Source organism: Moraxella sp. FZLJ2109, assembly GCF_024296965.1.
Classification (GTDB): Bacteria; Pseudomonadota; Gammaproteobacteria; order Pseudomonadales; family Moraxellaceae; genus Moraxella.
Genome location: NZ_CP101112.1, coordinates 1,556,532 through 1,671,874, shown reverse-complemented (window position 1 = coordinate 1,671,874; position 115,343 = coordinate 1,556,532). Strand labels below are relative to the sequence as shown.

General features: G+C 47.0%; 107 protein-coding genes, 1 tRNA gene and 2 pseudogenes (2 of these 110 cut by a window edge). 38 read left to right on the top strand and 72 right to left on the bottom strand.

Annotation, left to right across the window (positions count from 1 at the left end):
• Nucleotides 1–34: the 5' portion of a pyrimidine dimer DNA glycosylase/endonuclease V gene (locus NKU06_RS08100; protein WP_254729903.1), read on the bottom strand. It extends 428 nt beyond the left edge of the window; 34 of the gene's 462 nt are visible here — the first part of the coding sequence; its start codon is at nt 32–34; the stop codon falls past the left edge of the window.
• Nucleotides 35–181: 147 nt separating this feature from the next.
• Here NKU06_RS08100 and NKU06_RS08095 point away from each other — a divergent pair, with 147 nt between their 5' ends.
• Nucleotides 182–2,680, top strand: a complete 2,499-nt coding sequence (locus tag NKU06_RS08095; protein ID WP_254729901.1) for a penicillin-binding protein 1A — start codon at nt 182–184, stop codon at nt 2,678–2,680.
• 105 nt (nt 2,681–2,785) lie between these two features.
• On the opposite strand, the gene NKU06_RS08090 is transcribed toward NKU06_RS08095, so the two are convergent.
• The 9 genes from NKU06_RS08090 to NKU06_RS08050 form a co-directional block, all read right to left on the bottom strand.
• The gene (locus tag NKU06_RS08090; protein ID WP_254729899.1) at nt 2,786–3,250 is read right to left on the bottom strand and encodes a hypothetical protein; all 465 of its coding nucleotides are present in this window, start codon (nt 3,248–3,250) and stop codon (nt 2,786–2,788) included.
• A gap of 1 nt (nt 3,251) precedes the next feature.
• On the bottom strand, nt 3,252–3,968 hold the full coding sequence (gene rph / locus NKU06_RS08085) for a ribonuclease PH (protein ID WP_254729897.1): 717 nt from the start codon (nt 3,966–3,968) through the stop codon (nt 3,252–3,254).
• A gap of 136 nt (nt 3,969–4,104) precedes the next feature.
• Nucleotides 4,105–5,805, bottom strand: coding sequence for an AMP-binding protein (locus NKU06_RS08080; RefSeq protein ID WP_254729895.1), 1,701 nt, complete (start codon nt 5,803–5,805; stop codon nt 4,105–4,107).
• 275 nt (nt 5,806–6,080) lie between these two features.
• The gene (locus NKU06_RS08075) at nt 6,081–7,766 is read right to left on the bottom strand and encodes an AMP-binding protein (RefSeq protein WP_254729893.1); all 1,686 of its coding nucleotides are present in this window, start codon (nt 7,764–7,766) and stop codon (nt 6,081–6,083) included.
• A 158-nt stretch (nt 7,767–7,924) separates the two neighbouring features.
• Nucleotides 7,925–9,151, bottom strand: a complete 1,227-nt coding sequence (gene coaBC / locus NKU06_RS08070) for a bifunctional phosphopantothenoylcysteine decarboxylase/phosphopantothenate--cysteine ligase CoaBC (protein ID WP_371928004.1) — start codon at nt 9,149–9,151, stop codon at nt 7,925–7,927.
• Between the two features lie 206 nt (nt 9,152–9,357).
• Nucleotides 9,358–10,686 (bottom strand): MFS transporter, encoded by a 1,329-nt coding sequence (locus NKU06_RS08065; protein WP_253223213.1) that lies wholly within the window; start codon nt 10,684–10,686, stop codon nt 9,358–9,360.
• Nucleotides 10,687–10,942: 256 nt separating this feature from the next.
• The gene (locus NKU06_RS08060; protein ID WP_254729891.1) at nt 10,943–11,647 is read right to left on the bottom strand and encodes a fumarylacetoacetate hydrolase family protein; all 705 of its coding nucleotides are present in this window, start codon (nt 11,645–11,647) and stop codon (nt 10,943–10,945) included.
• 147 nt (nt 11,648–11,794) lie between these two features.
• Nucleotides 11,795–12,448, bottom strand: a complete 654-nt coding sequence (gene maiA, locus NKU06_RS08055; RefSeq protein WP_254729889.1) for a maleylacetoacetate isomerase — start codon at nt 12,446–12,448, stop codon at nt 11,795–11,797.
• A 51-nt stretch (nt 12,449–12,499) separates the two neighbouring features.
• Entirely contained in the window at nt 12,500–13,549 is a 1,050-nt protein-coding gene (locus tag NKU06_RS08050) for a cupin domain-containing protein (RefSeq protein WP_253223210.1), read from the bottom strand.
• A gap of 148 nt (nt 13,550–13,697) precedes the next feature.
• Here NKU06_RS08050 and NKU06_RS08045 point away from each other — a divergent pair, with 148 nt between their 5' ends.
• A complete protein-coding gene (locus NKU06_RS08045) occupies nt 13,698–14,591 on the top strand; it encodes a LysR family transcriptional regulator (RefSeq protein WP_254729887.1) in 894 nt (297 codons plus the stop codon).
• A 230-nt stretch (nt 14,592–14,821) separates the two neighbouring features.
• On the opposite strand, the gene NKU06_RS08040 is transcribed toward NKU06_RS08045, so the two are convergent.
• Nucleotides 14,822–15,577 (bottom strand): TSUP family transporter, encoded by a 756-nt coding sequence (locus tag NKU06_RS08040; RefSeq protein ID WP_254732187.1) that lies wholly within the window; start codon nt 15,575–15,577, stop codon nt 14,822–14,824.
• A 218-nt stretch (nt 15,578–15,795) separates the two neighbouring features.
• On the opposite strand from NKU06_RS08040, the gene nhaA reads away from it, so the two are divergent.
• A complete protein-coding gene (nhaA, locus tag NKU06_RS08035) occupies nt 15,796–17,007 on the top strand; it encodes a Na+/H+ antiporter NhaA (RefSeq protein WP_253223208.1) in 1,212 nt (403 codons plus the stop codon).
• A 247-nt stretch (nt 17,008–17,254) separates the two neighbouring features.
• On the opposite strand, the gene NKU06_RS08030 is transcribed toward nhaA, so the two are convergent.
• From NKU06_RS08030 to NKU06_RS08020, 3 genes are all read right to left on the bottom strand, one after another.
• Nucleotides 17,255–18,301, bottom strand: coding sequence for a nitronate monooxygenase family protein (locus tag NKU06_RS08030; RefSeq protein WP_254729885.1), 1,047 nt, complete (start codon nt 18,299–18,301; stop codon nt 17,255–17,257).
• A 361-nt stretch (nt 18,302–18,662) separates the two neighbouring features.
• Nucleotides 18,663–19,817, bottom strand: a complete 1,155-nt coding sequence (locus tag NKU06_RS08025) for a dihydroorotase (RefSeq protein WP_254729883.1) — start codon at nt 19,815–19,817, stop codon at nt 18,663–18,665.
• 62 nt (nt 19,818–19,879) lie between these two features.
• Complete coding sequence (locus NKU06_RS08020) at nt 19,880–20,896, bottom strand: aspartate carbamoyltransferase catalytic subunit (protein WP_254729881.1); 1,017 nt, start codon at nt 20,894–20,896, stop codon at nt 19,880–19,882.
• A 303-nt stretch (nt 20,897–21,199) separates the two neighbouring features.
• Here NKU06_RS08020 and NKU06_RS08015 point away from each other — a divergent pair, with 303 nt between their 5' ends.
• From NKU06_RS08015 to NKU06_RS08005, 3 genes are all read left to right on the top strand, one after another.
• Nucleotides 21,200–22,198 (top strand): class 1 fructose-bisphosphatase, encoded by a 999-nt coding sequence (locus tag NKU06_RS08015; protein ID WP_254729879.1) that lies wholly within the window; start codon nt 21,200–21,202, stop codon nt 22,196–22,198.
• A 73-nt stretch (nt 22,199–22,271) separates the two neighbouring features.
• Nucleotides 22,272–23,051, top strand: a complete 780-nt coding sequence (locus NKU06_RS08010) for an RNA methyltransferase (protein WP_254729877.1) — start codon at nt 22,272–22,274, stop codon at nt 23,049–23,051.
• Nucleotides 23,052–23,056: 5 nt separating this feature from the next.
• Nucleotides 23,057–23,926, top strand: coding sequence for a metallophosphoesterase (locus NKU06_RS08005; RefSeq protein ID WP_254729875.1), 870 nt, complete (start codon nt 23,057–23,059; stop codon nt 23,924–23,926).
• Between the two features lie 282 nt (nt 23,927–24,208).
• On the opposite strand, the gene NKU06_RS11640 is transcribed toward NKU06_RS08005, so the two are convergent.
• The 3 genes from NKU06_RS11640 to NKU06_RS07995 form a co-directional block, all read right to left on the bottom strand.
• Entirely contained in the window at nt 24,209–24,334 is a 126-nt protein-coding gene (locus NKU06_RS11640) for a hypothetical protein (protein WP_256521235.1), read from the bottom strand.
• Nucleotides 24,335–24,696: 362 nt separating this feature from the next.
• Nucleotides 24,697–25,626, bottom strand: coding sequence for an electron transfer flavoprotein subunit alpha/FixB family protein (locus NKU06_RS08000; RefSeq protein ID WP_254729873.1), 930 nt, complete (start codon nt 25,624–25,626; stop codon nt 24,697–24,699).
• A 30-nt stretch (nt 25,627–25,656) separates the two neighbouring features.
• A complete protein-coding gene (locus tag NKU06_RS07995; RefSeq protein WP_254729871.1) occupies nt 25,657–26,406 on the bottom strand; it encodes an electron transfer flavoprotein subunit beta/FixA family protein in 750 nt (249 codons plus the stop codon).
• A 344-nt stretch (nt 26,407–26,750) separates the two neighbouring features.
• Between NKU06_RS07995 and NKU06_RS07990 the strand changes: the two genes are divergently transcribed.
• On the top strand, nt 26,751–27,626 hold the full coding sequence (locus NKU06_RS07990) for a DMT family transporter (RefSeq protein WP_254732185.1): 876 nt from the start codon (nt 26,751–26,753) through the stop codon (nt 27,624–27,626).
• Nucleotides 27,627–27,777: 151 nt separating this feature from the next.
• Here NKU06_RS07990 and NKU06_RS07985 read toward each other — a convergent pair.
• A pseudogene (locus NKU06_RS07985) lies at nt 27,778–28,616 on the bottom strand (AadA family aminoglycoside 3''-O-nucleotidyltransferase).
• Between the two features lie 52 nt (nt 28,617–28,668).
• Here NKU06_RS07985 and NKU06_RS07980 point away from each other — a divergent pair.
• The 5 genes from NKU06_RS07980 to catA (NKU06_RS07960) all read left to right on the top strand — a co-directional run bounded on the left by NKU06_RS07980 (nt 28,669) and on the right by catA (NKU06_RS07960) (nt 32,771).
• The gene (locus NKU06_RS07980) at nt 28,669–29,322 is read left to right on the top strand and encodes an IS1595 family transposase (RefSeq protein ID WP_254729149.1); all 654 of its coding nucleotides are present in this window, start codon (nt 28,669–28,671) and stop codon (nt 29,320–29,322) included.
• Between the two features lie 295 nt (nt 29,323–29,617).
• Complete coding sequence (gene sul2, locus NKU06_RS07975) at nt 29,618–30,469, top strand: sulfonamide-resistant dihydropteroate synthase Sul2 (RefSeq protein ID WP_011270145.1); 852 nt, start codon at nt 29,618–29,620, stop codon at nt 30,467–30,469.
• On the top strand, nt 30,456–31,259 hold the full coding sequence (gene aph(3'')-Ib / locus NKU06_RS07970; RefSeq protein WP_052935330.1) for an aminoglycoside O-phosphotransferase APH(3'')-Ib: 804 nt from the start codon (nt 30,456–30,458) through the stop codon (nt 31,257–31,259). The genes sul2 and aph(3'')-Ib overlap by 14 nt, the downstream gene beginning before the upstream one ends.
• Nucleotides 31,259–32,095 carry an aminoglycoside O-phosphotransferase APH(6)-Id gene (locus NKU06_RS07965; protein ID WP_000480968.1) on the top strand — a complete coding sequence of 279 codons (837 nt, stop codon included), beginning with the start codon at nt 31,259–31,261 and terminating at the stop codon, nt 32,093–32,095. Before aph(3'')-Ib ends, NKU06_RS07965 begins: the two co-directional genes overlap by 1 nt.
• 16 nt (nt 32,096–32,111) lie before the next feature.
• Nucleotides 32,112–32,771 carry a type A chloramphenicol O-acetyltransferase gene (catA, locus tag NKU06_RS07960; RefSeq protein ID WP_202935873.1) on the top strand — a complete coding sequence of 220 codons (660 nt, stop codon included), beginning with the start codon at nt 32,112–32,114 and terminating at the stop codon, nt 32,769–32,771.
• Between the two features lie 165 nt (nt 32,772–32,936).
• Here the strand turns inward: catA (NKU06_RS07960) and NKU06_RS07955 are convergent, their stop codons facing one another.
• Nucleotides 32,937–33,779 carry an integrase core domain-containing protein gene (locus NKU06_RS07955; protein WP_254729032.1) on the bottom strand — a complete coding sequence of 281 codons (843 nt, stop codon included), beginning with the start codon at nt 33,777–33,779 and terminating at the stop codon, nt 32,937–32,939.
• Between the two features lie 367 nt (nt 33,780–34,146).
• Between NKU06_RS07955 and NKU06_RS07950 the strand changes: the two genes are divergently transcribed.
• Both NKU06_RS07950 and catA (NKU06_RS07945) read left to right on the top strand, forming a co-directional pair.
• Entirely contained in the window at nt 34,147–34,983 is an 837-nt protein-coding gene (locus NKU06_RS07950) for an aminoglycoside O-phosphotransferase APH(6)-Id (protein ID WP_000480968.1), read from the top strand.
• A gap of 16 nt (nt 34,984–34,999) precedes the next feature.
• Nucleotides 35,000–35,659 (top strand): type A chloramphenicol O-acetyltransferase, encoded by a 660-nt coding sequence (gene catA, locus NKU06_RS07945; RefSeq protein ID WP_202935873.1) that lies wholly within the window; start codon nt 35,000–35,002, stop codon nt 35,657–35,659.
• A 165-nt stretch (nt 35,660–35,824) separates the two neighbouring features.
• Here the strand turns inward: catA (NKU06_RS07945) and NKU06_RS07940 are convergent, their stop codons facing one another.
• Complete coding sequence (locus tag NKU06_RS07940) at nt 35,825–36,667, bottom strand: integrase core domain-containing protein (RefSeq protein WP_254729032.1); 843 nt, start codon at nt 36,665–36,667, stop codon at nt 35,825–35,827.
• A gap of 367 nt (nt 36,668–37,034) precedes the next feature.
• Here NKU06_RS07940 and NKU06_RS07935 point away from each other — a divergent pair, with 367 nt between their 5' ends.
• The gene (locus tag NKU06_RS07935) at nt 37,035–37,871 is read left to right on the top strand and encodes an aminoglycoside O-phosphotransferase APH(6)-Id (RefSeq protein WP_000480968.1); all 837 of its coding nucleotides are present in this window, start codon (nt 37,035–37,037) and stop codon (nt 37,869–37,871) included.
• Between the two features lie 41 nt (nt 37,872–37,912).
• Here NKU06_RS07935 and NKU06_RS11720 read toward each other — a convergent pair whose 3' ends face one another.
• The gene (locus NKU06_RS11720; RefSeq protein ID WP_371928042.1) at nt 37,913–38,047 is read right to left on the bottom strand and encodes a hypothetical protein; all 135 of its coding nucleotides are present in this window, start codon (nt 38,045–38,047) and stop codon (nt 37,913–37,915) included.
• A 216-nt stretch (nt 38,048–38,263) separates the two neighbouring features.
• On the opposite strand from NKU06_RS11720, the gene NKU06_RS07930 reads away from it, so the two are divergent.
• The 4 genes from NKU06_RS07930 (at nt 38,264) to NKU06_RS07915 (ending at nt 40,754) form a co-directional block, all read left to right on the top strand.
• Nucleotides 38,264–38,656: a pyridoxamine 5'-phosphate oxidase family protein gene (locus tag NKU06_RS07930; protein WP_254729869.1), complete on the top strand. Its 393-nt coding sequence runs from the start codon at nt 38,264–38,266 to the stop codon at nt 38,654–38,656.
• A gap of 81 nt (nt 38,657–38,737) precedes the next feature.
• Nucleotides 38,738–39,109 carry a transposase gene (locus NKU06_RS07925; protein WP_254729867.1) on the top strand — a complete coding sequence of 124 codons (372 nt, stop codon included), beginning with the start codon at nt 38,738–38,740 and terminating at the stop codon, nt 39,107–39,109.
• 61 nt (nt 39,110–39,170) lie between these two features.
• On the top strand, nt 39,171–39,959 hold the full coding sequence (locus NKU06_RS07920) for an APH(3')-I family aminoglycoside O-phosphotransferase (protein WP_253223181.1): 789 nt from the start codon (nt 39,171–39,173) through the stop codon (nt 39,957–39,959).
• 171 nt (nt 39,960–40,130) lie between these two features.
• Nucleotides 40,131–40,754, top strand: a complete 624-nt coding sequence (locus tag NKU06_RS07915; RefSeq protein WP_254729865.1) for a MobA/MobL family protein — start codon at nt 40,131–40,133, stop codon at nt 40,752–40,754.
• A gap of 53 nt (nt 40,755–40,807) precedes the next feature.
• On the opposite strand, the gene NKU06_RS07910 is transcribed toward NKU06_RS07915, so the two are convergent.
• From NKU06_RS07910 to NKU06_RS07900, 3 genes and pseudogenes are all read right to left on the bottom strand, one after another.
• Nucleotides 40,808–41,158: a hypothetical protein gene (locus NKU06_RS07910; protein WP_254729862.1), complete on the bottom strand. Its 351-nt coding sequence runs from the start codon at nt 41,156–41,158 to the stop codon at nt 40,808–40,810.
• Between the two features lie 143 nt (nt 41,159–41,301).
• Nucleotides 41,302–42,288, bottom strand: a pseudogene (pta, locus tag NKU06_RS07905) (phosphate acetyltransferase); the annotation flags it as partial.
• Between the two features lie 483 nt (nt 42,289–42,771).
• Entirely contained in the window at nt 42,772–43,956 is a 1,185-nt protein-coding gene (locus NKU06_RS07900) for an acetate/propionate family kinase (protein WP_254729860.1), read from the bottom strand.
• Nucleotides 43,957–44,331: 375 nt separating this feature from the next.
• Here NKU06_RS07900 and NKU06_RS07895 point away from each other — a divergent pair, with 375 nt between their 5' ends.
• Together NKU06_RS07895 and lysA are read left to right on the top strand one after the other, a co-directional pair.
• On the top strand, nt 44,332–44,478 hold the full coding sequence (locus NKU06_RS07895; protein WP_103034380.1) for a lipoprotein: 147 nt from the start codon (nt 44,332–44,334) through the stop codon (nt 44,476–44,478).
• Nucleotides 44,479–44,513: 35 nt separating this feature from the next.
• Nucleotides 44,514–45,824 carry a diaminopimelate decarboxylase gene (gene lysA, locus NKU06_RS07890; protein ID WP_253224661.1) on the top strand — a complete coding sequence of 437 codons (1,311 nt, stop codon included), beginning with the start codon at nt 44,514–44,516 and terminating at the stop codon, nt 45,822–45,824.
• A 97-nt stretch (nt 45,825–45,921) separates the two neighbouring features.
• Here lysA and uvrC read toward each other — a convergent pair whose 3' ends face one another.
• Nucleotides 45,922–47,766, bottom strand: a complete 1,845-nt coding sequence (gene uvrC / locus NKU06_RS07885) for an excinuclease ABC subunit UvrC (RefSeq protein ID WP_254732183.1) — start codon at nt 47,764–47,766, stop codon at nt 45,922–45,924.
• Between the two features lie 253 nt (nt 47,767–48,019).
• Here uvrC and NKU06_RS07880 point away from each other — a divergent pair, with 253 nt between their 5' ends.
• On the top strand, nt 48,020–48,541 hold the full coding sequence (locus NKU06_RS07880; protein WP_254729857.1) for a DUF4442 domain-containing protein: 522 nt from the start codon (nt 48,020–48,022) through the stop codon (nt 48,539–48,541).
• Between the two features lie 127 nt (nt 48,542–48,668).
• On the opposite strand, the gene NKU06_RS07875 is transcribed toward NKU06_RS07880, so the two are convergent.
• Nucleotides 48,669–49,295 (bottom strand): hypothetical protein, encoded by a 627-nt coding sequence (locus NKU06_RS07875; protein WP_254729854.1) that lies wholly within the window; start codon nt 49,293–49,295, stop codon nt 48,669–48,671.
• Nucleotides 49,296–49,306: 11 nt separating this feature from the next.
• Nucleotides 49,307–49,624, bottom strand: coding sequence for a YhbY family RNA-binding protein (locus NKU06_RS07870; RefSeq protein WP_253223193.1), 318 nt, complete (start codon nt 49,622–49,624; stop codon nt 49,307–49,309).
• 142 nt (nt 49,625–49,766) lie between these two features.
• Between NKU06_RS07870 and NKU06_RS07865 the strand changes: the two genes are divergently transcribed.
• Nucleotides 49,767–50,399, top strand: a complete 633-nt coding sequence (locus NKU06_RS07865; RefSeq protein ID WP_254729852.1) for an RlmE family RNA methyltransferase — start codon at nt 49,767–49,769, stop codon at nt 50,397–50,399.
• A gap of 165 nt (nt 50,400–50,564) precedes the next feature.
• Nucleotides 50,565–52,460, top strand: coding sequence for an ATP-dependent zinc metalloprotease FtsH (gene ftsH, locus NKU06_RS07860; RefSeq protein ID WP_254729849.1), 1,896 nt, complete (start codon nt 50,565–50,567; stop codon nt 52,458–52,460).
• A gap of 72 nt (nt 52,461–52,532) precedes the next feature.
• Here the strand turns inward: ftsH and NKU06_RS07855 are convergent, their stop codons facing one another.
• The 10 genes from NKU06_RS07855 to NKU06_RS07810 all read right to left on the bottom strand — a co-directional run bounded on the left by NKU06_RS07855 (nt 52,533) and on the right by NKU06_RS07810 (nt 62,240).
• Entirely contained in the window at nt 52,533–53,327 is a 795-nt protein-coding gene (locus NKU06_RS07855) for a crotonase/enoyl-CoA hydratase family protein (RefSeq protein ID WP_253223191.1), read from the bottom strand.
• A gap of 133 nt (nt 53,328–53,460) precedes the next feature.
• Nucleotides 53,461–53,964: a DUF2726 domain-containing protein gene (locus NKU06_RS07850; RefSeq protein WP_254729846.1), complete on the bottom strand. Its 504-nt coding sequence runs from the start codon at nt 53,962–53,964 to the stop codon at nt 53,461–53,463.
• Between the two features lie 65 nt (nt 53,965–54,029).
• Nucleotides 54,030–55,214, bottom strand: coding sequence for a LysM peptidoglycan-binding domain-containing protein (locus NKU06_RS07845; RefSeq protein WP_254729843.1), 1,185 nt, complete (start codon nt 55,212–55,214; stop codon nt 54,030–54,032).
• 177 nt (nt 55,215–55,391) lie between these two features.
• Nucleotides 55,392–56,708, bottom strand: coding sequence for a bifunctional tetrahydrofolate synthase/dihydrofolate synthase (gene folC / locus NKU06_RS07840; protein WP_254729840.1), 1,317 nt, complete (start codon nt 56,706–56,708; stop codon nt 55,392–55,394).
• Nucleotides 56,709–56,807: 99 nt separating this feature from the next.
• Nucleotides 56,808–57,692 carry an acetyl-CoA carboxylase, carboxyltransferase subunit beta gene (accD, locus tag NKU06_RS07835; RefSeq protein ID WP_078318106.1) on the bottom strand — a complete coding sequence of 295 codons (885 nt, stop codon included), beginning with the start codon at nt 57,690–57,692 and terminating at the stop codon, nt 56,808–56,810.
• 179 nt (nt 57,693–57,871) lie between these two features.
• On the bottom strand, nt 57,872–58,702 hold the full coding sequence (trpA, locus tag NKU06_RS07830; protein WP_253223187.1) for a tryptophan synthase subunit alpha: 831 nt from the start codon (nt 58,700–58,702) through the stop codon (nt 57,872–57,874).
• Between the two features lie 52 nt (nt 58,703–58,754).
• On the bottom strand, nt 58,755–59,969 hold the full coding sequence (gene trpB / locus NKU06_RS07825; RefSeq protein ID WP_254729837.1) for a tryptophan synthase subunit beta: 1,215 nt from the start codon (nt 59,967–59,969) through the stop codon (nt 58,755–58,757).
• A 27-nt stretch (nt 59,970–59,996) separates the two neighbouring features.
• On the bottom strand, nt 59,997–60,740 hold the full coding sequence (locus NKU06_RS07820) for an SDR family NAD(P)-dependent oxidoreductase (RefSeq protein ID WP_254729834.1): 744 nt from the start codon (nt 60,738–60,740) through the stop codon (nt 59,997–59,999).
• A 71-nt stretch (nt 60,741–60,811) separates the two neighbouring features.
• Nucleotides 60,812–61,483: a phosphoribosylanthranilate isomerase gene (locus NKU06_RS07815; protein WP_254729831.1), complete on the bottom strand. Its 672-nt coding sequence runs from the start codon at nt 61,481–61,483 to the stop codon at nt 60,812–60,814.
• Nucleotides 61,484–61,568: 85 nt separating this feature from the next.
• A complete protein-coding gene (locus tag NKU06_RS07810) occupies nt 61,569–62,240 on the bottom strand; it encodes a DUF4230 domain-containing protein (RefSeq protein WP_254729828.1) in 672 nt (223 codons plus the stop codon).
• Nucleotides 62,241–62,422: 182 nt separating this feature from the next.
• Here NKU06_RS07810 and NKU06_RS07805 point away from each other — a divergent pair, with 182 nt between their 5' ends.
• Nucleotides 62,423–64,141, top strand: a complete 1,719-nt coding sequence (locus NKU06_RS07805) for a proline--tRNA ligase (protein WP_253223182.1) — start codon at nt 62,423–62,425, stop codon at nt 64,139–64,141.
• A 149-nt stretch (nt 64,142–64,290) separates the two neighbouring features.
• Here NKU06_RS07805 and queF read toward each other — a convergent pair whose 3' ends face one another.
• The 4 genes from queF to NKU06_RS07785 all read right to left on the bottom strand — a co-directional run bounded on the left by queF (nt 64,291) and on the right by NKU06_RS07785 (nt 67,726).
• Nucleotides 64,291–65,133, bottom strand: coding sequence for an NADPH-dependent 7-cyano-7-deazaguanine reductase QueF (gene queF / locus NKU06_RS07800; protein ID WP_254729825.1), 843 nt, complete (start codon nt 65,131–65,133; stop codon nt 64,291–64,293).
• Nucleotides 65,134–65,195: 62 nt separating this feature from the next.
• On the bottom strand, nt 65,196–65,969 hold the full coding sequence (locus NKU06_RS07795; RefSeq protein ID WP_254729822.1) for an ABC transporter permease: 774 nt from the start codon (nt 65,967–65,969) through the stop codon (nt 65,196–65,198).
• Between the two features lie 22 nt (nt 65,970–65,991).
• On the bottom strand, nt 65,992–66,945 hold the full coding sequence (locus tag NKU06_RS07790) for an ABC transporter ATP-binding protein (protein WP_254729819.1): 954 nt from the start codon (nt 66,943–66,945) through the stop codon (nt 65,992–65,994).
• Between the two features lie 157 nt (nt 66,946–67,102).
• Nucleotides 67,103–67,726 carry a cytochrome c5 family protein gene (locus tag NKU06_RS07785; RefSeq protein WP_254729817.1) on the bottom strand — a complete coding sequence of 208 codons (624 nt, stop codon included), beginning with the start codon at nt 67,724–67,726 and terminating at the stop codon, nt 67,103–67,105.
• A gap of 247 nt (nt 67,727–67,973) precedes the next feature.
• On the opposite strand from NKU06_RS07785, the gene NKU06_RS07780 reads away from it, so the two are divergent.
• Nucleotides 67,974–68,050 (top strand) — tRNA-Arg (locus NKU06_RS07780).
• A 41-nt stretch (nt 68,051–68,091) separates the two neighbouring features.
• Here NKU06_RS07780 and gloA read toward each other — a convergent pair.
• The 16 genes from gloA to NKU06_RS07700 all read right to left on the bottom strand — a co-directional run bounded on the left by gloA (nt 68,092) and on the right by NKU06_RS07700 (nt 86,403).
• Nucleotides 68,092–68,628 carry a lactoylglutathione lyase gene (gene gloA / locus NKU06_RS07775; RefSeq protein ID WP_253223170.1) on the bottom strand — a complete coding sequence of 179 codons (537 nt, stop codon included), beginning with the start codon at nt 68,626–68,628 and terminating at the stop codon, nt 68,092–68,094.
• 39 nt (nt 68,629–68,667) lie between these two features.
• Nucleotides 68,668–69,297 carry a carbonic anhydrase gene (locus tag NKU06_RS07770; RefSeq protein ID WP_253223169.1) on the bottom strand — a complete coding sequence of 210 codons (630 nt, stop codon included), beginning with the start codon at nt 69,295–69,297 and terminating at the stop codon, nt 68,668–68,670.
• A 27-nt stretch (nt 69,298–69,324) separates the two neighbouring features.
• Nucleotides 69,325–70,320 carry a hypothetical protein gene (locus tag NKU06_RS07765; protein ID WP_254729815.1) on the bottom strand — a complete coding sequence of 332 codons (996 nt, stop codon included), beginning with the start codon at nt 70,318–70,320 and terminating at the stop codon, nt 69,325–69,327.
• A gap of 36 nt (nt 70,321–70,356) precedes the next feature.
• Nucleotides 70,357–71,445, bottom strand: coding sequence for a 3-dehydroquinate synthase (aroB, locus tag NKU06_RS07760; RefSeq protein ID WP_253223167.1), 1,089 nt, complete (start codon nt 71,443–71,445; stop codon nt 70,357–70,359).
• Between the two features lie 71 nt (nt 71,446–71,516).
• On the bottom strand, nt 71,517–72,122 hold the full coding sequence (locus NKU06_RS07755) for a shikimate kinase (protein ID WP_253223166.1): 606 nt from the start codon (nt 72,120–72,122) through the stop codon (nt 71,517–71,519).
• 104 nt (nt 72,123–72,226) lie between these two features.
• Complete coding sequence (locus NKU06_RS07750) at nt 72,227–73,654, bottom strand: type IV pilus secretin PilQ (protein WP_254729812.1); 1,428 nt, start codon at nt 73,652–73,654, stop codon at nt 72,227–72,229.
• 64 nt (nt 73,655–73,718) lie between these two features.
• A complete protein-coding gene (locus NKU06_RS07745) occupies nt 73,719–74,372 on the bottom strand; it encodes a pilus assembly protein PilP (RefSeq protein WP_254729809.1) in 654 nt (217 codons plus the stop codon).
• The gene (locus tag NKU06_RS07740; protein ID WP_254729806.1) at nt 74,372–75,004 is read right to left on the bottom strand and encodes a type 4a pilus biogenesis protein PilO; all 633 of its coding nucleotides are present in this window, start codon (nt 75,002–75,004) and stop codon (nt 74,372–74,374) included. Before NKU06_RS07740 ends, NKU06_RS07745 begins: the two co-directional genes overlap by 1 nt.
• 3 nt (nt 75,005–75,007) lie before the next feature.
• Nucleotides 75,008–76,894, bottom strand: a complete 1,887-nt coding sequence (gene pilM, locus NKU06_RS07735) for a pilus assembly protein PilM (protein ID WP_254729803.1) — start codon at nt 76,892–76,894, stop codon at nt 75,008–75,010.
• Between the two features lie 3 nt (nt 76,895–76,897).
• The gene (locus NKU06_RS07730) at nt 76,898–77,404 is read right to left on the bottom strand and encodes a GNAT family N-acetyltransferase (protein WP_254729801.1); all 507 of its coding nucleotides are present in this window, start codon (nt 77,402–77,404) and stop codon (nt 76,898–76,900) included.
• A gap of 40 nt (nt 77,405–77,444) precedes the next feature.
• Nucleotides 77,445–78,914 carry a tRNA (N6-isopentenyl adenosine(37)-C2)-methylthiotransferase MiaB gene (gene miaB / locus NKU06_RS07725; RefSeq protein ID WP_254729800.1) on the bottom strand — a complete coding sequence of 490 codons (1,470 nt, stop codon included), beginning with the start codon at nt 78,912–78,914 and terminating at the stop codon, nt 77,445–77,447.
• Between the two features lie 125 nt (nt 78,915–79,039).
• Nucleotides 79,040–79,417 carry a hypothetical protein gene (locus NKU06_RS07720; protein WP_254729798.1) on the bottom strand — a complete coding sequence of 126 codons (378 nt, stop codon included), beginning with the start codon at nt 79,415–79,417 and terminating at the stop codon, nt 79,040–79,042.
• Nucleotides 79,418–79,481: 64 nt separating this feature from the next.
• Nucleotides 79,482–81,212: a dynamin family protein gene (locus tag NKU06_RS07715; RefSeq protein WP_254729796.1), complete on the bottom strand. Its 1,731-nt coding sequence runs from the start codon at nt 81,210–81,212 to the stop codon at nt 79,482–79,484.
• A gap of 48 nt (nt 81,213–81,260) precedes the next feature.
• The gene (locus tag NKU06_RS07710; protein ID WP_254729794.1) at nt 81,261–83,525 is read right to left on the bottom strand and encodes a dynamin family protein; all 2,265 of its coding nucleotides are present in this window, start codon (nt 83,523–83,525) and stop codon (nt 81,261–81,263) included.
• A gap of 57 nt (nt 83,526–83,582) precedes the next feature.
• Nucleotides 83,583–85,307: a dynamin family protein gene (locus NKU06_RS07705; protein ID WP_254729792.1), complete on the bottom strand. Its 1,725-nt coding sequence runs from the start codon at nt 85,305–85,307 to the stop codon at nt 83,583–83,585.
• A 208-nt stretch (nt 85,308–85,515) separates the two neighbouring features.
• Nucleotides 85,516–86,403: a YafY family protein gene (locus NKU06_RS07700; protein ID WP_254729790.1), complete on the bottom strand. Its 888-nt coding sequence runs from the start codon at nt 86,401–86,403 to the stop codon at nt 85,516–85,518.
• A gap of 173 nt (nt 86,404–86,576) precedes the next feature.
• Between NKU06_RS07700 and NKU06_RS07695 the strand changes: the two genes are divergently transcribed.
• Nucleotides 86,577–86,828: a RodZ family helix-turn-helix domain-containing protein gene (locus tag NKU06_RS07695; protein WP_253223154.1), complete on the top strand. Its 252-nt coding sequence runs from the start codon at nt 86,577–86,579 to the stop codon at nt 86,826–86,828.
• 238 nt (nt 86,829–87,066) lie between these two features.
• The gene (locus NKU06_RS07690; protein WP_253223153.1) at nt 87,067–89,088 is read left to right on the top strand and encodes a lytic transglycosylase domain-containing protein; all 2,022 of its coding nucleotides are present in this window, start codon (nt 87,067–87,069) and stop codon (nt 89,086–89,088) included.
• Nucleotides 89,089–89,243: 155 nt separating this feature from the next.
• Here the strand turns inward: NKU06_RS07690 and NKU06_RS07685 are convergent, their stop codons facing one another.
• The 13 genes from NKU06_RS07685 to smc form a co-directional block, all read right to left on the bottom strand.
• Complete coding sequence (locus NKU06_RS07685) at nt 89,244–90,140, bottom strand: PHP domain-containing protein (protein ID WP_254729788.1); 897 nt, start codon at nt 90,138–90,140, stop codon at nt 89,244–89,246.
• 68 nt (nt 90,141–90,208) lie between these two features.
• Nucleotides 90,209–91,342 (bottom strand): cell division protein FtsZ, encoded by a 1,134-nt coding sequence (ftsZ, locus tag NKU06_RS07680; RefSeq protein ID WP_253224658.1) that lies wholly within the window; start codon nt 91,340–91,342, stop codon nt 90,209–90,211.
• A gap of 191 nt (nt 91,343–91,533) precedes the next feature.
• Nucleotides 91,534–92,829 (bottom strand): cell division protein FtsA, encoded by a 1,296-nt coding sequence (gene ftsA / locus NKU06_RS07675; RefSeq protein WP_253223151.1) that lies wholly within the window; start codon nt 92,827–92,829, stop codon nt 91,534–91,536.
• Between the two features lie 85 nt (nt 92,830–92,914).
• Nucleotides 92,915–93,637, bottom strand: coding sequence for a cell division protein FtsQ/DivIB (locus tag NKU06_RS07670; protein WP_254729786.1), 723 nt, complete (start codon nt 93,635–93,637; stop codon nt 92,915–92,917).
• A 256-nt stretch (nt 93,638–93,893) separates the two neighbouring features.
• The gene (locus NKU06_RS07665) at nt 93,894–94,805 is read right to left on the bottom strand and encodes a D-alanine--D-alanine ligase (RefSeq protein ID WP_253223149.1); all 912 of its coding nucleotides are present in this window, start codon (nt 94,803–94,805) and stop codon (nt 93,894–93,896) included.
• A gap of 39 nt (nt 94,806–94,844) precedes the next feature.
• Complete coding sequence (murC, locus tag NKU06_RS07660; protein ID WP_371928003.1) at nt 94,845–96,278, bottom strand: UDP-N-acetylmuramate--L-alanine ligase; 1,434 nt, start codon at nt 96,276–96,278, stop codon at nt 94,845–94,847.
• Between the two features lie 74 nt (nt 96,279–96,352).
• A complete protein-coding gene (gene murG / locus NKU06_RS07655; protein ID WP_254729784.1) occupies nt 96,353–97,447 on the bottom strand; it encodes an undecaprenyldiphospho-muramoylpentapeptide beta-N-acetylglucosaminyltransferase in 1,095 nt (364 codons plus the stop codon).
• 125 nt (nt 97,448–97,572) lie between these two features.
• The gene (gene gshB, locus NKU06_RS07650; protein WP_254729783.1) at nt 97,573–98,535 is read right to left on the bottom strand and encodes a glutathione synthase; all 963 of its coding nucleotides are present in this window, start codon (nt 98,533–98,535) and stop codon (nt 97,573–97,575) included.
• A 52-nt stretch (nt 98,536–98,587) separates the two neighbouring features.
• On the bottom strand, nt 98,588–99,241 hold the full coding sequence (gene pyrE / locus NKU06_RS07645) for an orotate phosphoribosyltransferase (protein ID WP_253223146.1): 654 nt from the start codon (nt 99,239–99,241) through the stop codon (nt 98,588–98,590).
• A 240-nt stretch (nt 99,242–99,481) separates the two neighbouring features.
• Entirely contained in the window at nt 99,482–100,360 is an 879-nt protein-coding gene (gene tsf / locus NKU06_RS07640) for a translation elongation factor Ts (protein ID WP_253223145.1), read from the bottom strand.
• Nucleotides 100,361–100,483: 123 nt separating this feature from the next.
• On the bottom strand, nt 100,484–101,233 hold the full coding sequence (rpsB, locus tag NKU06_RS07635) for a 30S ribosomal protein S2 (protein WP_253223144.1): 750 nt from the start codon (nt 101,231–101,233) through the stop codon (nt 100,484–100,486).
• 336 nt (nt 101,234–101,569) lie between these two features.
• A complete protein-coding gene (locus NKU06_RS07630; RefSeq protein ID WP_254729781.1) occupies nt 101,570–101,812 on the bottom strand; it encodes a hypothetical protein in 243 nt (80 codons plus the stop codon).
• A gap of 73 nt (nt 101,813–101,885) precedes the next feature.
• Nucleotides 101,886–105,506 (bottom strand): chromosome segregation protein SMC, encoded by a 3,621-nt coding sequence (gene smc / locus NKU06_RS07625; RefSeq protein ID WP_254729779.1) that lies wholly within the window; start codon nt 105,504–105,506, stop codon nt 101,886–101,888.
• A 219-nt stretch (nt 105,507–105,725) separates the two neighbouring features.
• Between smc and lgt the strand changes: the two genes are divergently transcribed.
• The 8 genes from lgt to NKU06_RS07585 all read left to right on the top strand — a co-directional run bounded on the left by lgt (nt 105,726) and on the right by NKU06_RS07585 (nt 112,689).
• Nucleotides 105,726–106,601, top strand: coding sequence for a prolipoprotein diacylglyceryl transferase (lgt, locus tag NKU06_RS07620; RefSeq protein ID WP_253223142.1), 876 nt, complete (start codon nt 105,726–105,728; stop codon nt 106,599–106,601).
• Complete coding sequence (locus NKU06_RS07615) at nt 106,601–107,443, top strand: thymidylate synthase (protein WP_254729777.1); 843 nt, start codon at nt 106,601–106,603, stop codon at nt 107,441–107,443. The genes lgt and NKU06_RS07615 overlap by 1 nt, the downstream gene beginning before the upstream one ends.
• On the top strand, nt 107,444–107,980 hold the full coding sequence (locus NKU06_RS07610; RefSeq protein WP_254729774.1) for a dihydrofolate reductase: 537 nt from the start codon (nt 107,444–107,446) through the stop codon (nt 107,978–107,980).
• A gap of 35 nt (nt 107,981–108,015) precedes the next feature.
• Nucleotides 108,016–109,062, top strand: coding sequence for an FAD:protein FMN transferase (locus NKU06_RS07605; RefSeq protein ID WP_254729772.1), 1,047 nt, complete (start codon nt 108,016–108,018; stop codon nt 109,060–109,062).
• Between the two features lie 96 nt (nt 109,063–109,158).
• Nucleotides 109,159–109,584, top strand: a complete 426-nt coding sequence (locus NKU06_RS07600) for a hypothetical protein (RefSeq protein WP_253223138.1) — start codon at nt 109,159–109,161, stop codon at nt 109,582–109,584.
• Between the two features lie 65 nt (nt 109,585–109,649).
• Nucleotides 109,650–110,855, top strand: a complete 1,206-nt coding sequence (ubiM, locus tag NKU06_RS07595; RefSeq protein ID WP_254729770.1) for a 5-demethoxyubiquinol-8 5-hydroxylase UbiM — start codon at nt 109,650–109,652, stop codon at nt 110,853–110,855.
• 176 nt (nt 110,856–111,031) lie between these two features.
• Complete coding sequence (locus tag NKU06_RS07590) at nt 111,032–112,018, top strand: malate dehydrogenase (RefSeq protein WP_254729765.1); 987 nt, start codon at nt 111,032–111,034, stop codon at nt 112,016–112,018.
• A gap of 434 nt (nt 112,019–112,452) precedes the next feature.
• Entirely contained in the window at nt 112,453–112,689 is a 237-nt protein-coding gene (locus NKU06_RS07585; protein WP_254729763.1) for a DUF2789 domain-containing protein, read from the top strand.
• Nucleotides 112,690–112,816: 127 nt separating this feature from the next.
• On the opposite strand, the gene ribF is transcribed toward NKU06_RS07585, so the two are convergent.
• Together ribF and NKU06_RS07575 are read right to left on the bottom strand one after the other, a co-directional pair.
• Nucleotides 112,817–113,797, bottom strand: a complete 981-nt coding sequence (gene ribF / locus NKU06_RS07580; RefSeq protein WP_254729761.1) for a bifunctional riboflavin kinase/FAD synthetase — start codon at nt 113,795–113,797, stop codon at nt 112,817–112,819.
• A 6-nt stretch (nt 113,798–113,803) separates the two neighbouring features.
• Nucleotides 113,804–114,442: a UPF0149 family protein gene (locus tag NKU06_RS07575; RefSeq protein WP_254729759.1), complete on the bottom strand. Its 639-nt coding sequence runs from the start codon at nt 114,440–114,442 to the stop codon at nt 113,804–113,806.
• A gap of 223 nt (nt 114,443–114,665) precedes the next feature.
• On the opposite strand from NKU06_RS07575, the gene NKU06_RS07570 reads away from it, so the two are divergent.
• Both NKU06_RS07570 and NKU06_RS07565 read left to right on the top strand, forming a co-directional pair.
• Complete coding sequence (locus NKU06_RS07570) at nt 114,666–115,025, top strand: hypothetical protein (RefSeq protein WP_253223132.1); 360 nt, start codon at nt 114,666–114,668, stop codon at nt 115,023–115,025.
• Between the two features lie 30 nt (nt 115,026–115,055).
• Nucleotides 115,056–115,343, top strand: the 5' portion of a protein-coding gene (locus NKU06_RS07565) for a cell division protein ZapA (RefSeq protein WP_254729757.1). 60 nt of this gene lie beyond the right edge of the window; the window shows 288 of its 348 coding nt (coding positions 1–288); its start codon is at nt 115,056–115,058; its stop codon lies beyond the right edge, outside the window.

Below are 115,343 nucleotides of genomic sequence, written 5' to 3'. Positions count from 1 at the left end.
GCTGTTGTGGTGCGACGAGATTAACGCGTGTCATGAGTATTTTTCCCAATAAAATCAGCACATATCATAGCATAAATGCATAAAATTGGGCTTAGCTACACTTATTTACCAACTATCACTAGCAATTTTACAGCAAACTGGTAAAATGATAGGTTAGTTAAAAACACATGAAGCATGATTTATGGCTGAAAAAACTTTTACTGCGACACTTTGGTCGGTGCTGCTGAAGATTTTGGTAGCAATTATTGCCCTACTGCTGATTTTGGTATTGGCGTTTCCGATTGGCTTTTATGGCATGGCGATGTATCTTGAGCCGACACTGCCTGATGTCAAGCACATCAACCAAGCCGAGCTACAAATGCCGCTGCAGATTTATACATCGGATAATAAGCTCATCGGTCAATACGGCAATAAAATGGCACTACCTGTGACTTTCGATGAGATTCCTAAGCACATGATTCATGCGTTTTTGGCAGCAGAAGATGACACATTCTTTGAACACAGCGGTATCAGTGTCAAGGGCATGGGTCGTGCGCTGACTGAAGTGGTGTCAGATTCAGGCTCACAAACTGGCGGCTCGACCATCACCATGCAGGTGGCGAAGAACTATTTTTTGAGCCCTGAGCGTACCATCGATCGTAAGCTGACTGAGCTGTTCATTGCGCGTAAGATCGAAAATGAGCTGACCAAAAACGAAATTTTGACCTTATATGTCAATAAAATTTATTTGGGCGAGGGTACTTACGGTATCCAAGCCGCCGCACGCCGCTATTTTAGTAAATCACTGGACAAACTGACCATCGCTGAGATGGCGATGATTGCAGGCTTGCCAAAAGCGCCATCGGCGTATAACCCTGTCGCCAACCCTGAACGCGCGATGGAGCGCCGCAACTGGATCATCGGTCGTATGCACGAAGAAGGCTTCATCACTGCTGCTGAGCGTGATGCGGCGATCGCTGAACCGATAGGTCTAAACCTATATAAAGAACAGCTGGATCTGAATATGCCATATGTCGCCGAGATGGCGCGTAGCTCATTGGTGGAGCAATATGGCGAGCAAGTGATGGATTCGGGTTGGCGTATTCAGCTGACCATCGACAGTAAAGACCAGCTCGCTGCTGATTCTGCACTCGTTGGCGGTCTGCGTAGCTATGACCGTCGTCATGGCTGGCGTGGTGTCGAAGCCGAAGAAGGCGAACTGGAAGGTCGTCGCAACTTTGACAACATCTATCCTGCCAAAGTCACTAAGGTGAATAACAACAGCTTTGAAGCTGAGCTACAATCTGGCGACAAAGTCACCATTCACTGGTCAGGCATGAACTGGGCAAGACGCTATTATAGCGCCAACCGTGTCGGCGGTGGCTACAGCAATGCCCACCAAATGGTCAAAGTCGGCAACATCGTGCGTATCTCGCCACTGAACGAAGCCAAAACCGCTTGGAAAATGGAATCCATTCCAAAAGTACAAGGCGCATTGGTATCGCTTGACCCTGAAAATGGCGCATTGCGTGCGGTTGTCGGTGGCTTTCACTACAATCACAGCAAATTCAACCGTGCCATCCAAGGCTATCGTCAACCTGGCTCGACCATTAAGCCATTTGTATTTGCCGCTGCACTTGAAACTGGCAAATATACACCAGACAGTCTAATCTCTGATGCGGCAATCCGTATCGGTAGCTGGCGACCGAAGAATGCCGACGGTCGTTTTACTGGCATGATGACCTTGCGCCGTGCCTTGGCACTGTCTCGTAACACCCCTGTCATTCGCTTGATGCGCTCAGCAGGTATTGATGAGTCGCGCCAGCTCATGAATCAAATGGGTGGTCTTGAGATGGATCGTATGCCATCAACGCTGGCTCTAGCACTGGGTGCTGCTGACATCACACCGCTACAGATGGCGACAGGCTATGCGACCATCGCCAATGGTGGTCATCGCATTCAGCCTTATTTCATCGAGCGTATTTATAACTTTGATAATGATTTGGTTTATCAAGCCAATCCTGCGCAAGCGTGTGCCGTCTGCTTTAATAATGAGCTGACCAAGACCAATGCCAAGCTGCTTGAAGAATTTGAATCAGCACAAGGTGAAAACACCCAAGCCAAAGATACGGACAAAGCCGCAAAAGACGGTGAGCAAGACGCGCCACAGAGCTTGACGCACAACGGTACACCACAAGGCGACCGCCTACACCCAAAAACTGCACCACAGCTCATGATGGCGCAACAAGCCCCGCGCGTACTATCACACGAGACCGCGTATAATGTTGCCAACATGATGCGTGAAGTCATCAGCTATGGTACAGGTAAAAAAGCCCGTGCCGTAGGTCGCGGTGATGTTGGTGGCAAAACTGGTACAACCAACCTTGCCAAAGATGCGTGGTTTGCAGGCTTTCAGCCAACCAATGTTGCGGTGGTTTGGGTCGGCTTTGACCAACCATCTACCTTGGGCGCGAAAGAATACGGTGGCGTGGCTGCCTTGCCGATCTGGGTGAACTATATGCGTAAAGCATTGAGTGGCACGCCATCACAATGGGTTAGCAAAGAAGACCGCTCAAAGGCCAGCATCGAGGCTCAGCACATCGTCGAGATCACCGATGAAGGTCAAAAGTCAGTCACCAAAAATGACAATGCTGATAAAGCCGAAAAAGGCAGTAAGTCTGAGAAAAGCAAAACCCAATAAGCAATCACTGCTAATTAGCATTGCTTAATACAAAAATCCCGAAAATCTGATAAATTTTCGGGATTTTGTTTTTTAAAGCTTTTAAATTAATCGTCTTAAATCAGATTAATTCTCAGAACCCACCATCCGAACCGCGACATGATTCTTCGCCACGCTTTGTCCTGATAGCACCGCTTTGGCGATGCTCATTTCTTGCTCAGTCTCAAATCCGGTAAAATGATAGTCAATCCCACGATCTGTTACCATCAGCACGCCCGCTTGCTCAGTGATGATGGCGGTATCTGACAGCGTCAAGGCTTTTTGGTCAATCTCAAATCGCTTTGGGCTAAGCTTTAGGATGCCTTGGGCAAACAGATGGTGTTTTTTGGCTTGATGGCGTTTGATATTAAAACCAAACATCGCCACCGCGAACACGAACAGCGAACCGATGGCGTATTCCACAGGCATGGTCACACACACTGCCGCCACGATAATGCCAAGCACCAACAGACCTGCCGACCACCAAAACAGCGGATCGGCAGCGCTGCCATTGAGCCTGATACTCACACCATCATCATTGACCGTCAGCATATCACCAGCCCAATGCTTGCTTTTGTGCTTCGATGATTTGGCGGATACCGCTGTCAGCTAGGCTCAGCATTTGATCAGCTTCTTCGCGGGTAAATGGCTTGTCTTCTGCCGTGCCTTGGATCTCGATAAAACCGCCCGCCTGCGTCATCACCACATTCAGATCGGTATCACAAGTAGAATCTTCGGCATAGTTCAAATCCAGATACGCCTTACCATCTTTGATGCCAACCGACACCGCACCGACCAGACCCAATAGCGGATCTTGGCTGATTTTCTTCTCACGCTGCAGATGCTCTAGCGCATCGATCAGCGCCACTGCCGCCCCTGAGATGCTTGCTGTACGCGTACCGCCATCAGCTTGGATGACATCACAGTCAATATAGATGGTATTCTCGCCAAGCTTTGATAAATCAAGCATCGCGCGCAGACTGCGACCGATCAGACGCTGAATCTCTTGGGTGCGTCCTGACTGCTTACCGCGCGCCGCTTCACGCTGAGTACGAGTACCTGTGGCGCGTGGCAACATACCATATTCTGCTGTCAGCCAGCCCTGCCCTTGACCTTTTAACCATCTTGGTACGCCTGCTTCGACACTGGCGGTGCACAGTACTTTGGTATCGCCAAAACACACCAGTACTGAGCCTTCGGCGTGCTTGGTGTAGTTGCGAGTAAAGCTGATTGGGCGAAGTTCGTTCAATTGGCGATTATCAATGCGCATAAGTTTTCTCTTTTATAGCCGTGATTTTAGAATTGAAAATACTGGTGTTTATTGTAACAAGTTTGACCCAATAACACAAAACAAACCTGCAAGCACGCTTACAGGTTTGTGATGATGATACAGATTAATCAGCTGATTATTTGCTTTCTTCAAGCTTACGCAGATCTTTGCGCAAAATCTTGCCAACATTCGATTTCGGCAATTCGCTGATGAACTCGATGTATTTTGGACGCTTATAGCCAGTTAGATTTTCTTTCGCCCATTCGCGGACTTCTTCGACTGTCAGGCTTGGATCACTTTTGACGATGAAAATCTTCGGCACTTCACCGCTGTGCTCATCACTGATGCCGATGACACCACACTCTAGGATTTTTGGATGTGCAGTCATCACTTCTTCGACTTCATTTGGATAGACATTAAAGCCTGAGACCAAGATCATGTCTTTTTTGCGATCGACGATTTTGATAAAGCCTTTTTCATCCATCACACCGATGTCGCCTGTGCGGAAATAGCCATTTGCAGTCATCACCTTGGCAGTCTCATCAGGACGCTTCCAGTAACCCGGCATCACCTGTGGACCTTTGGCGCAGATCTCGCCTGCTTCACCCAGTGCCACTTCATTATCATCTTCATCCAGTAGCACGATGTCTGTCGCTGGGAATGGGATACCGATTTTGCCTGTGTAGCCACCCGGTGGGTTTAAGGTCAAAACCGGTGAAGTCTCAGACAAGCCATAGCCTTCAATGATGTAATTACCTGTCAGGCGCTCCCATGCTTTGGCAGTGTCAGACAGCACCGACATACCACCGCCCAATGACAGTTTTAGATTGCTGTGATCAAGCGCGCGGAAGCCTTCATTGTGCGCCAACGCATTGAACAGCGTATTGACCGCAGGGAAAAATACTGGCTTATATTTGGCATAGTCTTTGCACACCGCTGGCAGGTCGCGCGGATTGGTGATGAGCAGCATACTAAAGCCCATTTTCATGCCAAGCAGCGCACAGGCGGTGAATGAGAAAATATGATACAAAGGCAGCGCAACGGCGATGTACTGACCGCCCATGTCATTGCCTGGAAAGACTTTTGAGACGAATGGCACACACTGCTCGACATTCGATGCAAGGTTACCATGAGTCAGCATCGCGCCTTTTGCCACGCCTGTGGTGCCACCCGTGTATTGTAGCGCGGCGATTTCATCCAGTGACACTTCAGGGCGATTATAAGCTGCTACTGATACTTTATTTAAAGCTTCTTTAAAGCTGACATGACCTGGGATATTCCACGATGGTACCATTTTTTTGACATGGCGCACCACAGCATTGACCAAAAAGCCTTTTAGACCCAGCATATCACCCAGTGATGTAACGATCACATGCTTGACTTGACCTTTATTTTCCACACGCTCAAAGGTATGCGCAAAGTTCTCAACGATAAACAGCGCCTTGGCTTCAGAGTCATTCAGCTGATGCTCAAGCTCATGCGATGTATATAACGGATTGACATTCACCAGTGTCAAACCTGCGCGCACAATGGCGATCATCGCAATCGGATATTGCAAGATGTTTGGCATCATCACCGCCACTTTATCGCCCTTGATAAGTCCTAGCGACTGCAAATACGCAGCCATCTGACGGCTGTAATTATCCAATTCGCGATAAGTGATTGACACACTCATACAAGTAAAAGCGATCTTATTGCCATGACGAGCAAACGCCTGTTCAAAAATATCAATCAGCGAATTGACATGACTTGGCAATGCAAAATCAAAATCCAAGCCGTGCTCTTGATAAGTCTTGAACCATGGGCGGTCGGTCGAAACGGTGAAATTGGTGGTCATGAGATGATTTCCTTATATCTGTTATGCAAAAATCCATGTAAAATAAAAGTGATGTGTGCTATGACACACTGCTAAATCTAACATATCTTTTCATCTAAAACAAGGATTGCACCCAAAAATTTGAGCGTACAAGTGTTTATCATTATGCCATTTTTTATAATAAAATCAATGAGAATTTGCATACTGTGGTAAATTTTTGCAAAATTTTACAAAATAAAAACCGCAGACATAATCTACGGTTTTATAACATTGGTTAAATCGCTATTTTAATCAGCTTACAACTTACGCAGCTCTTTGCGTAGGATTTTGCCGACATTGGATTTTGGCAATTCATTGACAAAGGCGATTTGTTTTGGGCGTTTGTAGCCAGTAAGATTTTTCTTCGCCCATGCTTTGATGTCAGCTTCGGTCAAATTTTCATCTTTTTTGACGATAAACACTTTCACCACTTCGCCACTGTGTTCATCAGGCACGCCGATTGCGCCGCATTCTAGCACACCTTCGTGACTTGCGATGACTTCTTCGACTTCGTTTGGATAGACATTAAAGCCTGAAACTAGGATCATGTCTTTTTTGCGATCGACGATCTTGAAATAACCTTCTTCATCCATCACGCCGATATCACCTGTGCGAAAATAGCCGTTTGTCGTCATCGCTTTGGCGGTCTCATCATCGCGCTTCCAGTAGCCTTTCATCACCTGCGGGCCTTTGGCGCAGATCTCGCCTGCTTCACCCATCGGCACTTCATTGCCATCATCATCAACTAGGATAATGTCTGTCGATGGGAACGGCACGCCAATTTTACCTGTGTAGCTGCCCAGTGGATTAAAGGTCAAAACTGGCGAAGTCTCAGACAAGCCATAGCCTTCAATGATATAGTTGCCTGTCAATTTCTCCCATGCGCTTGCGGTACTTGGTAGGACTGCCATGCCGCCACCGAGCGAGATTTTTAGGTTGCTGTGATCCAGTGATGAAAAGCCCTTGTGGTGCAATAGTGCATTGAACAGCGTATTCACTGCAGGGAAAAACTGCGGACGATATTTGGCAAATTGCTTGGTCAAATCATGAAAATCACGGGCATTAGGGATAAGCAGTAGTGCAAAGCCCATCTTCATGCCAAGCATGGTCACCATAAATGAGAAAATATGGTAAAGCGGCAGCGCCACCGCCATGTATTCACCATGCTGATAAGGCTTGGTAAAGCCTGTTTTGACATAAGTCATGCACTGCTCGACATTGGCGATCAAATTGCCATGGGTAAGCATCGCGCCTTTTGCCACGCCTGTTGTACCGCCTGTGTATTGCAAAATCACCACATCATCAAGGTTTAGATTTGGGCGTGTGTATTTGGCGTTGGTTTTTAGAATATCTTTAAAGTTGATTTTACTTGGGATATTGTAGTTTGGCACCATTTTTTTGACATAGCGCACCACAGCATTGATGATAACACCCTTAAAGCCCATCATATCACCCACGCCTGTGATGATGATATGACGCACCTGACCTTTGTTTTTTACCTTTTCAAAAGTATGTGCAAAGTTCTCAACGATAAACAGCACCTTGGCATCGCTATCATTGAGCTGATGTTCAAGCTCATGCGCGGTGTATAGCGGATTGACATTGACCAATACCAAACCTGCACGCACAATGCCCATCATCACCGCCAAATATTGCGGACTGTTTGGCATCATCACCGCCACTTTATCGCCTTGCGCTAAGCCTAGTGACTGTAAATAAGCGGCAATTTTTAAGCTTAGCTTATCAAGTTCATCGTAGCTGATGTCATAGCCCATAAAAGTGATGGCATTTTGTCCTTGATTAGCTTTGAAATTGACATCAAAAAAATCCAGCAGATTATTCACGCCGCTTGGCATGGTCAGCTGAATTTCAAGGTTGTTTTTACGATAAGTCGCCTGCCATGCACGATCAGCAGGGGTAATAAATGCAGAATAATCAGTCATGAATCCGTCCTTTAGTTTTGTATTCGGACAACATATAAAATTTATCAATGTTTCGCAATCAAAAACCATGAACCGCTGCCCACGATTTTTGATTGACAAATGGCTATAAATTTGGCTTGTGAAGTTTTATTAATAATAAATAATAGGTTTTTGTGAAATCAGCGCACAATCTTAGCAATACAACCCACCAATTGCTCAGCGATCGCCGCCTTGCTTGCCTTGGGCAATACCTGCTTATCAAGCCCGTATTGCTGCGCAAAAAACACCGTCATCGCATTATCATCAGAGCCAAAGCCAATGCTATTATCCGAGACATCATTGACCGCGATCATGTCAAGCTTTTTGCGATTTAGCTTATCTTGGGCATAGTTTTCGGTGTCTTGGGTCTCGGCAGCAAAGCCCACCGCCAACACATCAGGGAAAGTCTTGGCAATAGTGGCAAGCACATCAGGATTTTTGATGAGCTCAAGTGTCATGCCATCAGCTTGACTGGTTTTTTTGATTTTATGCTCGGCGATGCTTGCCATCTTAAAATCCGCCACGGCAGCGGTAGCGATAAACACATCAGCACGCTTGCACGCATCCAGACACACCGCCAACATCTCATCGGCTGTACCGACCGTCAGACGCTGCACGCCGTACGGCGCAGGCAGGCTTACGCGCTTACCGCTGACCAAGACAACATCGGCGCCAACATCGCGGCAGGCTTTGGCGAGTGCATAGCCCATTTTGCCTGTCGAATGATTGGACAAAAATCGCACAGGATCGATCGGCTCAAGCGTCGCCCCTGCGGTGATGACGACGCGCTTACCCGCAAGACTCTGCGGCAGGCTTTGGCGCGCAACAAAAGACAAAATCATCTCGCACAGATCTTCAGGCTCAGGCAGTCGCCCTACCCCCACATCACCGCACGCCTGCTCGCCACTGTCAGGATGGATGAGCGTGTAGCCGAAATTTTGTAGCTTAGCAAGATTATCTTGCACCACAGGATTTGCCCACATCGCTTGGTTCATCGCAGGCGCAAGCAAAATCGGCGCGGTGGTCGCCACGCACACGGTAGTGAGCAGATTATCCGCCAAGCCATTGGCAAGCTTCCCAATGGTATTGGCAGAACACGGTGCAATCACCACGACATCCGCCCACTTGGCAAGCTCAATATGCCCCATGCCGCGCTCAGCTTGCTCGTCCAATAGCGTGGTATGCACTTCATGCCCTGTCAGCGCTTGAAAAGTCATCGGCGCAATAAACTCGCACGCCGCCGCCGTCATCATCACACGCACCGAGCAGCCTGCCTTGATGAACAAGCGTGCAAGCACCGCCGACTTATACGCCGCGATACCGCCTGTGATGCCAAGTAGGATTTTTGGGGGTTGGTTATGCGTCATGGCAAGCTGCCTATTTATTTGGGAAAATCGCGGTATTATAGCTTATTTTGCCCATGGGGTACAGTGAACACTTGCAAAACTGTAACAAACAAAATCCCCACATCGTCGATGTAGGGATTTGTCATTGGGGATTTTGAGTTAGGTTTGTTAATTTATCATCAATGAAACTTGCAAATTTCTTTTTAAAATCATCAAGCTATCAACCATCAACGCGCCTTAATCATCCGACCGATTAAGAAAAACATCAGCGCAGCCAGTAGCGCAGGCACAGCCAGCAAGCCAATGATGGTATCGGCGGATAGATTCATCGCCATCAACCAGCCGCCCACCATCGAGCCGACCACCGAACCACTACGACCTACCGCATTCGCCCAACTGACTCCTGTCGCGCGGCAATGCGTCGGATAAAATGCTGAGCTAAACGCATTGGCTCCGACCTGTGAGCCTGACACGCCCACACCCACACCCAGCATACCGATGAGCAGCAACATCATATTTAGGCTGACGATGCCTTGACCGACGATAATCAGGAAAATCGCGCCTGCAATGTAGGACAAATACAGCACTTTGGACGCGCCTTTTTTATCCATCAGATAGCCTAGGAAAATCGCGCCAATTGTACCGCCAATTTGGAACACTGATGTGATCCATGCAGCGATTTTCAGGTCGAAACCCACGCTTTTTAGCAAAGTCGGCATCCAGCTTGAGATCAGATAAATGATCAGCATACTCATAAAAAACGACACCCACATCAAGATCGTGCCAAGCGCGTATTCTTTGCTAAACAGCTCTTTGACGCTCACTTGTGCTTTGTCCGTCGGTGCTGCGATAAGCTCAGGCACAGGCGTGGATGCATCGGCACTGATACGGCGCGCGACTTTATCGACTTTATCTTTTGGGAAATTTTTAGTCACCATAAAGCGCAGTGACATCGGAAACCACCAAATCAAAATCGGCAAAATTGCCAAAGGCAGCACGCCGCCAATGATCAAGATCCCCTGCCAACCAATCACAGGAATCAGCTGACCTGAGACGATACCGCCCAATGCCGAACCGATGGTAAAGCCGCAGAACATCAAGGTAATCAAGGTCGAGCGGCGCGCGGTGGGACAAAATTCTGAAGTCATGGTGATGGCGTTCGGCATCGCACCGCCCAAGCCAATACCTGTGATAAAACGCAAAATCACCAGCGTCTGTAAATCAGGAGAAAATGCCGACAGCAAGCTTGCCGCTCCAAAAACAAACACCGAGCCTACCATGATGGGCTTGCGTCCGATTCTGTCCGCCAAAGGCCCAAAAATCAGCGCGCCAATCATCAAACCAAACAGCCCTGCACCAAATAACGGCGCAAGCTGTGGCTGCGTCAGTTGCCACTGTTCGATCAAAGCAGGCGCGATAAAACCCACCGCCGCCGTATCAAATCCATCAATCGCCACCACCAAAAAGCACAAAGCAATGATAAGCTTTTGGGTCGTGGATAAAGGCTGCGCGTCAATGTACGCTTGCACTTCCATTTTGTTTGCTGTCGTATCCATGAGATTTTCCTTTTGACGACATGAATTATTTTAATAAAACTTGCCAATCAACCAAATTTTGGCAACAAAAAAGCAATCAACAATCCCAAAACCACAAGGGCTGCTGATTGCTCTTTATTAAATAAACTTCCTGCAAAACACCGAATTAGAAAAAAACCGTTTGTGGCGAGCTTGTCGAACCATAACGGTTTTCCTACCCTTCGACAAGCTCAGGGCGAACGGAAAACCTAGTTTTGCAGGAAATCTAATGATAAAATTACTTCACATTAACCGTGATGCCCGTCAATCCTGCGATGTCTGCTTGCATCACATCGCCTTTGACCACAGCACCAACCCCTTCAGGCGTACCTGTGAAGATCAAATCACCTGCTTGTAGTTCAAACAGTTCTGATAATTTGCTGATGGTCTCAGCGACATTCCAAATCAGAAAATCGATGCCGCTTTTTTGCTTGGTTTCGCCATTGACGGTTAGGTGAATCTCACCTTTATTGATTTCGCCAGTTTCACTGATTGGGTGAATCATGCCGATTGGCGATGAATAATCAAATGCTTTACCAATTTCCCAAGGGCGACCCATTTCGCGCATTTTCATCTGCAGGTCGCGGCGTGTCATGTCAAGACCGACTGCATAGCCAAAGATGTGTTTGGCAGCATCTTCGACAGAAATATTTTTACCACCTTTACCAATCGCGACAACCAATTCAATCTCATAGTGATAATTATTGGTCTGATCAGGATAAGGCAAATCAATCGCCACACCTGCTGGCACAGGCACGATAGATTCAGGATCGTTTGGCTTGCAGAAGAAAAATGGTGGTTCGCGATCAGGATCAAAGCCCATCTCGCGAGCGTGCGCGGCATAGTTACGACCGACGCAGTACACGCGGCGCACTGGGAATTGGTCATCCGTGCCATTGATGGCTAGACCGACAGTTTTGACAGGTTCAAATACATATGACATTGGTTTTCTCCTTGATTGTAGATTTTTAAGCATTAAAGTTATATGGTCGTTAAAATCAAAATAAGACTAGCCGGCGAGTCGCAGATAGTACAAGTAGTACAGCAAGACGAGCTAACGCAGTTTTATTTTGAATTTTTAGACTATGGTTTAAATTTTTGGCGTATCGATTTGGTTATCAGGATGCGCTTTTTTAAAGGCATCTAAACTATTGCAATGCGCATCGATGGCGACAATATTCGGATAAGCGGATAAATCCACCCCGAAACGGCGCGCTGAATACACCTGCGGAATCAGATAGGCATCGGCAAGTGTCGGCGTATCACCAAAGCAAAATCCCTTGTGGCGCGCGGTATCTTTGGCAAGTAAAGTCTCAAGCGCACTAAAGCCTGCATGAATCCACTCAGCTGTCCATGCCGCCGTGACATCATCATCTTGACCAAGCTCTAATTTTAGATATTCTAAAATTCTCTTATTATTGATCGGATGAATATCACAGCCGATGATCGCCGCCAATGCACGCACACGAGCGCGCGCGATTGGATCTTTTGGCAGTAGTGACGACTGCGGATAGACTTCTTCGAGCCACTCGATGATGGCGACGCTTTGGGTCAGTACTTCGCCACTTTCTAGCACCAATGCAGGGACTAAACCTTGCGGATTAATCGCTTTATAGGCATCGCTTTTGTTTTCATATTTACCAAGGCTGATCGGCAGATATTCATACTCAAGCCCCTTAAGATTGAGCGCGATGCGCGTGCGGTGCGATGTGCCGCTGCGAAAAAAGTTATACAGTTTTAACATATTATTATGCCTTATTATTGTCGGTTAAAACAGTGGTGAATGGATGAATTTTTATTTGCCATCCGCACGATCGCGCTCGCTGTACAGCCCCAGTTTCTTTTGAAATGGCGCTTCATCAGCGACGAACACAAAGCTTGGCTGATCGCTTAGGTTGGTCAGGCTCGTATGTGCAAAGGCAGGCGACACTGCGGTATCTGAGCGCGTCAGTGACATTGCCTTATCATCTACCATCAGCGATACTTGACCGTCGATCATGTGAAAGACTTGTGCAGCTGAGCGAAGTTTGAGATGTACGGTTTCATGTGGGCGCAGCATGATGGCGCTGTAGCCGATGATTTTTTGGCAATCTTCGCCTGTTTCTGGATTGACATACGCCACCTGCACGATGTCGGTATCAGGCTCGGTTGCGGCGATATTTTCTAGCGCGCGCTTGGCATCTTCCCAGCGGTAGCGTAGGATTGGGTAGGCAGCTTGACTGCGCTCAAAGTGCTTGACAGGGACAATACCGCCTTGATACACAGGCTCATTAGCGACTTTGCGCGTGACTTGGTCATCGCCTTCTTCGACATAAGTTGCTTCAGCATAGTACACCAACGGCAAATCTAGGATATCTAGCCACACCACAGGCTCATCGCCTTCGTGTCCGTGCTCATGCCACATGCCCGATGGTGTCAAGATCAGATCGCCATGCTCCATTGGGCATTTTTCACCTGCGACCGTCGTGTAGCCGCCCTGACCTTCGACGATCAGGCGCACAGCATTTGGCGTGTGGCGATGGTTTGGTGCGATCTCACCTGGTAGGATCAGCTGCATACCCAGATAAATCACAGGGCTTGCGCGCATGGTGGTGATGTCAAGACCTGGATTAGATAGCACAAGTACGCGGCGTTCGGCTTTTTCAATCGGTGTCAGCTCACCTGCTTGCATGAGTAGTGGGCGGATGTCCTGATACGGCCAGACGGTGGCGACGGATTTTGGGCGTGGGGTGATAGGCGGCATGACATCGCGTAGGCTTGGCCACAGCGGTACTAAATTATTTTGTTCCAATTCATCACGATATGCTTGTGGTAAATCTTCCAGACGACCTAATTGTAAATCCATGTTTTACTCCTTGGTTTGGCACTTTTTTGTGGTCTGGCAAATTATACCAAACTCGCCGAATGCCATCCATGCGCCATGCACAATAAATATTATTAATAACTTTAATACTCATGCTACAATACGCACACACCCACCCTTTGAGAGTGCCATGGCTCACACCTTAGATATCCGCCTGCTACAGCTGTTTCATGCCATTTATACCCATGAGAATATCTCCCACGCCGCAGCCAGTCTTGACATCGGACAGCCTGCTGCGAGTATCGGACTGAGCAAGCTGCGTAAGCATTTTGACAATCAGCTGTTCGTGCGCGTCGGTCATCAGATGCTGCCAACTGAGTTCGCCAAAGAGCTTGCACCCCTGATCACACAGACGCTCGAGCAAGTCAGACTCATCAATGACTACCGCCGCGCCTTTGACCCTGCCATCTCGACGCGCACTTTCACGCTTGGGCTGACTGATATTAGCCATCTGCAGCTTGTGCCGAAGCTTGCCGCCTATCTGCACACGCACGCGCCGCACATCTGCCTAAATGTCGTACCGATCGATGCGGCGACACCGACACTGATGAGTAGCGGTCAGATTGATTTGGCGATTGGTTTTATTCCGCAGTTAGAAGCAGGATTTTATCAGCAGACGCTGTTTCATCAGCACTATGTGGCATTGGTACGGCATGATCATCCGCGTATCGCTGAGAGCTTGTCTTTACAAGATTATGAACGCGAAAATCACCTAGAGATCGTCCCGAGCGGTACGGGGCATTATATGGCAGAAAATGAAATTCAACGGCTTGGCGTCACGCGCAACATTCGGATGCGTATGCCAGGCTATCTGGGCGTGGATGCAGTGGTGAAAAATACCGATCTGATCGCAACCGTCCCTGAAAAACTTGGGTTCTTACTTGATGATGCAGGCTGTCGGATTTATCCGCTACCGTTTAAGTTATCAGGCTTTGATGTCAAGCAGCACTGGCACGCGCGTATGCACAAAAATTCGGACAATCGATGGCTGCGGCAAGTGTGTTTTGAGCTGTTTCATCAGTGATGGATGAATTGAAAAATTAGGTGGGATAATTAGATTTTTTAATAAAAATTATTATGCAAATCAAGAATTATAGGGCGCAGAACAGCAAGGTGTGTTATACGCGCCGTTAAGACAGTCGATATATCAATTTTTCCAAGATTTTATTAAATTTTATTTTAAAAATCAAATGCTTATAGCGCATTGGTGCGTGGGCGCACCCAATAATTACCCCAAATAATCTTAACAATCACTCACCAAAACACATAGCGCACCACCATCGCAAAGCACATCAGCACAATCACAGGGCGGATAAATTTCGCACCGCCTTTGACCACCATCTGCGAACCACAAAACGCCCCAATGATTTGCCCTGCCATCATCACAAAGCCCACTTTCCACAGCACCTGACCGCCTAAGATAAAGAAAATCAAGCTTGCAATGTTGGTTGAGAAATTCAAAAGCTTTGCCACACCTGTTGCGCGGATCAAATCCATGCCACGCAGCGCAACATTAGACAGCGCAAAAAATGTCCCTGTCCCTGGTCCAAGATAACCATCATAAAAGCCAATCACCGGCACAATGGTCTTTTGCCAAGTGGATTGGCTCAGTTTGGGCGCACTTTCGATCTCGCCAAGACTTGGGGCAAACAGCGTATAAAGCCCCACGCCTGCAACCAAAAACGGAATGATGACCTTAAGCATCTCAGGTGGCGACAGCTGCACCAAGACGGTGGCGATCGCTGAACCAATAAACGCCGCCAAAATCGCCCATTTGATCTTATAAGGGCGCACCACACCTTTTTTGATCATGGTGAGACTTGCCGAGAACGAACCTGCTGAAGCTTGCAGCTTATTGGTAGCAAGGGTGGCAATGGGTGGCACACCCGACAGCAAAAGAGCAGGAATGGTCAAAAGCCCGCCGCCACCTGCCATCGCATCGACAAAGCCTGCCAACATCGCCACGCCAAACAGCATCACCAAAATCTCAAATCCCAATTGAATATCCATCACAGATTTACTTCCCAAATGCTGTAAAATGTAAAAAATACTTTATTATACGCTGATTTTTTGATACATTGGCGTTAATTAATAACTTTTTATGCAAATTTGACAAGATTCGCTGAACGAATTGTAATTCTAAAACAATCAACGCTTTGGTATCTTATCATAAATCCATCACGCCAAAGCCAAACCAACCTTGACGAGACACGAAGTAGGAAGTAGCAATGTTCGCCCAAATTAAAAAATTCTTACAATTAGAAGCGGCTGGCGGTATCGTGCTTGCCTTGGCTGCCATCCTTGCGATGATCGTCGCCAACTCGCCTTTGCACGATTTATATCATGCTTTTATCCATGCGCCTGTGGTGGTGCAGATCGGCGCGTTTGAGATCGCCAAAGATGCGCACCACTGGATCAATGATGGCTTGATGGCGATTTTCTTTTTCTTGGTTGGGCTTGAGCTTAAGCGCGAAGCACTGATCGGTGAGCTTGCTGATGTCAAGCAAATTTTGATGCCTGCCTTGGCGGCTGTCGGTGGTATGATCGCCCCTGCGCTGATTTATGCCGCATTCAACTACCAAAATCCTGAGCAGTTGGCAGGCTGGGCGATCCCTGCGGCGACTGATATTGCTTTTGCCTTGGGTGTGATTAGCCTTTTGGGCAATCGCGTGCCAAATGCCTTGAAGGTATTTTTAGTGTCGATTGCAATTTTTGATGACTTGGGTGCGATCATCATCATTGCGCTATTTTATACGGCTGATTTATCCCTATTTTCATTGGGTGTGGCGGCGGTCTGCTTGCCAATTTTGTATCTGTTGAACAAAATGGGTGTGGTGCGTCTGACACCTTATCTGCTCATCGGTCTTATCATGTGGGCAGCGATGCTCAAATCAGGGGTACACGCAACTTTGGCAGGCGTGCTATTGGCATTTTTTATTCCACTGCGCAACAAACACGACCCTGAACATTCACCGCTTGAAGAGCTGGAACATGATTTGCACGGGACAGTGGCGTTTGGTATTTTGCCATTATTCGCCTTTGCCAATGCCGGTATCAGTCTGGCAGGCACAAGCATCGATACGCTGCTACATCCTGTGCCACTGGGCATCGCGGCAGGTCTGTTCATCGGTAAGCAAGTCGGCGTGATGGCGGCGGTGCTACTTTGCCTAAAGCTTGGCTTGGCAAGCCTACCAACAGGCACAAATATGAAGCAAATCTACGGCGTGTCCTTGCTGTGCGGTATCGGCTTTACGATGAGCTTGTTCATCTCAGGGCTTGCCTTTGGCGGTATTCCTGAAGGCTTCGATCCGCGACTTGGCATTATTCTAGGCTCGATCATCTCAGGTATCGCAGGTTATCTGCTGCTACGCAAAGCCATCCCCAATGCCGATCATCCTGTGTTTGCCACCGATGAAGGCAAGGGCTATATTCATGATTGAATAGAATGAGCAATATAAAATCCACTGTGTGAACGGTGGATTTTTTGTGGTTGAAAATTATAAAATATCTACCAATAAACCCCAGCCCAGCCCTCCTCTTAATTAAGGGGAGGGAGCGTCCTTTTGCAAACATCAGCCTGCAAGATACCACTCCTCCCCTTTTTAAAAAAAAAGGGGGGGGAGGCTGGGAGGGGGTTTATGAAAAATGGAATGAATACGATAAAACACCCTCCAATACCCAACCACCCTACATAACCAACCGCCCCACTAATGCCGCCATCGTCTCATCACGGCACGCGCCGACATTCGCCCCTGCCCATAGGCTCATCAGCTCACTATTGGCAGTCTTAGTGCCGTGCACGCGCAAGGATTTGGTCATGGCGTTCAGCGTCGGATACACTGGCAGCTGGTCATGTCGCTCAAGTCCATCTAGATGCGCGAACTGCTGCATATATTCTGTCACCAAGCCACGCGCCAATTTGCCCGAATACAGCCGCGTCAGCTGAGTCTCACCGCCTGCCAGCAGTCGCTGTTTCCAAATTGGCGAAATACAAGACTCAACCGTGCTCAAAAACGCCGTGCCGACCACCACCGCTGCTGCGCCTGCCGATAAATATCGCACCACCTGCGCGCGATCAGCGATACCACCTGCGACGATGATTGGTGTTTCAATATTTTCTTGTGTTAAGCACTGCTTAGTCTGACTAAATAACTCTGCCAATACCAATGGCATATCGCTCTCACACAGCCAGCCGCCGCGATGACCGCCTGCTTCTGCACCCTGTATGATCACTGCGTCCGCGCCCAGTGCTGACCACGCCAGCACTTCATCAGGGTGATTCGCCGTACCGATAACAAGCGTGCCGACCGCCTTAAGCGCCGCCATCTGCCCTGTGCTGATAATCCCAAAAGTAAAGCTCGCTATCGACACAGGATTATCAAGCAAGACTTGAAACTGCTCACCAAAGCTGTGCGCAGGCTTATCATCAAGGCTAGGCACGACATCTAGTGATTGATACAGCTCGCTTAACCATGTTGGCATCGCTTGGCTATACTGACTGGTCGCATCGTCGGATAGCACCATCAAATTGACACAAAATGGCGCATCTGTCCGCGCCTTGATATCACTGATGGCTTGATGGATTTGGGCAGGCGACATCATGCCTGCACCAAGCGCGCCCAATGCCCCTGCTTGCTGTGCCGCTATCACAGTATCGACATTCGTCGCCCCTGCCATCGGTGCTTGTAGAATCGGTGTGGTAGCCAAGATGTGTGCCAATGATGGTGTGGTCATCGGAATTTCCTTATCTGTTGATTAAAGCCAAATATACCAAAAGTGCTTGGAGTAATGCAATGTTTTTATGAGCACTTTATCGGTACTTAAAAGCGATGCATGATTTGGTATTAATGATAAATTTATAGCAAATTATTTTAATTTATAGTTAATCAAATTAAAAATACATCATATCGGTTTCGTTCATGGTGAGCAAAGTCAAACCATAACGGAAAACCGCCTACCCTTCGACAAGCTCAGGGCGAACGGTTTTGGTGGTTTTTGAAGTGAAATTACTATAAATTAAAAAAACCGCCACCTTTATCATCAAGGCAAGCGGTTTTTGGCATTGAACTTTTCAATCAATAATTGAAAAGTTTGGTTATTCAAAAGTTGTCGCCACCACGCGCCCTGTCAGCGTCTGACCGCTAAACGGTGTGTTTTTGCCTTTTGAATACATGGTGTCGCCACCCACTTGCCAAGATAATTTCGGATCAATCACGATCGCACCGCCGATGGCTTGATAATCAGTGATGCCTGCGATTTTGGCAGGGTTGGTGCAGATTTTTTCAACCAGTTGCTCAGCTGTCAGCACGCCATCATTGACAAGCTTCACGCCCAATGCCACAAAGGTGTCAAAGTTACTGATACCAGGTGTCGCTTCGCCAAACGGTGCTTGCTTAGCCGATGATGACAATGGCTCATGATGGCTACAGATCGCATCGATTGTGCCGTCTTTTAGCCCATCGATCAGCGCTTTTTGGTCGGTATTACTGCGAAGTGGTGGCAGTACATATGCCGATGCGTCATAGCCTTCGATATCGTCATCGGTCAGGTGCAGCTGATGCATGGCAACATCACAAGTGATCGGCAGACCGCGCGATTTCGCCCAGCGGATCAACTCCACCGAAGTGCGGCAGGTGATTTGGCTAAAATGCGCGCTGATGCCTGTCTCTTCGACCATCAGCAGTTGCTTGGATAATGCCACCGTCTCAGCCAGCCAAGGAATGCCCTGCAAGCCGTGAAACGATGCGATATAGCCTTCGTGTGCCACACCGCCTTTGGACAGGCTTGGCTCATCAGGATAAAAGAACACTTTGAGCCCAAAAGTCGCTGCATATTCTAGCGTGCGCAGCATCACCATATCATTGGCAAAGCCGCAATTGGCATTGGTCACAGCGATCGCACCGCCTTGCTTAAGACCTGCTAGATTCGCAGGCTGCTCACCATTGAGCCCATCGGTCAGCGCGCCTAAGATATGCAGATACACACCGCCATCTTGCATGGCTTTTTCGCGAAGCCCTTTTAGCAGCGAGCCATTTTGTAAAATTGGGTCAGTATCAGGCGGCAATACGATGTGTAAAATGCCGTTTTTGCGCGCAGCCGTGCCTTCAGATTTTAAAGTGCCATGCGCTTGATGCCCTGGTTCACGCAGACGCGCGCACAGATCGACGATCGGTGGAAACACCCAATGATCATCATCGAATTTATTTGCAAAAGTGACGGTTTGCCAGTCGCTTGGTAGATAATTTTTCATGATTTGCCTTATTAAAAATCTGTACAATCCGTTAAAATATTCTAATTACTTACAAACTTTATTTATAAGTCCTTATAAGCATCTTGACCTGCGACCGACAGCGCCATCACCGCCATGCGCACCGCAATGCCGTTATTGACCTGCTTTAGAATCACTGACTGTGGGCCATCCGCCACGGTCGATGCGATCTCGACACCGCGGTTCATCGGACCTGGGTGCATGACCAGTGCATTTGGGCGCGCCTTTGCCACGCGCTCATCGGTGATGCCATATGCCTTAAAATACTCGCTCGATGATGCCAACAACGGCGAGCCAATGCGTTCATTTTGGATGCGCAGACCGATCAGCACATCACAATCCACCACGCCTTCATCAATATTTTCAAAGACGCTCACACCATAGCGCTCGATCCCTTTTGGCAGTAGCGTGCGCGGTGCGATCACGCGAATGTCTTTGACACCCAAGGTCTTTAGTGCTGCAATGTCTGAGCGAGCCACGCGGCTGTGCTTGATGTCACCGATAATGGCGACGGATAATTCATCAAAAGGCTTGGTCGCTTCGCGATGAATGGTCAGCATATCGAGCATCGCTTGGGTCGGGTGCGCGTGCCAGCCGTCGCCTGCATTGATGATGGCGATGTTTGGCGTGACTTGTGTCGCCATAAAGTGCGCCGCACCTGATGCATTATGGCGCACGACGAACATATCCGCGCTCATCGCTTCTAGATTCCACAGCGTATCGCGCAGACTTTCACCCTTGGTGGTGCTTGAGCGCGCGATGTCGATGTTCAGCACATTTGCCCCAAGGCGTTTTTGCGCTGCTTCAAAAGTCATGCGCGTGCGCGTACTTGGCTCAAAAAACAAATTCATCACCGTGCGACCCGACAGCTCATCGGTATTGGTCAGCCGACCGTCCTTATCAAAATAACCCATCGCCTTATCAATGATATTCTCAAGCTGAGCACGATTGAGCCCTTCCACACCCAAAAAGTGTCGAATCGCCCCGTCTTCATTGAGTTGGGGACGCACCAAAGACGCATTCAGCCGTGCGTCAATATCAGATAACATCGCTTGCGACATACGAAAATCCTTCTGTGATGTGGGAAAAATCTTATCAAGCTTTTAGCCAAAAAACCTATGATTTATCGCGTAAATTTGCTACACTATCAGCATCTGATCGCGGCAGTGGTTTCTGCCCATCATCCGCTTTATATGATAAAAAATCGATATAGAAAAACTTAGAAAATTTGGCACTGTATTCGCTTGTATCAATCACGGTATAGTTTAGCCGATTTATCAGTAACTAAAAAGCAAAAATTGCATTTTTTATCAATTTAGCCAAGTTTTTCTCCCAAATCGCCCAACTGCACCAAAGGACGCATGATGATGACACTCAATGACTACCTACAAGCCCATACCACCGCTGAGATTGCCAGCACTTTGACCACGCTTGCCACCGCCAGTATCTCAATCAGCCATCTACTAGACAAAGGTGCATTGGCTGGCATTCATGGCGAAGCGGGTAACGAAAATGTCCAAGGCGAAGCCCAAAAGAAACTCGATGTCATCTCAAATGACCTGCTGCTAGGTGCTTTGACTCGTAATCCACACTGTGCAGGCGTGGCATCCGAAGAGCTTGACGACATCAGCCCTGCCAACGAAGACGGCTCATTGCTCGTGCTGTTTGATCCACTCGATGGCTCAAGCAATATCGACATCAACATGACCGTTGGGACGATTTTCTCGATTTTGCCATATCATAATGTCGGTAAAACAGCCACTGCCGAAGATTTTTTGCAAAAAGGTGAAAACCAAGTTGCCGCTGGTTACTTTATCTATGGCACATCGACCATGTTGGCACTGACTTTGGGTGATGGTGTGGCGATGTTTAGTTTTGACCCAAATACCCAAGCCTACATCCTAATCAATGAACGCGTACAAATCGCCAAATCCACCGCCGAATACGCCATCAACGCATCAAATCATCACTACTGGCTACCGCCAATCCAAGAATACATCGATGGTCTGGTCGCTGGCGATACAGGCGTACGAAACAAAGACTACAATATGCGCTGGGTAGCAGCGATGATTGCTGATGTCCACCGCATCTTGATCCGTGGCGGTGTGTTTATGTATCCATTTGATACCAAGATTGCTGGTAAAGCAGGCAAACTACGCCTAATGTACGAAGCCAATCCGATGAGCTTTGTGATTGAACAAGCAGGCGGTGCATCAACCGATGCCGTGGCTCGCATCATGGAGATTGAGCCGACACACATCCATCAGCGTATCCCTGTGGTACTGGGTGCCATCGAAGAAGTGGCATTTGTCAAAGAATTGCACGCCAAAGCGGGTATCTTGGCAAATGGTGAGCCAGCCTAACACCGACCATCAGCATTAAGGGCGAGATTTTCGCCCTTTTTGTGGCATTTTTATCATCAAAAAAAACGATATCATGACCATCATCTCATCCGCCCAAAACCCCACCATCAAACACGCTCATGCACTACTGACCAATCACCGTACTCGCAAAAAAAGTATGCAGACCGTGCTTGAAGGCGTGCATTTATTGACCGCTTATTTGGATAAAGGCTTGGCAGTGGACAAGCTGATCGTCAGCGAAACTGCCATCCATCATCCAGAGATTGCACCCATCATCGCACAGATGGATGAGCGAGCTATCCTCACCATCACCGATAAGCTCTACAAAGACATCCGCACATTAGGCGATGGCGTCGATGTGATGGCAATCATCGATGTGCCAACACAGGCACTCAGTACCATCACGGATGACTGCCTAATCCTAAATGGCGTACAGGACGCAGGCAATGCTGGCACACTACTTCGCAGTGCATCATCGGTCGGTATCAGCACCATCATCAGCACGGCAGGGTCGGCAAGCCTTTGGTCGCCCAAGTGTCTACGCGCTGGCATGGGGGCGCAGTTTTCGCTGACCATCATCGAGCAGGTGAGCACTGATGCACTACTATCATCTGTCAAAACGCCGCTGTATGCCACCAGTAGTCATGTGGATAAGGTGATTTATGATCATGATTTGACTGGCAAGGTCGCTTGGGTACTCGGACACGAAGGTCAAGGCGTCGAAGCCGCCATCCTAAACCAAGCCACCGCCATCGCTCTGCCGCAGCCTGGTGGTCAAGAGAGTCTCAATGTCGGCGTGGCAGGCAGTATCTGCTTTTATGAGATGCTCCGCCAAAGACAGTATCAAAGCTAGATACTATGCGTCATTGGTTTGGCTCGATTCGGTTTTGGATAGCGGTTGCGATTTTATTGGTCATCAGCATCATCGCGACCGATGACCGCATCATCGTACGGCACTACACTTGGCAAGCACCGCATGGCTCACCTGCGACAGAGACGCTGAGCATTGCCATCATCACCGATTTGCACAGCTGTTTTTATGGCAACAACCAAAGCCAAATCATCGATATCCTGACATCTCGACACATCGACGCCATCGTACTTGGCGGTGATATCTATGATGATGTATTGCCACAGACGCACGCAGATGTACTATTATCCCAGCTGTCTGCCATCACGCCCAATGTCTATTATGTCAATGGCAATCACGAACTGTACCTGCCCCATGACACCTATCAGCAGATAGAACAAAAAATCCGCCAATACGGTATCCATATCCTACATGGTCAAGGTCAAGCCATCAGTGCTGACAGCCCTGTGATGATTTGGGGTGTGTCAGATCCTGTCAGCGGTCGATTCGCACAGGATCTCAGGACGGTTGGACAGCTTGCCAAGGCTCAAAAGCCCAATATCTTAATCAGCCATCGCCCTGAACACATCACCGATTATACGCGCTATCCTTTTGACATCGTCATCAGTGGACACGCACATGGTGGGCAGTGGCGTCTGCCGTATCTGATCAATGGGCTATTTGCACCCAATCAAGGCATCCTGCCAAAATACGCTGGTGGCAGCTATCAACTGCCCAACCCATCAAGCCATAGTCAGCAGACACAGCTCATCGTCAGTCGTGGACTGGCTCGTGAATCGACACGCTATATCCCTAGGATTTTTAATCGCCCTGAAGTGGTGTTTTTGACCATCAATCCACAGTCGGGGCAGTTGTAAAGTGGTTGTGGTGTGTGTTCTGCTGTACTTTTGCTCTCAACCGTGCGATCCATAAATCACTAAAGTAGCAATTGCATAAAATAAAGCTTTTGAAAATTCATATTCATTGCATTCGTATACAAACTCATCTCTTGAAAAAATTGATTCTCTTTATATTTTTCTGATACCATAAACCACTCCAGGGCTATCCTCAACCCATCTGTAATGCTTGCTATTACTAAATATAAACTCAGTTTCAGTGGTGCGTTGTACGCACCCTGCCATACTGTCGTATTTATTTAATTATGATAATAAGATGGTGAACATCGTCCAACACAACCACAGCCCTACAATAAAGACAGGCAGTAGCATAATGGCGATGGCAAGCCAAGTAATAGCTTTTAATAAATCGAGAAACAAATCAAGCATCACAGACCTCGTGATGATCAATAGATGTTAAAACTTAATTATGAGTGTTTTATTTCTGAATGTCAATTTCAAAGTCAACAATCAGTTGAGCAGCTCGTTAAGTACGGCAGTATGCTACAACACACCACTGAAACAGTTTAGATTAATGGCGTGCCGTGTGAATCCTACTTTGCTTCACCATTTCAATCTCGACAATTGATAAGCCAGTGTTAATTTTGTGGATTGATTAAGCCAGCGTATCATTTTTCGTGGTGCTTTTGGTGGTCATCAGCATACAAGGCAAACCAACCTTATACTAAGCCAATCACCAAATAAAAACCTTGAAACCAGCACAGTTTCAAGGTTTTTTGATGTTTATCAAATCACAGCTTAGCAGTCAGCTCTGGCACGACAGTGAACAAATCCCCTTCTAGGAAATAGTCCGCCACGCCTGCGATTGGTGCTTCTGGGTCGTTGTTGATAGCGACGATGGTCTTAGAGTCTTTCATACCCGCCAAATGCTGAATCGCACCTGAGATACCCACAGCGATGTATAGATTTGGGGCGACGATTTTACCAGTTTGACCGACTTGATAGTCATTCGGTACAAAGCCTGCATCCACCGCTGCACGGCTTGCACCCACCGCTGCGCCTAACTTGTCTGCTAGTGGCTCGATGTATTTGGTGAAGTTCTCACCGCTTGCCAGTGCACGACCACCTGAGACGACGATGCTCGCTGAAGTCAGCTCTGGGCGATCAGATACTGCAAGCTCTTCTTTGACAAAGCTTGATTTGCCCGCATCGGTCGCTGTCGCTACTGCTTCGATGGCAGCTGAGCCAGTCAGCTCTGCTGGCTCAAATGCTGTGCCGCGGACTGTGACGATGACGATTGATTCAGAAGTTTTGACCGTGGCGGTGGCGTTACCAGCATAGATCGGACGCTCAAAGGTGTTGGCATCAACCACAGCAGTGATGTCTGAGACCATGCTGACATCCAGCAGTGCTGCGACGCGTGGCAGGAAGTTCTTGCCTGTGGTGGTCGCTGGTGCGACGATATGGCTATAGCCTGCCGCTAGGTCTTTGACCAATAGCGAGACATTCTCAGCCAGCTGATTGGCATAGGCAGCGTTATCTGCTACCAAAACCTTGCTCACGCCTGCAACTTTGGCAGCTTGTTCAGCGACTGCTTGACAGTCTGCACCTGCAACCAATAGATGCACATCACCGCCCATCTGAGTCGCAGCGGTCACGGTCGCCAGTGTTGCTGATTTTAATTCTTTATTGTCATGTTCTGCATAGACTAAAATTGCCATAATTCTTATCCTTAATCTGTAATAACCGTATTAGATGACGCGTGCTTCATTTTTTAGTTTGTCAATCAGCTCATCAACTGAAGCCACTTTGACACCTGCTGAACGCTCTTTTGGTGCAACCACTTTGACCGTCTCAAGCTTAGAAGTCATATCCACACCGAAGTCCGCTGGCGTTTTGGTTTCTAGTGGTTTTTTCTTGGCCGCCATGATGTTTGGCAGTTTTGGGAAGCGTGGTTCATTCAGACGCAAGTCGGTCGTAATCACCGCAGGTAGTGGCAAGGCGACGGTTTGCAGACCGCCATCAATCTCACGAGTGACATTCACTTTATCACCCTCAACTACCACTTCTGATGCAAAAGTACCCTGACCCACACCCATCAGTGCTGCCAGCATCTGACCAGTTTGGTTATTGTCATCATCGATGGCTTGTTTGCCCAGTAGGACGATTTGAGCGCCTTCTTGTTCGGCGATACCTTTTAGGATTTTTGCCACTTGTAGCGGATAGGCTTTGGCATCAGTCTCAACCAAAATGCCACGGTCAGCACCCAATGCCAATGCTGAGCGGATTTGCTCTTGGGCTTGGGTTGTGCCAACACTCACTGCGATGATCTCAGATGCCACGCCTTTTTCTTTTAGGCGTACTGCTTCTTCGATGGCGATTTCACAAAATGGGTTGACAGACATCTTGGCATTGGCAAGCTCGACACCAGTTTCGTCAGCCTTGACACGCACTTTGACATTGTGATCGACGACGCGTTTTACCGCAACTAATATTTTCATAAAATCCTCTTTATCATTTGATGTAAGAAAAACCTAGTGAATAGGGTACACATTTAGTATGAATTTGTAAACCTTTTGGGGCAATTTTTTGGGGCAAAAATGGCGATTTTGACCACTCAGTCACATTGCTTGAAATCGCAAATTTTATCATAAACAACTCTCGCCAAAAACTCAAACCACATTCATTCATAAGCCTAGAACGATTTGGCATAGCCGATCACATTTGAAGCACATCAGATAGATCGCCCTATGATACGCCCTGCCTTGATATACAGCCTAATGATAATCTGTTACAATGGCAAGTCCTGATTTTATAAGATATTCGCATGAAAACACTTGCCACGATGACCGATGAACAACAAGGCTACTTTTTTACCCTCATCACCATGCTGATTTGGGGGAGTTTTAGCCTGATTGCACGGCTGAACGCCTATTGGCAAATCCAAGTGTGGGATGTGCTTGCCATGCGATTTGGTATCGCTGCGTTGATTTTGATGCCGATTTTATGGCTCAAAAAAGACTATCGATTTTTGTTCGATTATCGCATGGTGCTATTGGCACTGTCGGGCAGTATTGGCTATTGTGTGTTTGTGTATAGTGGATTTTTTTATGCGCCTGTTGTGCATGGCGTGGTGTTTTTGAACGGAACTTTTCCATTATTCGCCGCTTTGATCGCTTATCTGATGCTCGGGCAAAAAGTCGATCGCCAAACTGGTATCGGGCTATCGATCATCGTCATCACGCTGGCTTTGATGACAGTGATGATGTCAATAAAAGATGGCGGCTTTGGCGTGGGGGATGCGATGTTCATTGGCAGTGCGGTGTGCTGGGGGCTGTTTTCGGTACTGCTTCGCAAATGGTCATTTACGCCATGGCAAGTGATGAGCGGTGTCGGCATCTGGTCGGCGGTGCTGTATCTGCCTGTGTATGCGGTATTTGTGACGCCACAGTTTGGTGATGTCAAGCCGCTGCATTTGGCGGTACAGGGGCTATTTCACGGTGTCGCTGTGGTGATTGTGGCGACGCTGACTTATGCTAAGGCGGTGGAGAAAATCGGACTGTTCAAGGCAGGTAGTATCGCCAATCTTGCCCCATTTATCGCAAGTATCCTAGCCGTACCACTGCTTGGCGAAACACTCAATCCCATCATGGTCTGCGGTCTGATTGGTATGGCACTTGGCGCATTGCAGCCATGGCGGCGGCCATTTCAGCGGCTGTGATGCTGATAGTGGCCGTGGTGTCCCTTACGATATGGGAGTAATCAGGCTTGCCGAAAAGGGCTTTGAGTGGATCTGTCATGGCTGATCTCCAAACATATCAAGCGTGTCTGTATCCCACTCTATTGTAAACAAGACATTTTTATCGCTTGAGTTAAGCCGCGCCGCGAAGCGGCGTCAGCTTGAACGAATTGTTAGACATTATTTGCCGACTACCTTGGTGATCTCGCCTTTCACGTAGTGAACAAATTCTTCCAACTGATCTGCGCGTGAGGCCAAGTGATCTTCTTCTTGTCCAAGATAAGCTTGCTTAGCTTCAAGTAAGACGGGCTGATACTGGGCCGGCAGGCGCTCCATTGCCCAGTCGGCAGCGACATCCTTCGGCGCGATTTTGCCGGTTATTGCGCTGTACCAAATGCGGGACAACGTAAGCACTACATTTCGCTCATCGCCGGCCCAGTCGGGCTGCGAGTTCCATAGCTTCAAGGTTTCCCTCAGCGCCTCGAATAGATCCTGTTCAGGAACCGGGTCAAAGAATTCCTCCGCCGCTGGACCTACCAAGGCAACGCTATGTTCTCTTGCTTTTGTAAGCAGGATAGCTAGATCAATGTCGATCATGGCTGGCTCGAAGATACCCGCAAGAATGTCATTGCGCTGCCATTCTCCAAATTGCAGCTCGCGCTTAGCCGGATAACGCCACGGGATGATGTCGTCATGCACGACAAGGGTGACTTCTATAGCGCGGAGCGTCTCGCTCTCGCCAGGGAAAGCCGAAGCCTCCATAAGATCATTGAGCAATGCTCGCCGCGTCGTTTCATCAAGCTTTACGGCCACAGTAACCAACAAATCAATATCGCTGTATGGCTTCAGGCCGCCATCCACTGCGGAGCCGTACAAATGCACGGCCAGCAACGTTGATTCCAGATGGCGCTCAATGACGCTTAGCACCTCTGATAGTTGGTTCGAAATTTCGATGGTCACCGCTTCCCTCATGATGTTTAACTTTGGGGCTGTACTAGAATAACTCTCATGTTATACTAGTTTTATGAAGATAACCCATTGTAAACTAAGTAAAAAAGTACAAAAAAGACTGCTTGAATTTTTTGTACTTGAAGTTACTGCTCGTTCGGCAGCTGATTTACTACAAATACACCCAAATTCAGCAGCTTTATTCTATCATAAAATCAGACTTGTGATAGAATACCATCTTAATCTTGAGGCTAAAGAATTGTTTGATGGCGAAATAGAGCTTGATGAAAGCTATTTTGGCGGCATTCACAAAGGCAAGCGTGGTCGTGGCGCTGGTAGTAAAACAGCTGTTTTCGGTCTTTTAAAACGCAACGGTAAAGTCTTTGTGGTTGTGGTTAAAGACACCAAGACTAACACGCTAATGCCTATCATCACAAGCAAAATCAAGCCTGATAGTATTGTTTATACAGACTGCTACAAAAGCTATAATGCTCTTGATGTAAGTGATTTTAAGCATTTTAGAATTAACCATTCCAAAGAATTTGCAAAAGACCATAATCACATCAACGGCATTGAGAATTTCTGGTCGCAAGCCAAGCGTGTTTTAAGAAAGTACAATGGCATTGACAAGAAACACTTTCATCTTTTTATCAAAGAATGTGAGTTTCGTTTTAACTATGGTACACCATCTAATCAGCTTAAAGTATTGAGAAGATGGTGTGGGATTTAGGCTAATCTAGTACAGCCCCTTAACTTTTATATTCAATGGCTTATTTTCCTGCTAATTGGTAATATCATGAAAAATACCATGCTCAGAAAAGGCTTAACAATATTTTGAAAAATTGCCTACTGAGCGCTGCCGCACAGCTCCATAGGCCGCTTTCCTTGCTTTGCTTCCAGATGTATGCTATTCTGCTCCTGCAGCTAATGGATCACCGCAAACAGGTTACTCGCCTGGGGATTCCCTTTCGACCCGAGCATCCGTATGAGACTCATGCTCGATTATTATTATTATAGAAGCCCCCATGAATAAATCGCTCATCATTTTCGGCATCGTCAACATAACCTCGGACAGTTTCTCCGATGGAGGCCGGTATCTGGCGCCAGACGCAGCCATTGCGCAGGCGCGTAAGCTGATGGCCGAGGGGGCAGATGTGATCGACCTCGGTCCGGCATCCAGCAATCCCGACGCCGCGCCTGTTTCGTCCGACACAGAAATCGCGCGTATCGCGCCGGTGCTGGACGCGCTCAAGGCAGATGGCATTCCCGTCTCGCTCGACAGTTATCAACCCGCGACGCAAGCCTATGCCTTGTCGCGTGGTGTGGCCTATCTCAATGATATTCGCGGTTTTCCAGACGCTGCGTTCTATCCGCAATTGGCGAAATCATCTGCCAAACTCGTCGTTATGCATTCGGTGCAAGACGGGCAGGCAGATCGGCGCGAGGCACCCGCTGGCGACATCATGGATCACATTGCGGCGTTCTTTGACGCGCGCATCGCGGCGCTGACGGGTGCCGGTATCAAACGCAACCGCCTTGTCCTTGATCCCGGCATGGGGTTTTTTCTGGGGGCTGCTCCCGAAACCTCGCTCTCGGTGCTGGCGCGGTTCGATGAATTGCGGCTGCGCTTCGATTTGCCGGTGCTTCTGTCTGTTTCGCGCAAATCCTTTCTGCGCGCGCTCACAGGCCGTGGTCCGGGGGATGTCGGGGCCGCGACACTCGCTGCAGAGCTTGCCGCCGCCGCAGGTGGAGCTGACTTCATCCGCACACACGAGCCGCGCCCCTTGCGCGACGGGCTGGCGGTATTGGCGGCGCTGAAAGAAACCGCAAGAATTCGTTATCAGAAAACTGAAGGAACCTCCATTGAATCGAACTAATATTTTTTTTGGTGAATCGCATTCTGACTGGTTGCCTGTCAGAGGCGGAGAATCCGGTGATTTTGTTTTTCGACGTGGTGACGGGCATGCCTTCGCGAAAATCGCACCTGCTTCCCGCCGCGGTGAGCTCGCTGGAGAGCGTGACCGCCTCATTTGGCTCAAAGGTCGAGGTGTGGATTGCCCCGAGGTGATCAACTGGCAGGAGGAACAGGAGGGTGCATGCTTGGTGATAACGGCAATTCCGGGAGTACCGGCGGCTGATCTGTCTGGAGCGGATTTGCTCAAAGCGTGGCCGTCAATGGGGCAGCAACTTGGCGCTGTTCACAGCCTATCGGTTGATCAATGTCCGTTTGAGCGCAGGCTGTCGCGAATGTTCGGACGCGCCGTTGATGTGGTGTCCCGCAATGCCGTCAATCCCGACTTCTTACCGGACGAGGACAAGAGTACGCCGCAGCTCGATCTTTTGGCTCGTGTCGAACGAGAGCTACCGGTGCGGCTCGACCAAGAGCGCACCGATATGGTTGTTTGCCATGGCGATCCCTGCATGCCGAACTTCATGGTGGACCCTAAAACTCTTCAATGCACGGGTCTGATCGACCTTGGGCGGCTCGGAACAGCAGATCGCTATGCCGATTTGGCACTCATGATTGCTAACGCCGAAGAGAACTGGGCAGCGCCAGATGAAGCAGAGCGCGCCTTCGCTGTCCTATTCAATGTATTGGGGATCGAAGCCCCCGACCGCGAACGCCTTGCCTTCTATCTGCGATTGGACCCTCTGACTTGGGGTTGATGTTCATGCCGCCTGTTTTTCCTGCTCATTGGCACGTTTCGCAACCTGTTCTCATTGCGGACACCTTTTCCAGCCTCGTTTGGAAAGTTTCATTGCCAGACGGGACTCCTGCAATCGTCAAGGGATTGAAACCTATAGAAGACATTGCTGATGAACTGCGCGGGGCCGACTATCTGGTATGGCGCAATGGGAGGGGAGCAGTCCGGTTGCTCGGTCGTGAGAACAATCTGATGTTGCTCGAATATGCCGGGGAGCGAATGCTCTCTCACATCGTTGCCGAGCACGGCGACTACCAGGCGACCGAAATTGCAGCGGAACTGATGGCGAAGCTGTATGCCGCATCTGAGGAACCCCTGCCTTCTGCCCTTCTCCCGATCCGGGATCGCTTTGCAGCTTTGTTTCAGCGGGCGCGCGATGATCAAAACGCAGGTTGTCAAACTGACTACGTCCACGCGGCGATTATAGCCGATCAAATGATGAGCAATGCCTCGGAACTGCGTGGGCTACATGGCGATCTGCATCATGAAAACATCATGTTCTCCAGTCGCGGCTGGCTGGTGATAGATCCCGTCGGTCTGGTCGGTGAAGTGGGCTTTGGCGCCGCCAATATGTTCTACGATCCGGCTGACAGAGACGACCTTTGTCTCGATCCTAGACGCATTGCACAGATGGCGGACGCATTCTCTCGTGCGCTGGACGTCGATCCGCGTCGCCTGCTCGACCAGGCGTACGCTTATGGGTGCCTTTCCGCAGCTTGGAACGCGGATGGAGAAGAGGAGCAACGCGATCTAGCTATCGCGGCCGCGATCAAGCAGGTGCGACAGACGTCATACTAGTAAAAAGGGTTAAAAAATGAACCATCAAAAGCAGTACAAAATTATCAATATTGATCAGTGGAATCGACGGGAACACTTTGAGAGTTTTAGCAGCATTCAATGTGGTTTTACGGTTACCGTGGAGATTGATATTACTCGTGCGTTAAACGTGATTAAAAAGCAGCAATATAAGTTTTATCCCACCATGATTTATCTCATTACACGAGCTGTGAATCAGTTGCCGGCATTTAAAATGGGGATGAAAGATGGTGAGTTGATCGAATGGGATCTGCTGCATCCAGCATATACGATATTTCATCCTGAAAGTGAGACTTTCTCCGGACTTTGGACAACATATCATTCCGATATTACCAAGTTTATGGCAAATTATTTGGAGGATGCCACGATCTATCAAGATGATCTGCAATTTTTGCCAAAGCCCAATATGCCGGAAAATACCTTTGATATCTCTTGTCTACCTTGGCTGAGTTTTACGGGATTTACTTTAAGTTTGCCTAAAGTTGACAATCACTTTAAACCGATTATGACGATGGGGAAATATCGTGAAAAAGCAGGAATTGTTTCTCTGCCAATGGCGATACAGGTGCATCACGCCGTTTGTGATGGATTTCATGTGGCAAAATTTGTCGAAACATTACAAAAACTATGTGATGATCCATTGGTAATGGATAGATAATAAGGTCATTCATTAAGCGCAATGCTTAAAATAGGAATGAGTAATAAATCCTTCTAGGATCAATCTTTGATGGGAAGTAAACGCCAACATTACGGTATCTTTAGAAGGATTTATTTGAAGAGTAAGATGATCCATGGAATGTAAGAGATTTAACGTGTAAGAAACTCAAGCGTTATTTACACTTTGCTTAAAATAAAACTCTAACCACTCATAAGGAGTAAAAGTTAAAGTCTTGCCAGTAGTCTCATCTTTCTTACTTAAAGATGAGTGCGGTCTAACAGTGTTGTAGAAATTAAGAAATCTGGTTAATTCTTGCTTTCTATGCTCACTGCTGACAAATTCATGTTTATCATGCCAAAGCTCCATTAATGTTCGTATGACCCTTTCAGCTTTGCCGTTGGTTTGTGGCCTACCTACTTTGGTAAATTTTTGATTGATGTTGTTTTGATAGCAGGCTTGAGAAAATTCATGGTCTTTTGTGCCTTTATATTCTGTGCCATTGTCAGAATAAATCACATCAATTTTGTAGGGGCATGGCTCTATCACTTGTTCTACAAGAAACTGTGTTGCACTAAAGGCTGTTTTATCCGGCATGATGTCAGCATACAATTCGCGAGAATAGTCATCTATGGCAACAAATAGATATTCTCTAGGACTGTTGGCATTTTGTCCTTTGAGCAAGGGCAGGCGTTTGGTGTCCACATGCACCATCTCACCAGGATAGGACTTATTGTATCGCTTGGCTTGCTTTTTGAGCTTATCCTGTATGGATTGTTCAACTTTAGCAAGGCGTTTAATACCATATTTGGCTTGTTTAAAGCGATTGTTGGTACTGGCTTGGGGCTTGAGTAGCTTAACACGAGCAAGTTTTAAGACTTTGTAAATGGTAGGTCTTGATACTTTGTACTCCAATGCTAGTGAAGTAACTGACTGCCTGTTCTTGTGATAAGCAGTCCAAATGGCTTCCCGTTGGTAGGGAAGCAATCGTGTGTTTTTATGAATGTTCATTTGCAGTATTTTACCTTAATACTGTAAACAACGGTAGTTTATCTTACATTTAACGGATTTTAATGAATTTAAACGATGTAAAACCCATGATAAACCAACGATAAAATCGGCTATAAGTTTGTTGTAAATCCAGATATTAAGCCTTATCGAGATTATTTCGATAGCCTTTAATGATCGTTGAAAATGAGATGAGCAGATTGCTTTAGTGGCTTTAATTTATCGAAAGAGAATGTTATATTTTTGAGATCATTTCAAGATTTCTAACAGAGTATAGGAAGAATAAACGCCGTTTTTCTCCAAGTCCAGCCACTGTAGACCGCGAACGCCTTGCCTTCTATCTGCGATTGGACCCTCTGACTTGGGGTTGATGTTCATGCCGCCTGTTTTTCCTGCTCATTGGCACGTTTCGCAACCTGTTCTCATTGCGGACACCTTTTCCAGCCTCGTTTGGAAAGTTTCATTGCCAGACGGGACTCCTGCAATCGTCAAGGGATTGAAACCTATAGAAGACATTGCTGATGAACTGCGCGGGGCCGACTATCTGGTATGGCGCAATGGGAGGGGAGCAGTCCGGTTGCTCGGTCGTGAGAACAATCTGATGTTGCTCGAATATGCCGGGGAGCGAATGCTCTCTCACATCGTTGCCGAGCACGGCGACTACCAGGCGACCGAAATTGCAGCGGAACTGATGGCGAAGCTGTATGCCGCATCTGAGGAACCCCTGCCTTCTGCCCTTCTCCCGATCCGGGATCGCTTTGCAGCTTTGTTTCAGCGGGCGCGCGATGATCAAAACGCAGGTTGTCAAACTGACTACGTCCACGCGGCGATTATAGCCGATCAAATGATGAGCAATGCCTCGGAACTGCGTGGGCTACATGGCGATCTGCATCATGAAAACATCATGTTCTCCAGTCGCGGCTGGCTGGTGATAGATCCCGTCGGTCTGGTCGGTGAAGTGGGCTTTGGCGCCGCCAATATGTTCTACGATCCGGCTGACAGAGACGACCTTTGTCTCGATCCTAGACGCATTGCACAGATGGCGGACGCATTCTCTCGTGCGCTGGACGTCGATCCGCGTCGCCTGCTCGACCAGGCGTACGCTTATGGGTGCCTTTCCGCAGCTTGGAACGCGGATGGAGAAGAGGAGCAACGCGATCTAGCTATCGCGGCCGCGATCAAGCAGGTGCGACAGACGTCATACTAGTAAAAAGGGTTAAAAAATGAACCATCAAAAGCAGTACAAAATTATCAATATTGATCAGTGGAATCGACGGGAACACTTTGAGAGTTTTAGCAGCATTCAATGTGGTTTTACGGTTACCGTGGAGATTGATATTACTCGTGCGTTAAACGTGATTAAAAAGCAGCAATATAAGTTTTATCCCACCATGATTTATCTCATTACACGAGCTGTGAATCAGTTGCCGGCATTTAAAATGGGGATGAAAGATGGTGAGTTGATCGAATGGGATCTGCTGCATCCAGCATATACGATATTTCATCCTGAAAGTGAGACTTTCTCCGGACTTTGGACAACATATCATTCCGATATTACCAAGTTTATGGCAAATTATTTGGAGGATGCCACGATCTATCAAGATGATCTGCAATTTTTGCCAAAGCCCAATATGCCGGAAAATACCTTTGATATCTCTTGTCTACCTTGGCTGAGTTTTACGGGATTTACTTTAAGTTTGCCTAAAGTTGACAATCACTTTAAACCGATTATGACGATGGGGAAATATCGTGAAAAAGCAGGAATTGTTTCTCTGCCAATGGCGATACAGGTGCATCACGCCGTTTGTGATGGATTTCATGTGGCAAAATTTGTCGAAACATTACAAAAACTATGTGATGATCCATTGGTAATGGATAGATAATAAGGTCATTCATTAAGCGCAATGCTTAAAATAGGAATGAGTAATAAATCCTTCTAGGATCAATCTTTGATGGGAAGTAAACGCCAACATTACGGTATCTTTAGAAGGATTTATTTGAAGAGTAAGATGATCCATGGAATGTAAGAGATTTAACGTGTAAGAAACTCAAGCGTTATTTACACTTTGCTTAAAATAAAACTCTAACCACTCATAAGGAGTAAAAGTTAAAGTCTTGCCAGTAGTCTCATCTTTCTTACTTAAAGATGAGTGCGGTCTAACAGTGTTGTAGAAATTAAGAAATCTGGTTAATTCTTGCTTTCTATGCTCACTGCTGACAAATTCATGTTTATCATGCCAAAGCTCCATTAATGTTCGTATGACCCTTTCAGCTTTGCCGTTGGTTTGTGGCCTACCTACTTTGGTAAATTTTTGATTGATGTTGTTTTGATAGCAGGCTTGAGAAAATTCATGGTCTTTTGTGCCTTTATATTCTGTGCCATTGTCAGAATAAATCACATCAATTTTGTAGGGGCATGGCTCTATCACTTGTTCTACAAGAAACTGTGTTGCACTAAAGGCTGTTTTATCCGGCATGATGTCAGCATACAATTCGCGAGAATAGTCATCTATGGCAACAAATAGATATTCTCTAGGACTGTTGGCATTTTGTCCTTTGAGCAAGGGCAGGCGTTTGGTGTCCACATGCACCATCTCACCAGGATAGGACTTATTGTATCGCTTGGCTTGCTTTTTGAGCTTATCCTGTATGGATTGTTCAACTTTAGCAAGGCGTTTAATACCATATTTGGCTTGTTTAAAGCGATTGTTGGTACTGGCTTGGGGCTTGAGTAGCTTAACACGAGCAAGTTTTAAGACTTTGTAAATGGTAGGTCTTGATACTTTGTACTCCAATGCTAGTGAAGTAACTGACTGCCTGTTCTTGTGATAAGCAGTCCAAATGGCTTCCCGTTGGTAGGGAAGCAATCGTGTGTTTTTATGAATGTTCATTTGCAGTATTTTACCTTAATACTGTAAACAACGGTAGTTTATCTTACATTTAACGGATTTTAATGAATTTAAACGATGTAAAACCCATGATAAACCAACGATAAAATCGGCTATAAGTTTGTTGTAAATCCAGATATTAAGCCTTATCGAGATTATTTCGATAGCCTTTAATGATCGTTGAAAATGAGATGAGCAGATTGCTTTAGTGGCTTTAATTTATCGAAAGAGAATGTTATATTTTTGAGATCATTTCAAGATTTCTAACAGAGTATAGGAAGAATAAACGCCGTTTTTCTCCAAGTCCAGCCACTGTAGACCGCGAACGCCTTGCCTTCTATCTGCGATTGGACCCTCTGACTTGGGGTTGATGTTCATGCCGCCTGTTTTTCCTGCTCATTGGCACGTTTCGCAACCTGTTCTCATTGCGGACACCTTTTCCAGCCTCGTTTGGAAAGTTTCATTGCCAGACGGGACTCCTGCAATCGTCAAGGGATTGAAACCTATAGAAGACATTGCTGATGAACTGCGCGGGGCCGACTATCTGGTATGGCGCAATGGGAGGGGAGCAGTCCGGTTGCTCGGTCGTGAGAACAATCTGATGTTGCTCGAATATGCCGGGGAGCGAATGCTCTCTCACATCGTTGCCGAGCACGGCGACTACCAGGCGACCGAAATTGCAGCGGAACTGATGGCGAAGCTGTATGCCGCATCTGAGGAACCCCTGCCTTCTGCCCTTCTCCCGATCCGGGATCGCTTTGCAGCTTTGTTTCAGCGGGCGCGCGATGATCAAAACGCAGGTTGTCAAACTGACTACGTCCACGCGGCGATTATAGCCGATCAAATGATGAGCAATGCCTCGGAACTGCGTGGGCTACATGGCGATCTGCATCATGAAAACATCATGTTCTCCAGTCGCGGCTGGCTGGTGATAGATCCCGTCGGTCTGGTCGGTGAAGTGGGCTTTGGCGCCGCCAATATGTTCTACGATCCGGCTGACAGAGACGACCTTTGTCTCGATCCTAGACGCATTGCACAGATGGCGGACGCATTCTCTCGTGCGCTGGACGTCGATCCGCGTCGCCTGCTCGACCAGGCGTACGCTTATGGGTGCCTTTCCGCAGCTTGGAACGCGGATGGAGAAGAGGAGCAACGCGATCTAGCTATCGCGGCCGCGATCAAGCAGGTGCGACAGACGTCATACTAGATATCAAGCGACTTCTCCTATCCCCTGGGAACACATCAATCTTACCGGAGAATATCGTTGGCCAAAGCCTTAGCGTAGGATTTCGCTTCCTTAAAGCCGAATTGTCGAGAAGAACGACCTGTTTTATGCCGGGCTTCCAGTTTCTGAAAAACATGTCTGGGAATCAATGATAGCATTTGAGAAAAGAGTGTATTATGATGGCTCATGTTCAAAATCTCCTTGGGCTGCAATGGGTTATGCAACTGTTTTGTAGCATAAACCTCGGAGATTTTGAACATATTTAACGCACCTTAGCCGGACAGCATTGATTGAAAAAGATTGAAAGGTGGTGGTAAATATGTTACAATGTGGGAATATCAGTTTAAATTCTTCGTGAAATGAGGTAAAAAAGGATGAGTCAAGTTGTTGATTTTTTAAATGAAGCAAAAACTTTTTATTTTGCAACCGTTGAAGGAGACCAGCCAAGGGTCAGACCGTTTAATGCAGCCATGGAGAGGAATGGCAAGGTCTATCTTGGTACAACCAATCAGAAAAAAGTTTATCAGCAGTTATTGGCAAATTCAAAGGTGGAAGTCTCAGGTATGGCAAAAGGAAAATGGATTCGGCTCACCGGCGAAGCCGTAATTGATGATACCGTGGAAGCAAGGGAAGCAATGCTTGAAGCAAATCCGTTTTTGAGAGAGTGGTATAGCGCTGATGATGGGAAATTCACCGTATTTTATTTGAAAAACATGCAGGCAGTTTTATATTCCTTTACAGGAGATCCGGAGATATTAGATAATTAATCAAAACATGCAGCCCAAGTGTAGAATGAACTAACCCCCATAAGTTAGACCAAAAATCTAACTTATGGGAGGTCATTTTTTATGGCAAAATACAGTTATGAATTTAAGTTACAAGTTGTTCAAGCATATTTAGATGGAGAAGGCGGTTATAGATATCTTTCAAAAAAATATGGAGTACCTTCAAAAAGGGATATTGAAAAATGGGTATTTGCATATAAAGCGTTTGGAAAAGATGGTTTGATGCGATCAAGAAAAAATGAAAGTTACTCTTTCGAATTTAAGCTTCATGTAGTAGAGTTATATTTAACAACAGAAGTTTCATATCAGGAGTTAGCTTTATCTGTAGGGATAAATAATCCACCTCTAATTGCCAGGTGGGTAAACGATCATAGAATTGCTGGTCCTGATGCTTTGAAAGTAAAGAGTAAAGGACGGCAAAAGAAATTGAAATAAAAATATATCATCATGAACAATAAAACTGTCTGCTTACATAAACAGTAATACAAGGGGTGTTATGAGCCATATTCAACTAAATTCCAACCTGGATGCTGATTTATATGGGTATAAATGGGCTCGCGATAATGTCGGGCAATCAGGTGCGACAATCTATCGATTGTATGGGAAGCCCGATGCGCCAGAGTTGTTTCTGAAACATGGCAAAGGTAGCGTTGCCAATGATGTTACAGATGAGATGGTCAGACTAAACTGGCTGACGGCATTTATGCCTCTTCCGACCATCAAGCATTTTATCCGTACTCCTGATGATGCATGGTTACTCACCACTGCGCTCCCCGGGAAAACAGCATTCCAGGTATTAGAAGAATATCCTGATTCAGGTGAAAATATTGTTGATGCGCTGGCAGCGTTCCTGCGCCGGTTGCATTCGATTCCTGTTAGTAATTGTCCTTTTAACAGCGATCGCGTATTTCGTCTCGCTCAGGCGCAATCACGAATGAATAACGGTTTGGTTGATGCGAGTGATTTTGATGACGAGCGTAATGGCTGGCCTGTTGAACAAGTCTGGAAAGAAATGCATAAGCTTTTGCCATTCTCACCGGATTCAGTCGTCACTCATGGTGATTTCTCACTTGATAACCTTATTTTTGACGAGGGGAAATTAATAGGTTGTATTGATGTTGGACGAGTCGGAATCGCAGACCGATACCAGGATCTTGCCATCCTATGGAACTGCCTCGGTGAATTTTCTCCTTCATTACAGAAACGGCTTTTTCAAAAATATGGTATTGATAATCCTGATATGAATAAATTGCAGTTTCATTTGATGCTCGATGAGTTTTTCTGATAGTTAGTCTTTGTAGAGACACAAACCTGAAATTCCGGACACCGCGCTTCAGGACATCTCCCTGGACGCCGATATCTGGCAGTATCCGGACGGTACTATCGAACGCCGGGCCAACGGTACTCCCCTGCCCTTTATGACTGACGACCGGCTATTTCACCCACGCACTTCTCCATGAAATTTAGCATCGTCGCGGTTAATGTCGAAAATTTGCCACCTGACGTGGTTGGCATCGAGGGTGAAAACTGCCGTGGCGAGGGTGTTCTCCTCATCCGGATCGTCGGCAGCCAGCCGGCCAAGGCGAAAGCCGATTACATCCAGCGGGAGGGCCGTTACTCCCGCGACCGTGAAGAGGTGCTGCACACCCAGTCCGGCCACCTGCCCGAGTGGGCCGAGCGTCCCGCCGACTACTGGGACGGTGCCGACCTGTACGAGCGGGCCAACGGTCGCTTATTCAAAGAGATTGAGTTTGCCCTGCCGGTCGAACTGACCCTAGATCAGCAGCGGGAGCTGGTGGACGAATTCGCCCGGCATCTGACTGAGGGCGAGCGCCTGCCGTATACGCTGGCCATCCATGCCGGTAACGGTGAGAACCCCCATTGCCACTTGATGATCTCTGAGCGGAAGAACGACGGTATCGAGCGCCCGGCTGACCAGTGGTTCAAGCGGTACAACGCCAAACAGCCAGAGCGGGGCGGGGCGCAGAAGTCCGAGAGCCTGAAGCCCAAGGGATGGCTTGAGCAGACCCGCGAGGCATGGGCCGACCATGCCAACCGGGCATTGTGGGTGGTGCGGTAGGGATGTAAAAAACAGGGTAAATATTAATCGCCCTGTTTTGTTGTTATATGTGGTTATTTTCTTTTTGCAATCGCTTTAACTGCATCATATTGGCAAAATAGAAACGCCTCTCTTTTAATGCCAGTAAAGCCTTCATAGGACTCCTGATACTGTTTTTCATACCTAACAATACATTGACTTTTAGCTTTTTGAAACCTATCTTTCTGATTTTTATTAAATGTTTTAACATAGCTATTAACTGCTGAATCTATGCAATCATTGGCAATTGCTGCATATCTGGCATTCTTAGAACACTTATTAAACACTCTATCGATTTTTTGATATTTTGCAGTATTGGCATAAGCTGGGTTGCTCAGTGTAGCCATTGCCACAACTGCTACAACAAGTACTTTGGCCAACTTCATTATACACTCCTGTTGATTTATGAAAAGTAAGTACCACATTAGCACATTCAAAAGATTTTTTGTAGAATTATTTTTACATAGCAAAAACCGCCCACCCATAGGCAGACGGCTTTTGTTTGGTGAAAACTGGTATTAGCCAGCCATCACTCACCAACCGCTTGAATCGCAGTCAATGCGATGGTATAGACGATATCATCCACCAAGCAACCACGAGATAGGTCATTAACAGGCTTGTTTAGACCTTGTAGCATTGGGCCGACAGCGATGACATTAGCATTTCGTTGTACAGCTTTGTACAGTGCATTACCCACCGATAGGCTTGGGAAAATAAAGACATTCGCTTGACCTGCCACAGGTGAGTTTGGCGCTTTTGATTTTGCCACACTCTCAACAACTGCCGCATCATATTGTAGCGGGCCATCGACTGCTAGCTCTGGCTTTCTTTGGCGTACGATTTCGGTTGCATTCGCCACCAAATCCACATCCGCACCTGCGCCTGATGTGCCAGTTGAGTAGCTGATCATTGCTACTTTTGGCTCGATGCCAAAGGCTTTGGCCGAATCAGCGGTTTGGATAGCGATCTCTGCTAACTCTTCGGCATTTGGATTTGGGTTCACCGCACAGTCAGCATAGACTGCCACAGATTCAGGCAGTAACATAAAGAAACAGCTAGATACTAGGCTGTACTGCGGTGCAGTCTTGATCAGCTGGAACGCAGGACGGATGGTGTTCGCTGTGGTGTGAATCGCACCTGATACCAAGCCATCGACATCGCCCATTTGTAGCATCATCGTGCCTAGTACGACCGTGTCTTGTAGTTGCTCTTTTGCCCCTGCTTCATCAAGCTTACCCTTACGACGCTCAACCATCGGTGCGACATATTGCTCTTGCAAAGTGGCAGGATCGATGATTTGTAGATCGCTTGGTAGGGTTAGGCCTTTTTCGTCAGCGACTTTTTGTACTTCATCTTTGGTGGCCAGCAAGATACAGTCAGCGATGCCACGAGTTTGGCAAATTACCGCCGCTTCGACGGTGCGTGGCTCAGCACCTTCTGGTAGGACGATGCGTTTTTTGGCGGCTTGAGCTTTTTTGACCAGCTCAACACGGAACGCCGATGGCGATAGATTTGGCTTACGAGTGCTTGCTTTGATGAATGCTTTGGCATCGCCTGTGGTCGCGACTTCACCGACCACACGCTCGCCATACACTGCCTTACCGATGCTAAGTAGTGCTGTGTTATCACCCACCAATACCACATCAGCATCTAGCGCTAGTGCCAAATCACGGTTGACTTGGTTGGCATACGGATGCTTTGGATTGATACCTGCCACGACCTTGACGGCGTCGCTGTTTTCGTTTGCTTTGGCATAGATCAGCTCAAGCAAATCATCTAGATTGTTCTTTGCCAAAGCTGTTTCAAATGCCGCTTGACCAAATGATGCAAATGGCAAAAACGCATTGTCAGCGGTTTTGGTTGCAAAGCCATCGATGTCAAATTCTTCGACAGGCACAAGTAAAATTGTCGTCATAGTTTTTCCTAAAAATTATCTTTATCTAGCTGATTCATTTAAAATCAATCAAAAACGCACCGTCAACACAGTGCGTTTTTATGATTACAGACCAAGCACCGCACGGCTTTCGCTAGCGATTTGGAATTCTTCGTCAGTTGGGATAACCCACAGCTCGACCGCTGAATCTGCTGCGTGGAAGCTACTTTCTGCACCACGGAATAGCTCAGCATTTTTTGCCAAGTCTGCTTTTGCACCGATGTGCTTGAGCGCACCAACGATGGCAGCACGCATATCAGCGCCATTTTCGCCCACGCCACCCGTGAATGCGATACCAGTCAGCTCAGGCAAGGCAGCAGTCAAGCCTAGGATATATTTGGCGGTGCGATAGGCGAACATTTGTAGTGCAAGCTTAGCATCTTCGTTGCCTTCTTTGTCGGCGGCTTCTAGGTTACGCATATCGTTTGAGACGGTTGATACGCCCAATAGACCGCTCTTTTTGTTCAATAGTGTATCAATCTCATCGATCGACATACCTAGAGTACGGCTTAGATGGATGTGCAGACCCGGATCAACATCACCGCTACGAGTACCCATCATTAGACCTTCTAGCGGGGTGATGCCCATGCTGGTGTCTTGGCTTTTGCCGTCATAGACCGCAGTTGCCGAGCAGCCATTGCCCAAATGAGCGATGATCCAGCCGTGTGTACCTGCTTTATCAGTTAGCTCGCTAGCACGGTTTGACACATAAGCGTGTGATGAGCCGTGGAAGCCATAGCGACGGATTTGGTGCTCAGTGTATAGTGCTTTTGGCACAGCATAGCGATATGCGTGTGCTGGCATGGTTTGGTGGAATGCCGTATCAAAAATCGCTACTTGTGGCAAATCAGGATAGATGCTGTTAATCGCACGGATACCAGCAGCGTTTGCAGGGTTGTGCAGTGGTGCTAGTGTGGTCAGCTCATCAATGGTCGCCAGTACTTCATCGGTGATGACGGTCGCTGATTTGAACTTATCGCCACCATGTACGACACGATGACCGACTGCCACAGGCTTATATTCTTTGATCAAATCTTCTAGGATAACCTTTAGAGCATCAGCATGGACGCCATTTGGAATCTCGATAACCGTCGCTTCGCCGTCTAGGTTTTTGTGTTTGATGCGTGCTTCAGGATTACCCAAGCCTTCTGCCAAACCTTCGATACGGCTTTCGCCATCTTCGCTGATTAGGGCGTATTTGATTGATGATGAACCGCAGTTCAAAACTAAAGTAGGATTCACTAAGCTCATAAATGCTCCGATGTGATGGTAATTTTGTTGTCAATGTCCATGTGGGTCAGTCCACCCACTTTATTGTATGGATAACCAAATAAATTAACCCTGATTGCTTTGATTGTCAAGCCTTAAATCTTAGATTTCATTAAAATATTCCGCCATTTTGTCGATTGGTCGCTGTTTGTGTGAGATTTTTTGATGATATCTGTGCAAAATTATAACAAGTATTTGATTTTTCATCAGTTATTTTATTGCTAAATCATCCTGTGGCGATGAAAAATTTTGCCTGATTTTTACGCCCAAGCGATGCTAATTTATGCTAAAATGTCCTGATTTTTAATTACCCAACTCATCCGAACAATGCGGATGTATCCGATGGAAATAAGCATGATGAAAAAATCCGCTGTAGGGCTATTGGCTGCACTGGTGCTGACTTTGACAGGCTGCGGTCAAAAAGGCGCTTTGTACATTCCGACCGAGACTTCACCGATTATCCATGAAGATGGCACGGTCAGCCCAAATCCGAACGATTATTGATACACTTATTATTTGAATAGTATTGACAGATTATGATGAATTTTGTACCTGCAAGCCGCCTAACTGATGGCGTGCTTAGTATCGATGCCGCCGTTTTGGTGGATGCTTTGCCCTACTTTTCTTATGTGGATAATGTACTTCATATTGACGGTGTCAGTAGTGAAACTCTAAAATCACACTATGGTACGCCACTGTATGTCTATTCACGCCGTGCATTATTGGAGAATTATCAGTCTTATACGCAAGCATTTGGCGAGATTAATCATCAGATTTGCTATGCTGTCAAAGCCAATTCAAACCTAGCGGTACTAAAGACCTTGGCCGATGCCGGTGCAGGCTTTGATATCGTCTCAAAAGGCGAGCTGGCTCGTGTGCTACAAGTGACTGATGCCAAAAAAGTCGTCTATTCAGGCGTAGGAAAGACTCTTGATGATATCGAATATGCCTTGAATGCTGATATCCACTGCTTCAATGTCGAAGCGGTGAGCGAGCTTGACAGCATCAATAGTGTAGCGGCGAAGCTTGGCAAAGTCGCTCGCATCTCACTACGCATCAATCCAGATGTCGATGCCAAGACGCATCCGTATATCTCAACAGGCATGAAAGATAATAAATTTGGCATCAGTCATGAAGAGGCTATCAGTGCCTATCTGCACGCCAACAGCCTGCCACACCTACAAATCACTGGCATCGATTGCCATATCGGCTCACAACTGCTTGATGCACAAGGCTTTAGCGACGCACTTGATAAGCTGATTGAGCTCATTGACGAGCTGTCTGCCAATGGCATCACGCTTGATCATATCGATCTGGGCGGCGGTCTTGGTGTGCGTTATATTGACGAAAATCCCGTCAGTGTCGATGACTACGCAAAACTACTCTTGCCACGTCTAAAAGCACTGGGTCTCAAGCTATACCTAGAGCCAGGGCGTAGCCTAGTTGCCAATACAGGCGTACTACTAACCAGTGTCGATGTCCTAAAACCCACCGAATTTAAGAACTTTGCCATCGTCGATAGCTCCATGAGCGAGCTGATTCGCCCTGCACTGTATGAATCAGTGATGGCAATCATCCCAACCGATCTATCAAAGACAGGCGACGAGAAAGTCTGGGATGTGGTCGGCACAGTATGCGAATCCAGTGATTTTATCGGTAAAGATCGCCTGCTGTCCTTGTCTGTCGGTGATACTTTGGCGGTGGCTGGTGCAGGTGCTTATGGCTTTACGATGGCGAGCAACTACAACACTCGTCCACGCCCTTGTGAAGTGATGGTCGATGACGGTACGCATCGCGTGGTGCGTCAGCGTGAAGTGCTGTCAGATCTATGGCGTGATGAGATCGCCTAATCTTAATCTCTATCGCTTAGTCTGTATCATAAATTCCTATAAAAAAGATGAGTAAGATCAATAACTCATCTTTTTTTTTGGTTTATGCGGTGCTGATTTAGCCGTGTAGTGCCTTATAAATCGTACTTGCCAAGACTTTGCCAATACCCTTGACTTCGCTGATGTCTTTTTCGGATGCACCCAGTAGCTGCCCCATGCCGCCAAAATGATTGAGCAAATCACGGCGACGCGTTGCCCCAAGTCCTGGAATGACTTCAAGCACCGAACCTGCTCGTTTCTTATCACGCTTTTTGCGGTGGGCAGTGATGGCGAAACGATGTGCTTCATCACGCACCTGCATGATTAGGTGCAATGCCTTGCTATCAGCAGGTAAGTCTAGCGGTTCATGATTGACAAAGTGTAGTACCTCAAGCCCTGCCTTACGCCCTTCGCCTTTTGCCACACCCACAAGCAAAGTATCATCTAGCTTAGCAAGTGCCGTCAGCACTTCGATGGCGATATTGAGCTGACCCTTACCACCATCAACAAGTAGCAAATCAGGCAGTGGCTGTTTGCTGTATCGCCGTGTCAGCACCTGTCTCATGGCGGCATAGTCATCGCCTGCGGTGATGTCATGGATGGCGTATTGGCGATAGTCTCGCTTGCGTGCACCACCTTGGTCAAACACCACACACGAACCAATCGCCGCTTCACCCATCGTATGACTGATGTCAAAACACTCAATACGATCAATGGTACGATCTGTCACACCATCAAGTGCCACTCTAAGTGCCTCAAAGCGCGCGTGCAGCTCTCGGTGATCTTTGAGCTGTGTGGCAAGTGCATTATTGGCATTGAGTGTGGCGATATTGAGCCAATCTGCTCGATGTGTCTGCACTCGGTGCTTGATGATGGTCTTATGCCCAAATTGACTTGCCAACGCCTCACTCACCGCATCGGCATCTTCAAGTGTGGCATTGATGATGATTTCACTTGGTAAATCATCACTCACCTGAAAATAAAACGACAGCAAAAACTCAGACAGTTTCTCACCCAGATGCTTGGCATCAGGCGCAATCTCATCAGGAAAATAATTCTTACCACCCAATACCTGCCCACCACGCACCGTCAGCACATGAATCGCCGTCACGCCTGCTTGCTCAGTGATGGCAAAGACATCTGCCTCGCCATCGAGTCGATATACCGACTGCTTGGCAGACAAATCATTAATCATCGTCAAGCGATCTCGATAAAACACCGCCTGTTCAAAATTCATCTGCGATGCCGCTTCTTCCATCTTGGCAACGAGCGTTGTTTGAATTTGCCCTGTATCACCCTGCAAAAATTTCAAGGTCGCATCGACATCAGCATCATATTCTGCCTGCGATACCATGCCAACACACGGTGCCTTGCAGCGTTTGATTTGGTATTCTAGACAAGGGCGTTTACGCTGATTAAAAAAATTATTGGTGCAGCTTCTTAGCATAAATAGCTTTTGCATCAGTGCAAGCGATGTCTTGGCACTCGTTGCTGATGGATAAGGCCCAAAGAACCGCCCTTGTACATGATTACCCTTGCCCCGACCGATACCCAAGCGTGGAAATTTATCCGTACTGACATAGACATACAGATAGGACTTATCGTCTCTTAGGATGACATTATAAGGTGGTAGATGATTTTTGATTAAATTTTGCTCAAGCAATAACGCTTCGGTCTCGCTGGTGGTGATGATGATTTCGACATCATAGATTCGCTGTACGAGTGCTTGAGTCTTTGGATGTTCGATGGTCTTGGCAAAGTAGCTATTGACCCGATTTTTGAGTGATTTGGCTTTGCCGACATATAAGATGTCGCCAGTTTTGCCCAGCATCTTATATACCCCAGGCAAGTTGGGTAAGCCTTTGACCAATACCGACAGATGTGCCTTGCGATCCACACCATCCGCCAATACATTGCGTGACATCGCCTGCTTGGATGCTGGCTGCACCATTTCATCATCGATAGGCTCGTTCATCTCATCGATTAGCTGATCTAAATCTGGGCGGTCTTGGTCGGTCGGCATAGCAAAACATCATCACAAAAGATGCATTATTTTAGCACAAATTTGATCAACTCAGACATCAACAAAAGACGCATTTATCCTGCACAAAAATTAAACAGCTTTATTTCATCTACAAAATATGGCACAATACTGCGATAATTTTGAGGATTGATACATGGCTCTAACGACCGCCAAAAACAAACTCGGCAAGCTGATCAAACAAGGCAAAAAAACCACTTATCCACAGCTTGTACCGCATATCATCAAAAGCAAGCTGAATACTTTTGCACCATTTTTGGGTGCAGGCATTCGCCTTGAGATGGTGGATCTGGACAATGGCTTATGCGTGGTAGGACTGCCGATGACACGGCTGAATAAGAGCCTGACTGGTACGCAGTTTGGTGCTAGTATGCATATGATGACCGACCCATTTATTTGCACCATGCTGGCACATAAGCTCGGTAAGGACTATCAGGTTTGGGATATCTCATCAGCCATCGAGTATCTAAGCACTACCGATGATAAGGTCACTGCCCGTATCAAAATCAGCACAGATGAAGTGCTTGAGATTCTTGAGCTTGCCAAATCAGGCGATACCATCTGCCGTGATTATCATATCGACATCACCGATAGCCATCAAAAAATCATCGCCAAGGTGCGCAAAACCATTGGCATCAAGCGATTAGAAAAGGCTTAATTTCGCTTGTTTCATGTCCAAGCCAAGATAGGCAAATAAGATGGGCAAATTACACCTGTTTAACACCAAAAAAAACCGCTCATGCCTTAGGGTTGCACAAGCGGTTTTTGGTGGCTTAGCCATCACTTTATAAGCTTTGCCATACATCACTGGCATGAAAATCAGGTGGTACAGCGTGCTGATATGCATAATAAATCGGCACAGCTTGACCATCAATCACAGGGTATAAAATCACCGTTGGATTAATCTTTAGCCGCGATACATCCATGCTTGTACTGATTTTTGTCACTTCAAAGCCAAAGCAGTAATTCATTTCATCTTGATAAACAAAGCTTTGTACATCATACTCATGACTTGCCACAGGCGGCATAACATTGGGCGTGCGATAGCCATCGAACTGATAACTATTAAACTGGCCTGCACTATTGGCATTGATTTCTAAATAAGCAGGTGTATCAGCATGACCAATAAAGCATTCAAAGCAGTCTTTTTCCCACAAAAAATCCGCTCGGTGCATGGTCAGTTGCTTGACAGACTCGCTGTCTAGCACTGCTGCGAAGATATCTTTGGTGTGATTGGTTTTTGCCACCACAAAGCTTGCCTGCACCGCCCCATCGACTGCCGAAACATAGGCTGTGATGTCAGGTAGTGAGATTTTCTTATCCCAAACAAAATCGCCATCAGTGACAGCGATTAAGGGAAATGCTTGCACCGCAGCAATCGCACGGTGTGTAAATAATGCCTGATGTGACATCAATACATCCATCAAAAACCAAAACGGCTAAGATTCGATAGCTTTGGATTTGGCTCAGGATTGGCACGTAGCAGTAGCACCATGCGTCCGATATGATGGATGACTTCTGATTCAGTGGCTTCGGCGATGGCATTGGCGCACTCTTTGCGTTCATCGGCTGAGCCTGCTGGGATTTTGATTTTGATGAGTTCGTGGTCGTGTAAGGCACGCGCCACTTCTTCGATTAGGGTTGGTGTTAGGCCGTTTGCGCCGACGATGACGATTGGGCTAAGCTGATGGCCGATGCCACGCAGGGCTTTGATGTCTTGAAGTTTTGCTTTTTTGCTCATGAAAGTTCCAAATTTGCCGTATATTAAGGTGGCAGTGAGAAATAATTACGCTATTATAGCAGAATTTCACCAAATTTGCTGTCAATAATGGTAAACTAATTGATTGGTATTGATTTGATAAATTGTAGGTAATTTACCCCCAATGGCAACACGCATTAAAAACAAAAAACTCTCCAAATCCAGTCGCAGTTGGATGAAAGAGCATTTGGATGATTTTTATGTCCAAAAAGCATGGAAAGAAGGCTATCGTGCTCGTGCCGCCTATAAACTGCTTGAGATTAACGAAAAAACCAATCTCATCAAAAAAGGCATGACCGTCGTCGATCTTGGCTCTGCACCAGGCAGTTGGTCGCAGGTGGCAGGTCAGCTTGTCGGCGATAACGGCGTACTGATTGCATCGGATATCTTGCCGATGGATACGCTTGAGAATGTCACCTTTATCCAAGGTGATTTTCGTGAAGAAGCGGTGTTCAACCAAATCATGGATGAAGTCGGTGGTCGCAAAGTCGATGTGGTGCTGTCTGATATGGCACCAAACACATCAGGCATGGCAGCAGTCGATCAGCCACGCATGATGTATCTGTGCGAGCTGGCGGTGGATTTTGCCCTAAAGGTGCTACCCGAAGGTGGTGCGCTTATCATGAAAGTCTTCCAAGGTGAAGGTTCTCAAGAATTGCGCGCCGCTATGCAAAAGCAATTTAGCAAAATCAAAAGTATCAAGCCTGCTGCATCACGCCCCCGCTCAAAAGAGATGTTTTGGGTGGCGATTAAATAAACTAATGACAGTCTTTGGCTTGAAAAACTGGTCAATTATCTACATATAGGACAAAATAGACACAACGCTTCGCATCAACGACGCAGTTGGATACTAGGTTTGATACCAAATACCCAACCGCTGATGCAAAGCATACTTTAGTGGGATGAGAAAAGTTTGAACGATATGGTAAAGAATACCTTATTATGGCTTGTCATCATTGGCATCGTGGTTGCGATTTTTAGCAATCTGGATAATGGCAATGCTGATGCTGACACCATGAATTATTCGGCATTTGTGACAGAAGTATCACAAGGCAAAATCAAAGATGTGAAGATTAACGGTGAAGAAATCACTGGCACCAAGGTCGATGGCAAAGAATTTGAGACCATTCGACCTGATGTGACAGATGATCAGCTGATGCCACTACTGCGTGAACACAAAGTCGAAGTCGAAGGCACTGCCCCTGAGCGTCAAGGCGTGGGTATGCAATTACTCATGGCGGCATTTCCTATCCTGCTGATCGTTGGTCTGTTTTGGCTATTCATGCGTGGCATGGGTGGCGGTGCAGGCGGTGGCGGCATGGGTGGTCGTAACCCGATGAGCTTTGGTAAATCAAAAGCCAAAATGCTGTCTGAAGACCAAATCAAAGTCACCTTTGATGATGTTGCTGGCGTCGAAGAATCCAAGCAAGAAGTCGCTGAGATTGTCGATTTTCTAAAAGATCCAAGTAAATTCACGAAGCTTGGTGCGACCATTCCACGTGGCGTACTGATGGTTGGCCCACCAGGTACCGGTAAGACATTGCTTGCCAAAGCCATCGCTGGTGAAGCTAAAGTGCCATTTTTCTCCATCTCTGGCTCAGATTTTGTTGAGATGTTCGTTGGTGTCGGTGCATCGCGTGTCCGCGATATGTTTGATCAAGCCAAGAAAAATGCACCATGTATTATCTTTATTGATGAGATTGATGCTGTCGGTCGTCATCGTGGCAGTGGCATGGGTGGCGGTCATGATGAGCGTGAGCAGACGCTGAACCAACTTTTGGTTGAGATGGACGGCTTTGAAGGTAATGACGGCGTTATCGTCATCGCAGCGACCAACCGTGTCGATGTACTGGATAAAGCCTTGCTCCGTCCTGGTCGCTTTGACCGTCAAGTCTCTGTTGGCTTACCTGACATCAAAGGCCGTGAGCAGATTTTGAATGTTCATCTGAAAAAATTACCATCTACCATCGGTGTCGATGTCAATGCCCTAGCTCGTGGTACGCCTGGATTTAGCGGTGCACAACTTGCCAACTTAGTGAATGAAGCTGCGCTATTTGCCGCTCGTCGCAATAAGCCAAGCGTCGATATGAACGACTTTGAAGACGCCAAAGACAAGCTATACATGGGCCCTGAACGCAAATCAATGGTATTGCGTGAAGAAGAGCGTCGTGCCACCGCTTATCATGAAGCTGGTCATGCACTTGTCGCTGAGCTGCTACCAGGTACTGACCCTGTGCATAAGGTCACCATCATGCCGCGTGGCTGGGCTTTGGGTGTGACTTGGCAGCTGCCTGAGCAAGATCAGGTAAGCAACTACAAAGATAAAATGCTCAACGAACTATCCATCCTATTCGGTGGTCGTATCGCTGAAGAAATCTTTGTCGATCGCAAATCAACTGGTGCATCCAATGACTTTGAGCGCGCCACCAAGATGGCTCGTGCGATGGTCACTCGGTATGGGATGTCAGATGCGATGGGCGTGATGGTCTATGAAGCCGAAGAGCATGGTGGCTATTTTGGTGGTAGTACTCGCACCATCTCAGAAGCCACTCAGCAAAAGGTCGATGACGAAATCCGCCGCATCCTAGAAACGCAGTACGATGTGGCGTACAAACTGATTGATGAAAATCATGACAAGATGCACGCAATGGTCGATGCACTGATGAAGTGGGAAACCATCGATCGTGAGCAATTCTTACAAATCATGGCAGGCGAAGAGCCGCGTGAGCCAAAAGAATATCAGCATGAAGTACCGGGTGTGACAACCACACCAACCGCCCCTGCTGATGACGAATTGCCACCACCGTTGCCTGCATAAAATATAGCACTATCAAGGACAATTGCCCAAGTATTCAACTTGGGCAATTTTTATTTTAGGTAAATCAGTAACTTACCCAAACTGCCGTCTGACAAAAGCTACCGAGCTGTCTTTGGCTTTTTTGATGGCAAGCTTGCGGTTGTGTCCAAGCATTAGGCGGATTTGCCACAGTTTTTCTTGATACAGTGTCAGATAATTGATGGGCGAGCGTGCATTGATAATTCGCTTGGCAGCCAGTACTGCATCAGGCGAGCGACTGCCGATATCGGCAATCAGCTGATTTGCTCTTGCCATAGGCTCATCATCGATGATGGTCACCAGCCCATCATCAAACGCTGCCTTGGCATCGACAATCTCAGCAGTCATCGCAAGCTTGGCAAGTTTATCCTTGGCAATCATGCCCGCTGTATGCGTGATGCCCATATCCGCCACCAAACCCCATTTAGCTTCAAGCACCGAGAACCTAGCATCAGGATGTGCAATACGCATATCCGCACCCAGTGCCAACTGTAGCCCACCACCAACACAAACACCCTTAATGACGGCAATCACAGGCATCGGCAGACTTTGCCAAATCAAACACACCTGTTGAAATTTGCTTGGTGTAGGCTTAATCAGCTGATACGATGCCTTGAGCAGATTCTTGGAGTTGTTCAAATCCGCCAAATCTAGCCCAGAACAAAAATCCGTCCCACTGCCAGTAATCACCACTGCTTTGAGCGATTTATTCCTTTTTAGCGTTTTGGCAAGATGAATCAGCTCATCCATCATCACAAAACTTAGGGCGTTTTTCTTCTCGGGGCGATTGAGCGTGATGGTCATGACATCTTGAGTGATGGATGTTGTGATGGTTTGATAAGCCGTCATTGCATATTCCTTTAAGCTAAATTGTCAATTTACCAATTTTTTTATTGACAATTATTATCTCATTGATCACTTAGTATGCCAAGCCACGCCTTCACAGCCAAGTCAAAAATCAGACCATACAGTCATCATACACCTAGCGATACGCACGTAAGACCTCAAGCACTTCTTGGCGAATCATCTGTGACGATGGCATTTTTTCGGCATGAAAGCGAATGATAGGAATGCCTGCACTGGCAAGCGCCTTGTCTTTTTTGGCATCTTGCTTTTGGCGCGTTTTACTCTCATGTGTCCAATCGTCAAGCTCAATAGCGGCAAGCACCGTTTGCAAATCTTCATCGACAAGCACAAAATCCACACTTTGGCGACAGACACGATTGAACCAAAACTGCCGCTCATCTGCCACTTCTTCGATCGGCTCAATCATGCGTGATAGCTGCACTTGCCCAAACAGATGAAATTCCGGCAATGCTGCTGATAATTTTTTATAAAATAATACTTCACTGTCAGTCATCAAAGGCATCGGCTCAAATGGCCATACAGGCATATCGTCGCCTTTAATTTTCTTAACTTTTGGGTGACACAGCCATAAGACAGCCAGTACCGCTAGTACCGCTAATCCAATTTGCCAATTACTCATAACTCACTCTCAAAAATAACAAAAAAGCACGGCAAACCACCGTGCTTTTGCAAATAAACTTAGTATTATTGTACTTGATGGATAAATGCACCATTTGAATTAACACGGCTATCGCCGTTAATCTTATTACGCAATGCCTTAGCACCTTCGGCAGTCTTTTCGTTGCCGACGACGACACGCACACCTTTAGTGGTATTGGTCGTGGTGACTTTATAGCCAGCCGCCTTGTACTGCTTGACCACTGCATCCACTTTTGCCTTGTCAGGACTGATGGCGACTTGCACCGTGTAGCGTCCAGACATTTCAGGGTTTTGTGTGTTTTTTGATGCGGATTTGGCGTCGGTTTTCTTAGTGTCTGCTTTCTTGATATCGGCTTTTTTATCGTCTTTTTTCTCAGACTTAGTATCGGCTTTATTCGTGTTTGAACTTTGGGTTTGCTTTGGTGTTTTACCACCTGCAGGAATGGTCAGCTTGCGACCTTCGCGCAGCATATCGCCTTGACCCATATTATTGGCAGCTGCCAATGCTTGCACAGACACGCCATGGCGGTTGGCGATACCCAATAGCGTCTCGCCTGCTTGCACTTGGTACTGACCGCCTTTGGCAGCGGTTTTGGCTTGCTCTGCTTTCTTGGCTTCAGCTTTTTTAGCATCTTCAGCGCGCTTGGCTTGAGCTTTTTTCTCTTCTTCTGCTTTTTTTAGCTCTTTGGCTTTTTTGGCGTCAGCAGCTTTTTTGGTATCGGTGGTAGTATCAGGTTTATTTTGGGCAGCTTTTTTGGCAGCCTCTTCAGCTTTCTTAGCTTCTTCGGCAGCTTTTTTGGCTTCTTCAGCTTGGCGTGCTGCTTCGATGGCTTCTGGGCGCGTCTGTACTGCGGGCACAGCAATCAGCTCACTTTGAGATGCTGATGTGCCGCTTACCGCCACTTGTGTGGTTGTGCCATTGATCTCGGCATTGGCTTTATCGATGGCATTTTTGCGCGCAAGCTCTTGTTCAGCCAGCAGCTGTTCGGTGTGCTTTTGCAATTGCAAGGCGTGTGCTTCACGCTCTTTTTGCTTTTGGGCAAGTAGCTTTTCTTCGGTAGCGACATCAGCGGTGAGTGGCTGCACCACAGGCTTGGCAACTTCAGTTTTGGCGGTTTGTGCGCTGTTTTCTTGACTGCTCGCCTGCTGGTCATTATTTGCCAAAGCATAAAAAACCACGCTGCCGCCAAGCACCAAAGATAAGCCCAATAACACCTGTTTTGAAATCATTCGCTACTCCACAAAAGCTGCCATTGACGAATTTTTCGCCATCGAAATAACCCATTAAAATAAACCTTTTACGCCCAATTGTCAATGCCAAGCGTGCGTGAAAATACACAGTGATGCTAAATCACTACAATCTTTTACAAATCACCCTATATTATTCGGTATATCTTAATTCACCCATCAATACGGCTTACCCAAAAGCGCGATCAACGCTTCGCCAATCGTATGAAATGAGCCAAACGCTACAATCAGATCTTGCGGGTGGCTGGCGTCAATTGCCCCAAAAGTCGCCTTATCTAGATTCTCATACACCACCATGTCAATATCAGGCACACACGCCTGCATGATGCCTGTCAGCGTATCAATATCCATCGCTCGCTCATGGCTGATGGCTGCCGTATGCCAACTTGCAGATGGCAATGCGTCACCAACCATCGCTAGATGGATGTGCTTGAGCACTGCCGATACATCCTTATCCCCAAGCATCGAGAATAAGAAATACAGCTTGGCATCAGGGTGCTTAACAAGATGCCTCTGCCACGCGATCGTCAGCTGTTTTAATAAAAACTTAATGCCATCTTCATTGTGGGCAACATCAAAAATCCACTGGCGATCATTAATCACCCTACGGTCGAATCGCCCTGCCAATTGTACAGATTCTAGCCCTGCTTTTATCGCATTCATCTCGATAGATAAGCCACTTGCCTGCACCGCTGCCACGGCATTGACGGCATTTTGCAGGGATAATTTTGGCAAGGGTAGGTTTGCCGTTAGACTTGCCGATGACCAAATCCAGCCATCATCTTTGGCAAGATAGGCATAATCTTTGCCAAGCTGATATACCTTGGCATGATGCGTGGCAGCTGCTTCATACACACTATTTGGCAAGCTATCACTGCCCAAAATCACAGGAATACCCTCACGGATAATACCGGCTTTTTCGGCACCGATTTTTTCGATATCATCACCCAGCCAATCCACATGATCAATGCCAATATTGGTAATCACCGCCACATCAGGATCGATGATATTGACCACATCCAATCGTCCGCCTAGCCCAATCTCAAGCACCCACACATCACAGTCCGCCTGCTTGAACAGCCAAAACGCCGCCAAAGTTGTCATCTCAAAAAACGACAATGACAAGCCCTCAGCCAGACGAGCCGACTCCACCGCTTCAAATGCCAAAATCAACGCCTCATCACTCGCCTCGATGCCATCAATCCGCACTCGCTCGGTGAATGATACCAAATGCGGTGATTGATACAATGCAGTCTTTAGCCCCGCACTTTGGCAGATAGCAGCGATGGTCGCTGTGGTTGAGCCTTTGCCGTTGGTACCTGCGACAGTAAAGATCGTTGGTTTCTTTTTTAAATCTGCCTTTAACACACCCAATCGCTTGGCAACTGGCAATACCCGCTCAAGCCCCATATCGATGGCGGATACATGGATACTGCCCATATAGGTGAGCCATTGGCTAAGATTTTTTGCGCTCATGTGAATTTTTCCAAAAATTTTGGCATATTGTAAACTTATCCTCGCCCAAACACAACAAAACACCCAAAACCATCGGTCTTGGGTGCTGTATTACTAAGCTTATGCAGCGGCTTTGGATAATTTTGCCAAAATGCGATGCGTGGTATCAATCAGCTGATGACGGTGCACCACCATGTCCACCGTGCCTTTTTCGAGCAAAAATTCAGCACGCTGGAACGGCTCATCAAGCACTTCACGCACCGTCTGTTCGATTACTCGCTTACCTGCAAAGCCAATCATCGCCTTAGGCTCAGCGATATGTACATCACCAAGCATGGCAAGACTTGCTGTCACCCCACCATAGACTGGATTGGTTAGGATTACCACATAAGGCACGCCAGCCAATCTTAGACGCTCAATCGCAGCACTGGTGCGAGCCATCTGCATGAGCGATAATAAGCCCTCTTGCATACGCGCACCACCTGATGCAGCAAAACAGACCAGTGGCTTACGCTCTGCCAAGGCTTTTTCGGCAGCTTGGACAAATCGATCACCCACCACTGAGCCCATCGAACCGCCCATAAAGCGAAAATCAAACGCACAAGCAATGACATCCAGATTCTTAAGCTTACCTGCCATCACCACTAAGCCCTCAGACTCACCTGTCTTGGTCTGCGCTTCTTTCATACGCTCAGGATAAGGCTTGGAATCGACGAAGTTTAGCGGGTTGCCTGCAGTGAACTCTTGACCCAGCTCAGCATCCACACTATCAAAGAACCACTCCAAACGCTTACGAGCCGTCATGGTCAGATGATGATCGCACTCAGGGCAGACATATTGATTCAAAATCAGTGCTGTATTAGTGGTCAGAGAATGGCACTCAGGGCACTCAGTCGATGGCTCAGTCTCTACCGCTGTCAAAGTCGGTACAGTGGTTTGTTTGATACCAGGGACAGCGCGCTTTAGCCAGATGGTTGGCTCGGTGGCAGTTTCGCTTTGGCTCATGTGATTTTCCTTTTTACTATAGTGTCAAATTGGGCGTACCCAATGATTGTCATATAGTTTACACTTGTAAATCGATTTTGGCAAAGTGATTTTGCAAAAGATGGTAAATTTTTGGGTAAATTTGCAAAAATCACACAATCAGCCATCTTTTGATAGCTCAGACAAGCTGAATAAATCGATTACACTTCTGCCAGTGCCGATTTTAGCTCATCCATCTTGGCAAGTAGCTGATCAATGGCGGCGGCAACTGCTTGCTCATCGGATGCATCGATTTTGGCAAAGTTTTTAACAAGCTCACTGCCGACAATCACCCCATCCGCCACCGCACCCAACGCCTTGGCAGATGCGCCATCACGAATACCAAAGCCGACACACACAGGGATGTCAGTTTCGGCTTTGATTTTTTGGACTTGTTCAGAGACCGCTGCCACATCCAGACTTGCTGAGCCTGTGACGCCTTTTAGCGAGACATAATAGATAAATCCGCTACAGTCCTCGATCACTTTGGCACGGCGAGCCGCTTCGGTGGTCGGTGACAGCAGGAAAATTTGATTCATTGGATTATCAGTGCGTGCGGTGAGTTTCTTTGGAAAATCGCCTGCTTCTTTTGGTGGCAGATCCACCATCAAAATCGCATCCACACCAGCATCAGCACATAGATCGCTAAAGGCATCATAGCCAATGATTTCAACAGGGTTTAGATAGCCCATCACAAGCACAGGTGTGGTGGTGTTGGTCTTGCGAAATTCTCGCACCATCTCGATGGCATCACGGGTGCTTGTGCCTGCTGCCAAGGCGCGCTCAGCCGCGTGAGCAATCACAGGACCATCTGCCATCGGATCGCTAAATGGCAAACCAACTTCGATAATATCCGCCCCATGTGCTACAAGCTTGTGCATCAAATCCACCGTCACCAGAGGGTGTGGATCACCTGCCATGATATAGGGAATTAGGGCTTTTTTATTTTGGGCTTTGAGATTCTCAAAGGTTGTTTCGATACGGGTTTTCATTATTATTCCAATCTAATCTATGTTATCCAAACTATATTAATCGTAAAGCCGATCAATCCACATTAATCCCATCTACTTTCATCACTGTGTGCAGATCTTTATCGCCACGGCCTGACATATTGACGATGATGGACTGATCAGGACGCATCGTTGCAGCCAGCTTCATGCCGTATGCCACTGCGTGCGAGCTTTCGAGCGCTGGGATGATACCTTCTTTGCGGGTGACTTCACGAAATGCGTGCAGGGCTTCTTCATCGGTTGCACCAACATAGTTCACACGGTTCATATCCTTTAAAAAACTATGCTCAGGGCCGACACCTGGATAATCCAGCCCTGCTGAGATCGAGTGCGTACCTAGGATTTGCCCTTCGTCATCACACATCAGATAGGTACGATTGCCATGCAGTACACCGATGCGGCCTGCTTGTAGCGGTGCAGCATGATGCGGTGTATCGATACCTAGGCCATTGGCTTCAACACCATACATCGCCACTTCAGTATCATTTAAGAAATCATAAAACAGACCAATGGCATTACTACCACCACCGACGCACGCCACGAGCGCATCAGGCAGTTTTCCTGTTTTTTCTAGATGTTGGACGCGAGCTTCACGGCCGATGATCGCCTGAAAATCACGCACCAGTAGCGGATACGGATGCGGCCCTGCTACTGTACCGATGATATAATAGGTGCTATCGACATTGGCGACCCAGTCACGCATCGCTTCATTCATCGCATCTTTGAGCGTGCGAGAGCCACTGATCACAGGCACGACTGTTGCACCCAAAAGACGCATCCGATAGACATTCATCTTTTGGCGTTCGACATCATCAGCACCCATATAGACGATACATTCAAGCCCCAATCGTGCCGCAATCGTCGCCGTCGCCACACCATGCTGACCTGCACCAGTCTCGGCGATGATGCGTTTTTTGCCACTCATTTTGGCAAGTAGCGCTTGACCGATGGTGTTATTTACTTTGTGCGCGCCTGTGTGGTTCAAATCTTCACGCTTAAAATAAATCTGCGCCCCACCAATCTCATCCGACAGACGGCGAGCATGATACAGCGGTGTCGGACGACCCACATAATCGGTCAAATCCGCCATAAACTGCGCCCAAAATTCAGGATTGGCTTTGGCTTGATGATACAAGACTTCCAGCTCTTCCAAAGCTTTCATCAAGGTCTCAGACACAAAACGGCCACCATGCACACCAAAATGCCCATCAGCATCAGGATAGTTATTATAATTCACTACATCTGTCATTACATTTGCCTTATCATTAAAAGAAAATTAAATATCTCGAGCCACTGCCAAGCCTGCATAAGTCTGTGCTATCGGCATCATCTCAATCGAGTTGATATTCACATGCCATGGCTGAGAGACCACCCATTGTACAGTATTGCTAATATCTTTGGCGGTCAAAAATTCCACACCTGTATAGACAGCTGCCGCTTTATCATCATCGCCCTTAAAGCGGACATTGCTAAACTCTGTACCACCGCACATTCCTGGTTCGATGTTGGTCACCCGCACACGGGTGCCAATCAAATCAGCACGCAGATTATTGCTAAACTGCTTGACAAATGCCTTACTTGCACCATAAACATTGGCACCAAAATACGGATGATTGCCCGCCGTTGAGCCAATATTAATCACTGTACCGGCATTATTTGCCACCATAAACGGTAGCACAATCTGCGTCACTGTCACCAGTCCCTTGATATTGACATCAATCATCGTCTGCCAATCACCCAAATCCGCTCGATGAGCAGGCTCAAGCCCCAAAGCAAGACCTGCATTATTCACCAATACATCAATGCTCGCCAAATCAATCGCTGATAAGCTTGCCTGCACCGCTTTAGCATCTGACACATCAAAGCATAGTGGCACAAATCGCTCACCAAGCTCAGCACGCAAGGCGTCTAGCTTATCCATGCGTCTGCCAGTGCCATAGACGGTATGTCCTGCTGATACAAAATCACGGGCGATTTGTTCGCCAAATCCTGCCGTCGCCCCTGTGACGATGATGTTCATGATCTATTCCTTTTTATTTGGATAAAATTAATTTAACAAACCAACCTTCATTGTACCGATAAAATGTGCTTTTAGCAATTTTTTGACGCATTTTTATTGGCGGATATGCCATTGGCATTCTTAGCAAATTCTGCCATCTTATCCGCATCCTTGATGCCCTTGGCAGACTCAATACCACCGCTGACATCCAAAGCATACACAGGTAAATCCGCTGTCATCGCGACATTATCAGGCGTCAATCCCCCTGCTAGAATAATCGGCAAAGGCGAATCGGTAGGAATTAGCGACCAATCAAATCGGTCACCCGTACCACCAAATTTATCCGCATGATAAGCATCCAGCAAAATCGAGCTCGCCCCTACCATCTGATACTCACGGATGAGTGCCAAGATACTCATCGGCGTGTGGCGTGTGGCATCGATACGCAGCGCCTTAATCCAGCGTTTATTGACAAGGCTAGCTTGACGCTGACACTCATCAGGCGACTCATCGCCATGAAACTGAATGACATCAACCGCCACACCCTTGGCAATCGCCATCAGCTCATCATCACTGATATTCACCACGAGTGCCACAAGACTGGTAAAGGCAGGTACTGCTTGGGCAAGCTGTTTTGCCTGCTCGATACTGACTGCTCTTGGACTTGGCGGATAAAAGACCAAGCCGATGGCATCAACGCCAACTGCCACTGCTTGCTGGATGTCTTCACGGCGGGTCAATCCGCAATATTTAAGTTTTTTCATGATGTTGCTTAGCTTTGTTTTATAAATACATTAAAAAAATGCCAAATCAGCCAATCAATTTGGCATGAGTTTGGTTTGTTATGGCTTATTTTGTCTTGGTTGCAAGCTTGCACGCCCCTGTGCCTTGGGTGCTGACTTCGACCACGCTACCTGTCAGCATAAACAGACTTTTGATTTGCTCAGCAGCACTCGTCATCGCAAGGTTTAGCACATCGCCTTGGCAAGCTTTGGTAAGCACTTCGGCTTTGGCATCTGCTTGCACTTGGGCGAATAACTTAGGATCACCTGCCACCGTACCAAATAGCCCCGTCTGCCAGTCATAGACTTCGATATCATCCAAAAACACTTCAAACACCTGTGATGGCGGTAGCGTGATATGCACCCGGTCGATGGTTTCGCCTTGCTCGTTTTTGGTTTGGCTAATTTGTACCATTTCAGCACTAAGACCGCCAAGATCCACGCCAGCCAGCACTCGCCCTTTGATGATGAATAAGCCTTTTTGTTTATCCTGCCACAGATTTTGCCAAGTGCCTGCCTTGTCCGCCGTCACGATGGTATCCACGCTATAAGCCACCGTCTGTAGTCGTGATAGCGTCTGGATTTCGGTGATGATACCGTCTTTGGTGATGGTACTGACATAGTTATCTGATTTATTGACAAGCCAAAACCCTGCCATCGCCAAAATCGCCACCATCACTAAGATGAGTAGCACATAGGCGAGTGCATTGCCTGTTTGTTTATTTTGGGGAATTTGCATCAGTATTCACCTAATCAATCGTTTAAGATTAAAATACCACAAAAGCCTGACAAATTGTGTAAAAATTGCGGAAATTTAGTTGCATAAATGGCGTTTTTTGCCGTAAGATAGACAGGTTATCTTTTATCGATTTTATTGTTTATTGTATTTGCAAATTATCATTAGATTTTATAAGGTTAGCCATGAAAGCCAGTCAATTTTTATTCGCCACATTAAAAGAAACGCCAAACGATGCCGACATCGTCTCAAGTCAGCTGATGGTGCGTGCCGGTCTGATTCGTAAGCTGGCATCAGGTCTGTATGTCTGGATGCCGATGGGTCTTCGAGTACTTAAGCGTGTCGAACGCATCGTGCGTGAAGAGATGGACGGCATCGGTAGCCAAGAGCTGCTCATGACCGTCACTCAGCCGGGTGAACTGTGGCATGAGTCTGGCCGCTGGGAAGATTATGGTGCAGAACTGCTCCGCTTCAAAGACCGCCATCAGCGTGATTTTGTGCTTGGCCCAACCCACGAAGAAGTCATCACCGACATCGCTCGCAATGAGCTAAAAAGCTACAAACAGCTGCCAGTCACTTTTTATCAAGTACAAACCAAATTCCGTGACGAAATCCGCCCACGCTTTGGGGTGATGCGCGCTCGTGAATTTACCATGAAAGACGCCTATTCTTTCCACATTGACAAAGAATCACTGGCACAGACTTATCAAGATATGTACGATGCCTATAGCCGTGTCTTTAGCCGTCTGGGGCTCAAGTTCCGTGCGGTACAAGCGGACACAGGCTCTATCGGTGGCTTTGCATCGCATGAGTTTCATGTCCTAGCTGACAGCGGTGAAGATGATATCGCCTTCTCAAGCGAATCAGAGTATGCCGCCAATGTCGAGCTTGCCGAAGCTATCTGCACCGATGTCCGCCAAGCGCCAAGCCAAGCACGCCAAGATGTCGATACGCCAAATATGCCAACTTGTGAAGCAGTGGCAGAGCATCTGGGCATCGCCCTGACTCAGACGGTCAAGACCTTGATTGTCAAAGGTGCGTATAGCGAAGAAAATCCTGATGCACCAAAACTTGTGGCGCTCGTATTGCGTGGCGATCACACATTGAACGAAATCAAAGCCGAAAAAATCGCTGCCGTTCATGCACCACTGACCATGGCGAGCGAAGAAGAAATCAAAGCCGCCGGTCTAATCAAAGGCTATATCAGTGTCGATCTCACCATCCCTGTCTATGTCGATCGTGCCGCCGCTGCACTATCTGACTTCGTCTCAGGTGCCAATGTCGAGCATAAGCACACCACGGGTATGAACTGGGAGCGTGATGCCGCCATCACCGAAATCGTCGATATCCGCAATGTCGTCGATGGCGACCCATCACCAGATGGTAAAGGCGTGCTGTCTATCAAACGCGGTATCGAAGTTGGTCATATTTTCCAATTGGGTGATAAATACTCAAAAGCCCTGAACTGCTCGGTACTTGGCAAAGAAGGTAAGCCTGTAACCTTGATGATGGGTTGTTATGGTATCGGGGTGAGCCGTATCATCGCTGCCGCCATCGAACAAAACCATGATGACAATGGCATCATCTGGGCTGAGCCACAAGACAAAGCCGATAGCATCGCACCGTTTTATGTCGCTATCGTGCCGATGAAATCAAAAGACGGTCAAGCCGAACAAAAAGCCGATGAGTTGTACCAAACGCTCAAGGCTTGTGGTGTCAATGTACTGCTGGATGACCGTGATGAGCGTCCAGGCGTGAAGTTCGCTGATCTTGAGCTCATTGGTATCCCACATCGCATCGTCGTCTCTGAACGCAATCTTGCCGAAGGCAAATACGAATATGTCAATCGTGCCAATGGCGAAAAAGTGATGCTGGATCTTGAAGAAGTCTTGGCGAAGTTTTAATCACCAGGCCAGTTTGGCTAATATAAATCACACCCCAAAAGTTGGACTGGGTTGCCAGCTTTTGGGGTGTTTTTTGGGATAATTTCTATTGGTTTTTTTGATGGTGTGGGGTACACCTACAACCGTTTTGATGCAATAAATTTTTGGCTTTATTGACGCACCAAACGCCCAATGCTTGGCATCGGATGATTCAGCACTCGTACAGGATTGATATCAATGCCACCACGGCGAGTGTAGTTGGCTTGCACCATCAGACTTGTCGGTGCATAGACCGTCAATAAATCAGCAAAAATCTGCTCCACGCACTGCTCATGAAAGCCATTATGCTTACGGAAACTCAGCACATACGCCAGCACCTTGGCATATTCCACCTGCTTGGCGGTCGTGATGGACACCGACAGCGTACCCCAGTCTGGCTGATTGGTCACAGGGCAGTTTGAGCGAAGTAGATTCGTATGAAATTGAAAGGTTTGCACCACGCCATCAACTGCTGTGCCAAGTAGCGACGCATCGACATCATCAACGACAGCGACCGCATCACCCCCATCAAGCACGGCATCGATACACTCGCCCACAGGTCGCACCACTGCAAAATCAGCCCTATCAAGCGAGCTGATCAAAACTGTGACCGACGCCCCCACACACGCTGTCAAATCACGCTCAATGGTCTGTTTGACAGCAGATACATTATCAAACTGGGTGAAATTTAGACTATTTAGGTAGAGCTTGAGCGATTTTGACTCGACGATATTTGGTGAATCAGCAGGGATGGTGATGCGAGCGATGGCGACTTTTGAGATGCCTTGTGGATTTAGCCACGACAACTCAAATGCCTGCCACACATCAACGCCTGCCATCAGATGCTCTGCCGATACACCTGACTTCGCCAAAATCTCATCTCGACCAATCGTGCGACTGATGGCAAACAGCACACTGTTGTCATAACTTTGGGGATAGCTGGTACTCTCGCCCAAGACACCGTGAATACTCATAATCTTCTCTTAATAAAACAAATCATCCGTCACCATCTGACACGTCGATGGCAAATCATCAATCACAACCGCAATCTTGAACCATTGGCAAGTAAGCGATACGAGATGACATACAGCACCACACAAAAGCCCAAAATAGCCACCAACGACCACCAAACATTGACATCTGAATAGCCTAGGATACCATAACGAAAAGCATTGACCATATAGACAATCGGGTTTAGCAAAGATAAAGTCTGCCAAAATCCTGATAGATTTTCTAAAGAATAAAATACACCGCCTAGGTAGGTCAATGGCGTCAATACAAAGCTTGGAATGATTGAAATATCATCAAACGAACGAGCAAAAACCGCATTGATAAGACCGCCAAGGCTAAACAGCACAGAAGTACCGACAATGGTCGTCAGCATCACGCCTAGGTGCATGATACCAAGCTTGGTAAAAAACAATGCCACGATGGTCACAATCAATGCAATCGCAAGCCCACGAAACACCCCGCCTGCCACATAGCCGAACAAAATCGTATGCTTGGACACAGGCGATACCAGTAGCTCTTCGATACTGCCTTGGAATTTCATACTAAAAAAACTCGACACCACATTAGAGTAGCTATTGGTAATCACTGCCATCATAATCAGACCCGGCACGATGAACTGCATATAGCTCACCCCGCCCATCTCACCGACACGACTACCAATCATCTGACCAAAAATCACAAAATACAGCGTCATCGTGATCACAGGTGGCAAAAGCGTCTGTGGCCAGATGCGTAATATCCGCTTGATTTCTTTGATTAAAATGGTGGTGAATGCCACCCATTGCTTGCCAAAATTCATAAGATACTCTTGTTGTTATTATTTAGTCATTGGAGAGTTTTTCGGTCAGATTATTCTCAACCAAGCTCATAAATAGCTCTTCTAAGCGATTGGATTTGTTTCGCATACTGGCGATTTGCACGCCTTGGGTGGATAATTGCGCAAAGACATCATTCAAGCTTTCGCCTTTTTTGAGTGTGACTTCAAGGCTTAGCTCATCGATTTGTTGAAATTTGACGACATTGGTTAGGTGAACTTGCCCATCAAACGGTTTGGCAAAATCCAAAATAAAACTTTCGATATCAAGGCTTGCCAACAGACTTTTCATATCTGTATTGATGCGAATCTCTCCCTTATCCAAGATGGCGATGTGCTTACACAGCTGTTCGGCCTCTTCTAGATAATGGGTGGTCAGAATAATCGTCGTCTGCTCTTCACGGTTGATGTATTCCATAAACTCCCACATCGAACGGCGCAGCTCAATATCCACGCCTGCAGTCGGCTCATCCAAGATGAGTAGTTTTGGCTTATGCATCAATGCACGAGCAATCATCAAGCGACGCTTCATACCACCTGACAGCATACGCGCCTTGGTATCTTTTTTATCCCACAGACCCAGTGCCTTCAATAGTTTTTCGGCACGGGGGCGAGCATCACGAGCAGTAATGCCAAAATACCCTGCTTGATTAATCAAGATATCTTGGACATTTTCAAACTGCATGAAGTTAAATTCTTGGGGAACGACACCTAGGAACTCTTTGGCTTTGGCAGGATTTTTGAACAAATCTACCCCAAAAATCTCAACCGTCCCTGCCGACGGTGGAAATAGAGAGCTGACAATGCCAATGGTAGTTGATTTACCCGCACCATTTGGCCCCAAAAGCGCGAAAAATCCGCCCTGTGGCACAGTCAAATCAATGCCCTTAAGTGCAGTAAAGCCATTATTATAAGTCTTGGTCAGCCCTGTAATCTTGAGCGCGGGCACACTATCGGTCATAGTTATTCTCTGGAAAAGGTTATTATTACTTATAATAAATAAGGCTGATCAATGCCATTTTCAAGCAAAGCACGCCTTGATATACTACAGTAAATCCATCAAAGCAAAATCCCAAGCCGTCAAGCTTGGGATTGATACTGGCATCACAAAGCAGTGATTAGCTTGAATGCTCGATGATGTAATTAACTGCGTTTTTAACTTCATCATCAGAAAGGTCAGCGCCACCACGAGCAGGCATGGCGTTGAAACCATTGATCGCGTGGTTATAAAGTGTTTCTTTGCCTTTACCGATACGCGGACCCCAGTCGCCTGCATTACCAAATTTCGGTGCACCAACCAGACCAGCATCATGACAAGTAGAACAGATCGCCTTGTACAAGACATCACCATCACGCGCTTGACCTTCTACCGCAGGTGGTAGCGCAACGATATTGATATCGCACTCTTCACCGTCAAAGCACACTTTACCAAATGGCTCAATGCGTGCGATCAGCTTTGGATACATCGCGACCAATTTTGCCACTTGTGGAGAATCTTTTGGTGCTTCTTCAGCAGGCTTAGCAGGTTGTGCTGCTGCATCTGTCGCAGCTGCATCCGCTGCCGCCGTGTCTGCTGTTGCAGCATCGGCAGTAGCTTGATCTGCTGGCGCTGCTTCAGCTGAAACTGCCGCATCCGCAACAGATGCATCAGCAGGCTTGGCTTCTTGTGCTTGAGTTGCCATGGTTGTCGCTGCTAACAAGGTAGCAACAGAGAACATTACAGCTTTTTTCATTGTCATCATCTCGTTTTGGCCGTGAGCCTATGCTCTGGGGGTGTCAAATGGCAATTCAACAACCTGTCAATTTGCCATTGCAACGATACAAAATTTTTCCCTACTATTATAAGGGAAAAAGCAGGTAAAATGCTATATTTTTTATCAAATCTGTTAAAATTAAGTAAGATTTGCACAAATTTGGTATTAATTGCCAATATTTTGGCGTCAAATCTAGCAATTTTCACAAAAACTTGCTAGAATTTGCAAGCTTTACGCACCCATAGCTCAGTTGGATAGAGTGTCAGCCTCCGAAGCTGAAGGTCGCCAGTTCGATTCTGGCTGGGTGCGCCATTTCTCACCCATCTTTGCGATGGGTTTTTCTTTGCCTGCGATCAGCGATTGTTATTGATCTCGATGATCTCAATCCAGTAGCCATCTGGATCTTTGATAAAGGCGATGTCTTTCATGCTGCCTTCTTCTGGGCGTTTTTTGAACTCAACGCCATTGGCATCAAACCACGCCACCGCATCAGCCAAGCTTGGCACGCTAAAGCAAATATGCCCAAAGCCGCGCGGGTCGCTGTTGCCATCATGATAGCTGAAGTTCTCATCGTTTTCTGTGCCATAATTGTGCGTCAGCTCAAGAATGCTGCGCTGACGCGAAACAAAGTCTTTTAGCTCATCGCCTGCAGGCAGATTGGCACGCTCTTCTACGGTTAGTTTGGCTAAAAAGTACAAATCAAATTGCGCATCTGGAAATTGGCGATGCTTTAATAAACTCATGCCAAGCACACCTGTATAAAACTCCAGTGATTTCACAGGATCTTTTACGCGTAGCATGGTGTGATTATAAATATAACCTTCAGATTGTACAGGAATATCTTTGACACCATTTGCGGTCAGTGAGTTGCTTGGTTGTTTAATAGTCATAATTCACCTTTGTACTTAGTCTAAATTTATTAATTTGAATTAATTTTCAAAAAATTTCACACGCCCAGTCGCCACATCGTATTCGGCGCCGACGATGAGCAGATCACCCGCTTCAACCATATCTTCTAATATACGCGAGCCGTGACGCAGCTGCGCGACCGACATTCGCACATTGGCGCGAATCGAGCGATCGATCAGCTCATCCATATCCACATCATCACCTGATGCCGTGGCGATCTCATGCAGGTTCAGCACGCTTGGGCGAATGCGATCGACGATGGATTGTAAGTTCGGTGAGTAGTATTGATCAGGATTGACCAAAGCTTCGATACACGCTGTCACCGCGCCACAGTGCGAATGCCCCATCACCACCACAAGGCGCGTGCCAAATTTCTCAGCAGCAAATTCAATCGAGCCGATTTGGCTAGGCGCAACGACATTGCCCGCCACGCGAATCACAAACAAATCACCCAAACCCTGATCAAAAATCAGCTCAACAGGCACACGCGCATCCGAACAACCCAAGATGATGGCGCGCGGATTTTGCTCCTTGACCAAAGTCGGCGGTGGAATGCGGAGATCTTCAGTGCTAGCAAGATTGGACACATAACGCTCGTTGCCTGCTTTTAATAACTCGAGCACTGCCTGTGCTTGCGTTTGTGGAGTCATGGAGTATTCTCGTTTAATTTTACTAAATTATTGCGTATCGGCATTGGTATCAGGCTGAGCTGTCGGCGCTGGCGCTGGCATCTCTGCTTTTGGCTCTGGCTTAGCTTCAGGTTTTGGCTCAGGCTTTGGTGCAGATTCTGCCTGTGGTGGCATCAGCACAGGTGGCGTCGGTGTTTCAGCGGCACGCGGCTCATTGCTTGGTGCATAACTGCGCGAGATCTCACCTTGTACTGCACCTACTTCATTATTCAGCTGTGCGCGTGCCAATTCTCGCTCTTGACGGCGGCGTTCATTAGCTTGTGCTTCTTGGGCGCGTGCTTGTGCTTGCTCAATGCTACGGCGTGCCAAATCCTGATCGGCGCGCGTGGCTGCCTGCACAGGGATTTCGCTGCGTGTCGCTTGCAGATTAATGCGGCGCGGCTGTGTACTTGCCATATCGCTGATCGAGTCAGCGCGCATATAATTATCAATAATGGTTAAATAATCACCTGCTTTCACCGCCTTTGGTGCAAGGCTACTTGGTAAGCCAAAATCCTGCGTCTTCAGCGCAGCATTGGCTTCATCCATGCTAGCAAACTGCCCAAAGGTCAAGATATAGTGCGGTTTTTTATTGGCATCCAAATAGCGAAAATACGCGTATTTATCACGATTTTCTTGGCTGTCAAGATAATCGACGATCACCTGATTTTCGGCGACATCCATCAGCTGAACTGTGTATTTGTTCGCGACATTTTCAAAGAAAATCTTATCGCGAAACTCAGCCGGATAGGTGCGCATATCGCGGATCAAGGTTGAAAAATCGATCGGCTTGACTTCTTTTTCAAGGTCACGCAGATGATCGATGCGCTTTGGCAATGCCGCCTGAACCACTTCATCGGCTTGGGCGGGTTTTTTGATGATCGTTGGCGCGGTAGAAGTTAGCCACACTAGCAGCCAAGCCACCGCAATCACGCCTGCGCCAATCAGCCACAGCTTAGATTGGCGTCGAAAATATTGTGAACTCATCGCTTGATTTTGCGACATAATCTTAACCTTGAAATTAAATAAACAAATAAATCTTTATGCGCCTGCCAATACCGATTCTAGTGTCGATAACTCAAAATCCGCCGTCACAAACGCATCACCGATGGCTCGTAGTAGTACCAAGCGAATTTTGCCTTGCTGCACTTTCTTATCATGACCCATCAGATCTAATGCTTCATCGACCGCGATTTGTGGCGGCGTGGTTGGTAAATCAAATCGCTCAATCACACGAATGATACGCGCGACATCGTCCGCACTGATTAAGCCTAGCTTAAATGACATCTGCGCCGCTTGCACCATACCGACCGCCACCGCTTCCCCATGCAGCCATGCGCCATAGCCTTGATGTGCTTCGATGACATGGCCAAAAGTATGACCGAAATTCAAAAGTGCGCGCCTGCCGGCTTCGCGCTCATCTTCGGCGACCACTTGCGCTTTAAAGTCGCAGCAGCGATGCACCATCTCGCCCAAAATCGCACCATCTTGGGCAGTGATGGCATCAGCATTGTCTTCTAGCCAAGTCAGAAAATCAGCATCCATAATTAAGGCATACTTAATAACTTCTGCCATACCTGCGGCAAACTCACGCTTTGGCAAGGTCTTAAAAGTCGCCATATCAGCCAGCACGCATTGCGGCTGCCAAAATGCACCGATCATATTTTTGCCACGCGGGTGATTGATGCCTGTTTTGCCGCCGACACTAGAATCTACCTGGGCAAGCAAAGTCGTTGGTACCTGGATGAAATCCACCCCGCGCATAAAGCTTGCCGCCGCAAAGCCTGTCATATCACCGATGACACCGCCGCCCAGAGCGACCAAAGTGCAATCGCGCGCAAAATGCTGCTCAAGCAGCGTATCATAAATGGCATTGATACTGTCTTGGTTCTTGTGCGCTTCACCATCAGGCAGCACCACGCTATGAGCGATAAAGCCTTGAGCCACAAGCGCGCTTTTTAGACCGTCCAAATACAAAGGCGCGACCACATCATTGCTGACAATCAGCACCTGTTTACCCTTAATATATGGCACAAGCTTGGTGGCAAGATCAGGCGTGCCATGACTTGCACAAATAAAAATCGGGTAATCATGGCTTTGGGTATGAACCAATAAAGTACTGCTTGACATGGTGACACTTATCCTTTATTTCTTGTAATGCTAATAAATACCAATCAACTCAAATTTGTATTTTTACCTTTTTATGATGTCAATTGACGACATTCTTCATGATAATTTTTTAAAATTTCTAAAATATCGTGTACCATCTGCTTGGGGTAAGCACGCCCAGTCGGCACGATGATATCCGCCACTTCACGGTATAAGGGATTGCGCTCGGCGTATAATTTCTCAAGTACAGCGCGCGGATTGTCCGACTGCAGCAAGGGACGGTTTTTGTCTTTTTTGGTGCGGATCAGCTGTGTATCGACTGTAGCGTCCAGATAAATCACCAAGCCTTGCTTTAATAGCTCGCGATTTTCGCTGCGACCTACCGCGCCGCCGCCTGTCGCCATAACAAGATTGGGCATCGCGGTCAGCTCCATCAAAGCGCGCGTTTCGCGTTCACGAAAGCCTGTTTCGCCTTCTTTTTCAAAAATCCACGGAATGTCCGCCCCTGTCTGATCGACGATATACCAATCACAATCAATGAACTGGCGGCCCAAATGCTTGGCAAGCAGCTTACCAATCGTGGTCTTGCCTGCGCCCATCGGCCCTACTAAATAAATGGACGGCAATTGCTTGGCGAGTGCCGTATTGGTTTTTTCAACCACCACTTCTTCGATGATTGCCGAGTCCGCATCTTGCATATTATCGTTTCCAATAAAATCTTTTATAAATAGCCTATGATACAAGTTTTGGCAGGTTCTTGCCACTATTTTTATTTGTAGTTTTGTTCAGATCTGCGCTCATGCTATATTTTGCCTTGGCTTGGCGGTGCTGCGAGCAACTTTGGGGTGATGAAAATCAAGAGCTCAGATTTGTCATTGCCCTTCTCATCATAGCGAAACAGACGACCCAACACAGGGATTTCGCCCAGCAGTGGTACTTTGTTATTTTGGTTTTGGTCACTGTGACGATAGATGCCACCAAGCACCACCGTTTGTCCATTTTCGACGATGACATTGGTCTCGATGGCATCTTCTTGGATGGCGATACTGCCAAAGGTGCTGACTGGATTGCCATTTTTGATGACCAATTTAAGCACGATTTTACCATCAGGGGTAATCGATGGCGTGGCTTCAAGCAAGAGCGCCGCTTCTTTAAAGGTGGTCGTGGTCGCCCCCGAAAAAGTCGTTTCTTGATAGGGAATCTGCACGCCTGATGAGATGCGCGCCATTTGTTTATCAGCGGTGAGCACGCTTGGCGTGGAGATGACTTCGCCCTTATTTTCAGCTTGCATCGCGGATAATTCCAAATCCAATACGCCATCAGGCAGGTTTAATAAGCCAAATGCAATGCGTCCCAAGGCATTATCCACGCCCAGATTCACCGCTTGATAATCTGGGTGAAACTCGCCACCGCCTGCGCCCAAGCGACGCGCTTCCCATAGGGCATTTTGTGAGCCGCCGACTTGCACATTGCCGATCCGCGCCTGCGCACCCAGTCGCGCACCCAGTTGCCTGCCGAAGCTTTGGTTCGCTGAGACGATGCGCGCTTCGATCATCACCTGCTCAACAGGAATATCCAGCTGCGCAATCATCTGCCGTAAGTTGGCGATGCTTTGCGCGGTGTCTTGGATGATTAAGGTGTTGGTGCGCTGATCGACCGTGACTGTGCCTTTTTCAGATAATAGACTGCCGCGCTCACTGGTGGTGATGACTTCATCAGAATTCTGCACGCGCACCGTGGGCAAGATACTGTGCAAATTCTCATTTCTACTACTGCGGTTGATGTTACCGCGTTCGGTTTTTTGTCCCATGATCAGTGCGGCGATGTCGCTTGCCATGGCATAATTGAGCCTAACATAATCGGTGATGATCGGCTGATTGGGCTGAATGGATTTTGAGCTGACAAGCCAAACATTGCCGTTTTTTAGCACAGATAAATTGCGCATCTGCATCACCACATCGAACGCCTGATCCCATGGCACTTGGGTGAGTCTGATGGTCATGTTGCCCGTCACGCTGTCATCGGTGATGATATTGATACCTGTAAAGCTTGCAAGCACATCAAGCACCGCGCGAACTGGCATATCTGCAAACTCAAGGCTAATCGGCGCACCCGTGTAGCCCTGCGCAGCACTTGGATTGACAGTGGGTGTATCAGCTGCGTCATTGGCATATGCCGTCATCGCACACAAAGGCAAAAGCGCCATCATCCAGTTGCTTAAGTGTTTCATGCTTGATTTATACTCGATTAATTTTATTGATAAATTTGTAAAATTGATAAAAATACCACAATGATCATTTGGCAAATGACATCACGCTCTGCCGCTCATAATATCGCCCATCATCACCAAGCACCGCTTCTGTGATGGCTATCTGCGTAGGCGTAATCTGTGTGACGAGTCCATGATGCCGCCCGATATAACGCCCAACGCTCAGCTGATGCACAAAGCCATCAGGGCTTCGTACCAAAGCAATTTGTCGCGTGTGATCGCTGATCCGCCCTTGATAAATCAGCTGGCTAAGTTCATAATTTTCAAGCGGTTCGCGCACTCGTGTATCATCGATACTGATAATTTTGCCGAGTATTTTTGGGATAGGTTTAGTATCTGCTTTGGGTTCGTTCAGCACAGGTTTTGGCGGTGTATCGTCGGTATTTTTATCGCGCTTTTGATCGCTTGCTCTACTTTCTGCTTTGCTCACTTGGGTGCTTGTGGTGTCATTGACAGGTTCGGTCTTTGCTTGCGTGCGCCAAGGATTGGCAAAAGGATCTTTACCCGCTTGATAAACACTGATCACAGGTGCGCCTGTCGGCAGGGGCATCACTTGCGGTGCGCTCGGCTGACTTGTGATGGCGGACAATTTTTCATCGGCTGTCTGTTCGGCATCTTCTGCACACGCGCTCAGTAGCACTGGCAAAATCAAGGCAAATAACGCACGGTAAATTTTCATCATTGCCCCTTAGCCTGCATATCTTGCGCCTTAGGATTGGCTTGGAAAGTCAGCACCGTCATCGTAAGACGCAGCCGACCGCCCTGCTCAGCAGCGATCTCAAAATCCGACACCGCAAGCAAAAATGGCAGCTGCGTCAGTGCGAACAGCCATTGACCCAAATCATGATAACTGCCTGTTGCCACCACAGCGATCGGTCGCTCAGTAACATTGGGCATCATGCGCATCGCTTGCACACTCGCACTTTGGATCCGCACCTGATGCATAGTCGCTTGGCTTTGTAATTCGCTGACAATCTGTGTCATCGGTGCGCTCACAGGCAGCTGTGAAAGCCGTGCTTGCAACTTGGTATTTTCGTCAATCAGTCGCTGTCTGGTCGCATCGAACTGCCCAAGCTGTCGATGACTTTGGGCAAATTCATCGATCAAGCGCAGCTGCTGGCTGTGTGCAGCGGTCAATCTATCATACTGCGGCGAGATCAGCACAAGCCATGCAAATATGGCAAGCACCGCGATGATCAGCATCAGCACCACCGTCTGCACCGATTTGGGTGCTTGGGCGATGTTATGGCGATTGACCTGATTGAGCTTTTGCCAAAATTCTGCCATTGATGCCTGATGATGCCACTTCATTGATCAGTTTTCCTTATCAATAACATCATTATCTGATGGCGTATTCTCATCAGATAATGCATCCATCACAGGCGTGCTGTGCTTGGCAGTCATCGTAAAACGCACCACGGTATCGACGCTTTGGATAGCGGTAACAAGCACTTGGGTGAATTGCCCTGACATCTCAAGCTGACTGGCGAAAACAGATACCTGTGCCGCATCCTTTGCCATGCCCTGTATCGTGATCTCATCATTTGTCTGGCGCAGTCCATCGAGATACACTCCTGTTGGCACAAGGTTTGGCAAGTTTTGCCAAATGCCAAGTGTCTGATGATCCTGCCCCCACAGATTCATAGCAGCAAGCTGTGCTTTGGCGGTGCGATTTTGTTGCTCTAGCTGCTTGATGGCGCGAAGCTTGTCTTGATTCTGCTCAATGCGCGTACCGATGGCATCATTCACCGCTGTCTGCTGATGGGTCAAATATACCAACACAGCGAACACGCCAAGCAACACAGCTGCAGCAGTGATGAGTATCAATGTAAACTTTTTCTTAAAGGTTTGGTCTTGTAAGGCGCGCGCTTCATCACGCCAAGGTAGTAGATTGATCGCCTTATGTGTATTGAGCGGTGAATGGTGTAACGACAGTGCCATCGCAGGCAGTAGCAAGGGTGCAACCGCTTGTGCCTGCATCGGCATGGCAATCTGCGGTGCAGCAGCGAACATCACCGTGCTGTCAGTTTGGGTGTTCAATTTATCAATCAATGCCAAGTATGCTTGTGAAACACCGGCGATGATGATGCGCTTGGGCAGTGCTGCTTGATGCATTTGGTAAGTATTCAGCATGGCTGTAATTTGGGTCTGTAGCTGATTGATTGTATGATCATTCGGCACATCATCAAGCATGGTTTGATCAATGTTTTGGCACACATCAGATGGATGAGTTATCACTGCATCATCAAAGCTGATGGTATAGGGCTCAGTGGTCGTTGCCGTTGTAAAATTAGATGGATCAGTATCGGTTAATTGATGATCAGCAGCGTGTTCATTGGTGGACTTAGTATCAGCTGATGACTGCGTGACTGTCGCTTGCTCGGTATCTGTTTGCGTTTTGGTATTATTTAAAAATGCATAAAAATCCAGTGTCGCAGCAGGCTTATCATCACTTATCATCTCATCGATTGGCTGATCAGTTGCTGCATTCTCTGCTTGATGTTCAGCTACCTTAACAGTGTCCGTGCCAAAAAATTCAAGCGTGCGATGCGTAATTTTCTCCCCATCAATGATCGTAAGCGCGCTTTGATCACGCCCAATCTCCACCAATGCCACAGACTCTGTCATCGGCATAAATATCGACAGCGCCCGCGCCCAACTTAGCGCACCCGTCTCGATGGCGACCGTCTGCAGCCCTGCCATCGCCAGCACTTCAGTACAATCATCGACCGCTTGGCGATGAGCAATAGTCAGGCGAATGCGCTGTATCTCACCAACAATCTCAAGACAAGTAAAGTCAATATACACATCATCGAGCGACTGACCGATGTATTGCTCTGCATCCAGCAAAATCGCCGCTTCGATTGCTGCATCATCAAGCCACACAGGCAGCTCAATCATGCGATGCATCACAAGCTCTTCTACCACGCTACAGGCAGCATGACTTGGCAAAACACTAAGCTGACTCATCGCGGTACTTAGTGCATTTGCCAAAGCCGATTTATCCACGATTTTGCCTTGATCGATGGCATCAACGCACGGACTGACAGCAAAGTCTAATAAATCCATGCGCCCATGATGCACACTCATCACCGCAACGCTCACCGCCGTATCACCAAAGACCACGCCTGCGATGGGCGCTTGATCCGCTTGCCGACCCAGCCAAGCCTGTAGTCGTGCACGCATTGAAACCACTGACATACCCTACTCGTGCAAGCACCGACCCATCAGCACCGTATCTGCCAAAAACCCATCCATATCACAGATGTTCGGCAGCACACCCCATTCGACGAATTCAAACTGTGCAAATAATGATAAACTTGGCAGATTGTGCCGGAAAATCAGTGCCACGACATTTTTGATACCGTGCTGTGGTGCGACTTTGAGCATGAATGCCAATAATAGTTTGCCCAAACCCTTGTGATGATATGGCTTGGTGATGTATAAGCTGATCTCAGCGCTGATGTGATAAGCAGGCAAGCTGTACAAATCACTAAAACTTGCCCATGCGACGATCTGACCATCATCATCGCACACTACATAAATCGGGCGCGTGTCGTCATTGTGCGTATCAAACCACGCCGTACGATCGGCAACCGTATACGGCGCAAGGCTCGCGTGCGCGATCTTGTCATCGACCGTTTCATTGAAAATCGCCACCAATCTGGGCAAATCATCACGCGTCGCCAAGCGAATGTGCGGCTTTTGCATCTGTCTTCCTTGTGCCTATTTGTGTCTTACTCGCTCACGCTCAGCCAATAACTTCGACCAGCTCGCCTGCCACCAGATGCATACTCTTGGCTTCGGTGATTTTAACCAGGGCAAATTTACCCAGCAGCTCTTCACCACCAGCGAAAATCACCGAGCGCGTATTGTCTGCTGAGCCATGCAGATGCCCTTCATAGCGATTGGCAGGCTCTTCGACCAGCACACGCACCACTTGACCGACCATCGCACGGGTTTTGGCAAAGGTGGATTCTTTGATGACTTCTTGGAACTCGGCTAAGCGCGCCTTTTTGGTCTCAAAGCTAACATCATCAGGCAGTTCAGACGCTGGCGTACCAGGGCGTTTTGAATAAATAAAACTGTACGAGTGATCAAAATCCAAGTCCTTGGCAAGCTGTAGCGTGTCATTAAAATCACGATCAGTCTCACCGGGGAAGCCAATGATAAAATCACTCGATAAGTGCAAATCAGGACGAATTGCCTTGAGTTTATTGATCTGATTGATATACACATCGATGGTGTGATTGCGTTTCATCGCGGCTAGGATATTATTTGAGCCACTTTGGACAGGTAGATGTAGGTGCGACACCAGCTTATCGATACTCTTATACGCATCGATAATATCATCAGTGAATTCTAGCGGATGGCTTGTGGTATAGCGAATACGCTCAATGCCATCGATATGCGCGACATAATGGAGCAACTCGCTAAAGCGACAAATCGTGCCGTCATCTTTTTCGCCACGATAGCCATTGACATTTTGACCAAGCAAATTAATCTCACGCACGCCCTGCTCTGCCAATGACGCAATCTCAGCCAACACATCATCCAGCGGACGAGACAGCTCTTCGCCACGAGTATAAGGCACAACACAGAATGAGCAGTATTTTGAACAGCCTTCCATGATAGAGACGAACGCCTTGTAGCCTTCGACCTTTGGCTCAGGCAAGAAATCAAATTTTTCGATACTAGGGAAGGACACATCGACAACACCGATGCGGTTTTTTGGCAACTCACTGTGCTGCTTGGTGGATTGCTCGTACAGCTCAGGCAGGCGGTGCAAGGTCTGCGGCCCAAAGACCATATCCACATACGGCGCGCGTTTTTGGATATTGTCGCCTTCTTGGGATGCCACACAGCCACCGACACCAATGACAAGATTTGGGTTTTTTTCTTTGAGTTTGCGCCATCTACCAAGTTCACTAAAGACTTTTTCTTGTGCCTTTTCACGGATGGAGCAGGTGTTCATCAGCAGTACATCAGCTTCGTTGATGTCATTGGTGACGACCATACCATGCGATTGACCCAATACATCGCCCATTTTCTCAGAATCGTATTCATTCATCTGACAGCCTTGGGTGACGATATAGACTTTTTTGGTCTTTTTGTCGCTGATGTCGGCGACATTTTGTACAGGCAAATCGTGAATGCGATTGTGGATACTATTAGCGGTGGTGCTTTGGTGGGCTTTTGGGTCAAACGTGGCGACTTTCATGACGGGGTTTTCCAAAATGACAAAATAAACGGGTTATTTTAGCATAATTGGTGTGGGTTGTGGTAGGGTAATTGTAGTCCTACCACAATCACAATACCGTCCTGCCAATTTTTTCAGCCAAATAATTAATCCACCACAGGATAAAACGGTTTGCCCCATTCTTGATCTGCGTTCATCATCACAATCTCAATCATCGCTGGCAAAATATCACCAAGAATACGGCACGCATCCTTAAGCTGAGCTCGGTTTACCGAACTGCCATGTGTCGCCCCACCATGTACGATTTGGTTGCGTAGTGTATACAGATGTGCAAAGACCGCATTTAAGATAGCAACGGTGTTTTTATCCGCCAAGGCAGTAAGTGCCCTTTGCTTATTTTGCTCAAAACTCGCCTGCCAATCTGCTTCGCTGATCACGCCATTATGATAATCCCAAAACGGTTGAAAAGTATAGCGATTATCGAGTAAAATACGGATACTGCCCGAATAAGTCTGCCAAACCAAATCATACAGCCGCTGCTCATTATCTAGCTGACTGATGCAGTACAGAACAGATGTCTAAATTATCTCATTTAAATACATCCTTAAGAATGCTCGCAAACACCCCTAGTGTTTCAGAATCATCTTTTGAGGAGTCTACCCTTCTGCGTATAAACTCAGGAGCAATAATAATATCCTCAGTTAAGCTTGAAGATTTTTCAGTTGGCCGGACATCTTTCCGAACACGCTTCTTACGCTTCTTTTCAATTAAATCATTCGAAATCGAATCCGAAGAATCCCTATTCTCAGTTAAAGCGGTATACTTTTCTTCCAATTGAACATCTTTCTGTGTTAGTTTTTTGCGCTGCACACGACTAGTCTGACCAAACACCTCATTGATAGCCTGCTCTAATTCAGCAAAAACACCCTCCAATTTCTTAAGCATTTCCTGCTTTTTCTTTGAGGTAAACAAGGTGTTGATTTTTTGAATCTTGGTATAAAAGTCCGCCTCCAAATCATCAAACCCTTCTTTGAGCAGATCCGCTTCCAAGCCTCTTAACGCTTTTGATATTTGCTTTTCTTCTTTCATGCTACGCAAAATGGCGTATTGATACTTTTCATCAACTGTATGCAGTCTTTTTAATAGCAATACATGATTGTCTGATGGCTTATCCAAAGCTTCCAAAAAATCAAAAAGCGACTGTTTTTGGAACAGATATTCTTTTTTATGAACTGAGCTATAAGCAGAAATACCTTGGATTTCGATCCCAAAATCACTTAGCGTATCCACAATTTCATCCATTATGTCCTGCAATTGGTCAAATGGGCGCAGATCTGCCTTGTTTAATATGACATACAACGGTTTTTGGATACCATAATGCACCTCTTCCAAAAAGTCTAAATCGCTTTTTGAGATCGTGCCATTTGAATCCAAACCTACAATCCATAGCAATGCTTCAGCATTACGCACAAATTCTTCAGCAGTTTTAACATCTTCAGAAGTATGACCATCTAGCACATCAGATGGATTATATCCTGGCGTATCAATAAAACACAAATGCTGATAATTCAGTGGTGTCGTCAAAAAAATGAACGGCAAAATAGTTTTAAGATTAAAACCAAAAGAGCGGATAAAATTATGCGACAGTCTTTGCTGAAAATTAGGATCAATTTTCAGCAAGTCAATTACGCCACCATTTTGATTGCATCCAATTAGGCTGCCAATCTCGCCGTTAAGTGCATAGGTGGGAATTGCTGTTGTCGGCTCAATACCAATAGGAAGACGAACGGATGCATTCTGAAATAAACTGCTGATAAATTCAGACTTACCCGCACTAAAGCCACCAGCAATCGCCACTGCTCTTTTTTTATAAAATTCAGGATATGCACCGACAACCTTGAGCTCATCACCAATAGCCTGCAGCTCCAACAGTGCTGCAGCCTCATCCTCTAGCGTATCTTCTTCGTTGGCGAATGGCAGATATTTTTCTTCCAATGTTGAAAAATACTTATAGACACCAGGGTTTTGGTTGGTGGCTGATAGTAGCTGTGCTGTCAGAGACTGTCTTAGCGATACTTCATTGAGCTGCTGTCGTGATTGATTCAGATTATTTTCAACTTCCTGTAATTTCTGTTCCGAAGCCTGCAGATTTTTACTCGCTTCATCCAGCTGTTTACAAGTATTTTGATAATCGAATGACAATCCCTCTAGCTTTTGTTTTGAATCATCAAGCTGAGCGATTAATAAAACTTGCTTCTCGGCAAGCTCTTTATGCCTAAAAAATGGTGCAAAGAGTTTCTTAAAAAAATCCAAAATCATAAACATTCCTACCAATAGCGTAAAATATGAGAAACAATATCCAATCTTCTATTCAGGCTTGAGCATCTCAAGTTCTTTTTTCATGCCTTGATACAGATATAAACTTGCCTGTTTGTTTTGGATCTCATTGACCAATTTTTGCAAGTCCTCCGAAAGACCAGAAGACAGCTCTTTCGCCACATCTATTTGGGTTAAGTCAGCGACTAGCATCTTCATATATGCACTAATATCCCCTTTGACTGTTGTTCGCATGCCTGACACATACTCTTCCGCATTGCTGAGATAAAATTCTGCTTCACTATCTTTAAGTCTGCCGGATTTTTTCAGATCTCTTGGTAGTGAATCCTTGATTTGGAATGACGCCTCAGGAATTTGAACCAAAACACTTCTTACGGTTCGAACGATCATGCCAATATCAACCTCTCCATTGCCTAAAATTTTTTCAAGCTCCGTCACAATCTGATTATAGATTTTCTTTTTCCATTCTTTTGTATAGGCATCAGCAATATACCCAAGCTCGTCCTGTAGGTTGCTACGAACAGACTCCAACTCACGACGAATTGCGGTAGCATTGATAGTTGTATAGGTTAGAGTGCGTGTAACTCTTTCGCCACCATCAAAAAAATCTTTGAACCCTCCCCAAATACCATCACGCTTCTGCCGAGTGGTATATGACTCACTTTGATATCCCTGCGCCTCATCAGCAACCTGACTATATCTTCTCATCTCTTCTTTCAGCTTATTATTTAGCTGTTGATTTAAATCTAATTTAATATCCGAGATTAAATCTGAATAAATACCTCCAACTCTAAACTGAATTTCCGCCTGCTTATTCTCCAAATCTTTTTGCTGATTGATTAGTTCATTAACATCCGCATTTTCAATGTGATAAATTTGAGCATCGATGCGACCCTCCCATGCTTTTAGATAATCACGAAGTGCGCTGCGCTTGCTGTTTTCAAAATCAGCTTTGCGAGCTGCTTGGATCTGCCTCTTATTTGTGCGCACTTCTTCAATAATTTGGTGCAGCTTATCCATATTTGCCATTTGCTGCAAGGCACCTTTTGCCAAGGATCGATCGCCGAACACCCCTGGAAATTTTTGATTTAGGTTGCTCCAAACGTGTTGCTGATTACTATCCCAAGTATCCTGCGCATCAAAACGCTGCAGCATTGAAAATGCAACACTTGATGAGCATATGACATTATTTTTCATTAGACGATCTGCAACTACTCGCATCTCCGGATAGTCCTGAGCTTGTTTTTGTAAAACATTTTGAGCATGTGTGGTCAAGTTCATTGAGATGCGTTGAGTCACATCACTTGGATGGGTTAATCCCGCGCTCTCACTCCCAAATAACTGACTGTCCGCTTGACTAGCGATGATATATGCCTGCTGCGTACCTTCTTTTGTAGTTACACGCGTCAACAATTCAGTATCTTCACTGCTCAAAAACTGACCCGATGGTGACACCAATAGCACGACATCGCAGTCCTGCAATAGTTGATAGGTTCGATCTTCTCGAGAAGTAACAGGATCATTAATCCCCGGTGTATCGACAATTCTTAAACCCTGGAGCCCCTGTTCAGGAATATACAATGTAACCGATTTTGTATATGGCATAAACTCGCCATTGGCAGCCACAAACTTATTCAAAGCACCATTCATCAATTCATCAACACTGGCAGCATTGATAATTTTGTACCGCTCCAATTCAGCAAGCGATTTACCAGATTGCTTGATGCGCTCATACTGATCATATGATGCAAAAGTAGCATCATCTTTCATCTCGCGACTGGCTTGCTTGACGGCCAAATCCTGGCATTCCTTTTGCTCTTCTGGTGTCAACGGATTAGTTGTGGCGATACCCAATCCCTTACGCTTTGTTTTTCGTGTAATTTGCTCATCCAGTTTTAACTGGGTCAGCTCCTGTAGCTTGGTCAGATAAATACCATGATTGTGCTGAATCTCATCAATATCACTTTGTGTAAAAAACTCCACTTCAGCGCGCACAGTATCGCTGTACTCCATAATAGTCAGCGCAGCTGTCATTGGTGTTGCCGCCTTAGGCAAGATGTCATTACCATTGAATAATAAAGCGTTTAGCATCGAGCTCTTGCCCGCCTTGACACGCCCAATAATTCCAATTTGCAGCACTCGTTCTTGTTCGTCAAACTCATCAAGTTTGCGCTGCCATTCCTCGCTTTTGGCGATGGCGTGCTCATTTTTTAGCGCTTTAACATCTTTGCCCAGTTCCGATTCATACTTTTTTAAGAAATCATCAATGCGATCATTTAATTCCACAATATTCATATCAACCTCAGTAGATTAGTCTAAAACATCCTGCAATTTATTTGGATGCATGATAAATCATGCAAACAAATATTGATTTGCCAATGATGCAAGCTCTTGCTTGCCTTGTTGCAGCTTGTCAATCTCCTGCTGAAGCGCACCGGACTTAGCTTCTTTTTCGGCATTAGCAGCTTCAATTTCAGCTTGTTTCTGCTTAAGCTGCGTATCAAATTGCTCGCTAATTTGTTTGATTAACATCTCAACCTGCTCGTTATAAATACCTGGTAGAGATTCTCGAATTTTGACCTTGATCTCTGGAATCATCGTATGAACGATCTGCTGTTCAATCTGCTCTCGCAATCTTCTTTCCTGAGCACCTTGGGTCAAAAATTTAATAATATCAGGCAAGAAAATAATGACAATCTCAATCACAGGTGCAACAACCGCAGTTGTCAGTCCAACGATGGTAGCGATAGCTCGATAGACATTATGTATATTGCCCGATGATTTGGCACGATCACTCATCTCCGTTGCCAATCTACCCAGTCCTGCCGCTGCTTGGTTCAATAATTTTGCAGTACCTTCCTGAATGCTGTTAATCATATCATCACTGATCACCAATTTATTTCGATGAACAAACTCCCCTTTTACCGCAGCACTAAAATCTTGCAATATACTGCCACTGATATCTTGGAAGCTACTTTGAACCTCGCTCAATAGTGTATTTTTTACCAAATCATTCAGCTCTGCGGTAAATACTGCTGGATTTTGCGAGTTTTGGACAGCTAATTCAATCAAATGTGTTTTTCTAGCCAATAGAATTTGCGCCACTTTTTCAGAAATGGTTGTGATTTTATGGCTTGAATAGCGACTTGCAGACTCTTCTAGCGCACGCTCTTTTTGTGCTTCCAGCTTATCAATAGCGCTCTGCAGAGCCTGAATGGTATCATCTGCACTTTGCTTACCGTTTTCAAAGGTGGCAATTTTAACATTGATGCTTTGTGTGATTGATGTGTAATTTTCACGCAAATCTTCTATGAATAGTGAATAAAATAATTCTTCTGGATTGATCGCCTGCAAAATATTTTTTAAATTACCGCCACCATTCATGTCAAGTAATGCAATCTGGTCTTGGTAATCAAAATCTTCATCCAGTTGTTCTGAAATCTTATTTTTTACCAATTCTACATCATCAGGTGAGCGAAGATTGGTTTTACTAATACAAAATGAGAAACCTTTTCCAAATTGCTGGATATTTTCGATTTCACGCTTCATACTCAATGTAATGTTTCCATCTTCGACACTGGTTAGGAATACAAAATAAACGCCACGCGATAGATAAGTCAAAATTGCCTGATTATGACTTTCAATTGGTGCATCAAAACCCGGCATATCCACCAACACCAAAGGCTGAATGACTTTTAAGTTTTCGTTATTTAAATACACCCGCAAATTTTTATAGTTTTTTGCGTTATCTTTAACAGTAGCAAACTCAGAAAGGCCATACCGTTCAATTCCTCCATGATTAGCAACTGCCTCAATTCGCTCCTCAGTGCTATAGCGTAGCTCCGTAGCCAATGCTGTTTCTGGTGTTACAGCAGTCGGTAGAATATCTGTACCTAAAAATGAGTTAATCAACGTGCTTTTGCCTGCACTAAATCCACCTACAACTGGCACGATTAACTCGGCCTGCTCAATAGATGTCTGAATATTATCTACGCCATTATTAGATACATCCAGAGGTTTAATAATACGATTCACTTCACGAATGTATTCAATGAATTTTTTTTGAACCTGTAACATTTTAATATTCCTATTAACCTATACAAAATATAATCAGCTCACTATTGCGAAATCCGCAAGATGCCGCAACTTCTCCCACTTGTTTGAACATGACCAGCAGCGTTTGGGCGAAATTATACCCATCTGCTTTACACTGAAAGACTTACCGCATTTTTGGCACTTTACAAATTTAGTCGGTATTGGCATAAAATTTGGCATAGCCCCCTCCTTACTCTTCACCCAAATATTCTCTTAATTCCGCCACCATCTGTGCCTGCCACCCCTCAGGACTGACAATCTTCAGATGTGGTATCCAGTACCGCACAAGTGGCAGGATTTGCTTGGCACTCACCACATGGCTTGACAGCAGCAGTCCACCATCATCGAGCTCTTTGATCAGTTGTTGCTCAGGCAGTAGTTGTCTTTGAACGAAGTGCGACGCCACATCGGCACTGACTTTGAGCACCACTTCCACCTTTTCCTGACCGTACCAGATGCTCTCATCTTGGTTGATGCGATCAACGATAGCCTTATCCATGGCAAAGCTTGGCATATCATCAAAGCAAAACTCACTGATGCGACTCATACGATATGCCTTGAGCTCACCATCCTGCACACCTGCCAAATACCAGCAGCCGCGATGATGAATGATCTTATAAGGCGCAACCAGGCGGGATTTATCTTTATAAATGAACGCCACCATCCGACAGGATTTGATGGCGGATTTGAGCTGACTCATCATCGGCTCAAATTGCTTCGCATCTTCAAAGGTGTAACCCTTAACCGAATACACTTGGCTCGCACGATGATCCAAAATCTCTCGCAAAAATGCCGTATCAAGATTAGGATACAGTCCTGAGATGCCTGAGATTTGGGCAAAGGTGCGTATATCCTTGTAACTAAGCTGTCCTAGATAACTTGGCTCAAGCTTATAACCTTGGGTGGTTTTTTGGAGTGGTAAAAATCCTAGACGATCTTCGATATCTCGAAGCATGGTACGGCGACTGACTTGGTATTTTTCGGTCAAGTCAGCGATATTGAGCGTCTCACCACCATTAAGCATGGTGATCATGTCGGATAGCCGATACGCCAGTTTTTCGTGTGGAGAATCACTCATACGAGAAAATTCCTTGTGATTTCATTAAATTGACTGGCAGACCCAGTATCACCCTTATCATAGCACAGCAGACAGCGCCTGACCGACCGATATAGGACTTGGCGATAATCGGCATTATTCAGGCGAATTGTACTCAATTTGAGTAATTCGGTCAAGATGTAGTAAATAGACATATGACCAAAAGTATCTACAGCCCCGAAATGATCGCCGTCCGCAGCTGGCTGCGTAGCGAACGCCTACGCCTAGGCCTCACCATGCGTGAGCTTGCCCAAAAGCTTGATCGACCCCACTCATTCGTCCAACGCATCGAAGAAGGTGATCGCAGACTCGATGTTGTTGAATTTGTGTGGTATTGCCAAGCCTTGGGGCTAAACCCACAAGACGGTATTGACTTGATTCATCAAGTACAATCACTGTCTGAATAGGTAGTTTAGCAAAGCAATTTGACAGGTGGTGTCACATCATAATAAATAAATAAATAAATAGCGTGTCAAGTATTTGCCGATCCACTCACATCAACAAACCACTTTGCAAATTTTTCCAGATAAATCAGTAAGTATTGAAAGCTCCCTGATTAAAAATTACAACTTTTATACATCCAAGCAACCTTGATTTGATACCCTAGTCAAACCTTTATCCATCATTTTGACTTTTAGATGAGTTATGAAAAATTTTAAGATTACCAGACTTCACTGCGCAACTCTATTATGTGCCATCGGCGCGATCACCCAAGTCGCCTGCGCACAGGGCAATGCCAATGACGGCAGTATTTATCAGTTTTTAGACGCTGACCGCCAAAAATCCAGCACCAGCGCCATGTATGATTATGAACAAAGTATGCGCGGCACTTTATTTGGTATGTATCCGACCTACTGGCGACTGAACGCCGATCTATCCAACCAAAGCCCTGACACCGTCAATGGCTTTGTGCGCCAATATCCAAGCAATGTCATCAGCGAAAAGCTTGCCGCCGACTATGCTGAGACCAAAGCGCGTCAAGGCGATTATGTCTCAGTGCGTGCTGTCGCTGATAGCATCGAAAATCCTGACCAGTCTGAAGCTTGCGCCATCGCCCTAGGCTTCAACCAAAGCAGCGATCCGACACGCGCCCTACTCCAAAAACCCAATGTCTGGCTCAACACCCAAATCAAACAATCACTGTGTGATAAGCTTGCCACCGAAATGAGCAGCAACCCACGCATCACCGACACCGACAAGCACGAACAACTGGTGCGTATGCTGCGTATCGACAGCCGCCAATTATCAAGCCGTCAGCCACCACTGGATAAAACAGGCGACATCATGGCGCTTGTTAATCAGCTGAACCTACCAATCAGTTATCAGACAATTAATGAGATTCGCAGTAATCCCAATGCATTTTTGACAAGATTCCAACAAGAACCTTATAGCGATGCTAATCAATATCTGTACATCTACGCCATCAGTCAGCTTGCGCTTAAGTCACATTGGGAAGCTGCCACACAGCTAAACTACGATATCAACCAAGACAATCAGCGCGCACAGCCACTAATCTCTGAGATGGCGCGCCGTTATGCATGGCGCAGCATCGCGGTCAAACGCATGAATGTCAATACCGATGAAGGGTTCAATGCCGAAGCAGTGACTTATTTTCGTAATAGCCTAGGCGAGCCGTTTAACTTTGAAGAAGCAGAAGACTACGCACAGGCGGCGATTTATTTTAGCCAATGGCAAGATGTCATCAACGCCATCGGCACAATGAGTGCGGTCAATCAGCAAGAGCGCGTGTGGCAATATTGGCTAGCACGCGCCTATGAACAAACGGGCAAATCTGCTGATGCCAAGCGCATTTATGGCAATTTATCAAGCGGCATTGATTATTATGGCTTACTTGCCAAAGACCGTTTGGGCAAAAAACTCACCCTATCTGACATCGGCGGTAATGTACTACCAACCGTCACACCAAAAGACGCCGAACGCGTGATGAATAACGATTACTTTGCACGCGCGTACCTACTGATGCAAAATAACGCGAGCCTTGAGCATATCAACCGCGAATGGAACTGGGCAGTGCGTAAGGCGCGCGAATCAGGCGATACGGCACTGATTTTAGCGGCAGCGGCCAAGGCGCATAACTTAGGCTACTATCATCGCAGCATCCAAGCCATCGAGACCACGGATAATCTGCGTAACGCCGCCCTATCGCATCCTATGCCGTATTATGACAGCACCATCCGCCACAGTCGCACTGTCGGTATCGATCCTGCATGGGCGTACGGCATCATGCGCCAAGAAAGTCGCTTTCAGCCATCGGCACAGTCAGGTGCAGGTGCGGGTGGTCTCATGCAGATCATCCCTGGTACAGCCAACCAAATCGCTCGTGGCATGGGCGAAAGCGCAGGCAGCATGAGCGATCCTGATACCAATATCCGCTATGGTACTTGGTTCTTGAACGACCTTGCCAATAAAGCAGGCGGTCAAATCGCTGTCGCCACCGCTGGCTATAACGCAGGACCTGGTGCAGCGCGCAAATGGCTGCCAAAGCATGGCAGTATCAGCGCCGATCAATATGTCGAAGCCATTCCATACGCTGAGACACGCACCTATGTCAAGCATGTGATGGAAAACGCCACCATCTACAGCGTGCTACTTGGTCAATCCACACCAATCACTCAGCGCATGGGTACGGTACATCCGCAGTATTGATCAGTGAAATTGACTGGTTAAATCCAAAGAAAAATCGCCACGGTTTGATGCTGTGGCGATTTTTTTAAACTTATTAACTGGTTAAATGGTTAAATGTCTTATTGGTCAAGTTGGTAAAATAATCATAACTTGGTAAAGTCAAAACCGCTTTTAAACTACTCACGAAATCTTGACCAAACACCCACCTGTCCACTGCGCAAGCTACTGGTCGCCCCAAGCTTGCGCCACGGCATATTACTACCGTGAAAATCACTACCCACCGAGACCAAAAGATCATGCTTGGCAATGGCGCGTGATACCATATCAATTGTGCTGAGTGGCTCGTTATTTGGCAGCTCGCAAGCATCGCCACCAAGCAGCGCAAAATCACTGATCAGCCTTTGGGTGCGTGTCGATGATAGCTTATAGCGCGTCGGATGTGCCAACACCGCAAGTCCGCCGCAGTCATGGATCAGCTTGATGGTATCTGCCATACTGATGGTCTCGATCGCGACATAGGCAGGCTTATTATCTGCCAAATATTTATCAAATGCCGCTTGCACGCTCGGCACAAAGCCAAGCTCATACAGCACCTGACCGATGTGCGCACGCCCAACTGCTCGCGCATTACCCCCTGCCTTTTCTAGCACCGCTTGCCACAGCTTGTCTTGTAATGCCGATGTATCAGTATCATCATGGCTCAGTAGTGCAGCAAGCTTTGCCACCATCTGTGCACCACGCGTATGACGGCTGTCTTGTAGTGCTTGTAATGCCGTGTGCATTTTATTGGTATCATCAAAGTCCAGTGCCACGACATGGATCACCTTATCAATTTCGCGATGAATGCCATAACCACCGCTTAGACTGTGCGCACAACTGATCTCAACACCATGAATCAAGCGCACGCCCAATGCATCAGCCGCCGTGCGTGCTTCATCTAGCCCTGCAACGGTGTCATGATCAGTCAATGCAAAGACATCAATGCCTGCTGCCTTGACCTTATGCAAAAGTTCAGTGGGCGTATTTGTACCATCAGAACAAGTACTGTGCGCGTGTAAATCGTATTTTTGCATAGCTGCATTTATCCCATCAAAAAACAAAGCCCCACCTTGTTGGTAGAGCCCTGTTTTTCTTTGAAAAATCAGTTGTTTTTCAATTGCTGTTGTTGCTGTAGGTAGCTACCGACGCTGATTGGCTTTGGTGCACCTGGACGCGCTTGTTCTGGCGCGGCAGCTTGTTGTGCCAATGCGCTGGTGTGGCTGGCAAGCTGCTGTGCTTGCTGAGCTTGTGCTGCAGGCTGCGCCGCTGCTGGGCGCGCATTGACAGTCAAGCCAGTCGCCACCACAGTCACATGGATTTCATCTTCCATCTCTGGATCGTCCACATAACCATAGAAGACATGCGCATCGTCCGCCATCATCTCTTCACCTTTGGCAACGATCGCCATCACTTCATCCATGCTGACACCATTACCGATGATGTTGATGATCAAGCCCTGTGCATTGCGTAGGTTTAGATCGTCAAGTAGTGGAGAGCGGATGGCTTTTTCCATCGCTTCAGCAGCACGATCGTTACCGCTAGCACGACCAATACCCATCATCGCATGACCCTTAGCAGTCATCGCTGTCTTAACATCATTAAAGTCGATGTTAATCAAACCTGGGTTGATGATGGTTTCTGTCAAACCATTTACCGCGTATAGCAAGACATCGTCTGCTTTTTTGAATGCGTCACGCATTGATAGATTGCGGAAAGCTTGAGTCAGCTTGTCATTAGGGATGGTAATGATCGAATCAACATATTGAGACAAAGCATCAATACCACTCTTTGCTGCTGCTGCACGGCGCTTACCTTCAAAAGTAAATGGCGTGGTCACGACAGCGACGGTCAAGATGCCCATTTCTTTGGCAATACGCGCAACCACTGGTGCTGCACCTGTACCTGTACCACCGCCCATACCTGCGGTGATGAATACCATGTTGTAACCTTGTAGCATTGAGCGGATTTCATCTTCATTGCTCTCAGCAGAACTGCGACCCACTTCAGGATCAGCACCCGCGCCCAAGCCGCCAGTCAATTCTGCACCGATTTGGATTTTGTTTGGTGCTGATAATGCATTCAATGCCTGTAAATCAGTGTTGGCACACACAAAGGTGATGCCTTTGACATTTTGATTAACCATGTGCTCAACGGCGTTACCACCGCCACCGCCAACACCGAATACGATGATGCGTGCTTGACCATTGCCCAAGTCTGGCTGAAACTCATCTGCCATTCCAAATTTCATAAGCTACTCCGATATTTGATAAATCTGATTATAAAAACAAAGTTTTGCGCCACTTTGACCATCTTGCCCATTGTCACCAGCCTTGGTGTACAATATTTATACAAGCTAATCAATCAATAACCGCCTGACATATTCTCATACGACAATTATCGCATTTGATAGACAATTTGGCAATTTAATTAAGAAAATTTTTTTAACACCGCAAGCCATCGCTTACAAGTCTTCAGCCAAGACTCCCAAATCGGCGGTGCATCATCAACCACCAAATCAATTTGCTGATCGCGCGCGAACTGATCACTACCGCTGAACATCAACAAACCAATCGCTGAATGCATGGTATTATCCGCCAAGTGCTTCTTAATCAACTGAATAATATCATCACTCAGATGATTTGGGTCAAAGGCAATATTGGTCGGTGCAGTAACACGACGCGCAAGCACACCAAACTGTGCGCGCAAAAATCCAGTCAAGCCATCCATCTGCGTCGCGCCGCCTGCCAGTACCACGCCTGCATCGATCAGATGGAACAATCCTGCCTTGGTCACACGGTCGAACACTTCGCTAAAGATCGCATAATAGCGCGCTTCGATGACTTGGTTTAACTCACGGCGCAGCATGGTTTTTTCGTGCTTACTGCCTTTTTTATAAATCACATGAGAACCAGGGCTGTGGCGTTCGCTATTGAGCGTTCCTTCTTGACGCTTGAAGCTGTCAGCATCACCAAGTGCGACACCACATTCTTTGGCAATGTCCAAATCCACCGACTGACCACCGACCGCGATACAGTCACTGAACACCAATAGACCTTCGTGATATACGCACACCTTAGTCATGGTCGCGCCGATGTCGATATAGCACACGCCTTGGCGCTTTTCGTTCTCGGTTAAGGTATAATGCGTACCCGCCACACCATCAAATACCGTGATCGCATCTTCGATGTCATTACCAATCAATAGATCCATGATCTGCTGCTGTGCGGTCGTCGGCACGCTCATCACATGGCTAAATACTCGGATGTGCTTTGAGCGCAGACCGATCGGATCAAGTACCTGCTCATCATTTTCAAGGCAGACCATCTGCTGACAGCTTTGGAGCATGGCTCGATCTTGTTCATGAAGCGCTTGCTTGACTTCAGCTTGGGCGCGGTACAGATCTTGGGCGTGGATAATGCCTTCACTGTGCTCGATGGTGATTTGGCGCATATCATTTTCTGCCACCATCAGCGGCGTGGCATATGATACAATCGGCGTATAAATCTTTGTGCCTGACATATCCATCGCTTCTTGTAGCGACTTATGCACCGCTTGGCGCAGATGTTCTCGATGGACGATTTGACCTTGGCTAAAGGCATCCGTATGCGCAAGCCCCACCGCCATGATCTTTGGGCGATTGCCATCACTGGTATGCTCGATTTGACCAATCACGGTGCATACAGCAGATGAGCTGATGTGTATGACCGCTTGCAAGTTTGACATAGTTATTCGTTTCTCAAATATAATCGCATAAAATGTTTAAAAATTCACACAAATTGGCATCACTCTTATAAACCAATCGCTGCACTTAACCGCGATGACGATAAGCAACGCTAAAGCCGTTCTTGTAACGCAGATCCACCGATGCGATTTTACCAATCTCATCTTTTAAATTCGTCGCAAGCTGCACAGATAAGTTGTAGATTTTTTGTTCGGCATTATCATGATCGACCACGACACGCATCCCATTATCAAAAACCACGACCCAAGTCTGACGCGGCGTCAAAATCAAATCCACCGCGTGCAGTCCAAGCGGCGCAAACCACAGATTGATACGGCGCATTTTTTTGATCACATCAGGCGCTTCGCTCGGACGGCTGTACAGATTGGCAAGATCTTTATTCATCACCACCTTAGGATCGGCAGGGGTGAACACCACGCCATTGCCATCGAGCATCTGCTCACTGCCGAAGTTCGCTACTGCGATGCGCGGCTTGGCACTGACCATGATGCCTTGATTCCAGTCGCGATAGACGCTTGCGCTATCGATCCAAGACAGCTGACTGACCGCTTGGTGAATACTGGATAAATTCGCACCAAAAAATCGCACCGCACCCAACTGATCGACTTGCGCCTGTAGTGACGCCACTTCAGATGCGCTCAAGCCTTCAGGATTGACACGGATATAATTCGGCTTGGCGGTGGTTGCCAAATAGATCAATGCCGCAACCACCGCTGCAGTACAAAATACAGCGAAAACTTGCCATTGCCAAGCTTTGATTTGTGCTGTTTTTGTAGGAAAATCGATCATGAAATTTAAGCTTAACTACATTATAGTTGCTGCGAATGGCGCGCCACAGTCAGGCAACAAAATTCTTAGGGAAAATTAGCATATGATACCCAATTTTGCTTATAAGTAAAAGCGATAAAGGCAAAAAATTCATCAAATAAATCTAGATTTTACATCAAGTTACATTTTAATTGCCCATTTTGCACAAAAAACCCATCATCGCTGCACAATGATGGGTTTTATTAATAATAATCTATAAACTGATTAAAATTTTAGATTATAAAGTCTGTGCCAAAATCTCAACGCACAAGCTTTCAAAATCAATACCGCGCGCTTTTGCTGCCATTGGCACAAGGCTGTGATCAGTCATACCTGGTACGGTGTTCAGCTCCAATAAATACAGCTTGCCATCATCACTTTTTAGGAAATCCACACGCGACCAGCCACGACCGCCGATGGCAGCAAAGGCACGCTTGGCAATGTCTTGCATCTCGCGCTCTTGCTCAGCGGTCAGATCTGATGGGCATTGATAAGTGGTGTCATTGCGCAGGTATTTGGCTTCATAGTCATAAAACTTACCTGTCGGAATGATGCGAATACTTGGCAAAGCTTCATCGCCCAATAGCGAGCACGCATACTCACCACCTGTGATCGCAGGTTCGGCCAAGATCGCGCCATGATACTGCTTGAGCGTCGGATAGACCTTAGCAAGACCGCCTGCTTCTTCGACCATCACCACGCCCACGCTTGAGCCTTCTGCAGCAGGCTTAACAAACAATGGTAAGCCGAATTCACGCTCCACCGCATCAAAATCACTGTCATCGTCTAGCACCACATATGGCACATTCGGTAGATTAAAACCTTGCCAGATCAAGCGGCAGCGAAACTTATCCATCGCAATGGCAGACGCCAACACGCCACAGCCCGTATAAGGAATATTAAAACCATCCAGCACGCCTTGTAGGCTACCATCTTCGCCAAAGGTGCCATGTAGCACATTGAACACACGGTCATATTCACGCAGCTTTGAGATGTCGGTTTCTTGTGGGTCAAAATGATGCGCATCCACACCCTTGGCAAGTAGTGCCGCTAAAACAGCCTTGCCACTATTGAGCGAGACTTCGCGCTCACTGCTAAAACCGCCACAAACGACCGCTACCTTGCCAAATTGTTTTACATCAATGCTCATGTTATGCTCTCAATTAATGAATTTTAAATTTATCAAGATTTATAGATATAAATTATTATCGCGAAGCTCTAGGCAGATCTGACCGACATTACCCGCGCCTTGAGTGATCAATAAATCATTGGCTTTTAGCACGCGCTGCATGGTCGCAGACAACTCCGCCTTATCCACCAAAGTCGGCTCCACTTGACCACGATGGCGAATACTGCGCGCCAATGCCTTAGAATCAGCACCAACGATCGGCTCTTCGCCTGCTGAATACACATCCAAGAGTAGTAGCTCATCGACACCTGACAGCACCGCGACAAAGTCATCAAAGCAATCGCGCGTACGGCTGTAGCGATGCGGCTGGAACATCATCACCAAGCGGCGATCTGGATAGCTTTGGCGCGCCGCCTTAATCGTCGCTGCTACTTCTGTTGGATGGTGTCCATAGTCATCAATCAATAGCACATCGCCGCCATCGATGCTGACCTGCGCTTGTTTTTCAAAGCGGCGACCCACACCAGCGAATTTCTCTAGCGCGCGAATGATCGCATCATCATCCACCCCTTCATCGGTCGCCAAAGTGATGGCAGCCAAAGCATTATAAACATTATGCTCACCAGGGATATTCAAAGTCAAGCTAAGTGGCTCACGATCTTTACGCAGGACGGTAAAGTGCATCTTTGTACCTTCGACTGACAAATCGACAGCGCGCACATCGTTATGCTCTTTTAGACCGAAAGTCAGCACAGGACGAGCAATGGCATCAATCATACCAAACAGCACTTCATCATCACCACAAATCGCTGCCAAGCCATAAAACGGCATATTTTGTAAAAACTGAATATAGGCTTGCTTAAGTTTTTCAAAGCTGCCTTCATAAGTATCCATGTGGTCTTCGTCGATGTTGGTGACGATCGCCGCCATTGGACGCAATGATAAGAATGACGCATCCGACTCATCCGCTTCAGCCACCAAATAACGAGACTGACCAAGGGCAGCATTTTTGCCCGATGCATTCAGCTTACCACCGATCACATAAGTCGGATCAAGACCTGCTTCGGTCAGCATCATCGTCAGCATACTGGTGGTCGTGGTCTTGCCATGCGCGCCAGCGACCGCGATACTGTGGCGATAACGCATCAACTCACCCAGCATATCGGCACGGCGTACCACAGGCAGACGCGCCGCCAATGCCGCTTGAATCTCTGGATTAGTCTTGTCAATCGCCGATGACACCACGACCACATCCGCCTGCTCGATGTTACTGGCGTTATGTCCGATATAGACAATCACCCCAAGGCTCACCAAACGCTCAGTCACCACGCTTGCCTTAATGTCCGAACCCGTCACCTTATAGCCCTGATTGGCAAGCACTTCAGCGATACCACACATCCCTGCACCACCGATACCGACAAAGTGAATGGTCTCAATGCGGCGCATTTCTGGGATTTCAATCAGGCGTTTTGGTAAGGTTTTTTTGGTGGACATGATGTTTCCTTGGGGTTTGACAATAAGTTTAATTACTTAATAAATATCATTTGATTATTAAAACTTTTTAACAATCAACGAACCGATTGTTCGATCAAATCAGCAATATTCTGCGCAACATCTGCATTGGCTTGTGTACGCGCGATTTGTGCCATTTGCTTGCATTTATTGCGATCCAATCCATCTAAAGTCTGGGCTAATAGCTCACCGCTGAGTGTCGATTGCGGCATTAAGATTGCTGCGCCTGCATCGACCAATACCTTGGCATTGGCAGTTTGGTGGTCATCGACCGCGTGTGGTAATGGCACAAAAATCGCCGCCACTCCCGCAGTCTGAATCTCGGTCACCGTCAGCGCACCTGCACGGCAGACGATGACATCCGCCCACGCATAAGCTGCCGCCATATCATCGATAAATGGCTTTAGTTCAACGATGTGTTTATTCGGGTCAATGTCAGCTTGTGAATACGCCACCAGCATCTGCTCGTGATTGTCCTTGCCGCATTGATGGCGTAGGCTGATTGGGTGATTGATCTTATCAAGCATCTCAACGATGGCTTGATTAATCGCCATCGCGCCCAGTGAACCACCCACCACCAAGACTTTCAGCGGTGACTCATCGCCATCGACATAGCGCACATCAGGTGGTGCGATTTGGGCAATGGCATCGCGCACAGGGTTGCCGACAGTCAATAGCTTATTGGCAAATTCTGCCCCAAACGCACCATCGAACGCTTGCAGCACCTTATCAGCATGACGCGCAAGGTTTTTATTACTCATGCCGACGATGGCATTTTGTTCATGGATGATCAGCGGTTTTTTTGATAATTTTGCCGCAAGACCACCTGGCGCGGTGACATAGCCACCAAAACCCACCGCGACATCGATGTTATATTCTTGAATGATTTTGCGCGCTTGCATCACTGCTTTAAACAGCATAAATGGTAATTTCACCATGCGCGCCAAGCCCTTGCCGCGCAGTCCTTGCATCTCGATGTGGTGCATCTGATAGCCATGCTTTGCCACCAGATCATTTTCCATGCCAGTTGGCGTGCCAAGCCAGTGAATCGTCGCACCACGGCGTGCCAGCTCATCGGCTACCGCCAAGGCAGGAAACACATGACCGCCTGTACCTGCCGCCATCATAAGGACATTAAGTTGTTTTGTCATAACCATTCCAGCTGTCTAACTGTCTAAAAAAACATCTATTTTCAATGACTTCTTTGCCAAACTCAAGCACAATTTGTTTAGATTTTTGTCAATAAAAATTGTTGGCAAGTGTCATCGGGCAGCATTTACGCCGCTTTGGTCGTGATGTTATTTTCGATAAATTCAATAAAATCCACCGCAATCTGCGTGCCACATTGATCATCAATCTCGCGCACGCAAGTTGGGCTTGTGACATTGATCTCGGTAATTAAGCCGCCAATAACATCCAAACCGACAAAATATAAGCCTTTTTCCAGTAAAATCGGTACAATCGTCTCAGCAAGCTGTCTTTCACGCTCAGATAACGGCATGGCAACACCACGACCGCCCGCCGCCAAATTCCCGCGCGTCTCACCCGTGCTTGGAATGCGCGCCAAGCAATAATCGACAGGCTTACCACCCACGATTAGCACGCGCTTATCGCCTTCTGTAATGGCAGGGATGAATTTTTGTGCCATGATTGGCGTTGTGCCAAGCTGTGTCAGCATCTCAAGTGTCGAGCCAATATTTGGGCTGTCTGCGGTCAAGCGAAAAATCCCCATGCCACCCATACCATCCAGCGGCTTGACAATCACATCGCCATGCGTCTTGATAAATTCGCGGATATGCGCTTGTTTATTGGTGACAATCGTCGGACTCATCAAGTCGCTGAACTGCGTGGCGAATAGCTTTTCGTTGCAGTCCTTGACCGACAAGGGATCGTTGACCACCCACACGCCTGCACGCTTGGCATAGTCCAATAAATGCAAAGCATACAAGAAATTCATATCAAATGGCGGATCCTTACGCATCAAAATTACATCAAACTCGGTCGCAGCCACCGTCGCCACATCGCCAAGCTCATAAAAATGATCAGGATTGCGAAATACCGACAATGGCTGCGCGTCAATTTTTAGCACACCTTGATCTAGCCATAGATCATCGATTTTACAATAGCTTAAGCCATGACCGCGCTCACTGATTGCCCACGCCATCGCAAGTGATGTGTCTTTTTTATAATTGATCTTGCTGATCTCATCCATGACAATCAAAAAGTTGAGTTTTTTCATAGCCTTACCTATTGTTTTTGTTGTTTTATTGACGCAATATTTGATGCGGTTATTATTCACAAATGCCGTACTGCGCGCGATATGCTTTCATCGCGGCAAGCTCTTGTTCAGTACCGTTTTTGGCGACATAATCGGTGATATCATCCATCGTCACCAAGGCAAGCACAGGCACGCCAAGGGTATCGGCAAGCTCTTGGATAGCGGATTTGTCGCCTTGGCCTTTTTCTTTGCGGTCAAGTGCAACGATGATGCCAGCGACACTTGCACCTGCATTATCTAGGATACCTACCACTTCACGCATCGCCGTGCCTGCGGTCATCACATCGTCAATCACCCATACTTTTTTGCCTGATAAATCTGCACCAACGAGCATACCGCCTTCACCATGATCTTTGGCTTCTTTGCGGTTATAGCCCCAATTAGCATTGATATTGTGCTGTGTCCACAGGGCTTGCGCAGTCGCTGCCACAAATGGGATGCCTTTATACGCTGCACCAAAAATCACCAAATCATCACGATCAGCATTGGCAGCCAACGTATCGGCATAACCTGTGGCAAGCACACTTAATAATTCACCAGTCGAAAGCAGCCCTGCATTGAAAAAATAGGGGCTGACACGGCCTGATTTTAGGGTGAATTCGCCAAATTTTAGCACGCCATTTTTTAACGCAACTTCGATGAATGCTTGTGGGTCGAACGATGACATCGCAATTCCTTAATAATTTTTAGCCAAACTTTGTCTATTGTACTCTGTCAGTGGTTTTTTTACAATTTACAATTTGCTTATTTTCCCTAAATTTTTGCCAACATTGCCCAAAAAATAAAACCGCCATTCATCAAGCCAACACGGCTCAATCAATAACGGTTTTTATTTTTTGATAATTATTAATTCATCAATCTTTAAGCAAGCTTAACTTGATTGTATGAAAAATCAATAATTATACTATTAAGCTTTTGCAGCAGCTTGAGCGGCAGCAACTTCAGCAGCGAAGTCTTCTTGCTTCTTCTCGATGCCTTCGCCCACTTCAAGACGCTTGAAGCTTAGTACGGTTGCGCCTTCAGCTTTAAGTACATCGCCAACTTTCTTTTCGTTGTCCATGACATATGGTTGGTTAACCAAAGTCACTTCGTTTAGGTACTTTTGTAGGCCGCCAGTGATCATCTTCTCAACCACAGCTTCTGGCTTGCCAGATTCTTTAGCTTTGGCTTCGATGATGTCTTTTTCGCGTGCTAGGATGTCAGCAGGTACATCAGCTTCGTTTACTGCCAGCGGGTTGAATGCTGCAACTTGCATTGCAACTGCTTTACCCACTTCTTCGTTGCCGCCTTCTAGTGATACGACAACACCGATACGCAGACCGTGGCGGTATGCAGCAAGGTTCGCACCTTCAATGACTTCTGCACGGCGAACTTGGATGTTTTCACCGATTTTTTGTACCAATGCGATACGCGCTTCTTCTACAGTTGCGCCGTCGCCATATGGTAGTGCAGAGATTGCAGCCACATCAGTGGTGTTATTTGCCAAAGCAAGCTCAGCGACTTTGTTTGCAAATACAGTGAAGTTTTCGTCTTTAGCAACGAAGTCAGTTTGGCAGTTTACTTCTAGAAGCAGTGCTTTGCCTTCGCCTTGAGCGATGATGATTGCACCGTCAGCAGCGATGTTACCAGCTTTCTTAGCAGCTTTTGCTTGACCTGATTTGCGTAGGTTGTCAATCGCAAGCTCGATGTCGCCGTTTGCTTCTTCTAGTGCTTTTTTGCACTCCATCATACCAAGACCAGTACGGTCACGCAGCTCTTTTACAAGCTTTGCAGAAACTTGAGTCATTTGGATTACCTTTGAATTTTTTTAAAATTTATTTGAATGATGGCTTATGTCAAATCATAAAGCACGACCCAAACATAAACCATCATAGCACAGTTTTATGACCATTCAATGAATGATAAAAACTTATTCAGCAGCTGCTTCTACCGCTTGCTCTTGTGCGCCGCCTTGAGTTTTTGCGTACTCTTTACCAGCGATGATTGCATCAGCCATAGCAGTTACATATAGGCTTACAGCGCGGATTGCGTCGTCGTTTGCTGCGATGACATAATCAACATTGTCTGGGTTTGAGTTGGTATCAACGATACCGATAACAGGAATACCAAGGTTTTTCGCTTCTTTGATCGCGATCGCTTCGTGGTCAACATCGACAACAAATAGCGCGTCTGGAAGACCGCCCATGTCTTTGATACCACCTAGAGCGCGCTCTAGTTTTTCCATTTGGCGAGTACGCTCAAGTGCTTCACGCTTAGTAAGCTTAGCAAAAGTACCGTCTTCAGCTTGCTTTTCAAGCTCTTTTAGGCGAGTGATTGACTGGCGAAGTGTTTTCCAGTTGGTAAGCATACCGCCCAACCAACGATGATCAACATACGGCATGCCTGCACGAGTCGCTTGCTCACGGATCACTGCAGATGCAGCGCGCTTAGTACCAACGAACAAAATCTTGTTGCGTGCAGCAGCTTGCTTGTTCACGAAAGTTAGCGCTTCGTTGAACTGCTTAACAGTGTGCTCAAGGTTGATGATGTGAATGCGGTTACGAGCACCAAAGATGTATTGGCTCATTTTTGGGTTCCAAAAACGAGTTTGGTGACCGAAGTGAGCACCTGCTTCTAGCAAGTCACGCATTGAGATTTGAGTTGGGTTCTTGTCTGACATAAGAGTTCCTAAAAAGTTTGGGTTACGCCTCCACGAAATCAAAAATACCGAATCCATCAGCACGCATCTAACCATCGGGTCAAATTATTCAAGCTCATAGACACCCCGATATTCAACACACCGCAAGCAGATGCTTGGGTAAATCTCGTGTGTGTAGTGTAAAGTTAAATTAAAAAAATACGCCCATTTATAAAAATGGACGCATTATTATAGCAAAAATCCCACAAAAAGCCAAGAAAATTTGTCATCACAATTGCCATTCTACAAGTCTTCTTGGATTTGTAAATAATGGGGTAAAGGTGGTAACTTGAATGCTTTATAAATAACGAGATAACTTTATACGGCAACATCAGCAAGCCAGCGGTCAAAGGCATCAATATCCGCTGTTGTTGATTTTGGTACAGCAACCTGCCCACTTGCAACCGATTCTTGAATTCTTGCAAAATCAAACTTGGCATCAAAAGATTTTGGGCTAAGCACAGCCACCACCTGCCCATCTTTTAAAATACTGACAGGTTCTTGCAGATTAACAATCTGCTCTTGCACTGTGATTGGCAAAGTTGCAAAATCAATCATCATGAACATATCTCTATTATGGATACCATTATTGTAGCACAAAGCATCATCAATACCTAGAAATGCCTAGACTTAGTTAGACATTCGGCTCCAAATACTGCTCCGCCTCTTCTAGATTGACCGTCACAAGACTCGAAATCCCTGCTGTCGGCATGGTGATGCCCTTGAGCTCATCGGCAATTTGCATGGCAAGCTTATTATGACTAATAAAGATAAACTGCACATCATCAGCCAGCTCATGAATCAGCCCCGTAAAGCGTCCGACATTGGCATCATCAAGCGGTGCATCCACTTCATCAAGCACACAAAACGGTGCTGGATGCTGTTTAAAAATCGCAAAGATTAGACTAAGCGCTGTCAAGGTCTTCTCACCGCCAGACAGTACCGCTAGGCGTGAGTTTTTCTTGCCTTTTGGCTGTGCCATTAGCACAAGCCCCGCCCGCCATTTATCCGCCTTGGATAGGCTCTCATCTTCCATTAGGCTAAGGCTTGCTTGACCACCGCCAAACACCTTAGAAAATAAGGCATTAAGCTCTTTGTTCACCGCATTGAGTGCCGTCAAAAACAGCGATTTGGTCTTCTCATCAATCGCTTTGATGGCATCTTCAAGCTTTTTCATGCTATCGGTGATGTCTTGGATTTGCTCATCCATCGGCGATACACGCGCCTCAATCTCGGCAAGCTCAGCAGCAGCAGCTAAGTTCACCGCACCGAGTTTGGCGATTTGCGCTTTGATATCCTCTCGCTTTTGGCTATGGTCAATGAACTGCTGATTAGGGTTGGCTCTAAACTCTGCCAAGGTCGCAGGCAGATTAAACGTCTCATCAAATCGCAACAGCTCATCGCCCAAATCCTGCATCCGACTCTCACCCACTGCCGCATCAGCACTGATTTGGGCAGACTGTGCTTGGGCGGTGGCAAATTTGCCGTGTGCTTCAGTCAGCTCATCTTGTAGCTTGGTTTGGGCGATTTGCAGTGCTTTGGCAGCCGCTTCATATTCATCGCTTGAGATTTTGAGTTCATGACTGCTCATCTTGGCAGCTTTGAATATTTCTTCAAGCTTTGGTAATTTTTCTTGTAGGGTTTCTTGGTGTTTTTTGGTAACTTCGATGTCTGCTATTGTCTGCGTGGCGCTGTTTTTTGCCATATCAAGCAGGCGTTCGGCGTGGGTTTTGCTTTGGCTTAGCGTGCCAAATTTGAGCTGCATGGCTTGATAGGTCTCATTTTTGGTCTTAACCAGTCCATTAGCTTCATCAATGCGAGCCGTCAGCACGGTCATCGCTTGATTCGCCATCTCAAAGCGTGGGGCAAACTCGCCAAGCTTTGTATGATATTCATCAAGCTGTACGGTCAACTCATCAAGCTCTTTTTGGCGGTCTTGTTTTTCTTCATCGAGCGCTTGACGGTTTTTGGCATGGTTGTCACGGCGGATTTTATCCGCATCCAGCTTGGCAGTGAGTGCTGTCAGTGCTTTTTCGGCACTGTGCAGCTGTGCGGTGGTGGCGGTTTTTTGGGCGATGACTTCTTCAAGCTCAACTTTGGTTTGCTCAAGTAGATTCAGCTGATTTTTCAGCTGTTTTTGGTCGGCACTCAGTGCATCTTCTAGGGTGTTCAACTCTTCTTCTAGCACAGCCAATCGCTCGATATGTGCTTGTTTTTGGGCAAGAAATTGACTGCCTGTCTCACCAAAACGGCTGATATGCACCATGCCAAAACTGCCAATCAGCCAGCCTGTCTTGGTCAAAATCATCACGCCAATCAATGCGCTTGTATCCATCTCATCAAGCGAATCATCGCCCGTATATAAAAAGGTGCGCCCAAAAATCTCCAAAGTCGGTGTGCTAAATAACTGATCCAAGCGAATCAGCTGCTCACCAATCTGCTTGGGCAACTTGGCAATGGCATCACTAGCTGCGATGGCGCTTGTCGTGATGGCAGTATCGCTTTTTTTACCAGATTTTAATAATAAATTCACACCATCTTTGGTAGGTGTGGTCAAGGCGGTCGCCATATTAAGCTGAGCAGTCACTTTGGCATCCAGCCAAAATCCCAAAAACTGATCCAGTACTTTGGCATATTGATGCCCCGTACTGCTCGGCATCAAACCATGCTCAAGGCTTGGCAAAGCTTGCAAATCCGCTTGATCATCACTCGATGTGCTATATTGTTGAGCGATTGGCGTATGTACAAGCTTGTGCAAAATATCATACTCACCCATCAGGACGGCATGGCGTTTTTCTTGGGATTGGGTGCTTGCTTGTAGCGTCTTGACAGTCTCACTGAGTGTATCATAGCGAGATTTGAGCTCATCATGATCTGATAGATTATCAAGCTTAAGTTTAAGATTGGCAATCTGCTCTTGATAAGTTTTTTGCTCGGCTTGGTCTTGCTGGGCATCAACAAAGCCTGCCTGCTCCGCATCGAGTGCATCGCTGCGTTTTTGCCATTTGCTTTGAGCATCTTTTAGGCGAGCGATTTGTGATTCGGCAAGTTTTTTGCGATTGTCCAAATTATTCTTATCTTGGGTGATGGCGGATAGCTCATCACGCTGTTTTTGCCATGCATCTTGAGCATCGGCAAGCACCTGTTTGGCATCAGTGAGTGCCTGCTCTAGTGCCATCGTGTCAGGTGTGATGGTAGCAAGCTGGCTGTCAATCTCGGCAAGCTCGGCGGTGGCGTGCTCGATATTGGCAAGCGCTTCTTGATGCTGCGCTGTCAGCCGTGCGATTTTCTCATCATTTTGTGCAAGCTGACTATTGACGGTATAAAAATTGTGCTGCGCGGTCTGTTCTGCCATCTGCGCGTTGTGAAATTTATCACGTGCATCGTCTTTCATCCACTGCGCTTCCGCGACACGCGCCGACAGCTCATCGAGTTCACGGCGGACTTTGGTGACATTTTGTTCAAGCTCGGCAAGCTTTTCGGCGGATTTGCCATGCTCGCCTTTTTTCAGCTCATGATACTGCCACGACTCGAACAAGCGACGCATTAAATCATTCCAATGTAGCTGATTAAGCTTATCATTGAGCACTTCATATTGCTTGGCAGATTCGGCTTGGCGGATCAAAGTTTTTTGTTGTTTTTTTAGTTCACCTTGAAGATCGGATAGGCGTTCAAGATTATCGCGCGTCTCGGCAAGTTTTTTTTCGGTATCGGCTCTGCGTACTTGATAGCGAGAGACGCCCGCACCTTCTTCGATGAACTCACGCAGCTGCATGGGGCTGGATTCTACGATGCGCCCAATCATTCCCTGCTCAATCACCGCATAGCTGCGCGCGCCCAGACCCGTACCCAAAAACACATCCACCACATCACGGCGACGCACTCGCTGACCATTGATGAAATAATCCGATTTGCCATCTTTGGTGACTTGGCGGCGCAGGCTCAGCTCTTGGTACAGGTTTAGCTCATGGCGGATGCCATGCGTCTCATCTTGGGTATGCTCAAATATCAGCTCCACACTGGCAAGGCTTTTGGCGGCGCGCCCTTCCACACCAGCAAAGATGACATCACTCATCGCTCCACCGCGCAGCTGCTTGGCAGAAGTCTCACCCAGCACCCAGCGGATGGCATCAATGACATTGGATTTGCCACAGCCATTAGGCCCGACGATGGCGGTGATGTCATGCTTGAAAGTAAAAGTGGTTGGATTGGCAAAAGATTTAAAGCCGGCTAGTTTTAGGGATTTTAGTCGCATTGGGTGTTTGTAACTTGGATAAAATTAGGGTCAAAGGTGGGTATTTTAGCAAATTTTTAATCGCAATGTGTGTATTTGTGCCAAATCATTAATGGTTAAAATCCGCCCACTTTACCCTGATAATCCATGCAAATGATACGCGCGCAATTGATTGATGTTAAAATCGGTCAAAATCGGCTATAATAGTCGGTATTTAATTGAATAAAAAAAGAGAATAACATGGCTATCGTACACCCACAATTTAACCCTGTCGCCCTAGATTTGGGCGTGATTGAGCTGCATTGGTATGGCTTGATGTATCTGCTTGCCTTTGGTATGGCGTATTTTTTGGCATGGATGCGCGCCAAGTCGCGTGATGATTTCACCACCGAGATGGTGTCTGATTTGGTATTTTTCGGCTCAGTTGGGGTGATTTTGGGTGGTCGCATCGGCTATGTGCTGCTGTATAATTTTAGCGAATTACTCGCCGATCCGATGTATCTGTTCCGCGTCTGGGAAGGCGGCATGAGTTTTCATGGTGGCTTTATTGGTGTACTGCTTGCCATGTGGTATTTTGCGCGCAAATATAAGACCGCGCCATTTACTGTGCTGGATTTTATCGCGCCGTGTGTGCCGACAGGCTTGCTGTTCGGTCGTATGGGCAACTTCATCAATGGCGAGCTGTGGGGTCGCGTCTCAAGCTCGGATTTGTCGCATTTGATGTATTTTCCCCAAGCGGCAAATGCCGATTTTGAACTGCTACAGCTGGACCCAAGCCTACAAAGCATCGCCAGCAACATCGGCGGCTATATGCTACTGCCACGCCACCCATCGCAGCTGTACCAAGCTGCCACCGAAGGCGTGCTGCTATTTATCCTGCTGTGGTGGTTCTCTGCCAAGCCGCGCCCACGCTATGCTGTCTCTGCGCTGTTCCTATTGGGCTATGGCATCAGCCGCTTTAGCACCGAGTTTTTCCGTCAGCCTGATGTCGGCTATGAGCTGATTTTTGGTTGGATGAGTAAGGGTCAATTGTACAGTTTACCAATGATCATTATTGGCATTATCTTAATGGTGATAGCATATCAAAAGAATATTTATGATTGGAAAAAAGCCTAATGAAACAATATCACGAGCTGCTGACACGCATTTTACAAACAGGTGGTGATAAAGGTGACCGCACTGGTACTGGTACCCGTTCGGTCTTTGGTCATCAGATGCGCTTTGATTTATCACAAGGCTTTCCGTTATTGACCACCAAAAAAGTCCACATGAAATCCATTATCCACGAGCTGCTTTGGTTCTTAAAAGGCGATACCGATGTCGCCTATCTGCAAGAGCGCGGCGTAACCATTTGGGATGAATGGGCGACTGCTGAGCAGACCGCGCGCTTTGGGCGATCGGCAGGTGATCTTGGCCCTGTCTATGGTCATCAGTGGCGTAATTTTGGCGCGACCAAAGATAATGATGGTCATTATCGCAATGATGGCTTTGATCAGATCACATGGCTGATCAATGAAATCAAGACCAACCCAAACTCGCGCCGCCTGATCGTCAGCGGCTGGAATCCCTCTGAAGCGGGTGCTGTCGCCCTGCCGCCTTGCCATACGCTGTTTCAGTTTTTCGTCATGGATGGCAAGCTATCCTGTCAGCTGTATCAGCGCAGCGCCGATGTGTTCTTGGGCGTGCCTTTTAATATCGCAAGCTATGCGCTATTGACCCACATGATCGCGCAAGTATGTGATCTTGGTGTGGGTGAGTTTGTATGGACGGGCGGTGATACGCATCTGTACAGCAATCATTTTGAACAAGCCAAGATACAGCTAAGCCGCGAGCCGCTGCCGCTTTGCACTCTGAAGCTCAACCCTGATGTGCGCGATATTTTTGAATTTACATTTGAAGATATTATGATTGAAAATTATCAATCGCACCCAGCGATCAAAGCAGAAGTGGCGGTATAAATGACAAACAACACTCAGACATCAGCCGCTGATCACATCGAAATCGCGCAAGTGGTCGCCATCAGTACCAACCGCTGTATCGGCAAGGACAATCAGCTGCTGTGGCACATTCCTGCAGATTTGGCACATTTTAAAAATATCACCACAGGCGGTGTGATCGTCATGGGGCGAAAGACCTTAGAATCATTAGGTCGTCTATTGCCCAATCGCAGCCATCATGTGATCACACGCGATACGAATTTTCACTACGATGGCGTGACAGTGTCGCACAGCCTAGATGATGCGATCAATAAAGCTTGTGCCGATGCCAAAGCGCGCGGACAATCTGCCATCTATATCATCGGCGGTGGTGAGATTTATGCGCAGTCGCTTGCGATGGCTGATCACCTTGAGATCACCGAAGTTGATATCATCATCGATGGCGATGCGTTTTATCCTGTGATTGGCAATGAATTTATCAAGGTCGATCAAAGCGATACACAAACTTGCGAAAAAAGCGGCTTAACATTTCGCTTTACCACTTATAAAAAACGATAGTTGTTTAAAAACAATTCTTAACCTTAGGATGCTTCATGAAATACGCCCCACTTGCCATGGTCTGTAGCGCAGTCATCATCAGTGCCTGCGCGGATAAACCTGCTTATCAAAAAATCTCAGGCGAAACCATGGGGACAAGCTACCACATCAGCTATCAGCACCCTGATGCCAGCATTTCACAAGCCGTCATCCAAGCCGATATTGATAAGCGACTGAATGACATCAACGCCAGTATGTCCACCTATATCGATGATAGCACCATCAGCAAGTTCAACCACCTGCCATCTGCCACGCCGCTTGAGATTGATGCTGATTTTATCAAGGTGCTAAGCGACAGCCAAGCGATTTTTCAGGCATCGAACCATGCCTTTGATCCGACGGTGCTGCCTTTGGTGGAGCTGTGGGGCTTTGGTGGCAAGATGAGCGTTGAGCGACTACAAGCCCCGCCAAGCAGTGATGAGATCACTGCTGCCAAGGCGTTGATCGGCTTGGATAAGGTCAGCTTAAATGGCAATCAGCTTAGTAAATCGGTCGATGGCGTGGGCTTAGACTTTTCTGCCATCGCCAAAGGCTATGCGGTCGATGTCATCGCAAACACACTCAGGGGCAACTACGGTATTACCAATTATATGGTGGAAATCGGCGGTGAAGTCGCCACCAGCGGCAGCAATGACAAATCACAGCCATGGACACTCGCCATCGATGCGCCCGTGATCGACAGCTCAGTGAGCAATCGCAGCACCATCACCACACTCACTCAGCCCAAAGATGGCACGCTGCACATCGCCACATCAGGCGGCTATCGCAATTCGGTAGAATATAACGGCGTGCGCTACAGCCATACCATCAATCCCAATACTGGCAATCCTGTCGCAGGCAACGCCCCAAGCGTGACCGTCCTGCATGATACCGTCTCTTTGGCAGATGGTTGGGCGACAGCACTGACCGCTCTGCCTTATGATGATGCGCTCAAGCTTGCCAACGCCCAAAACATCCAAGCAATCTTCGTCATCGAAAATGCAAGCAAAACCGGCTTTGACATCGTCAAGACCGATGCGATAATTGCCAAATTTGGACAGTGAGCAGTTATCCGATTGGGTGATTGTCAGGCTTAGGTTTTTGCTTTACAATAAGGCAAAGTTTTATTGATAGACAAATTTGATTATTAAGGGAATTTTATGGCTAATTTCTCACCAAGCATTCAGTTTGCGCGCCGTTGGCTTGGCGCACCGAGTGATGCACGCCGTGCGATTTATGAAGAATTGGACGACATCATTGAGCTATTGGACAGCCAAGCGCCATTGTCAGAATTTCGCTTTCGCCACAGTGATTTTAATGCTACGCTGGCTGCGCATATGCAAGCAGGCTCAAACGGTGAAGCGATGCGTTTGGTGCATCCGATCGATACCACGCAGCTCATCGACGATGCCAAAGATTCGCTAGACACCCCTGATTTACAAGTCCTAGAAGCGCGCCTAACCCAAGATCTAAGCCGTCAAGTAGATGAGTTTTTAAAAGAACACATGGCGCAGCTAAATCAAGAACTAAAAGCATGGGTGGCGACCACCGTGCGTAATGAAATGGCGAATTTTCAGCGCCAATGATACAATCCTAACTAATTGATATAATTAGGATTTTTAATTAATTACAATAATAAAAAGGCAGTACTATGAGCATAAGCACCAAGCACAGCACCCACAGTGACATCATCATCGTCGGCGCAGGCCCTGCAGGATTGGCTTTTGCTCGGTTTTTTAAGGGCAGTGAGCTTAAGATCACCATCATCGAAAAAGCACCGCTTACCGCCATCGAAAATCCTGCCTATGATGGTCGTGAAATCGCCCTTACTAATACTTCTAAAGAAATCTTACAAAACTTAGGCGTATGGCAACGATTCGCGACCGATGAGATTTACCCATTGGTTGATGCCAAAGTATATAGCGGCAAGCTTGATTATGCCTTGCATTTTCAAGTGCCAAGCCTGATGAAATCAATGCGCTCACTGGATCGCTTGGGCAATCTGATTTCTAATCACAATATTCGTAAAGCCGTGTATGATGAAGTGGCGACGATGGACAATGTCACGCTCATCACTGATGTTGGCGTTACTGATGTCAAGACCGATGATAATAGCGCAACCGTCAGCCTTGCCGATGGGCAGGTTTTGACGGCAAGTCTTGTCATTGCGGCTGATTCTCGCTTATCGAATGTGCGCCGTATGCTTGGCATTGGTGCGGATATGCATGATTTTGGGCGTACGGTGATTGTTTTTCGTGTCACTCATCCTTTATCAAATAGCGCAACCGCCCAAGAGTGCTTCTTGTACGGTCGCACGCTTGCCCTATTACCGCTCAATGACACCATGACCAACTGCGTCATCACGCTGGATAATACCCAAGCCGATGAGCTATTAAGCCTATCACCACAAGCACTTGCCCACGAAGCGCAGCGGATGTTCGGCGATCAATTTGGCGCGTTCACCATCGCAGGCAGCGTGCATCATTATCCGCTGATGGGCGTACACGCGCACCGCTTCTATGCCAAGCGCGCTGCACTCATCGGTGATGCGGCAGTCGGTATGCATCCTGTGACAGCGCATGGGTATAATTTGGGTCTATTGAGCGCAAATACCCTTGCGCCACTGATTATCAATGCGCACCGTACTGGGCGTGATATCGGCAGCGAGCGACTTCTTAGCACTTATAATCGCCGCCATCAAGCACACACGCGCCCACTGTATCACGGCACCAATGCGATGGTAAGCCTATTTACCAATGATCGCAAGCCTGTGCGTATCTTACGCGATGCAGCACTGCGCCTAAGTAACAATCTACCCCCTGTCAAGCACTGGATCGCTAAGCAGTTGGTTGGCTGAAAATTCATTATGCAAATCCAAATCATCCTATCGGCGATTTGGATTTTTCGATTTTTGGCTTTGTATTTTGAGTGTAAAAGTGCTAAACTAGCCTGTGATTGTGCTGATGGCATTTTTTTGGGTCATCGCACAAGTTTTTCCATACCTTAACAACCCCAACAAAGAAGGATTTACCCATGAAACAACCTGTTCGTGTTGCTGTTACTGGCGCTGCTGGTCAAATCGGCTACAGCCTACTATTCCGCATCGCTTCTGGCGAAATGCTTGGCAAGGATCAGCCTGTTATCCTACAGCTACTTGAAATCCCTGTTGAAAAAGCACAACAAGCTCTACAAGGCGTCATCATGGAACTGGATGACTGTGCATTCCCACTATTGGTCGATGTGATCGGTACCGACGATCCAAATGTCGCGTTCAAAGACGCAGACTACGCCCTATTGGTGGGTGCACGCCCACGCGGCCCTGGCATGGAGCGCGCTGACCTACTACAAGAAAACGCGAAGATCTTCACTGTTCAAGGTAGAGCACTGAACGATGTAGCAAGCCGTGATGTAAAAGTTCTAGTCGTCGGTAACCCAGCGAACACCAACGCTTACATCGCGATGAAGTCAGCACCAGATCTGCCAGCGAAAAACTTCACCGCCATGCTACGCCTAGACCACAACCGCGCACTAACCCAAGTCGCGAAGAAAACTGGCAAAGCTGTCAAAGACATCAAAAATCTAACCGTATGGGGCAACCACAGCCCAACCATGTACGCCGACTACCGTTTCGCGACCATCAATGGCGAATCAGTCAAAGAGATGATCAATGACCAAGAATGGAATGCCAATGTATTCCTACCTACCGTTGGTAAGCGCGGTGCAGCGATCATCGAAGCGCGCGGTCTGTCTTCTGCAGCATCAGCAGCGAACGCAGCGATCGACCATATGCGTGACTGGGCACTAGGCTCAAACGGCGAATGGGTAACGATGGGCATCCCATCTGATGGCTCATACGGCATCCCAGAAGGTGTCATGTTCGGCTTCCCTGTAACCACCGAAAACGGCGAATACAAGATCGTACAAGGCCTAGAAATTGACGAATTCAGCCAAGAGCGTATCAACATCACGCTAAATGAGCTGGAAGAAGAGCGTGCAGCGATCGACCATCTGTTTGCATAATCTTTAAGTGTAAACACTTAAGCAAAACGCCCAATTCTTAGGAGTTGGGCGTTTTTTGTGCTTAATGATAAGCTATGTTAAGATTAAAGCGACATAAGTTTATATAGTCAAACAAATTTAAAATAAGACAAGGAAAACAAGTGAAGCTGCACAAGTAGTACTGTGAGTGGGTTTGACGCAGGATTATTTCAAAGTTGGCAGACTAAAATTTACACAGCCAATACACTTGTGTAGGGATTGCCTAAGTCTAAGCTGTTACAATCATGTCATGGTTTTGAAATGATGTATCCAAATCCAAAACCATCTTGTGGTTGTATAAAAACAAAATAAGACTAGGCGGCGAGTCGCAGGTAGTACAAGTAGTACAGCAAGACAAGCCAGCGCTGTATTATTTTGAATTTTATAGACCCTAATCCACAACAAAGGATTTGATTATGCTTGGAAATATTGAATACACGATGAATGATCTGTTTGTCCAATTGGGACTTGATAACAGTGATGCCGCCATTGAGCAATTCATCGCCACTCATCAGCTGGATGAAGAAACACAGCTTGACAATGCGCCGTTTTGGAACGATGCGCAGCAAGGATTTATCCGTGAAGAATGGCGCAAAGACGCCGTTTGGTCACTGATTTTAGATGAATTAAATGCTCAATTGCATGGTGAGTGATTGAGCATCTGTTGGTTTGCGATCGCGAAAACACAAGCCAATACTCGTGAAAGAAGCTGAATTTATGGTGAGTTCAGCTTCTTTTTTATGGGTGATTTTTCTTGGCTTGCTCTGACGATTGACAAAATCACCCTTGCGCATCTCGCCATTTTAACAGCTGCGCGACATCATCACTGATGCCTGCTTTTAAGGCATCCAAGCCATCATATTTACGCTCGCCATGCAGATAATGGGTGAAAGTCACTTGCAGCTCAATACCGTACAAATCACCCGTGAACTGTGGCAAATGCACTTCCACGCGCCAATCTTGCCCATCCACCGATGGACGCTTGCCGACACTCACCGCACCAAATAGACTGCCTTGCGCCATACCTACTACGCCTGTTTGTCCATCTTTACCAAGACTTGCCAAATCAATCTGCCGACCATCGACAAAGCCTATGACATCCGCACCATACACGCCGTGTAAAGCAGGCTTGATGCGATTGATGGCGATATTTGCCGTCGGAAAATCAAGCGTACGCCCAATCTTATCACCATGCTCCACCTGCCCTGTGATGGCATACGCGCGCCCAAGCAGGCTTTTGGCACTTGCCAAATCCCCTGCCGCCAACGCCTTACGCACCAATGATGAGCTGATACGCTCGCCATCTTGTAGCACGCTGTGCAGACTATCAACACCAAAGCCTGCCGCCGCCAAAAATGCCTTATCCCCCACACGATCATGCCCAAAGCGAAAATCATCACCCAGCACCAAATGACGGACATTCAAGCCCTGTAATAGCGTGGCGAAATCCTGCGCCGACAATGAGCGAAAGGCTTGATCAAAGCTTGCAACGATCAGATAATCCACGCCAAGATCGCCGATGTACTTAGCTTTTTCGGCAAGGCTTGTTAGGCGTGCAGGCGGATCATCAGGCGTAAAAAACTCGCGCGGCTGCGGCTCAAAGACCATCACCGCCGACTGATAGCCCATCTGCTTGGCATCACGATCCAATGCTAATAATAGCGCTTGATGCCCCAGATGCACGCCATCATAATTGCCGATGGTCAAGGCAAGCGGCGGCAAGGACGGTAGATTATCAAGAATAAGATGAATTAGCTGCATAGGATTTTATTGCTTTTTTTCCATGGCATCAATGACAGGGACGGCAAGCTTGGTTTCGGCGATTTCTTTGGCGGTCTTGGCATCAGGTGATAAGCCCTTTAATAGTGGCAATTGCTTGACATCCATGCGTTTACGCGTCGCCAGATGCACAGGCACCATGCGCGCAAATTCGAACAGATGTAGCCACATCTCTTCGCCGCCTTCCAGATTTTCATCGTCTTCTAGGCGAATGGCGGCGATCTCCATCAGTGTGCGAATCAGCTCATTTTCATCAGCACTCAGCGTAATGCCCGTCACGCCAATGCCAGTGATAAAACCACCTGCCCAATCTTTGAGCGCAAGCACGCGCTCATACAGCTCATGCTCATCATCTGGCACAAGCGGCTCGTAGCCATAGGCATCGTCTTTATCTTTTAGTGCAAAGCTGACATCTTCGGCATACTCGGTCAATAGCTCAAGCGCGTCTTCATCAGGTACTTCAAAGCTCAGCTCTTCTAATAGCTGCGTCCAGCCTTCGCTGTCTGTGGCGTTGCACGCGGTCATCACGCCTGTCATGATGCCTTGCAGCTCACTGATTGATACATCTGTCCAGTGTTCAAATGCCTTTGTCCAGTCGTCCCAGCCTGATAAATAATCGGTTGTCATTGTTTAGCCTTGTGTTTTTGAACAAACTTTGGATTATACCATATTCACACGGTTTAATGCGTGCAAAATACAAAATCACAAGGGCAAAGCGTGCAAAGATACGACATTTCGCCAAACTTATGCCCAAAATACCGCCAAAGCCGAAAAAATATTTGACAATACACCGCACCGTGATAAGATTAGCATAGGACACTTTTTATTGATGACTTTTACAGGATTTCTTATGCTAGCCCAACTTCAAGCTTTGGAACAATCCATCATCGCGATGAAAAAACAATATGCCGTCACCGCGACCGAACTTGCCAATCTTAAGCAACGCCTTGCCAATGACGACAGCCCAAGACAAATCAGTGATTTACAAGCACAGCTAAACAAAGCCAACCAAGAAATTGACAACTACTGCGAACAAGTGGACAGCTTAGAGCACACGCGCAATGCCCTGCAAAAGCAAGTAGAAGAACTGTATCAAGCCAATCAGACGCTGATTCAACAAAATCAAGATTTAAAAGACAAAAACGCTTTGGCGATTTCGCGCGCTGAAGTGATTCGCGATTGGTTGGGCAAAATCGACCGTCAAAGCTAAGGCTGAGCATATCATTATCAAGGATTTATCATGAGTCAAGAAACCACCACCAACCCACAGTCAGCGATCATCGCCAAAGAAGAATTCCGCCCTGTCGATATCAGCATCGCAGGCACACCACATCGCATCGTCTGCCCCGTCGATGAAATCAAAAATCTGGAAAATGGTGCAGAATTCATCAACCAAAAAATCCGCGATCTGCGCCGTGAGATCAAGCACAAAACCCCGAGCAATGAAGAGTTTTTGGTGCTGGTCTGCCTAGATTTGTACGACCAAATCCAAGGACTACAAAACCAAGTGGCAGCCAATGCCGCTGAA

Bases quoted from the DNA above. Each gene is read 5' to 3' on its own strand.
- NKU06_RS07925 (WP_254729867.1), top strand. From the start codon at position 38,738: ATGGCAAAATACAGTTATGAATTTAAGTTACAAGTTGTTCAAGCATAT.
- NKU06_RS07810 (WP_254729828.1), bottom strand. From the start codon at position 62,240: ATGCAAATTCCCCAAAATAAACAAACAGGCAATGCACTCGCCTATGTG.
- NKU06_RS07965 (WP_000480968.1), top strand. From the start codon at position 31,259: ATGTTCATGCCGCCTGTTTTTCCTGCTCATTGGCACGTTTCGCAACCT.
- NKU06_RS08050 (WP_253223210.1), bottom strand. From the start codon at position 13,549: ATGGATTTACAATTAGGTCGTCTGGAAGATTTACCACAAGCATATCGT.
- sul2 (WP_011270145.1), top strand. From the start codon at position 29,618: ATGAATAAATCGCTCATCATTTTCGGCATCGTCAACATAACCTCGGAC.
- NKU06_RS08000 (WP_254729873.1), bottom strand. From the start codon at position 25,626: ATGGCAATTTTAGTCTATGCAGAACATGACAATAAAGAATTAAAATCA.
- NKU06_RS07610 (WP_254729774.1), top strand. From the start codon at position 107,444: ATGACAAACAACACTCAGACATCAGCCGCTGATCACATCGAAATCGCG.
- murC (WP_371928003.1), bottom strand. From the start codon at position 96,278: ATGTCCACCAAAAAAACCTTACCAAAACGCCTGATTGAAATCCCAGAA.
- ubiM (WP_254729770.1), top strand. From the start codon at position 109,650: ATGAGCATAAGCACCAAGCACAGCACCCACAGTGACATCATCATCGTC.
- NKU06_RS08005 (WP_254729875.1), top strand. From the start codon at position 23,057: ATGCGTCATTGGTTTGGCTCGATTCGGTTTTGGATAGCGGTTGCGATT.
- queF (WP_254729825.1), bottom strand. From the start codon at position 65,133: ATGAGTATTCACGGTGTCTTGGGCGAGAGTACCAGCTATCCCCAAAGT.
- rpsB (WP_253223144.1), bottom strand. From the start codon at position 101,233: ATGTCAGACAAGAACCCAACTCAAATCTCAATGCGTGACTTGCTAGAA.
- NKU06_RS07630 (WP_254729781.1), bottom strand. From the start codon at position 101,812: ATGATGATTGATTTTGCAACTTTGCCAATCACAGTGCAAGAGCAGATT.
- NKU06_RS07605 (WP_254729772.1), top strand. From the start codon at position 108,016: ATGAAATACGCCCCACTTGCCATGGTCTGTAGCGCAGTCATCATCAGT.
- pilM (WP_254729803.1), bottom strand. From the start codon at position 76,894: ATGTCAGTGGTTTCAATGCGTGCACGACTACAGGCTTGGCTGGGTCGG.
- murG (WP_254729784.1), bottom strand. From the start codon at position 97,447: ATGACAAAACAACTTAATGTCCTTATGATGGCGGCAGGTACAGGCGGT.
- NKU06_RS07910 (WP_254729862.1), bottom strand. From the start codon at position 41,158: ATGAAGTTGGCCAAAGTACTTGTTGTAGCAGTTGTGGCAATGGCTACA.
- NKU06_RS07820 (WP_254729834.1), bottom strand. From the start codon at position 60,740: ATGAACATCATCGTCACAGGGGCGACGGCAGGATTTGGCGAACAAATC.
- NKU06_RS08040 (WP_254732187.1), bottom strand. From the start codon at position 15,577: ATGGATATTCAATTGGGATTTGAGATTTTGGTGATGCTGTTTGGCGTG.
- ftsH (WP_254729849.1), top strand. From the start codon at position 50,565: ATGGTAAAGAATACCTTATTATGGCTTGTCATCATTGGCATCGTGGTT.
- ribF (WP_254729761.1), bottom strand. From the start codon at position 113,797: ATGCAGCTAATTCATCTTATTCTTGATAATCTACCGTCCTTGCCGCCG.
- trpA (WP_253223187.1), bottom strand. From the start codon at position 58,702: ATGAAAACCCGTATCGAAACAACCTTTGAGAATCTCAAAGCCCAAAAT.
- NKU06_RS07695 (WP_253223154.1), top strand. From the start codon at position 86,577: ATGACCAAAAGTATCTACAGCCCCGAAATGATCGCCGTCCGCAGCTGG.
- NKU06_RS07730 (WP_254729801.1), bottom strand. From the start codon at position 77,404: ATGCAAAAGCCGCACATTCGCTTGGCGACGCGTGATGATTTGCCCAGA.
- NKU06_RS08010 (WP_254729877.1), top strand. From the start codon at position 22,272: ATGACCATCATCTCATCCGCCCAAAACCCCACCATCAAACACGCTCAT.
- NKU06_RS07570 (WP_253223132.1), top strand. From the start codon at position 114,666: ATGCTAGCCCAACTTCAAGCTTTGGAACAATCCATCATCGCGATGAAA.
- NKU06_RS07700 (WP_254729790.1), bottom strand. From the start codon at position 86,403: ATGAGTGATTCTCCACACGAAAAACTGGCGTATCGGCTATCCGACATG.
- pyrE (WP_253223146.1), bottom strand. From the start codon at position 99,241: ATGTCATCGTTCGACCCACAAGCATTCATCGAAGTTGCGTTAAAAAAT.
- lysA (WP_253224661.1), top strand. From the start codon at position 44,514: ATGAATTTTGTACCTGCAAGCCGCCTAACTGATGGCGTGCTTAGTATC.
- ftsA (WP_253223151.1), bottom strand. From the start codon at position 92,829: ATGTCAAACTTGCAAGCGGTCATACACATCAGCTCATCTGCTGTATGC.
- NKU06_RS07980 (WP_254729149.1), top strand. From the start codon at position 28,669: ATGAAGATAACCCATTGTAAACTAAGTAAAAAAGTACAAAAAAGACTG.
- NKU06_RS07955 (WP_254729032.1), bottom strand. From the start codon at position 33,779: ATGAACATTCATAAAAACACACGATTGCTTCCCTACCAACGGGAAGCC.
- NKU06_RS07715 (WP_254729796.1), bottom strand. From the start codon at position 81,212: ATGATTTTGGATTTTTTTAAGAAACTCTTTGCACCATTTTTTAGGCAT.
- NKU06_RS07850 (WP_254729846.1), bottom strand. From the start codon at position 53,964: ATGAGTAATTGGCAAATTGGATTAGCGGTACTAGCGGTACTGGCTGTC.
- ftsZ (WP_253224658.1), bottom strand. From the start codon at position 91,342: ATGGCAGATGAGTTTCAGCCAGACTTGGGCAATGGTCAAGCACGCATC.
- NKU06_RS07785 (WP_254729817.1), bottom strand. From the start codon at position 67,726: ATGATGACAATGAAAAAAGCTGTAATGTTCTCTGTTGCTACCTTGTTA.
- NKU06_RS07865 (WP_254729852.1), top strand. From the start codon at position 49,767: ATGGCAACACGCATTAAAAACAAAAAACTCTCCAAATCCAGTCGCAGT.
- NKU06_RS07575 (WP_254729759.1), bottom strand. From the start codon at position 114,442: ATGACAACCGATTATTTATCAGGCTGGGACGACTGGACAAAGGCATTT.
- NKU06_RS07790 (WP_254729819.1), bottom strand. From the start codon at position 66,945: ATGACCGATAGTGTGCCCGCGCTCAAGATTACAGGGCTGACCAAGACT.
- NKU06_RS07685 (WP_254729788.1), bottom strand. From the start codon at position 90,140: ATGCAAAAATACGATTTACACGCGCACAGTACTTGTTCTGATGGTACA.
- NKU06_RS07915 (WP_254729865.1), top strand. From the start codon at position 40,131: ATGAAATTTAGCATCGTCGCGGTTAATGTCGAAAATTTGCCACCTGAC.
- NKU06_RS07805 (WP_253223182.1), top strand. From the start codon at position 62,423: ATGAAAGCCAGTCAATTTTTATTCGCCACATTAAAAGAAACGCCAAAC.
- NKU06_RS08090 (WP_254729899.1), bottom strand. From the start codon at position 3,250: ATGCTGACGGTCAATGATGATGGTGTGAGTATCAGGCTCAATGGCAGC.
- NKU06_RS07765 (WP_254729815.1), bottom strand. From the start codon at position 70,320: ATGTCGCAAAATCAAGCGATGAGTTCACAATATTTTCGACGCCAATCT.
- NKU06_RS07875 (WP_254729854.1), bottom strand. From the start codon at position 49,295: ATGTCACATCAGGCATTATTTACACACCGTGCGATTGCTGCGGTGCAA.
- NKU06_RS07950 (WP_000480968.1), top strand. From the start codon at position 34,147: ATGTTCATGCCGCCTGTTTTTCCTGCTCATTGGCACGTTTCGCAACCT.
- NKU06_RS08020 (WP_254729881.1), bottom strand. From the start codon at position 20,896: ATGTCGCAAGCGATGTTATCTGATATTGACGCACGGCTGAATGCGTCT.
- NKU06_RS08015 (WP_254729879.1), top strand. From the start codon at position 21,200: ATGATGACACTCAATGACTACCTACAAGCCCATACCACCGCTGAGATT.
- NKU06_RS07940 (WP_254729032.1), bottom strand. From the start codon at position 36,667: ATGAACATTCATAAAAACACACGATTGCTTCCCTACCAACGGGAAGCC.
- NKU06_RS08065 (WP_253223213.1), bottom strand. From the start codon at position 10,686: ATGGATACGACAGCAAACAAAATGGAAGTGCAAGCGTACATTGACGCG.
- nhaA (WP_253223208.1), top strand. From the start codon at position 15,796: ATGTTCGCCCAAATTAAAAAATTCTTACAATTAGAAGCGGCTGGCGGT.
- NKU06_RS08025 (WP_254729883.1), bottom strand. From the start codon at position 19,817: ATGAAAAATTATCTACCAAGCGACTGGCAAACCGTCACTTTTGCAAAT.
- NKU06_RS07665 (WP_253223149.1), bottom strand. From the start codon at position 94,805: ATGAGCATTGATGTAAAACAATTTGGCAAGGTAGCGGTCGTTTGTGGC.
- NKU06_RS07995 (WP_254729871.1), bottom strand. From the start codon at position 26,406: ATGAAAATATTAGTTGCGGTAAAACGCGTCGTCGATCACAATGTCAAA.
- NKU06_RS07770 (WP_253223169.1), bottom strand. From the start codon at position 69,297: ATGACTCCACAAACGCAAGCACAGGCAGTGCTCGAGTTATTAAAAGCA.
- catA (WP_202935873.1), top strand. From the start codon at position 35,000: ATGAACCATCAAAAGCAGTACAAAATTATCAATATTGATCAGTGGAAT.
- NKU06_RS07815 (WP_254729831.1), bottom strand. From the start codon at position 61,483: ATGAAAAAACTTAAATATTGCGGATTGACCCGCCGTGAAGACATCCAG.
- NKU06_RS08080 (WP_254729895.1), bottom strand. From the start codon at position 5,805: ATGACCACCAATTTCACCGTTTCGACCGACCGCCCATGGTTCAAGACT.
- aroB (WP_253223167.1), bottom strand. From the start codon at position 71,445: ATGTCAAGCAGTACTTTATTGGTTCATACCCAAAGCCATGATTACCCG.
- NKU06_RS07870 (WP_253223193.1), bottom strand. From the start codon at position 49,624: ATGAGCAAAAAAGCAAAACTTCAAGACATCAAAGCCCTGCGTGGCATC.
- NKU06_RS08075 (WP_254729893.1), bottom strand. From the start codon at position 7,766: ATGACTGATTATTCTGCATTTATTACCCCTGCTGATCGTGCATGGCAG.
- NKU06_RS08045 (WP_254729887.1), top strand. From the start codon at position 13,698: ATGGCTCACACCTTAGATATCCGCCTGCTACAGCTGTTTCATGCCATT.
- trpB (WP_254729837.1), bottom strand. From the start codon at position 59,969: ATGACAGATGTAGTGAATTATAATAACTATCCTGATGCTGATGGGCAT.
- NKU06_RS07750 (WP_254729812.1), bottom strand. From the start codon at position 73,654: ATGAAACACTTAAGCAACTGGATGATGGCGCTTTTGCCTTTGTGTGCG.
- maiA (WP_254729889.1), bottom strand. From the start codon at position 12,448: ATGTTAAAACTGTATAACTTTTTTCGCAGCGGCACATCGCACCGCACG.
- NKU06_RS07615 (WP_254729777.1), top strand. From the start codon at position 106,601: ATGAAACAATATCACGAGCTGCTGACACGCATTTTACAAACAGGTGGT.
- tsf (WP_253223145.1), bottom strand. From the start codon at position 100,360: ATGACTCAAGTTTCTGCAAAGCTTGTAAAAGAGCTGCGTGACCGTACT.
- NKU06_RS07855 (WP_253223191.1), bottom strand. From the start codon at position 53,327: ATGACGGCTTATCAAACCATCACAACATCCATCACTCAAGATGTCATG.
- NKU06_RS07755 (WP_253223166.1), bottom strand. From the start codon at position 72,122: ATGCAAGATGCGGACTCGGCAATCATCGAAGAAGTGGTGGTTGAAAAA.
- NKU06_RS07845 (WP_254729843.1), bottom strand. From the start codon at position 55,214: ATGATTTCAAAACAGGTGTTATTGGGCTTATCTTTGGTGCTTGGCGGC.
- NKU06_RS11720 (WP_371928042.1), bottom strand. From the start codon at position 38,047: ATGCTATCATTGATTCCCAGACATGTTTTTCAGAAACTGGAAGCCCGG.
- NKU06_RS07690 (WP_253223153.1), top strand. From the start codon at position 87,067: ATGAAAAATTTTAAGATTACCAGACTTCACTGCGCAACTCTATTATGT.
- NKU06_RS07935 (WP_000480968.1), top strand. From the start codon at position 37,035: ATGTTCATGCCGCCTGTTTTTCCTGCTCATTGGCACGTTTCGCAACCT.
- uvrC (WP_254732183.1), bottom strand. From the start codon at position 47,766: ATGTCACGCAATGTATTGGCGGATGGTGTGGATCGCAAGGCACATCTG.
- NKU06_RS07795 (WP_254729822.1), bottom strand. From the start codon at position 65,969: ATGAATTTTGGCAAGCAATGGGTGGCATTCACCACCATTTTAATCAAA.
- coaBC (WP_371928004.1), bottom strand. From the start codon at position 9,151: ATGACGCATAACCAACCCCCAAAAATCCTACTTGGCATCACAGGCGGT.
- NKU06_RS07740 (WP_254729806.1), bottom strand. From the start codon at position 75,004: ATGAAGTGGCATCATCAGGCATCAATGGCAGAATTTTGGCAAAAGCTC.
- NKU06_RS07670 (WP_254729786.1), bottom strand. From the start codon at position 93,637: ATGATCGATTTTCCTACAAAAACAGCACAAATCAAAGCTTGGCAATGG.
- smc (WP_254729779.1), bottom strand. From the start codon at position 105,506: ATGCGACTAAAATCCCTAAAACTAGCCGGCTTTAAATCTTTTGCCAAT.
- NKU06_RS07880 (WP_254729857.1), top strand. From the start codon at position 48,020: ATGGCTCTAACGACCGCCAAAAACAAACTCGGCAAGCTGATCAAACAA.
- NKU06_RS07710 (WP_254729794.1), bottom strand. From the start codon at position 83,525: ATGAATATTGTGGAATTAAATGATCGCATTGATGATTTCTTAAAAAAG.
- miaB (WP_254729800.1), bottom strand. From the start codon at position 78,914: ATGAAAGTCGCCACGTTTGACCCAAAAGCCCACCAAAGCACCACCGCT.
- gloA (WP_253223170.1), bottom strand. From the start codon at position 68,628: ATGACTATTAAACAACCAAGCAACTCACTGACCGCAAATGGTGTCAAA.
- NKU06_RS07590 (WP_254729765.1), top strand. From the start codon at position 111,032: ATGAAACAACCTGTTCGTGTTGCTGTTACTGGCGCTGCTGGTCAAATC.
- NKU06_RS11640 (WP_256521235.1), bottom strand. From the start codon at position 24,334: ATGCTTGATTTGTTTCTCGATTTATTAAAAGCTATTACTTGGCTTGCC.
- gshB (WP_254729783.1), bottom strand. From the start codon at position 98,535: ATGAAAAAACTCAACTTTTTGATTGTCATGGATGAGATCAGCAAGATC.
- NKU06_RS08030 (WP_254729885.1), bottom strand. From the start codon at position 18,301: ATGACCACACCATCATTGGCACACATCTTGGCTACCACACCGATTCTA.
- accD (WP_078318106.1), bottom strand. From the start codon at position 57,692: ATGAGCCAAAGCGAAACTGCCACCGAGCCAACCATCTGGCTAAAGCGC.
- NKU06_RS07600 (WP_253223138.1), top strand. From the start codon at position 109,159: ATGGCTAATTTCTCACCAAGCATTCAGTTTGCGCGCCGTTGGCTTGGC.
- NKU06_RS07705 (WP_254729792.1), bottom strand. From the start codon at position 85,307: ATGTTACAGGTTCAAAAAAAATTCATTGAATACATTCGTGAAGTGAAT.
- catA (WP_202935873.1), top strand. From the start codon at position 32,112: ATGAACCATCAAAAGCAGTACAAAATTATCAATATTGATCAGTGGAAT.
- NKU06_RS07745 (WP_254729809.1), bottom strand. From the start codon at position 74,372: ATGAAAATTTACCGTGCGTTATTTGCCTTGATTTTGCCAGTGCTACTG.
- NKU06_RS08095 (WP_254729901.1), top strand. From the start codon at position 182: ATGGCTGAAAAAACTTTTACTGCGACACTTTGGTCGGTGCTGCTGAAG.
- NKU06_RS07900 (WP_254729860.1), bottom strand. From the start codon at position 43,956: ATGAGCTTAGTGAATCCTACTTTAGTTTTGAACTGCGGTTCATCATCA.
- NKU06_RS07990 (WP_254732185.1), top strand. From the start codon at position 26,751: ATGACCGATGAACAACAAGGCTACTTTTTTACCCTCATCACCATGCTG.
- NKU06_RS07585 (WP_254729763.1), top strand. From the start codon at position 112,453: ATGCTTGGAAATATTGAATACACGATGAATGATCTGTTTGTCCAATTG.
- NKU06_RS07920 (WP_253223181.1), top strand. From the start codon at position 39,171: ATGAGCCATATTCAACTAAATTCCAACCTGGATGCTGATTTATATGGG.
- NKU06_RS07895 (WP_103034380.1), top strand. From the start codon at position 44,332: ATGAAAAAATCCGCTGTAGGGCTATTGGCTGCACTGGTGCTGACTTTG.
- lgt (WP_253223142.1), top strand. From the start codon at position 105,726: ATGGCTATCGTACACCCACAATTTAACCCTGTCGCCCTAGATTTGGGC.
- folC (WP_254729840.1), bottom strand. From the start codon at position 56,708: ATGAGCGCAAAAAATCTTAGCCAATGGCTCACCTATATGGGCAGTATC.
- NKU06_RS07930 (WP_254729869.1), top strand. From the start codon at position 38,264: ATGAGTCAAGTTGTTGATTTTTTAAATGAAGCAAAAACTTTTTATTTT.
- NKU06_RS08060 (WP_254729891.1), bottom strand. From the start codon at position 11,647: ATGTCATATGTATTTGAACCTGTCAAAACTGTCGGTCTAGCCATCAAT.
- rph (WP_254729897.1), bottom strand. From the start codon at position 3,968: ATGCGCATTGATAATCGCCAATTGAACGAACTTCGCCCAATCAGCTTT.